Below are 115,343 nucleotides of genomic sequence, written 5' to 3'. Positions count from 1 at the left end.
GTTCTCGAGGCTTTTCTCTAATTTTAAAGGTAACTTGAACATGAAAACAAATTTACAACTTTAGAAAAGTCTGAAGATATGGAATGGCAGGAATTTGTTTACGAATAGGATTGGCAACTATTGCAGGATTCATTATAGGGCTTGAACGCGAACTGAAAGGTAAAAGCGCTGGGTTACGAACCAACTGCCTGGGATTTAATGTTTTTGAAAAGAAGGCTTAAGGAGAAGTCCGAAGAAGAATGATGATACAATACTATTTTTTACTTTCCTTATCTTTCATTTTCGTATGATCTACATTATCTTCAGGAGTATCATCAATTTCGCTCTTCAGCACATGAGAATTCTTTTGATATTTTCCTCTAAGGTCATCCATTACTGAATTCTTCCAAAGTTTTATTCCAATAAAATAAGAGGCTCTTCCAATGAGATGCGCACTTACGGGAGCTGTTAGAAATATGAATATTACAATAACCTGCGACCTGGAAGTTGTGGAAAGATCATTAAAATAAAAAGCCACTGCTGCAAGCATAAGCCCTACTCCCAAAGTGGCGGCTTTGGTAGTTACCGATATACGAAGATAGGTATCAGGCATTCTTATTAGCCCCACAGCTGCCAGCAGAACAAACAATGCTCCAAAAGTTACAATTACGGCAATTACAGTTGAACTCATTTTCTGTTTCTTTTTTCAAGGTAATATGATAGTGCCACTGTACTCAGAAAAGCAATTAGGGCCAGAATCATGGCTACATCCAAAAGAGCCGATTTTCCGGTGAGAATGCTGTAAACACTAATAACTCCTATTCCGGTAGTAATAAGAAGGTCCAGCGCAATTACTTTATCTGCAATACTGGGCCCTTTAAGGAAGCGATAGACAATAAGGATAATCGCCACCATTAGCACGGGTAATATTATATAATTTAAATATTCGTTTAGCGTCATCTTAAAATTTCCAAAATTCGTTTTTCAAATCCGTTTTTAATGCTGTCAATAAACTCCTGCCTGTCGTTTATATACATTGCATGAACGTACAGTACCTTCCTGTCATTCGAAACATCCAGGCTAAGAGTACCGGGGGTTAGCGAAATAAGGTTCGCCAGCAAAGTAATGCCAATATTGGATTGAACATCCAGTGGAATTTTTACAATTCCCGGCTTCATTCTATAGTGAGGAGTAATTACCTCATAGGCCACCTGGAGGTTTGCTTTTATAAGCTCGTAAAAGAAGTATAAGATAAAAATGATAATCTTAGGAACAATTGTAAAATATTTTGCTGTTCCCGACCCCCTTGTGATAACCCGCAGGATTATAAAACTAAGCACAAAACCAAAAAGGTAATTGGCAAAATTAAAATTCCCGGTAAGGGCCACCCAAACCAGCGTAAGCAGTAAATTTGATACAAACCTGTTCTTCATTCTTCAGTCTTTTACATATCGCTGTGCAGGACAGCATCTATATACCGGTTATTATTTGTTAATTCTTCTGCAATCCTGGAAGACAGCAACTGGATATGTTCTGCCCCAAAACCAATATAAAGTGATACAAGGCTTAAAAAAACAACCGGAGCAATAAACTGCACCTTTCTAAGCTTACTTATGTCGCTAAAATATTCAAAGCTGGAATGTCTAGGACGCTCTTCAGGAGTTTTCCAAAATACTTCGGCCCATAGTTTTGCTATTATCACCAAGGTAATAAAACTGGCAAAAATGATAGCCCCTATTGTCCAGTAGTTTTCCGCAGCAAAACCTGCGTTTATCAAAGATATTTTCGGCCAGAAACCGGAAAGTGGCGGAATACCAACCAATGAAAACAAAGGCACAAACAACAATAAACTTAATTTAGGATACTGGGCATAAAATCCGCCAAGTACCTTCATACTGTTGGAAGCCTTTATTTTATAAAGAATTCCGCTAAGCATAAATAGATTTGTCTTCACCACAATATCATGAATAAGGTAAAATATAGCCCCGGCTATAGCCACCTCAGTGAACATCCCCAATCCGGCAATCATATAACCAATATGACAGATGATAAGATAGGAAAATACCTTTCTCACATTATTCTGAACCAACGCCCCTAAACCTCCACTTATAAGGGTGAATACAGCCACTGCAATAAGAATCTGGCCCAGAAAAACGTCATCTACAAAAATCAACGTAAAAACCCTGATCAGCGCGTAAACCCCAACTTTTGTAAGCAATCCTCCAAAGATTGAAGATACCGCTGAAGGAGGCGTGTGATAAGAAGCAGGTAGCCAGAAATACAGCGGAAAAACTGCGGCTTTTATTCCAAAACCAATAAGGAACAGGATTGCGGTAACTTCAACCAGCCCCCGGTTTTCTACCGCAGCAACTTTACCTGCAAGATCGGCCATGTTCAGGCTTCCGGTTAATCCATAAAGAACGGCAATGGCGGTAAGGAAGATCATGGACGCCACGATATTTAGCGTAAAATATTTTACGGCTCCCTCCAGCTGGGCTTTTTCTCCACCTATGGTGATGAGCACAAAAGAACTAATGATTATAATTTCAAACCAAACATAAAGGTTAAAAATATCTCCTGTAAGAAATGCCCCGTTGAGCCCTAACAATAGGAAATGAAAAATGGGAAAATAACCAAACCGTAACCTGGCTGGTATAATGGAGCCTGATGAAAAAACCGATACTGCAAGTCCCGAGATAGCCGTGAGCAGTACTAAAGTTGCTGAGAGAGTATCTGCGGCAAAAGTAATACCAAAGGGGGCTTCCCAGTTCCCTGCCTGTACGGTATAGATGCCGTTTTGCCAGATTTCAGCAAAAATCCAGATGGTTAATGCAAGGTTGACGCTACTCCCCAAAATACTAATGATACGCTGGGCATTAATCCTGTTCCAGAAGAACATCAGGAGAATGGCCAGCAGGATTTGCAGAAAAAGAGGATATATAATTATTTGTTGTGTCATGAATCTTCGTCGGTTGCGTTCATTTCATCTAAATCATCGGTCTTCACCACCTTATGCGCTCTCCTAACAAGGATAATTGCAAAAGATTGCAGGCCAAAACTTATCACAATCGCAGTTAAAATTAGTGCCTGGGGCACAGGATCGGCATAGGCTTCAAGAAAGACTTCAGAATTTTCAGGGATAATTGGCGGTGCCCCTTTGGTTATTCTTCCCAGGAGAAAAATAAGCAGGTTAGCGCCATTTCCAAAAAGTATAATCCCGATAATAAGCTTTACCAGGCTGCGACGCAAAATCATATAAATGCCCGCAGCGTAAAGAATGCCTATCATTATCGCTATAAGTATTTCCATAAAATTAAGCCGATTCTGTAATTGTAAAAATTATCGTGAGGGTTACTCCAACCACTACCAGGTAAACTCCCACATCAAAAAACAGGGCAGATCCTATGGAGCCCAATACCGGAACATGCCCGTGCATCCAAAGGCCGGTCATAAATGGCATATCGGCAAAAAGAACGGGAGACATTCCGCTTAAAAAAGAAACAGCCAGCCCGGCCGGCATAAGGAAACCGGGATGTATCTTCAGTAAATCTTTGGTGTTTTTTAAGCCGTTGGCAAAGGAATGCAATACAAAAGCTATGGCAGCAATAAGGCCACCCACAAAACCCCCACCCGGCAGGTAATGGCCTCTCAGCAAAATAAATATGGAAAAAAGCAGCAATACCGGTAAAAGGTAGTTTGACGCTGTTCTTAATATTAAGGTTTTCATGTTCTATTTTACTATTTTATTCTATCTGAACTTTTCAGCCTTAGCTTTAGCAATCCAAATACGCCAATTGCAGCAATGGCCAAAACTGAAATTTCTATCATGGTATCTGCGCCTCTGAAGTCAACCAGGATAACATTTACCACGTTTTTCCCATGAGCCATAATGTAAGCATTCTTTGCATAAAAATCTCCTATTTCATTATGTACAGGCTCAGAAAGTACTTCCAGGGCCAGGATGGCTATTATTACTCCAAATGCACAGGAAATAATACCATCTTTTATCCTCATCTTATAATCTGAAAGTTTAAGGTAACGTGGTAATTTATAAAGCACCAGCACAAAAAGGATAACGGTAAGGGTATCTATGGAAAACTGCGTCATTGCCAGGTCTGGAGCGCTATAAAACACAAAAATGAGACAAATGGCGAGGCCAACTACCCCCATTGCCGCCACTGCTGCAAGCCTGGAACCTGTAAAAACGGTATAAAAAACACCTAAAATTAGAATTACGGTGGCTACAATTTCATATACAGAAAGATTACTTAGCGAGGCATAATCCAGGTCTAAAGTTGTATTTCCAATCATAGTATAACCCACCAGCACCACGAGAAACACAATAATGGTGGAGACGTAATTCCTTAAATAGCCATTCTGAAATATTTTTGTCCAATAGGCTGAAAAAGTTACGAATAACCTGTTGAAGCCTTCAAGGATAGTTTTGGGAGAAGCCGCATGGAATTTAGCAATAAAATTCTCCAGCTTTTCTGAAGGTTTTATTACAAAATACATGACTGTCCCTACCACAATGGTTACAAGGCTTAATATAAAAACCGTATTGAAGCCATGCCATAATGCCAGATGAATTTCTTCTGAATTTTCCCCTAAGGCGGTTACCACAGGTTTTATAATATTATCCTGAACAAGGGCCGGAAAAATTCCTAGAGCCATTCCTAAAGTAGCCAATAATAGTGGAGGGAGCCACATAGCCACAGACGGCATGTGAATTTTCTGAAAACGTTCGGGGAGTTTTCCCTTAAACGGACTAATCCCTGCCACGAATCCTGCGTAAAGCAGTAATATCTTTGTAAGGACTATAGCAACAACAAGTATAATATTAAAAACTTCAGAATGAAGTGTTCCTTCATAAGTAAGTTCTTTCCCTAAAAATCCTATACTGGGCGGAATTCCCGCACTGGATATAGCTGCCAAAAATCCTGCAATTGCCACAGGCATAAGAACTTTTCTTAGTCCGGAGAGAGCAGTTGCATCCCTGGTACCGGTTTCATGATCTATAATTCCGGTCACCAGAAACAATGTTGCTTTATATAAAGCATGTACTATGATAAACACTGCAGCCGCGAGAAAAGTATCTTTTGTACCCATCCCGATTAGAAACACCAGTATCCCCAAAGCCGATATTGTGGAGTAAGCAAGTATGCCTTTTAAATCTGTCCTGAAAAGGGTGTGAACGGCAGAATAAACCATCGTTACAGCTCCTACAATTATAAGAGTGGTATTCCAGATTTCCTCACCCCCCAAAACCGGCGTCATCCTCATCAATAAATAAATCCCGGCTTTTACCATTGTAGCTGAATGCAGATAAGTGGAAACCGGAGTAGGAGCTTTCATCGCCCCGGGAAGCCAGAAATGAAATGGAAACTGGGCAGATTTGGTAAAAGCCGCAATAAAAATAAAGATTACCGCAAGTAAATAATATTCGTGGCCTGCAATGGCATCTTTCATACTCAGCATTTCTGCAATACTGTAAGTTCCGGCTATATTCCCCAGCACCAAAGCAGCCAACAGGAGGAACAATCCCCCAATACCTGTTATCCCTAATGCCGTTAAAGCCGATTTTCTTGAAGCCTCACTCGTGTTATTAAACCCTATAAGAAAGAAAGAACTTATACTGGTTAACTCCCAGAAGGTAAAAAGGGAGATCATATTGTCAGATAGTACCAGCCCGAGCATTGCCCCCATAAAGGCCGCCAAATAACCATAGAACCTATCCAAATACTCATGGCCTTTCAGGTAAGAAGAAGTATAGGCAAAAACCAGAAATCCAATCCCGGTGATCATCAGGGAAAAGAGAAGGGACAAACCGTCCAGGGTAAAACTAAGGTCAACACCAAACGATGGCACCCATTCATAAGTTTCCCGTATAACCCGGCCGCTGCCAATTTCAGGAATAAATCTGCAAAAATAAATAAAAAGTCCCAGCGGGATAAGAGAAGCCAGAACTGAGAATTTTCCTTTGAAAAATTTTCCTGCAAAGATCAGAAAAACCGCAAATAAAAATCCTAAAAGTATTGCTGTGAGCATATTTTCGAAAAAATTCCGTGTTCAGGCAAATATAATAGTATTATTTAAGTTTTTGGAATTTGAAGAAGCACATATCTGCTGCCACAGATGCTATAAAAGAAGGATTTTTTTTTTTGAAACTTTTCGGCAGATTATTATCATCAAATTTCTTAAAATCATAAGTATTTTCTATGATATCTCCAGAATCAAATATTCTAAAACTTAATTTCAGAAAAAATAATTTATGAATATCCGGAAACAATAATATGATGTTTAAAACCTTCTCCTATTCAAATTCTTAGTACAAGGTTCTCGACACGATAGATCTTACAAGTTTCAAAACCCGTGAGGTCTGGTACTCGATGCAGATTTCTTATTTATGAATAAATACGAACATTCAATAAATAAATTATGAATATTAATAATTCATATTACTTTTTACCCGGGCCAACCTTTCTATATTAAAAACAGGAAAAGCCAAAGCTGTACGTTTATCTACTCTGGAAGGTATATGCAATGCGCTAAATTGCCAGCCCGGGGATATTTTAGAATATACTGAAGAAGAGTAACTGGCATTTCTGATATTATTTTTAATTTACCGTCAAAAATCACAATATGCGCCTATTTTTTGCTTTCCTGCTTTGTTCTGTAGCTTGTTTTAGCCAGACCACTACTTATAATATTTCTTTTGAAAACGCTGTACATCATGAAGCTAATATTAAAGCCAGCTTTCCCAATCTGGGATCGGAAGTTCTCACTTTAAGAGTGAGCCGAACTTCCCCCGGAAGGTATGCGCTTCACGAATTTATAAAGAATGTTTATGGAGTAAAAGCTACCAACAGCAAAGGTGAAGAACTTAAAATGAACCGGCCCGATCCCTATTCCTGGAAAATTTCCGGTCATGATGGCACTGTGAATATTGAATATACACTTTTTGCAAACCGTGGAGATGGTACTTACACGCAGATAGATTTAACCCACGCTCATCTTAACATTCCCGCCACTTTTATTTATTCCGAAAAATTAAAGCAGCGCCCTGTAGAAGTCAATTTTAATACAACAGGGCATCCCGACTGGAAAATTGCCACCCAGCTGAAGCATATTAGCGGCAACAAATATTTTGCGCCAAATTTGTATTATTTTATGGACAGCCCTACAGAAATCAGCAATTTTGATCTGCGGCAATATCAGGTTGATGGGCAAAACATCCGCTTTGTACTGCACCATCCCGGTACAGATCAGGAATTTGACCAGTACTGGGAACAGGTGAAAAAGATCGTGACGCAGGAAAAAGCGGTTTATGGAGAACTACCTAAATATGATTTTGGGGAATATACCTTCCTGGCCTGTTATATGCCAAATGTTTCCGGGGATGGCATGGAGCACCGCAACAGCACCATACTTACCGATGTTGAAAGTTTGGGCGAAGGCGGAATGAAAGGAAACATCGGAACCGTTTCCCATGAATTTTTCCACTCCTGGAATGTGGAACGAATAAGACCAAAGTCCCTTGAACCCTTTAATTTTGAAAAGGCCAATATGAGCGGCGCCCTATGGTTCGCTGAAGGTTTTACAAGTTATTACACCGGCCTTATTCTTTGTCGCGCCGGAATCACCACTCCTGAAGAATACGTAAACAGCCTTAACGGCACGTTTAACTATGTATGGAATTCTCCTGCGCTGGAATATTTCAACCCAATAGAAATGAGCTATCAGGCGCCGTTTGTAGATGCTGCAACTTCGGTAGACCCGGTAAACCGCCAGAATACTTTTGTTTCTTATTATTCCTACGGAAGTATTCTCGGTCTCGCACTTGACCTTCAATTAAGAGAAAAAGAGCTTAATCTTGACGATTTTATGAAACTGGTTTGGGAAACCTACGGCGAACCGGAAATTCCGTACACCATTGATGATTTGAAGGAAATTTTAGGCAAATATGCCGGAAAAGAATTCGCTTCACAATTCTTCAGCAATTATATTTATGACAGTAAGATGCCGAATTATGAAAACCTATTTAATACCGTAGGACTGGAAATATCCCAACAAACTGATCAGGCATATTTTGGTGCATCTGTACGCGATTCAGAAAAAGGACTTGTAATTAGCAAAGGCCCCATGAAAGGAACACCCGCATATATTGCGGGATTAGATGAAGGGGATAAAATTGTAGCAATAAATTCTACAGAAATAAGCACTAAAGAAGCCTGGGAAGGTGAAATTTCGAATTTTGAACCCGGCGATACTTTTGAAGTCACTGTCTCCAGCTATGGAACAGAACGAACAGCAGAAGTAAAACTTCAGCCAAATCCTACCTATATCATCAAAATTGATGAAAATGCTTCGGCTTTAACAAAAGCTGCCAGAAAAAAATGGCTTTCAGAAAAATAAAAATCAAGCGGAACAGATTGTTTCGGCTATCGCCTCGCAATACCGGTCTTAAAAGGTTGATAAAATTTAGTGACAAAAAAAAGCCTGTTGCGTAAAAATCACAACAGGCTTTTTTATGATGAGCAATTTCCTCAAGATTAATCTGCCAGAATAATTGCTTTGTTATCTTTTAACTCAAGAACTCCGCCCTGTATAGTGTAATACAGCACATTTGTTTCTGATGATGATTTCCTGATATCCTTGTTGAATTTTTCAGTTTCGGCACCAGCTGCAAGATTAATTTTAACGTCACCTTTTGTAAGAGTGGAAACTATAGGTGCATGATTATTCAGCATTTGAAATTCACCATCATGTCCAGGCACTTTTACCGCGTCCACTTCAGCTTCAAAAACCACTGCTTCAGGAGTTACTATTTCTAAATACATATTTTTCAGTTATCAATTATCAATAACCAGTAAGAGCAACAGGCAAATTTAAAATATCGCCTACTGAGCACTACCTGCTATTTGGATTCAGCCAACATTTTTTCTCCGGCTTCTATAGCATCTTCAATAGTTCCTTTCAGGTTAAAAGCTGCTTCCGGAAGATGATCAAGCTCTCCGTCCATAATCATATTAAAGCCTTTGATAGTTTCTTTAATATCTACCAACACCCCTTTAAGTCCTGTAAACTGCTCGGCTACGTGGAAAGGCTGAGACAGGAAACGTTGTACACGCCTTGCACGTGATACCGCCTGCTTATCTTCTTCAGAAAGCTCTTCCATACCAAGAATTGCAATGATATCCTGTAATTCCTTATATCGTTGAAGAAGCTCCTTCACCCTTTGTGCACAGTTATAATGATCTTTCCCTAATATTTCAGGTGTAAGGATCCTTGAAGTAGAATCCAAGGGATCTACCGCAGGATAAATACCAAGTTCGGCAATTTTACGAGAAAGTACCGTTGTTGCATCCAGGTGGGCAAAAGTTGTTGCTGGTGCCGGGTCAGTAAGGTCATCTGCAGGTACATAAACCGCCTGTACCGAGGTAATAGAACCATTTTTAGTAGAAGTAATTCGTTCCTGCATCGCACCCATTTCAGTGGCAAGTGTTGGCTGGTAACCTACGGCAGAAGGCATACGTCCCAGAAGTGCAGACACTTCGGAACCTGCCTGTGTAAAACGGAAAATATTATCTACAAAGAAAAGAACGTCTTTCCCCTGCCCTTCTCCCGCTCCGTCACGGAAAAATTCAGCTATCGTTAATCCTGAAAGTGCCACACGAGCACGTGCCCCGGGTGGTTCGTTCATCTGACCAAATACGAATGTTGCTTTTGAATCCTTCATGGCCTCCTTATCCACCTTCTGAAGATCCCAACCGCCTTCTTCCATAGAATGCATAAAATCATCTCCGTATCTAATAATTCCCGATTCAAGCATCTCTCTTAAAAGGTCGTTACCTTCTCTTGTTCTTTCACCAACTCCGGCAAAAACGGAAAGGCCACCGTGACCTTTTGCAATATTATTAATAAGTTCCTGGATAAGTACGGTTTTACCAACCCCGGCACCTCCAAAAAGACCAATTTTACCACCTTTGGAATAAGGTTCAATAAGGTCAATCACCTTAATCCCGGTAAATAAAACTTCAGTAGAAACAGATAAATCTTCAAATTTTGGTGCTTCACGGTGAATTGAAAGACCATCTTTTCCTGATTTTGGAAGATTCCCAAGACCATCAATTGCATCTCCAATTACATTGAACAAACGGCCGTAAACATCACCACCAACCGGCATCTGGATAGGAGCACCTGTAGCAACCACTTCAACTCCTCTGCTCAAACCATCTGTAGAATCCATTGAAATTGTTCTTACAGTATCCTCACCAATGTGAGACTGTACCTCTAGCACCAAAATGGAACCGTCTTTTCTTGCAATTTCAAGAGAATCGTAGATTCTCGGCAATTCAGTGTTTTCTGAGTCGAACACAACATCAACTACAGGACCAATAATCTGGGCAACTTTACCTGTGACTTTAGACATTATCTAATTCTTTATTGTTTAATATTCAAAATCTGAAAAAATCTATTGGCTTGACTTATAATAACGTAAAACCTAAAACAGCCATTTTCAGGCTGCAAAGATAGTTTTTTCTTTATAAAATCATAGAGCACAATAAATAACTTTTTTATCCCAATCACAAACCCGGATTCAGGAATATTTTATAAGTGTTTATCTTCGGAAAAAATCAAAAAAAATCCCTTCACTTTTTACAGAAAAGGGATTTTTATAAATTTTGATACTATCAATTATTCCACAGTAACAGATTTTGCCAGGTTCCTTGGCTGATCTACGTTCTTACCAAGCATTACTGCTATGTGGTAAGAAAGCAGCTGAAGCGGAATAGTGGTAAGCAAAGGACTCATAGACTCCATTGTTTCCGGCACCTCAATTACGTGGTCTGCCAATTCCCTAACTTCAGTGTCACCATCGGTTACGATTGCTATAATTTTACCCTTTCGGGACTTTATTTCCTGAATATTGCTCACAACCTTCTCATAATATCCTTTCCTGGTAGCAATAACCACAACAGGCATTTGTTCATCTATTAAGGCAATTGGGCCATGTTTCATCTCTGCCGCAGGATAGCCTTCAGCATGAATATATGATATTTCCTTTAATTTAAGAGCACCTTCCAGCGCTACAGGGAAATTAAAACCCCTACCAAGATACAGGCAGTTTGTGGCATCTTTATAAATATCTGCTATTTTTCTAATATGTTCATCAGAATTTAATGCCTTTTGCACCTTATCCGGAATCCTTTCCAGTTCCTGCAAATGCATTTGGAAATCTGAATTAGAAATTGTGCCCATATGCTTGGCTAATTTGAGCGCCATTAAGGTAAGCACAGTTATTTGTGTAGTAAATGCTTTTGTTGAAGCTACACCAATTTCAGGCCCGGCATGTGTATAAGCCCCGGCGTGGGTCTCTCTCGATATGGAAGAGCCTACAACATTACAAACTCCAAATACAAAAGCTCCTTTTTCCCTGGCTAATTGTATTGCCGCCATAGTATCGGCTGTTTCCCCACTTTGGGATATGGCTATAACCACATCTTTTTCAGAGATTATTGGATTTCTGTAACGAAATTCTGAAGCATATTCCACTTCTACGGGAATTCTGGCAAGTTCTTCAAAAATATATTCTGCCACCAAACCGGCGTGCCATGAAGTTCCGCAGGCTACGATTATAATTCTTTTAGCATTGGAAATCCTTTCGATATTATTATCTACTCCGGCCATCCTTATTATGCCCTTTTCAGGAAGCATTCTACCCCTAAAAGTATCACTTATGGCATTAGGCTGTTCATAAATCTCCTTCAGCATAAAATGGTCAAAACCACCTTTTTCTATCTGCTCAAGGTTCATTTGAAGCTCATGAACATAAGGGTCTACAAGAGAGTCATCCTTAATCTTCCTGATCTTCACCTCTTTGTTGCGGCGTACCACCGCCATTTCACCATCTTCAAGATATATAGCGTTATTGGTGAATTCGATAAACGGTGAGGCATCTGATGCCACAAAAAATTCATCTTCCCCAATCCCAATAGCTAACGGGCTACCCAAGCGGGCAACCACAATTTCATCTGGCTTATTTTTATCAAAAACTGCAATAGCATAGGCACCCACAGTTTGATTTAAGGCAATTTGCACAGCCTTACCAAGTTTCACATTTTCTTTTTGCTTAACATCTTCAATAAGATTTACAAGTACTTCGGTATCTGTTTCACTTTTGAAGGTGTAGCCACGGGTTTTCAATTCCTTCTTGAGGGTATCGTAATTTTCAATAATCCCGTTATGAATAATTACAAGATTTCCCGAATTGGAATAATGAGGATGAGAATTGGTATCATTAGGCTCTCCGTGTGTGGCCCACCTGGTATGGCCTATCCCCACATTTCCGCTCGTATCTACCGAGCTTTCCATTTTTTCTTTAAGATCTGAAACCTTACCTTTTGTTTTGCATAATTTCAGTTCCCCTTCATCAAATAATGCAATACCTGCACTATCATAGCCACGGTATTCTAGCCTCTGCAGTCCTTTTAAAACAATGGGATATGCTTCCCTGTGTCCAATATATCCTACAATTCCACACATAATTTTCTACTGGTTTGTTTCTGTATAATAGATTCTGAGCTTTAATCGTTTTTCTTCATCATCGGCCAGATTACCGTATAATACGGTTCCTTCCGGGGAAAGTACAGAAACTGCAGGAACAGTTTCTACTTCTCCACCTCTAACACCGGACTGGTAAGGACCCGATATACTACCGTTACTGCTTCTTAGAACCACACTATTAATGTTTGGCACTATTACCAGTCCTAATCTTACATTATCGGCATCTTCATTAAGAATATTATTTACATGCTGGGTAAGACGTACAGTGTACCTCACACCAGTCTCGTCTGCATCTCTTTCCAGCCTCGAAGAAAAACTGGTTAAAGAATTTGAAGGATCTGCTGCATTAGTACCGGTGTCGTAACTGTAATCCACCAGAATGGTATTATTCTCAAGATTATATAAATAAATGCGCTCCGGCTCCCTTATGCCTTCTACCGCAGCCTGATTAACATAAAAGCTAAGATTGGCTTCATTAATAAGCCAGTTATTTTCCCTTAACTGCTCCAGTTCCCCTTCATTTTGAAAAAGCTCAATAATGGCCATACTGCCTTCCCCACCTTTCAGGTAAAGGTTCTCTGCCCCCAATTCTGAATTGGACTGCTGAATATTCTGAAGAATTTCATCAGGATATTCTCCTTCAAAGGTATTTACAATATTAGCTCCTAAAGTAAATCTATAACTGCTTCTTACCAACGTGTCTTCCTCTCCTTCAACTTCCTGGAGCTGTTTATAATAAAGCGTTACTCCCGCATCACTACTGCCGAAATTAAGTAACGACATATGTCCGGCCTGATTTACGGCTTCTGCTTTAATAAAAAGCCCTCTAAGGTAATTCCTGAAGTTAGAATTATTAGATAATTCCGCATCACCTTCCCTGTCCAGAATCTTTTCCTGAAAATATTCCACAGGCAACTGCAGTCTCAAAGCTGGTGCCGAAACTACAGTATCACTTTCAGCATCGGCAGCCGGTTCATAAGACACAACTGCACGGTTTGAAGGCACAAAATTATCATTTTGATACAACTCCTCACCTCTTAAATTTTGCTCAATCAGATTCTGTTGATTAGAAAAATATTGCTGCCTGTCTTCAAATCCAGAATCGGGATCATAATCATTCAGATAATATCCAGATTCATAGACTGCTAATTTTATTGGTGAAGCAGGGTTGCCATAAATAGAATCAAGTGCGTATTCCACCTCATCATTTTCGGAACCTTCTACCGTAGAGCTAAAATATGGTATTCTTAGCACCACACTATCCAGTACCGGTTCGGTTCCAAAATTGGGATTAGCGGTTGTAAGAGAAAGTTGAGCAGTAATGCTTGCCTCACTTAAACCGTATAATTCGTTATTATACGCTCCCAATAGATAAGCCGGTTGATTGTTGGTTTGAACTGTATCCAATTTCTTAGACCATGCGGTAACTTCTGTCTCTAACATTTCCACGTTGGTAGGATTCTCTATAACTTCGCCACCCACGGTACTGTAATCTTCGTCACACGCAAAAAAAGAAAAAACAACAACAGATAATGTTGTTATCTTTACCATTAACCTTTTAAAATTCATTAGCTGTAATTTACTGTTTTAGGACTTTGGTATCATAAAAATCCTGATAAGCCTGAGCAAACTCCTCTCTGTTTTTATAAGGAAGAACTGGTTTATTGAGCCTGTTTACATAATTTTTTAATTCATCGGGAACCTCGTCCCCACTAATAATAATGGCATCAGAATTATCTACTGCCGTCTTTATTAGATTTACATAGTTGGGCTCTTCAAGATGTTCTACACTTTTATCTTCCATCCCGTCAAACAGGACTTTTTCCTGCATCTCTGTATTCAACGTATTATCAAAGCTTTGATTGTAAATAGAGGTCACTATTTTTGCATCACCAAACAAAGGCTCATTCCCATAGTAATTCCTTAAGTAGAGTGGCAGCAGAGATGCCAACCAGCCATGAACATGAATAATATCCGGAGACCAGTTTAGCTTCTTAACGGTTTCAATTACCCCTTTAGCAAAAAATATCGCCCTTTCATCATTATCATCAAAAAGATTTCCGTCTTCATCGGTAAGAGTAGCCTTTCTTTTAAAATAATCTTCATTATCAATAAAATAAACCTGCATTCTTTCTTTTGGAATAGACGCCACCTTTATTATCAGCGGCATATCCAGATCATTTATCACCAGATTTATTCCTGAAAGCCTTATTACTTCGTGTAATTGGTGCCGCCTCTCATTGATATTCCCAAACCTTGGCATGAAAATACGAATTTGACCACCTGCATTATTAACCATTTTTGCGGCTTCAAAGGAGGTTGATGAAATTTCGGTTTCAGGCAGGTAGGGTATAACTTCAGAGGAGACGTACAATACTCTCTTATCTTTCATAAAATCTTTGCTTTAAATGCGATTGCGAATAAAAAACACGCAAAATTACAAAAATTTATGCAGATTGCTAGTAATATCTTAAGTTTGCACGCTGTTAATTTTATAATAAAATGCAGATTTTTAAGGAAAAAGAAGCTTTAAAACGTACTCTGAATACACTTCGATCTGAGGGAAATATCATTGGGCTGGTCCCTACTATGGGAGCGCTCCATGAGGGCCATTTCTCACTAGTAAAGGAAGCCTTAAGGAGCAGTGACCAGGTGGTGGTAAGCATCTTTGTTAATCCAACCCAGTTCGATAATCCTGAAGATCTGGATAAATATCCCCGTACGCTGGAAAAAGATCTTGAACTTCTGAAAAAAGCACATGAAGATCTTATAATTTTCACCCCTAATGCCGTGGAATTGTATGGTGAGCGTGTAACTTCAGAACATTTCAATTTTGAAGGCCTGGAAAAGGTAATGGAAGGAAGATTCCGAAACGGGCATTTTGATGGTGTAGGTACTGTTATCAAACTTCTCTTTAGTATTATTGAACCTCATAAGGCCTTTTTTGGCGAAAAAGATTATCAGCAATTACAGATTATCAGAAAATTAACTGAAAGACAGCAGCTTCCCGTTGAAATTATTGGTTGCCCTATTTTAAGGGAAGATTCCGGCCTTGCAAGGAGCTCCCGCAATGAACGACTAAGTAAAGTACACCGGGAAAAAGCAGCTTTCATTTACCAAACCCTGCTGAAAACCAGGGAGATGTTTGGCACAAAAAGTGCAGAATATGTCACCCGGTGGGTTGAAAACCAATTTCAAAATTATCCATTCCTTAAGCTGGAATATTTTGAAATTGCCAACACCAAAACATTAAAAAAAATTAATCGAAAACGAAAAGGGAATCAATACAGAGCTTTTATTGCCGCTTATGCCGATGATATTAGGTTAATTGATAACATGCCTTTAAATAATTAATTCTGCAAATGCAAGTTCACGTAGTAAAGTCTAAGATTCACAGAGTTAAAGTTACAGGTGCCGATTTAAATTATATTGGCAGCATTACCATTGACGAGGACCTTATGGACGCCGCCAATATTATTGAAGGCGAGAAAGTACAAATTGTTAACAATAATAATGGTGAAAGACTGGAAACCTATGTAATTCCCGGCCCGCGAAATTCTGGGGAAATCACCCTGAATGGAGCTGCAGCAAGAAAAGTGGCCAAAGGAGATATTTTAATCCTTATCACTTATGCTGTTATGGATTTTGAGGAAGCAAAAAGCTTTAAGCCTTCCCTGGTGTTCCCTAATGAAGAAACAAACCTTCTCTCTTAGCCTTTTGAAGCAGAAATTAATCAAATTATTGAAAATTATACTCCCACTTTCCCTGGGTGTTTTTTTAATTTGGTATTCAATACAAAGCGCTACCCCACAGGAACGGGAAGAATTAATAAATAATATTCTAACGGCAAATCCACTCTGGATACTCCTGTCGTTTTCTCTTGGTACACTTTCCCACCTTTCACGCGCTTATCGTTGGAAATTCCTCCTGGAGCCACTAGGTTATAAACCGCGGTTTATAAATAGCTATATGGCGGTAATGGCCGGCTACCTTGCTAATCTTGGCATTCCCCGGTCTGGCGAGATGCTGCGGGCGGCAACACTGTTTTCTTATGAAAAAGTGCCGTTTGAGAAAGGATTTGGTACTATTATCTCAGAAAGAATTGCAGATCTCCTGGTATTGCTGATTATTGTTCTGATTACCCTTGCTATCCAGACTGAAGTTTTACTCTCTCATTTTGAAGCCAGTAATATAAACCCCATACTTAGTATTGGTATTTTGCTGCTGCTTATTACTGCAGGTGTTCTGGTGCTACAATTTATTAAAAGATCCACCTGGAAGATAGCTGTCAAAATTAAAAATATGGCAAAAGGACTGCTGGAAGGAATGCGGAGTATTTTAAAGATGAAGAAAAAATGGGCATTTATTTTTCATACCATTTTTATCTGGGTAATGTACATTCTTATGTTTTACGTAATAATTTTCACTATACCCGAAATGGCCAACGCAGGCCTGGGAGCAATAATGGCAGCCTTTGTGGTAGGATCTTTTGCCGTTTCGGCAAGTAACGGTGGTATTGGAGTTTACCCCGTTGCCATTGGTGCCGTTCTTATGGTCTACGGAATTTCAAAACAGGGCGGCGAAGCTTTCGGCTGGATTGTATGGGCAACACAAACCTTTCTCGTCCTAATATTGGGTGGTTTATCCTTCATTTTCTTGCCTGTTTTAAATCAGAAGAAATAAATACCTATCTTGTGTCGGTAAACACCTACACCTATGATAAAAAAATTACTACTATTTACAGTAGCTGTACTATGCCCCGTATTAAGCTCTGCTCAGGTTATTTATGAAACAATTTCTTCCTTGAAACTCCAGGAAGACAGGGAAATTAAAATACAACTCCCCCGAAATTACGAGGAAAACAAAGAAAAGCGTTATCCTGTTGCAATTGTACTGGACGGGGATTATTTATTTGAACCCGTTGCAGGAATAGCCGATTATTACTCATATTGGGAGGAAATCCCGGAAATGATAGTTATAGGAGTTAACCAGGATGGTACACGCCGGCAGGATGCTTCTTACGATGAAAGGCAATTTTTACCTGCTAAACAAGGTGCTGCTTTTTTCGAATTCCTGGGAATGGAGCTTTTGAATAAAATTGATGAAAAATACAGAACCTCTACTTTCAGGATTATAGTTGGCCATGATTTTACTTCAAATTTTATCAATTATTACCTGCTAAAGCCAAACCCTGTTTTCCAGGGATATATAAATTTAAGCCCGGACCTTGCTCCCGAAATGGCAAACAGGGTCACCAGTGCCCTTGCTACGGCCCAGTCTAAAAAATGGTATTACCTGGCCACCGGCAGTGAGGACATTCCACAGTTACAAGAGAGTATATTTTCATTCAGCAATCAGCTAAAAGGGATAAATAATGAGCTCGTTTCTTTCAAATTTGAAAATTTTGAACACGCCACTCATTATTCCCTGGTGGGGAAAGCTATTCCTTCAGCTATGGAAAGTATTTTTGAGGCATACAGGCCCATTTCTCAAAAAGAATTTAATGAAGTTCTGCTGCAAACTTCTGTCTCCCCCACTGCCTATCTTAAGGACAGATATGAAAGCATAAATAATCTCTTCGGAATAGAAAAGCAAATAAGAATAAATGACTTTATGGCCATTCACCAGGCAATAGAAAAAACCCGGCGCTGGGACGAATATAAAGAACTTAGTAAGCTGGCCGCCGATAACTTCCCGCGTACCATGCTGGCCACCTACTTTGAGGCCCGTTATGAAGAAGAAACCGGAAACCCAAAAAAAGCCATGCGCACCTATCAAAATGCATATGGACAACAAAAAATTGCTTTTTTAACCGTTGATTTTATGATGGAAAAAGCCAATGCAATTAAAAGAGATTTCGGTTATTAGCATGAAAATAGAAAAATGGCTAAAGTCAAAACCTCTTTTTATTGCCAGAATTGTGGCGCCCAATATTCAAAGTGGCAGGGCAGGTGCACATCCTGCGGAGAGTGGAATACCATTGTAGAAGAAGTTGTTCAAAAGCCTGACGCCAAGGACTGGAAATCTCCCGCCGCAAAAGAAGCAAAGAGAATTTCAAAACCCTTAAAAATTGCTGAAATTGAGAATGCCCCGCAATACCGATGGAAAACGGGAAACAATGAATTAGACAGGGTTTTGGGTGGCGGACTCGTGCCAGGCTCATTAACCTTGCTTGGGGGTGAGCCGGGAATTGGAAAAAGTACATTGATGCTCCAAATCTCCCTTCAGTTTAAATATAAAGTGCTTTACGTTTCAGGAGAAGAAAGCCAGCAGCAAATAAAAATGCGTGCGGAGCGTATAGATCCAAATCCCGCCAACTGCTATATCCTCACCGAGACCAAAACTCAGAATATCTTCAGGCAAATAGAAGCAATATCTCCTGAAGTGGTTATTATAGACTCCATACAAACCCTACACAGCGATTATATTGAGAGTTCCCCGGGAAGTATTTCACAAATCAGGGAATGTACAGCCGAACTTATAAAATTTGCCAAGGAGAGTTCGGTCCCGGTGATTCTAATTGGCCATATTACCAAGGAAGGAAGTATAGCCGGACCAAAGGTACTGGAACATATGGTAGATACTGTTCTTCAGTTTGAAGGCGACCGCAACCATGTTTACAGAATTTTGCGTGCCCATAAAAACCGTTTTGGTTCTACGCATGAACTCGGGATTTATGAGATGCAGGGCAGTGGCTTAAGGGAAGTCACCAATCCTTCTGAAATTCTTATCTCCAAAAACGATGAAGATTTAAGCGGCACCGCCATTGCCGCCACCCTTGAGGGTATGCGCCCGCTTATGATAGAAATCCAGGCTTTGGTAAGTACGGCCGTCTATGGCACCCCGCAACGCTCTACCACCGGTTATAATGCTAAAAGGCTGAATATGATCCTGGCAGTTTTGGAAAAAAGGGCCGGATTCAAACTGGGAGCAAAAGATGTTTTCCTGAATATTACCGGCGGAATTTCTGTAGACGATCCGGCTATAGACCTTGCTGTTGTGGCTGCAATTTTAAGTTCAAATGAAGATATTCCGGTACCAAAAGATGTATGCTTTGCTGCCGAAGTAGGCTTAGCCGGGGAAATTCGTCCTGTAACCCGTGTAGAACAGCGTATTATTGAAGCTGAAAAACTCGGCTTTGCCATCATATTAATTTCCAAACAAAGTAAAGTGCCGGCTAAAAATTATCAAATAAGGATTATTAAATTAGCTAAAATGGAAGATGTAGTGAGTCATCTTTTTGGATAATCTGGCACAATTCGTGCTAATAATGTGCTGAAAAAGAAAAACATATGCAGTATTTGAAGGTTTTGAGTATTTTGGTGGCACTGCTGGTAACTATAAGTTGCTCCCAGTTAAATAAAGCTTCAGATTATATTACAAATCCATCTGCCAAAGTTATATACAAAAGAGATTTTAATGTCTCAGATAGTCTTTTCCGGCTTTGGGAAAATCAGGTAGAGCTGGCGTTACAGGATAGTGTGCAGGTAGAAGTACCTTATCAGGAAAAAGGCCTTTTTCTCCCCCGCACTTTTCCTGTTTATTCTTACGAAGTAGACCTTGCCCCCGGTGAGCTTTTTAAGCTTAAAATAAAAACCGATTCGCTTAAAGAACTTGTTTTTATAGATATGTACCGGGAAACCGGCGACAGCATTAACAGGTACAAAAAAGTGGAAAGTGCGTCTTTTGGAGAGAAAACTTTCAATTTTGAAGCAGAATCTGAAGGGAAATATAAAGTGGTGCTTCAACCGGCAATAGAAGCACATTCTGCATTTTTACTGAAAATGACCAAAGCTCCGGTATATACCTTTCCTGTAGCTTCGGGACGTAATGAATCCATACAAAGTTTTTGGGGAGATCAACGCGATGGCGGCGCACGTAACCATGAAGGAATAGACATTTTCGCCAATCGCGGTACCCCTGTACTCGCAGCTACTTCCGGAAGAATAACCTATACCGGTGAAAAAGGCCTTGGCGGGAAACAGGTGTGGCTTAGAGACAGCCGTCGCGGTCAATCCCTTTATTACGCTCACCTGGACAGTATAAATCCCCTTCCCGGTAGCGTAAAAGCCGGCGACACTTTAGGGTTTGTAGGTAACACCGGCAACGCCAGAACCACTCCACCACATCTTCATTTTGGAATTTACAGAAACTTTGAAGGTGCTATCAATCCGCTGAAGTATGTTTTTCAGCCAAAGAATATTGAAAGTGAAGAGGAATTAACCTCAGCTATTCCGCATAAAATTCTAACCACGGCCGTAAGGGCTAACTTGCGGAATAAACCCACCACATCCAATTCAAGGATTATTGGTTCCTCTAAAGCCAGTGACACCTTAAATATTTTAGGAAAATCAAATGACTGGTATCACGTAAGGACTCCGCAGAAAAAAGCCTCTTTTATCCATCAGAGCCTGGTAACTCCCATATAATATTATGGAGCCGGATTAGGAATAGCTTCATGTACTTCATTTATTTCCTCCAGAATTTCTTCGGAAAGAACCACATCTATACTTTCAATATTTTCAGAAAGCTGTTTAATATTTGTTGCTCCAATAATATTACTCGTCACAAAAGGCTGCTGATTAACAAAAGCCAGAGCAAGGTGAGTAAGGCTTAAATCATATTTAACTGCAATTTCCTTATATGCTTTGGTAGCCGCCACAGCCTGGTCTCCGGAATATCTTTTATACTGCGGAAACAGAGCCAGACGGGTGTTTTCTTTAATCCCGTTAAGATGCTTACCGGTTAAGGTGCCCATTCCAAGCGGGGAATATGGCAACAAACCAACATTTTCCCGGTGACAAACTTCTGTGAGGCCTATTTCATCTTTACGGTTCAACAAATTATAAGGGTTTTGAACCGTTATAACTTTTGAAAGATCGTTCTTTTTGCTTTCTTCAAGAAAACGCATCAAACCGTAGGCTGTTTCATTAGACAGGCCAATATGGCGTATTTTGCCAGCCTTCACCATTGCATCCAGATTTTCCAGGACTTCTTTAAAATTATCTTTCCATTCCTCCTGCTCATAGGTATAACCTCTTTTTCCAAAAAAATTGGTTTGCCGTTCCGGCCAGTGTAACTGATAAAGGTCCAGGTAATCTGTTTGCAGTCGCTTTAGACTATTATCCACGGCTTCCTGAACAGCCGCTTTATGAAATCCAAGATCCTTCCTAATATGGGAAACCATATCTCCGGGACCCGCAATTTTGGAAGTCAGCACAATGTCTTCCCTTTTTCCTGTTTTCTTCAGCCATTTGCCAATTATTTCCTCGGTTCTTCCCTGTGTTTCAGCTTTTGCGGGTACAGGATACATTTCTGCTGCATCCAAAAAATTCACCCCCTGCTCCAGGGCATAATTTATTTGCTCATGCCCTTCAGCCTCGGTATTTTGCTGGCCCCATGTCATTGTACCAAGGCATATTTTACTAACTTCTATATTGGTATTGGGTAATTTTGTGTATTTCATTTTTTCGTTTTTCTGAAAGACCTATTGGGTTCTTATATCATTAATTCCCCGGACTCTCTACAATTTTTCTTTAGCCTAAGCACGTATTCACACTTGCAGGGTTTTAAAAACCCTGCAGAAGAAGTTTCCTAAATCCTCTATTATTCTGCTTCATTCAGGAGTTTATTAATCTCGTCCAGTTTGGGAGTAAGAATTACTTCTATCCTGCGATTTTTTGCCCTGCCCTCAGCAGTATCATTACTGGCTACAGGAGCGTATTCTCCCCTTCCCGCAGCAGTAAGGTTTTGAGGATCAATATTGTTATTTTCTTTTAAAATCTGAACTATTGCCGTTGCCCTTTTGGTGGATAAATCCCAGTTATCTTTTAACTGGCCGCTGCCACCATAAGGCACATTATCGGTATGGCCTTCAATAAGCACCGCAATATCCTGGTTTTGTGCTAATACCTGCCCAAGTTGCTGTACAGCTTTTCTACCTTCAGCATTTACCGCCCAACTTCCGGAATCAAAAAGCAATTTATTCTCCATAGAAACATAAACCTTTCCGTTTCGTTGCTCTACAGTTAATCCTTTTCCTTCAAAATTGGTCAATGCTTTTGAAATGGCATTTTTAAGGGCATTCATTTTGGCATCTTTTGCAGCTATAAGGCCTTCCAGCTCATCTATTCGCCGGGAGCGTGCCTGCAAATCCTTCTGAAGTTTTTCCAGACGTGTCTGCTCGGCAGCCAAAGTGCTTTCTTTTTCCTCCAATTGTGCAAGCAGTTCCCGGTTTTGTCTGGAGTTTTCAGCAATTGCTGCGGAACTGTTCTGCTCCAGGGCATCATAAGAATTTTTCAGTTTCTCATATTTTGAAGTAAGGCTAGAAAGCTCTTCACTTAAATTGTCCCTTTCAGCAGTAAGATTTGCATGTTCCTCCTGAAGGCTTTCATACTCCTGCTGCATCTTCTCATAATCCCTTATTTCATCTGCCATCTCCCTGTTTTCACGGGTAAGATCGGCATGTTCTCTTTCCAGCTCGTCATATACCTTTGAAGATACACAGGAGCTGAGCATTAAAGACATTGTAACTAGTAAAAGAAAAGATTTTTTCATCATATTTTGTTATTCGAGTTCAAGTAATATGGGGCAATGATCACTGTGATATGCCTCCGGTAATATAACGGCACGTTTCATCTTTTCTTGTAAAGGCCGGGCCACTAAATTATAATCTATGCGCCAGCCTTTGTTATTATTACGGGCATTTGCACGGTAACTCCACCAGGAATACTGGTGCGGTTCTTCGTTAAAGTGCCGGAAGGAATCTACGAAGCCACTATCTAAAAAATTACCTATCCATTCCCGCTCTACCGGTAAAAATCCGGAAACATTTTTTAACCTCACCGGATCGTGAATATCTATAGCTTCATGGCAAATATTATAGTCTCCGCAGATTACAAGATTTGGAATTTCCAGTTTTAGCTCATCTATGTATTTCTGAAAATCTGCCATATACTGCAGCTTGTGTTCAAGCCGTTTGATATTAGTGGCAGAAGGGAGATATAAGCTCATGACTGAAAAATCCTCAAAATCGGCCCGAATGTTCCTGCCTTCATGATCCATGTAATCTATACCGGTTCCATAAGCAACATTCTTTGGCTGGGTTTTGCTTAAAATTGCAACCCCGCTGTAGCCTTTTTTAGTTGCCGGATACCAATAATGATTGGGATAGCCGGCTTCTTCAAATTCTTCCAGGTTAAGCTGTTCAGGCTGTGCTTTTATTTCCTGCAGGCATACAATATCAGGTTTTGCCTGTTGCAGCCAGTCTAAAAAACCTTTTCTTACCGCGGCACGAATACCGTTTACGTTATAGGAAATAATTCTCATTAAAATGATTTTGCTCAAAAATAAGCCTATCCCGAAGAAATACCAATTTCAACCGGAAAGCATTAATTATGGTTTTTAAAAATCAGGATTTAAAAGATTATCTTACTATAAATCGTTTGACTTTACCCGCTTCCCGGGTGCCCACACGAAGAAGATAAACTCCTTTTGCCGCATAAGACATATCAAAAGTATAAGTATATGCCTCTCCATTGAAGTTCATACTATTTTCAATTAATTTCTGGCCCAGCATATCATGTACAGTAATGCGCAGGGGCGCTTCAAAATTGGCTTCAAGGCGTGCACGGTATATCCTGCTGCCTTCTTCCCCGGGCATCATGCTTATTACTTTTAATTCAGCCTCATCCAGGATAAAATCATCAATATCCAGGCTGCTGTCACGAATATTAACAGAATAATCGTGGGTGGTTCCATATTCCATTACATCACATGGAGCATTAAGATCACCCTCATAAGAAGTGTCCCCTGCCCTTATACGCAATAAATGCTGTCCTAATGGCGCATTTCCAGGTATGGAGAAATCTTCGGAAACAGGAGTATTGGCTTGAGGAATAACTACTGAAGTGATTAATCGTTCATCATCTTCAAAAACGGCATTATCATTAAAATCTATCCACATTGAAAATTTTTCATCATTTTGTCCGGTTTGTGTAAAAATGGATTTAACCGTTACTGTAAAATTATCCTCAGAACGATCCAAATCTGCTGTGAGGCTAATAAAATCAATATAGCCGTCATCACAAGGAATACGTTCATTCAAAGCATTGGCAAGTTCAAAATAAAAAAGTCCGTCGCCAAAAGAACAATCTGAGCCTTCAGGAATACAATTAAGATTAGCGATAGACTTTACCTCGGGATCATTCGTGGGATTAAAATCGTCCTGAAGATGGGTGCTCGCCACAACCCTATACCTGCCGGAAGCTTCAATACTGGCTTGCTGGCTAAAAGTATAAACCTCATTTTCACCAACTCCTACAGTTCCCGTAAAAGTTTCGGTTACACTAAAATTATCACCAATTTGATAAGAAACCGGAAAATCAGATTGTGGTTCTCCTCCAAAATTTTCAATAGTAATTACCACTTCTTCACTGTCTGTTAAATCCTGGCCGGTAACCGGAACATCTATAGAAGTAACCCCAACATCTTTTGGCGGCAGGTTTCTTATTTCGCTAACTAAAGTATCATTATCAGGGTTCTCATCATTAACCAGCCCTGTGACAAAAGTAACCTCATAGGTTTCTCCCACTTCAGAAAAATCGGCCGTTTGTGTAAATGTAAATTCTGTGGAAGAAGTAGCCGGAATAGTTTGTGTGAAAGTTTCAGTCACAGTTTCTTCCCCTTCTATAGTATAACTCACCGGAAAACCGGATTGCGCATTTTCTCCGAAGTTTCTAATCCTCACAGAAATCTCTTCAGCATCTCCAAGGCTGGCATCCTGCGGTGTAACCAAAGAAATTACACCTATATCATTTTCATCTTCGGGAGCAATTCTAAATACCCCTACCCGGTTTTTACGCTGTATCCCCTCAAAATATTCGGCGTTGTGCCAAAAGGTAACATTATCTTCAGGATCTACAGTAAGATGGGCATAATCTCCATACCTGCTGCTGGGGTCTGGATCTTCACCTTCCACAATGCTTTGTTCCTCGAGTGTCATTATACCTAATTCATCACCGGCATATCTGCCAGTGTAACGTATGGATGGATATATAGGATTCTCCGGGCTGTCATCAAGAATAGTAAAACCCAAACCTATATTTCCCATTTCATCTATTCCTATACTACCGCTAAACCTGTCACTCTTATCCGGAGCATAAGTTCCTTCCTGGTAAACAGACCACGGCCCACCCTCATCTTGCTGCCGGAGTTCGTACCAGCGTATTCCGGCATGTTCTGCAGCAGTAAAATCTATATCTACCACAAAGTTCATCACTACTGAATTATATCCATTAAACCTCCTGTAGGGGGTCATATACATCATGGTGGCCTGTAGTGCATCAATTTCGGGTGCATCGCCAGGTTGTGAAAGATTGCTGAAAGCTCCACCGTCAAAAGTAGCCGAAAAAGGTGAAACTCCCTGTGCTGCCCCTAACTCCTGAGATTCAGAAATAGTAGAACTTACCGGGTCTTCCCAATTAATATTCACCAGCCAAATTTTTAAATGATCCTGTGCCACTCCGGCCCAGGCATCGTCCTGCATGAAAACAATTGGTGAATTTCCACGGGGAGGAGGAATGTCTCCTATAGCATGTAAACCGGCGGGACTGTAAAAGCCGTTGGTTTGAATTCCCGGTAATGGAAAGGAAACTATGCCGGCCACTTCGCCTTGTAACATCTGATCCCGCTCCACCACATAAATCACCTGACTTTCATCTGCCGTATTTGAGTTTTTGTTCGTGGTGATGTAATAACCGTCTCCCCAGATTGAAATTTTTGGATAATCGGGTAATACTTCGTTGGTGGTAAACCTGTAGGTGTACCAGCCATCGTTTAAAGGATCGGGGCCTCTGGATACAGCAATTAAAAAACTTTCCGGGGTATCGCTAAACTGACTAATAAGATAACGATCTGCGAATTCATCATAAACTACAATTGGATCTCCCAGGGTTTCATTGGCAAATTCACCGCCAATACTGGCAAGGGAAGCCGGCTCCATTAATTGATTTCCCTGTTTATCCCAAATTGAAAAAGCAGAATTCCATGCATTTAAATAATGATTGGGCCCTGCAACTCCCGTTGGATCTGTTGGAGTGGAACGTGAACTTACCGCCTCATAAGAAAGAATAGGCGCTTTAGCAGGAATATTACCTTTTTTGCTTTGAACTGCCGGATCTTCAGTTTTTGGAAGCCCCTTTCCCGGCACCACTTTATTGATTCCGCGGTTACGAGGATTATATATTTTAAATTCTGAAGATGGTGGCACCAGTTTCCTCTTAGAAATGGGTGAAGAGGGAACTGCACGGGCAGAATCAACATATATTGGCCCGGATCTTTCTCTTTTCTGCGCTGTAGCTTCAGAGTGAAAAATAAAAACAAGAATAAAAAGAAAAAATATATTTCTCAACATAACAGCAGTGTCTTCAAATGCGCCTTAAAAGTAGGTAATCCTGAATTATTTTAAGCCAAAGAGGCAACTAAAAAATAATTGCCTCTTTCAAATAATAATGATAATATTTAATTACTAATTAAAGTTTAAGCCAGTTTCTAAAATCAGTCTCTTTTCTTATAATTGCTGTAAGTTCTGAGATTTTCACTCTTTTTTGTTCCATAGAATCCCGGAATCTTACAGTTACGGTTTTATCTTCCAAAGAATCATGGTCTACCGTAATACATAGGGGTGTGCCTGCTGCATCCTGACGGCGATAGCGCCTACCAATAGCATCTTTTTCATCATATTGCACTTTAAAATCCCATTTCAATTCGTCTACAATTTCCTGCGCAAGCTCCGGCAGCCCGTCCTTTTTCACTAAGGGTAAAATAGCTGCTTTTGTTGGCGCAAGTACGGCCGGCAATTTAAGTACTGTCCGGCTGCTTCCTCCCTCCAGTTCTTCCTCCTTTAATGCTGCAGAAAGTACCGAAAGGAACATACGATCCAGTCCTATAGAAGTTTCAATTACATACGGCACATAATTTTCCTTTAATTCAGGATCATAAAAACGCAGTTTTTTCCCTGAATGTTCCTCGTGCGCTTTTAAATCAAAATCGGTACGGGAATGAACTCCTTCAAGTTCTTTGAAACCAAAAGGAAAATCAAATTCTATATCTGCTGCGGCATTGGCATAATGTGCCAATTTATCGTGATCATGAAAACGGTAATTTTCCTGCCCAAGACCAAGGGAGTAATGCCATTTAAGGCGTACTTCTTTCCAATGTTCATACCACTTCAACTCGTCTCCGGGACGCACAAAGAATTGCATTTCCATCTGTTCAAATTCACGCATTCTGAAGATAAACTGGCGCGCAACAATTTCATTTCTGAAGGCTTTACCTATTTGGGCAATTCCAAAAGGAATTTTCATCCTTCCGGTTTTCTGAACATTCAGGAAATTTACGAATATCCCCTGTGCAGTCTCAGGCCTGAGATATAACTGGGTAGCCGATTCTGCTGATGCACCCAGCTTAGTTCCGAACATCAGGTTAAACTGGCGCACTTCGGTCCAGTTTCTGGAACCTGTTTCAGGATCGGCAATTTCCAACTCTTCAATAAGGGCTTTAACATCGGCCAGATCTTCATTGGTAAGCGACCTTCCCAGGCGTTCCAGTATTTCCTTCCGCTGACCTAAATATCGCATCACACGCGGATTTGTGGAAGTAAACTGCTCCTCATCAAAATCTTCCCCAAAGCGTTTTTTGGCTTTATCAATTTCCTTTTGCGCTTTCTGGAGAAGTTTTTCAGCATAGTCTTCTACCAAAACATCTGCCCGGTATCGCCTTTTTGAATCTTTATTGTCAATTAGAGGATCATTGAAAGCATCTACGTGTCCGGAAGCTTTCCAGGTGGTAGGATGCATAAGGATAGATGCATCAATCCCCACAATATTCTGATGCATTTGCACCATACTTTTCCACCAGTAATCCTTGATATTTTTCTTTAATTCGGCGCCGTTTTGTCCATAATCGTAAACCGCGCTTAAACCGTCGTAAATTTCGCTGGATGCAAAAATGTAGCCATACTCTTTAGCATGTGAAATTACATTTTTGAATAAATCGTCGTTTTTTGCCATAGAAGCAAAAATAAAAAAACCTCCCTGATATTTATCAAGACGGCCTTTATTTTTAGTTTTTTAATTATCTAAGGCTAAAATTTGAAGTGCCAATTAAATAAGGCCCGGAATATACATATACCTTATAGGATCCTTCAAGAAGCTTGTCTTCACTTGCATTGGCAAGAATACAAACATCAAGCTCTTCATTTTCATAAAAAACTTTTGAAGTGGCACTGTAAACCATTACCCCGCCTTGATGTTGCACGGCAATTTTATCACCTACCAGTTCATTTTCAGGATTATATACCTGGACATACAGATCTTTTTCTCCGGGTTCAGCCAAATCATTCCCTGAAATTGTAAAGCAGACCCTAATCTGGTCTACCCTTCTTGTTCTGTCATTTTCAACAATCTTACCGCTGTTCCTTACAATTACACCTTCTCCCCTAAGGCTGGTAATTTGCAATCTGGATGCACGGTTTACCTTATTGGCCAGACTCTGATTGGTTTCCTGAAGGGAATCTGAAATGCGGGTGCGTTCTTCCAGTTGTGTACTGGTACTATCTAAAGAAGTGGCTAAGAGTTGATTTTGAGCACTTAAACTGTCCACTACCCTAAATAACCTGTCTTTCTCTGCTCTAAGATTTCCTATCTCTCTTCTGAATCGGGCAATAAGAGCAATATTAGCCTCATTGTCTTTAACAGAATCCAGCAATCTGGTAATTCTTTCCCTTGCTTCAATCATATTTTGATCAAGCACTTCATTCTCCTCAATTGCATCATCATATTTAATAATAAGATCATTTAATTCATTTTCTATGGATGCTTTTTCGGTTTGAAGAATCTGCTGATTCTCTTTTTCTTCATTATAAAAACTGATGGTGTAGATTGCAAGAGCTATAAGTGCAACAGCCAGTACTCCAGCCAGAATTTTTAATGCTTTATTACTATCCTTATTCTTATTGCTTTCTTCAGTAACCATAAATTTGTATTTAGTTTGTAAATTTAGTTTTTAACCGAATAATACACAATGCATTAACAAATGTTTGACGATTTGGCAAATTTATTCTATCCTGAAACATGCAGCTGTTGTAACGGGGAGCTTTCCAAACATGAAAATACTGTTTGTACCGGATGCATTCATGATTTGCCTCTTACCAACTATCACCTGACTCCCGACAATCCAGTAACAAAAACTTTTTACGGCCGTGCTTCTATAGAAAACGGCACATCCCTCTTATTCTTCAGAAAAAAGGGAATGGTTCAAAACCTTATCCATAACTTAAAGTATCGTGGCCATGAGGAAGTGGGTTCTTTCCTGGGCAACTGGATGGGCAGCCTTCTTCAGGAAAATGCCAGTTTTCAGGATATAGATGCCGTTGTCCCCGTTCCCCTGCATAAACGGAAATTAAAAACCCGGGGCTATAACCAGGTAGAGCAGTTTGCCCGTAAAATTGCTTTAAAGCTTGATGCACAATATTTAGAAAATGTTTTAGTAAAAAGATCTCCAACAGGAACACAAACCCTTAAAAACCGACTCTCCAGGTGGGGAAATATGGAAGAAATTTTCCTCCTGCAAAACACGGAGCTTTTAGAAAACAAACATGTGCTACTTGTTGATGATATAATTACCACCGGTGCCACCCTGGAAGCCTGCACCAATAAGTTAAAGCAAATAAACGGCGTAAGAGTAAGCATTGCCACAATGGCTTTTACGGCCTGATAGCTACAATAAAATTCAAAATAATCGTTTCTTTGCTATAAATCTTTTTTTGCAATGAAATACAGGATTCCCAGCTTCATTATTGTTATTCTCCTCCTTTGCACCCTTGTGCAGTGTGCGAAAAAAGGAATGCCGGAAGGAGGTCCTGAAGACGAGGAGCCGCCAAGATTTATAAGAGCAAATCCTGAGAATTTTACCACAAATTTTGATGAAGAGGAAATCCGGATTTTCTTTAACGAGTATGTAAAACTGGAAAATCCCCAGCAGCAAATTATTATTTCTCCTCCTATGGACCCAAGGCCTTCTATCCTACCATTAGGAAGCGCCCGGAAAGATGTGAGAATTGAAATTTTTGACACCCTGGAAGAAAACACCACCTATACCATAAATTTCGGGAAGAGTATTACAGACAATAATGAAGGAAATCCACTCCATTATTTCAAATATGTATTCTCCACCGGGGATTATATCGATTCCCTGGAGGTAGGAGGAACTGTTGAGGATGCCTACCTCAAAAAACCGGCAGATTTTATCTCCATTTTTCTATATGAAGTAGATTCTACTTTTTCTGATTCCGTAGTGTATAAAAAAACTCCTAGATACGTAACCTACACGCTGGACAGTACCAATATTTTTAATCTGGAAAACCTGAAGGCAGGAACTTACCAGATGCTGGCCGTGCAGGACAACAACGATAATTACCTTTTTAATCCGGCAAAGGAAAAAATAGGATTTATAGAAAATCATATCACTATTCCTACAGATTCTACTTACCAGATCACCATATTTCAGGAGAAACTGGATTTCGAAATACAGCGTCCAAAGCAACTCAAAGGTCAGCAAATCTTGTTTGGTTACGAAGGCTCCGCCAACTTGGACAGCATACGTATTGAACCTCTTACCCCTCAGCCTTTCGGCTTTGAGTCCAGAATTGTTAAAGATAGAAAGACCGACTCCCTGTACTATTGGTATAAGCCTAACATAGAAACAGATAGCCTGGTTTTTGAAGTAATTAGTCCCGGCGGCAGAAGGGACACTCTTATTACAAGAATTACAGAAATGGAAAGAGACTCCCTTAAAGTAACTGCGGAACCTTCCGGAAATATAAACTTTGAGCAGAATGTGGTATTAAAAGCAAACACACCCCTTATTTCCAGTGATGAAAGCAGGATCACTGTTCTTGATAAAGACTCTGCCGCCGTTTCTTTTTCTACAGATTTAAGATTGCTGGAAAACGAACTTCATATTTCATTCAACAAAACTGAAAGCAACAAATATGTAGTGCAGGCATTGCCGGGTACGGTAACAGATATGTTTGAAGCCACAAACGATACCATCACACAACGAATAAGCACCAAGGCACTTTCAGATTTTGGTAATCTCACTTTCAGGCTTCAGAATGTAGAGGAATATCCTGTTATTGCTCAACTCACTAATTTGAAAGGTGAAGTGATGGCTGAAATATATTCAGAAGGAGAAAATGTGGTTGAATTTAAAAATTTGAACCCGGGTGAATTTTTTATGCGCCTGGTTTTTGACCGCAATGATAACAAAAAGTGGGATACGGGAGATTATCTTGAAAAAAGGCAACCGGAACGTATAGAATACTTCCCGGACACACTTGAAGTACGCGCCAACTGGGACCAAAACGAACAGTTTATTTTAGAATAAATTCATCGCGGTCCAGCAAAAACTTGAACTGATTGCGGGTTTCCTCTAAATGCGAATAATCCAGCTCTAATTCTAGAGAAAAAGGTTCTTCCACACCTGCCTCGTTAATAATATTTCCCAGGCAATCATATGCAGCACTATGTCCATTATATTTATGACCGCCCCCATCTATTCCCGTTCGGTTAACACCAACGCAATAGCTCATATTCTCAATCGCACGTGCTTTCAGTAAAGCATCCCAGGCAGCTATCCTTTTTGCGGGCCAGTTAGCCACATAAATCAGCAAATCATATTCTTGAGTGTTCCTGGAAAACACCGGAAACCGCAGGTCATAACATACCAGCGGACAAATTTTCCAGCCTTTGTACTCTACTATCAACCGTTCTTTTCCTGCGGTATAAGTTTGATCTTCTTTTGCCAATGTGAATGTATGGCGTTTGTCATAGATTTTATAAGAACCATCTGGATAAACAAAAAAGAGCCGGTTATAGTAATTGCCATTTTCAGTAATAATAACACTTCCGGAAATCGCAAGGTTTCTTCTTTTTGCCAGTTCCTGCATCCATAGCAAAGTGGGGCCATTGGTTTCTTCCGCCAGAATTTCGGCATTCATACTAAAACCCGTGGTAAACATTTCAGGAAGAACCACTAAATCCACATTTTCAGAGAGTGCATTAATTTCTTTACTGAATAAACTCCTGTTATTTTCTGAATGCTCCCAGTTTAGATTCACCTGAAGCATTGCAATATTTAAATTTTTGGCCATACGTAAAGTTATTAAAATTTAAGATTTTGCTGCCAATTCGTTGTTAAATGATTGCAGGTAAAAGTTCAAATAAATAGCTTTATTTACAAAATTTCCAACATGAGTTTAGCTACTTTTTTTCAAAAAGACACTTCTATTTCCAGGACCGGCAGGGGCGTAATTTCAGGAGTAATAGGAGGCCTGGCAGGAACCGCGGTAAAAAGCCTGGTAGAAAAATTTGTTACTGTACGTAAGGTGGAGCATCGCTCTGCACAGATAAAGATTCTGGATGATCTTTCCACTAAGGTCACGGGAAGTCCTATTAGTATTCAAAATGAAGCTTTAGCGGAACAACTACTAAATTTACCTATTGGAGCCAGTGTAGGTGCAGCCTACGGGTACAAACACCGTGACAAGGATGAGTTTAATATCAAGAACGGAATTATTTTAGGAAGTTCCACCTGGATTTCCACCCACCCAACTTCACTTCCCATCCTGGGACTGGAGGCCAAGCCGGTGGATGTGCCTATAAAAATGCAGGCCAATGAACTTTTTGCACACGTATTATTTGGCGTAACTACAGAACTGGTTCGTAATTACGTAAATAAACGTTTGAAGAAATAGTTACTTTTCCAGCTGTTTCAACATTTTCTTAATACGATCTTCCACTTTTTCTGAAGACAATTTTTCCCGGAGCCGGTCGGTAATAATAGGGAAGGAAAATGGCGTTGGTTTTTTACAATTTTTCCAGACGATCTTCTGGTCTTCTATACGTTCCAGAGCCATGCGTAGTCTACCTTCTTCCAACTGGTGCTCAAAAGTTTCCCTAAACGCCTGCTGATAAAGCAGATTATCTTCTTCATAATCCCTGAAAACACTAAACAGCAACTGAGAGCTGGACTGCAAGTGCTTACTTTTAATCATCTTATTAGGGTAACCGGTAAAAACGAGTCCTGCCACAACCGCAATATCCCGGAATTTTCTTCTTGCCATTTCCGTTGCATTTAAACTTTTATAAAGATCGTCCATAAGATATTCCGAAGAAAAAAGATCATTATCCAAAACCTGCTGCATATCGATTTCCTGATCGGAAAGAAGTTCAAATCCATAGTCGTTAAATGCAAGGGAAAAGCTGATTGGGGACAATAAACTAATCCTGTAAGCCAGCAAACTTCCCAAAGCTTCGTGTACAAATCTTCCTTCAAAAGGATAAAAAATGGCATGATGGCCTTCCCGGGTCTCAAATGTTTCAATTAAAAACTGGTGGTTATCGGGAATAATGGATTCTTTTTGCTGCCTTTCAAAAATCGGCAGGAGGGCTGTTAGTTCTTTTGAATCTGTACCAGTAGCAACAGAAGCTGCCGCGGCGTACATTTCCTGCCGGAGCAGTTCACTCATCTGTGCAGAAAAGGTCATCCTGCCACCCATCCAGCTGGGAACTTTTGCGTTTTTTTTATTAGACCTTTTCACAAGCACCTTCATATTTTTAATGCGCACCAGTTCCAGGGTACGGCCGGCAAAGGTAAATGCATCACCCGGATTGAGTTTGGAAATAAAAAATTCCTCGATAGTTCCAATATAGCCGCCCTTCATATATTTCACACTCAACATCGCATCGCTTACAATTGTTCCAATTTGCAGCCGGTGCCGCATGGCGATGCCACGGTGGTTCACTTTAAACCTTCCGTCTTCTTCAATTTCTACTTTTTTATATTCATCATAAGCCTGCAGGCTTTGACTTCCTTTAGTAATAAAATTAAGGATCCACCGCCATTCATCTTCAGTAATTGCCTGAAAGCAAAATGTTGATTTTATCTCCGGAAAAATATCCTTCGGAAAAAATCCGTCAGAAACCGCGAGGGTGGTAAGGTATTGTACCAAAACATCAAAACTGAGCAAATAAGGAATTCTGTCTTCCACTGCGGTTTTACTCGCCGCTTTCTGCAAAGCAGAAGCTTCTATAAGTTCAATAGCATGAGTTGGCAAAAAGTAGATCACGCTTTCCTTTCCCGGCTGGTGCCCGCTACGCCCTGCCCGCTGTAGAAAACGCGCCACTCCTTTTGGGCCGCCAACCTGAATAATGGTTTCCACCGGAGCAAAATCCACTCCCAGATCAAGACTGGAAGTACACACCACTGCTTTTAAAGATTCATTCCTAATCGCCTGCTCCACCCATAAACGGGTTTCTTTATTGATGCTGCCGTGGTGCATGGCCACCTCCCCGGCAAATTCAGGATATTTGGCGATTAGCTTCTGGAACCATATTTCACATTGGGAACGGGTATTGGTAAAAAGAAGGGTGGTGCGGGAACTTTTAATTATCGGCACCACCTCATCTATAAGGTGTAAGCCGAGGTGGCCACGCCATGGAAATTTTTCCATTTTCTCCGGAATAATGGATTTGACAGAAATCTGCTTATCAAGATTTGCTTTAATTAGCACCGAATTCTGAAATGCTTCCGATTCTGGCCCGAGCAAAACCTCCCTTGCCTGCTGAAGATTTCCGATAGTGGCCGAAATTCCCCAAATTTTAAGTTTTTTAGAAACAGTTTTGAGGCGGGAAAGAGCCAATTCTACCTGTACACCTCGTTTTGTACCTAATAGTTCGTGCCACTCATCTATAACAATGGCATTTAAATTTTTGAAGGTTTTTGCGTAGTTTTTGGAAGATAATAACAACTGAAGGCTTTCCGGAGTGGTAATTAAAAGGTCCGGCATGGATCTTTTTTGAGCGGCCCGCACTTTTTGGGGAGTATCGCCGGTTCTAATTCCTACCGTAAAGCCGGTTCCTGTTTCATCTGCAAATCGCTGTGCGGCCTGTTCAATTTCTACGGAAAGTGCGCGTAATGGCGTAATCCAGATAGCTTTTAGTCCCTTTTTATGTTTTTCACGATAATCAGGATTTTTTTTGATGTATTCCAAAACAATAGGAATCCAGAGGCCATAGGTTTTTCCGCTACCGGTGGGCGCATTCAGGAGTCCGTTTTGGCCTTTTAGGTAGGCATTCCAGGTTTGTTTTTGAAAAGCAAACGGTTTCCATCCCTGTTCAGAGAACCAATTTTCGGCAATTTTTAAAAGTTCTTTTCTGTTCATGTTTACCCTTCCGTCTTAATCAGCTACCGCTGATTAATCCACCTTCCCTTGAAAAAAGGGAAGGAGCTTTTTGTTTTCTTGTTTTCTCCATTTTAATTTCCCCACATTAAAAGAGGAGGTTGTTTTTTGCACAATCTGCTCCCCTCCTTTTTTAAGGAGGGGTGGCCGTAGACCGGGGTGGTTTTATTTGTTTTTAAATTTCAAATTATTACTTTACGGAATCAGAGCTTTTAAATCTTCCAGCGTATTTGCTTCTTCAATTTTTTTATCCTTTCGCCACCGTAATATCCTGGGGAATCTTGTGGCCACTCCGCTTTTATGTCTTTTAGATTCAGCAATCCCCTCAAAAGCCACTTCAAAAACATGATGCGGCGTTACGCTTCTTACAGGTCCAAATCTCTCCAGCGTATTTCGTTTTATCCAGGCGTCAAGCTTGCGGAATTCCGCATCTGTCAAACCCGAATAGGCCTTGGCAAAAGTTACCAGCTCTTCCTTTTTTTCATCCCAAAGCCCAAATGTATAATCTGTAAAAAGATTACTCCTACGGCCGTGTCCCCGCATGGCATATGTAAGTACGGCATCTATTGTAAGCGGGTCTACTTTCCATTTCCACCAGTCACCTTTTTTCCTGCCTACCAGATAAGGTGAATCCAGCCGCTTTAGCATAAGACCTTCCGATTTTTCTTCACGGGCGCGCTCCCGTTCTGCCGCAGCTTCTTCCCAGGTACTAAAAGTAATAGCTCTGGAGAGGTGAAGCGGAAATTCTTCCGCAGCAACATCAGCATATAACTTTTCCACAATCCGGCGCCTATCAGCAAAAGCCACAGTTCTGATATCTTCTCCCTTCCACTCTAAAATATCATAAGCCTTCAGGATAACAGGCGTTTTCTTTAGTAGGTTTTTTGAAATATTCTTTCTGCCTATTCTGGTTTGCAGATCTTTAAAGGTCCCAATTTCTCCTTTTGGAAATGGTAAGATTTCACCGTCTATTACTGTTCCATCCGGAATTACTCCTACAAAATCCTGAAATTCCGGATACTTATCAGTTACCAGCTCCTCTCCCCTGCTCCAAACAAATAATTCACCATTTCTTACAATTACCTGTGCTCTTATCCCGTCCCACTTATGTTCTGCACTCCATTCGGAAACATTTCCTAAATCTCCCGCTTCACCTTCTATAGCATAAGCCAGGTAAAAAGGATAAGGTTTGGAAAGATAATCTTCCTCATTTTCTTCCAAAATAAGTTTTTGAAAAGAAATTTTTGAAGGCTCCCAGTTCCCCATCAGTTTATAAGCAAGAATGTCTTCATCAATTTCAGTTGCCCTGGAAAGGGCGCGGGTCATGAGTTTTTGACTAACACCTATTCGAAAACTTCCGGTAATAAGTTTTGTAAAGACGAAACGTTCATAATAATTAAGAGCAAGCCAGTTCTCTACAAGGTACTCCTTCTTTTCTGCTTCTGTTTCGGGTTTCAATTTTATAATTTCCTGAAGATACTGGTTCAGGCTTTTTTCTGAAGATTCTTCTGCCGGTGGTATTACCAGTGCGATTGTTTCGGCTAAATCACCAACAATATGATAAGATTCTTCAAAAAGCCAGAGCGGGATATTGGCCAGTTCTGAAGCCCAATGCCGCATTAGAGTAGTATTAACCGGGCGGGGCGGGCGGCGGTGAGACAGGATAGCTATTGCCCAGACTTTATCTTTATCTCCGGCCGTATGAAAGTAATCGGTGAGTGCCTGTACCTTAAGGGAGGTTTTATTAGTGCTATCCAGTTGCTTTATAAGATCGGCAAAATGAGCCATACCTCCCAAAGAGACATTCGATTTTTCTTTATTTCTATCCGGATTAATCAAAGTTTTTATTTTTCTTCCTGTTCACTACTTGTTTCCTGCTCTCCTGTTTCTCCTTCATATTGGGTTTCTTCCGTACGGGCATCATAGCCTTTTTCAAGGAGGTAACGGGAAAATATATCGGTGTAACCGTGAGTGCAGATTACTTTTTCACTACCTGTGGCGGCAATAGAAGAAAGTAATCCCTGCCAGTCACAATGATCTGAAAGCACAAAACCTTTATCTATAGCTCTTCTTCTACGGGCTCCTCTAAAAGTCATCCATCCGCTGGCCGAACCTGTAACATAAGGAACCATTTTCTTTATCCAGGGTGAACCATGTGCACTTGGCGGAGCCAGCACAATATTTCCCTTTATTTCATCTTTTTTTGTATCCCTGGTAATTCTTGTAGTTTCGGGAAAATCATGATAAGGCCTGATAACCTCCGTCATATTTTCTATAGCACCGTGGGTGAAAATTTTACCAATTTCAGGATTAAGATACTTCAGCAGGCGCTGGGCTTTCCCCAGGGAATAGCCAAACAATACAGATGTTCTTCCATCTTGCTGATTTTGTGCCCACCAGTTGTTGACTTCAGCAAAAACCTCCTGCTGAGGCTGCCATTTAAAGGCAGGCAATCCAAAAGTGCACTCGGTGATAAAAGTATTACACTTTACCGGCTCGTAAGGAGTAGCCACTCCATCATCTTCAACTTTATAATCGCCGGTAAAAACCCAAACTTCTCCTTTGTGCTCTACCCTAATTTGAGAGGAGCCTATAATATGGCCTGCAGGATGTAGCGAAAATTGCACATTATTAATACTAAAGCTCTCATTCCATTCTTTCCCTGAAACTTCTATATCACCCAGGCGGTGTTTTATAATAGGGACATTATAATGATGTGTAATATATTTTTTGTGCCCCCAGCGTGAATGGTCGGCATGGCCGTGGGAAATAATGGCTTTATCTACAGGTTTCCAGGGATCCAGGTAAACATCGGCCGCGGCACAGTAAATACCATTTTCATTAAAAGCCAGAAGTGGTGGGGTGTTTTTCTTAGTCATTAATAGATGAAATTAAAGAAATTGGAAAGCTCAGGAAAGGGATTAAGAAAACATTAGCGAATGTTGGAGAAGGATATTTGAGGTAATTTTTGAATTTAATTTTAACCTTTATCTATATTTGTAACTATTAAAACTTCTATACATGTCATTTTCAGATTTATTTGGCTCGGGAGAGCATCTACGTAATTTAAGCCATTTTGCAGCTATTGTTAATTTAGCGGCTGTGGATGGCGAAATTAATCCCAGGGAAGAAACTATGCTCGCCCGTTTTGCCCGGAAACTTGATATAAGTGATGACGAATATGCCCGGGTGATTGAAAAACCTGCTTCTTTCCCAATTTCCGCTTCCAACAATGTAGAAAAAAGACTGGAACGTATTCACGATCTTTTTAAAATGATTTATGCCGATAACGAAATGGATAACGAAGAAGCCGAACTGGTAAAACGCTATGCTATTGGCCTGGGATTTTCAGAAGAAGCGGCAAATGATATTATTAAAAGATCTGTGGAAATTTTCAGCGGGCAGTTAAATTTTGAAGATTACCGTTATCTCCTGAACAAAGAGAACTAATTACCGTTGCATAAATTCCTCAGCTTTTTCCACCATTTTTTTGCTTCCGCAGAAAAAAGGAGTACGCTGGTGCAATTTTTCAGGCTGTATATCCAAAATTCTTTTAAAACCATCACTGGCTTTTCCCCCCGCCTGTTCGGTTATAAATGCCATTGGATTGCACTCATACAGGAGGCGTAATTTACCATTTCTGGCCCTGGAACTTTCAGGATACATAAATATCCCGCCTTTAATCATATTACGGTGAATGTCTGAAACCATAGAACCTATATACCTGGAAGTGTATGGCCGGTCCTCCTTTTCTTCCTGGCAATATTTAATAAAGTCTTTTACGCCCTGCGGAAAATGTATATAATTACCCTCATTAGTGGAATAAATCTTCCCGTTTTCCGGAAATTTCATGTTGGGGTGTGATAGGTACCAGGAGCCCAGTGCGGGGTTAAGCGTAAATCCATTCACTCCGTTGCCGGTAGTGTAAACCAGCATAGTTGAAGTTCCATAAATAATATAGCCCGCAGCCACCTGCATATTTCCCGGCTGAAGAAAATCTTCAGCGGTCACAGGAGTCCCAACCGGGCTTAACCTTCTGTAAACGGAAAAAATAGTCCCAACCGAAACATTCACATCTATATTAGAGCTTCCGTCTAAAGGATCCATCAACACTACATACTTATTTTGATGGTCCCCGTTACAACCTTTAATAGTTAGAAAATCTTCATTTTCTTCGGAAGCAATTCCGCAGACAATTTCCCTGTTGGTAAGTGTCTGAATAAATTTATTATTGGCATAAACATCAAGTTTTTGCTGCTCTTCACCCTGAATATTAGTATCTCCATACTCCCCGGTGATATCTACCAACCCCGCTTTATTCACCTCATGATTTACCACTTTTGCCGCCAGCCGTATTGAATTTATTAACCTTGAAAGCTCTCCCGAAGAATATGGAAAGTCTGCCTGATTGTCTATTATAAACTCTCCTAAAGTCTGATTTTTAGCCATTATCATTTAATGTTATTATACATTCCAAAAATATTAAAATAGGCAACTTACTACAACGTTTTCGCTATTAATATCTTATTATCTTTAAGCCAGAATAATATATCTAAATGGAGTATAAAATCAGGAAGGCGACAAGAGAAGATATGCCACAGGTACTGCAACTAATTAAAGAACTGGCGGTTTTTGAAAAAGAACCCGGGGCTGTGGTTATAGACGCAGAAGATCTAAAACGTGATGGTTTTGGTGAAAACCCACTTTTTACCTGCTTTGTAGCCGAAGTTGAAGGGGTAATTGAAGGAATGGCACTAATATATTTTCGCTATTCCACCTGGAAAGGAAAAACCGTGCACCTGGAAGATCTAATTGTAAGGGAATCTATGCGAGGCAAAGGCCTTGGAAATTCCCTTTACAGCAAGGTTATAGAATATGCCAGTGAAAATGGTGTAAAAAGAACCGAATGGGTGGTACTGGATTGGAATACAAATGCTGTTGATTTTTACGAACGCACCGGGGCTACTGTTTTTAAAGATTGGTGGACGGTACAAATGGATGAAGCAGGTATAAAAAATTTTATTGCCCGCGCCTCCCGCTCCTGAATTGAAAAGATTAATTAATTACCAAAAAATTATATGAAAATGGAATATCAAATACGTGAAGCCAGGAAAGAAGATATGCCGGCAGTGCTCGAACTGATAAACGAACTCGCAGCATACGAAAATGCTTCAGACGAAGTGGAAATAACAACTGAAGATCTGGAAAATGAAGGCTTTAAAAACGGCAATTTTAAGTGCTTTGTAGCCGATGTTGAAGACAAAATTGAAGGAATGGCACTGGTTTATTTCCGTTTTTCTACCTGGAAAGGGCGAACGGTACACCTGGAAGACCTGATTGTTCGGGAATCTATGCGAGGCACCGGCCTTGGAGGAGCACTCTACAAAAAAGTTGTACAATACGGCCACGAGAATGGTGTGCGTCGTGTGGAATGGGTGGTTTCTGAAGGAAACAAGAATGCCATAGAATTCTACGAAAATACAGGCGCAGATATTAAGAAAAACTGGTATACAGTACACATGAATGAAACGGGAATTAAAAAGAATATTGGAGATAAAAAATGAAAGTCTTCAAATTTGGGGGAGCTTCAGTAAAAAATGCTGAAGGCGTAAGGAATGTTTTAAAAGTGCTGGAGAAAACCGGCAAAAGCAATAATTTGCTTGTAGTGGTTTCAGCAATGGGAAAAACCACCAATGCGCTGGAAGAAGTAGTGGAAGCCTACCTCAAAAATGGCAATTTCAGAGAAAAGCTTGGCGCAATTAAAAAGTTTCATCAGGAAATTATCGCCGGGCTTTTTGCTGAAGCAGATACAGCAGTTCTTCAAAAAACAGAAAGCTTTCTTAATACTCTTGAAAATTTCCTGGAGCATAATAAATCTTCCAAATATGATTTTGTTTATGACCAGGTAGTGAGTTACGGAGAGCTGATTTCTACTACTATTGTTAGTGAATTTTTGGAGCATTCCGGCTTCCCCAACAAATGGCTGGATGTACGACACCTTATTAAAACCGATGCCACTTACCGCGATGCCCAGATAAACTGGAGAGATACACAATTTGAAATAAGGAAACATACCCGTACCAATCTTCTTAATATCACCCAGGGTTTTATTGGCTCCGATCCTAATAATTTCACGACCACCCTTGGCCGTGAAGGCAGCGATTATACAGCGGCAATTTTTGCCTATTGTCTGGATGCCGAAAGTGTAACTATTTGGAAAGATGTGCCGGGAGTATTAAATGGAGATCCAAGTATATTTCAAAATACACGCCTGCTGGAACAAATTTCTTATGAAGAGGCAATTGAACTGGCTTTTTACGGCGCATCTGTTATTCATCCCAAAACATTGCAACCATTACAGGGAAAGGAAATCCCCTTATATGTAAAATCTTTTCTTGATCCTGAAGGCTCAGGAACCGCAGTAAGAAAAGGGCTTCATTTATCGCCCCGGATTCCCTGTTTTATTGTAAAGAAAAACCAGGTGCTCATTTCTTTGTCTTCCCTGGATTTTTCATTTATGCTGGAAGAGAACATCAGTGAAATTTTCAGGCTTTTCCATTTGTATCAAATAAAAGTTGATCTTATTCAAAATTCCGCGATTAGTTTTTCGGTATGTGTAGACAATAGATTTAATAACCTGGAGAAACTTATTCAGCATTTAAAAGCAAGGTTTAAAGTCAGCTACACTAAAAAAGTCTCACTTTATACCATCAGGCATTTTGATGAAGCCGCAATAAAACTGCTGGAAAAAGGTAAGGAAGTACTTTTGAAACAACTTACCCATAATACTATGCAAATGGTCACAAAGGAAAACATCTGATTTTATTATTATTTATCTTTGCCTGTTAAAATCTGAACAATGGGCATAGTAAGCGCAAAAGAAGTTGCCAGGGTGATGAACTTCGGGAAATATGGATTCCTGGGCACTTCACTTGGATGGATTATCCTAAAGACAACTAAGCTATCCCGCCTGAACAGGGAATATGAGAAAAGGAAAAATCTTGATGGAGTTTATTTTATAGATTCTATTCTGGAAGGTTTTGAAATAGATTTTGACATTCCGGAGAAAGACCTGAAACGTATACCTGCAAAAGGGCCTTTTATTACTATTTCCAATCATCCCCTTGGGGGAATAGACGGAATGATCCTGATGAAAACGCTCCTCCGGCAGCGCAAAGACTATAAGATTATTGCCAATTTCCTGCTACACAGGCTGGAGCCGTTAAAGCCTTATATAATGCCTGTTAATCCTTTTGAAAATCATAAAGAAGCAAAATCCAGCCTTAGCGGCATTAAAGCTGCCCTTGCTCATTTACAGAAAGGATATCCGCTGGGGATTTTCCCAGCGGGTGAAGTTTCCACTTATAGAGATCAAAAAATGATTGTGGATAAACCCTGGGAACCTTCGGCGATGAAAATTATCCAAAAGGCTAGGGTGCCTGTGATTCCCATTTATTTTCATGCCAAAAACAGCACTTTTTTTTACCGCCTGGCTTCTGTAAGTGATATTTTAAGGACCGCCAAGCTTCCCAGTGAAATGCTTTCCCAGAAAAAGAGGAAGATAAGAGTAAGGATTGGAAATCCAATTTCAGTAGAAGACCAGGAACAACATGATAATCTTGAAGCCTTCACTGCTTATTTACGCCGAAAAACCTACATGCTGTCCAATGTATTTGAGAAGAAAAATATTTTTGAAAAAATTCCAAAGGCCCTGAAGTTGCCAAAAATTCCGAAGAAGATAGCTTTGGAAACCAATGAATCTTTAATGGAAGCCGAAATTGAAGCCTGCCGAAGAATGGATAAGCGGCTGCTCGAAAGCAAGAACTACGAAGTTTTTCTTGCTAAAAAGGAAATTGTTCCCAATATCCTGAATGAAATTGGCCGTTTGAGGGAAATCACCTTCCGGGCTATTGGAGAAGGCACCAATAATCCTACAGATCTGGACAGTTTTGACAATTACTATTACCATCTTTTTTTGTGGGACAATGAGGCAAAAAAAATCGCCGGGGCATACCGAATGGGCATGGGCACCGAAATTTTTAAAGAACACGGCATTAGTGGCTTTTACCTTCAGGACCTTTTCAGGTTTGAGCCGGAGCTTCATAAGATGATGAGCGAATCTATTGAGATGGGAAGAGCTTTTGTAATAAAAGAATACCAGCAAAAACCTATGCCGCTCTTTTTACTATGGAAGGGAATTGTGCATTGTACCCTGCGCTTTCCAGAGCATAATTATCTTATTGGCGGGGTAAGCATCAGCAATAAATTTTCGAATTTTTCGAAATCGCTGATGATCGAATTCATGAAATCCCATTACTATGATCCTTATGTGGCGCAATATGTAAAAGCGAAGAAGGAGTTTAAGGTAAAGCTCAAGGATGATGACAAGGATTTTGTTTTTGATGCCAGCCAGGCCGATCTACATAAATTTGATAAGATTATTGATGAAATTGAGCCGGAAAGCCTGCGCCTGCCGGTTTTAATCAAAAAATATATTAAACAAAATGCGAAAGTAGTGGCTTTTAATGTAGACCCGCTATTTAACAACGCCATAGATGGCCTGATGTATATTCGAATTGCCGATCTTCCTGAAACTACCGTAAAACCGGTTTTAGAAGAACTGCAGAAAGAACTGGAGGATTCCCTGCCAAAGCAAAACTGATTTCAATTTCCCCTTGTTAATTTCTTGTTATTCCCTATTCTCATTTAGGAGAGCGTATATTTCATTATTATCTTACAAAAACTCAAAAGAGCTAAAATTATGGAAAATATACTTATAGCCGGAGCTACCGGCCACACCGGAAAACGAGTGATTGAAATTCTTAACAGCACCGAGAATTTTTCTCCTGTTGCCCTCATTAGAAAAGAAGATCAAAAACAAATTTTTGAAGACATGGGAGTGGAAACCATTCTTGCAGATCTTGAAGGAGAGCTGGACCACACCATGCAGGGCATAGATAAAGTAATTTTTGCCGCAGGTTCAGGCAGTACCACAGGACCCGAGAAAACAACCGCAGTAGATCAAAATGGTGCGATAAAACTTATAGATGCCGCTAAAAACGCAAGGGTAAAAAAGTTCATTATGTTAAGTGCCATGGGTACTGATAATCCCGCTCAAAACAAGGATCTTGAACATTACCTGAAAGCCAAGAAAGCGGCCGATGACCATTTACGGGAAAGCGGTATCCCTTTTACCATTGTACAGCCGGGTGCCTTAACAGATGATATGGGGCTCGCCAAAGTAAAAGTGGCTGAAAAATTAAATGAACGCGGGGAAATTTCCAGAGATGATGTGGCATTTCTTCTGGTAATGTGCCTTGCCGATCCATTGGCCAAAAATATGTCTTTTGAAGCCCTGGAAGGAGAAGAGTCCATCAAATCTGCAATTATTAGTCTAAGCAGATTAGGATAGAAAAATAAGCCCTCACAGATCTTAAAAACCTGTGAGGGTTTATTTAATTAATTATTTCAGAAAAGCTTCATCATTCGGTTCCCATAGTTCAATCTTATTACCTTCAGGATCCATGATCCAGCCGAACTTTCCATAGTCATAAGATTCTATTTCTCCAACTATTTGTACTCCTTCTGCCCTCAGCGTTTTCAATAATTCCTCCAGGTTTTCCACCCTGTAATTTACCATAAATGGCTTTTCTGAAGGTTTATAATATTGAGTATCTTCAATCATAGGGCTCCATTGTGTGCTGCAATCTTTTCCTTCAGCATCTTTCCACCAAAAGGTGCAACCCCACTGATCGGTATTAAATCCCAAATGTTTGGAATACCAATCCTTAATTGCTGCAGGGTCTTTGGTTTTAAAAAAAATACCGCCTATCCCTGTAACACGTTTTTTCATATCCTAACTTTGGTATTTTTTTCTTCTACTTCCCCTTTGCCATATTTATCAATAATCTTGGAAGCTATAACACTGGCGAGTCGCTTATGAGATTCCACCGTCCATCCCGCCACATGGGGACTCAAAATTACGTTCGGCAAAAACATTAACTCCCTCATGGCTTCCGGCAGCGGCTCGGCCGTACTAATAGAAACCTTTTCCTTATTGGAAAACAGGCTTTCAAATGATGATTTTTCATATTCCAAAACATCTAAACCTGCACCTAACACCCTGCCATCCTTAAGAGCGGCTACCAGATCTGCTGTTACCACAGTTTTACCACGGGCAGTATTAATAAACCAGAACGGCTTCTTAAATTTCGAAATAAATTCCCTGTTAATCATTTGATGAGTATCCCGGGTCCATGGAGTATGTAAACTCACCACATCAACCTTTTCGTAAAATTCTTCCAGGCCTACCTGTTTTGCGTTTTTATCACCCAGATTTTCCCTGATATCATAACACAAAACTTCAGTCTCAAAACCCTGTAACTTTTTAGCGAAGGCTTTTCCCATATTCCCGTATCCAATAATCCCAACGGTCCTGCCATCCAGTTCAATTCCCCTGTTCTCTTCCCGGTGCCACAGGCCTTCTTTTACTTCTTTATCGGCCTTGTTAAGTTTATTAAAAAGAGAAAGTAACATTCCCAGACTATGTTCTCCCACGGCATTCCGGTTTCCTTCCGGAGCAGAAAAAAGAGTGATCCCGTTTTTTTCAGCATAAGGAACATCTATATTTTCCAGTCCTGCACCCACCCGGGCGATAAACTTCAAATTGGGAGCGGCATCTATAAACTCTTTATCAATGGTGTACCGGCTTCTAATCACAATACCATCATATAAATGCTGATTTTGAAGGGTCTCCTCCCGGCTCTGATCATAACCTTCAATATTATGATGCCCGGCGGCTTCAAGTTGCTTCATTAAAGTAGGATGATTGGTATCTGCATGTAAAATAATCATTGCTAATTTAGGTTTTAGTATGAATCTTATAGTTCGCATGGGATGCCTCCATATACTTTAAACGATAGGAAAGTTTTGCTGAAGAAAATAATCTCTTCAGCAAAATGATAAAATTTGAAAAAAAGGGATACCTGTTGGAACGAGCGGGATTCGCTTTCTTCGGAATTTTGTTGCTTTAAGCCTATAGTTTTCATGTTCTACGGATGCATCGCAAAAACACAAAGTTAATAAATGAAACCAGAAAACTGAAGCTGAATACAGATAACTAGAACCCAAGAACCGCTTTGGCAATAAGAAAATAAGTAAGGATCCCAAATACATCATTACTCGTAGTTATAAACGGACCGGTTGCCACAGCTGGATCTATATTATTTTTATCCAGAATAATGGGGATAAAGGTCCCTATTAACGCTGCCAACAGTATTACAGAGATTAGTGCAATCCCGATGCTGACGGATTCAGTATAAGAAGTACTGAAAAAATAACTACTAATAATAAAAACAATTATAGCGATAGAGATTCCGTTAACGAGTGCCAGAGAAGCTTCTTTTGCCAACCGGCCCCATATATGGCCTCTCAAACTACCATTAGCCAAACCCTGTACTACAATTGCGCTGGACTGCACGCCAACATTTCCCGCCGTTGCCTGAATAAGAGGTACAAAAATGAGCAGTTTTGGAAACAGCTCCATCATGCTTGAAAATCCGGAAATGATACTGGCCGCACCCAAACCACCAAACATACCAATAAGCAGCCATGGCAGCCGCGCACGGGTTTGTTTGAAAATATTGGAATCGGCTACCACATCTTCCGAAATCCCCGCAGCCATCTGGTAATCTCTTTCGGCTTCCTCTCTTATAAAATCCACAATATCGTCAATGGTAACCCGGCCTACCAGCCGGCCCATTTCATCTACCACGGGAATAGCTTCCAGATCATACTTCTGCATTACCCTGGCTACCTCTTCCCCTTCTGTATGCACACTCACATAATCTACCTGTGGAATATAAATATCGCTGATATTGGCATTGCTTGAGGCAGTAAGCAGATCCTTTAAGGAAAGCCGGCCTTTGAGCTTATCTTTATTATCAACAACATAAATGGAATGTACGCGGGTTACGTTTTCAGCCTGCTTTCTCATCTCGGTCATACAACCTGTAACACTCCAGTTTTCATTGACCTTCACCAGCTCTTTTGCCATTAATCCACCTGCCGAGTCTTCATCATAGCGTAGCAATTCCACAATATGATCGGCGTGTTCTTCGTCTGAAATCTCATCAATTACATTCTGCTGGCGTTCCAGGGGAAGTTCTGAAATGATATCGGCGGCATCATCGGTATCCATTTCCTGGAGCTCTTCAGCAATTTCTTTGGAAGAGAGGGTCTCTAAGATACGCTCCCTTACGTCGGTATCCAGCTCCATAAGAGCTTCAGCCGTTTTCTGACTGTCAAGTACCTTTACAAGGTATGTTGCTTCTTCAAGGTCCAGCTCTGTAAGAATTTCAGCAATATCGGCATGGTGCACGTCCTCAAGATGCAACAACAATTCTTCCTCATCCTTACTTTCAATAAGGAATCTTATTTTCTCTATTAGTTCATCGCTGATCTGGAATTGCATAAGGCTGAATTTTTACGGTCAAATCTATAAAAGCTTCGGTGCTCAACTGTTCCGGCCTTTGTCCAAATATAGCATCTTCCCTTACATTATCAGGTAAACTGAAGCTTTTTAAACTATTCCTTAACGTTTTTCTACGTTGTCCAAATGCAGTTTTCACTACCCTGAAGAACAGGCGTTCGTTACAGGCCAGGGAAAGGTTTTCCCGGCGCTTCAGGCGCAGCACACCACTGTCTACTTTTGGCGGCGGATTAAACACCGAAGGCGGCACGGTAAAAAGATATTCGGCTTCGTAGAAAGCCTGGGTAAGTACCGAGAGTATTCCGTAGGTTTTACTGCCTGCCTTTTCGCAAATTCTCCGGGCGACTTCCTTTTGAAACATACCCGAAAACTCCGGTACCAGGTGACGGTTTTCCAGCACCTTAAAAACAATTTGTGAAGAAATATTGTAAGGGAAATTACCAGTTACGGCATATTGGTCTGCACCAAATATTTCAGATATATCATATTTTAAAAAATCCTGTTCATGGATCCTGCCTTGAAGTTCTGCATACTTGTTATTAAGGTAAGCCACACTTTCAGTATCAATTTCTATCACATGGATTTCGGCATCTTTTTTTAAAAGATATTTGGTCAGAACGCCCATTCCGGGGCCTATCTCCAGCACTTTGGAATAACCTGAAAAGCTTAGTGTACCGGCAATTTTTTCAGCTATAGTTTCATCGGTTAAAAAATGCTGCCCAAGATGTTTTTTAGCTTTTACCGCAGCTTCTTCATAATGCGGTGCCTTATCCCATTTCCCTTTCCCGGGAAAACTCTTTTTTCTTTTCTTCATTTAAACTGATTTTCCCTATTTAACTGAAAAGGTTGAGGAATTACTGCTCGTTTACAACTTCCAGCTCTGTCCTGAAACTTACCACCTTTTCCCCAAAGATTGTGGCTTTTTTCCGAAGTTCTTCAGCATCTTCATCATAATATTTCTGGAGCATTTCTTTACTTTCCACAGTGTACTGGACCGAATAGGTAATGCCTCCCATTGGTTCCTGTACCATCACCCGCGTCAATAGGGCTTTGGTGAATTTTTTAGTATCCAGCATTGCCGGGATATGTTCCTTTTTCATCCATTCTATCCATTTATCATGAATTTGTTCCTGGACATTTGAAGTGACGTTGTAGATATACATAATCTCATTTTTTCTGCCGCAAAGTTAAGCAGAAGATTTCTTTCCGGCACGGGACATTTCCTGTAGAAGAACTTATTCAATATTATCCCCGCGTAGGCTTCGGAAATTCTTTCGGGCATCTACAAAATAAATACTATCGGGAAAATGAAAGATAATCTGCTCGTAGAAATTCCTGGCTTTTTCCGGTTCATCCAGATAATTTGAATATAATTCTGCCAGGAAGAAATTGGCATTATCAGCCAAAATATCATCATTGTATAAATTGATAATCTGGAGATAATTGGCTTCTGCCTTACGATATTCCTCCTGCTTTTTATAAAGTCTGGCCAGCTTTAAAAGTGCTTCATCCTCTATTTTTTCACCTTTATGATTTAAAAGTAAATCCTGCAGCACGTTAATTGCTTCAGAATCTTTCTCCTGAAAAGACAGCAAATCGGCCCTGGCATATTGTTTTAAAGCAGCATGGGTGGAATCTTCGGTAGAATTGTCTTCTATCAATAAACTCAGCTCCATGGCATCATTGGCGATAAGCTGGGAAGTAGAAGATTTTAAAACGTCCAGCTGGGTTTTTGCCCAATCAAAATCACCTTTAAAATAACTGGTTTTTGCCACCTTAAAACGTGCATTTTGTGAAAATTCATCATTTTTAACCAGCTTCTGAACCTGGGAATAATAAATAAGGGCCTCATTAAATTTTTCTTCCATCACCAGAATATCCGCAAGGGCCATTTTCACTTTAGCTCTATCAAATTCTGAAGCGACTTTTTGCTCCAGTTCCTTTAATAAATTAACCGCATTTTCATTCTGTTCTCTTTTAAAAGCCAGAAATTTGGCATAATCCACCTGCAGGGAAAGTGTATTTACTCCCCGGCCAAAGCGGGTAAACAATTCCTGAAATTTTTGGTCTATCTCCTTAAATTCGTCACTGGAAGCAGTTTCCAGTTCTAAAGCCAATAATAGCTGATTTGCCTTTAAAACCAGATTTTCTGAAGGAGATTCCTCTATCACATAACCTATAATTTCCTTAGCCGTTTCAGGATCATTATTATCCCGTGCTATAATTGCAAGATTAATAATGCCCTGCAAACCGCCATCCCCGCGGCGATAAATAGCTTTTTCCTGTGCGAAAGCCTTTGAATAATCTTTTTGCTGCACAAATAGCCAGCTGAGCATTTGGTTATAAAGCAAGCCTGGATTTTCCTGGAGTTTCTTCAGCAGTAATTTTCTAAAAATACTATTTGCTTCTGAAGTGGCATCTTCGGAAACATAACGGCTAAATTCCCTGCTCGCAATACTAAAAAACTTACGATCGGCCTCTATCAAATCCAGGTAATTACTAAACATGGCCTCAGTTTTACCCTGTTCTCCGTAAATCCTGGCCAGCTGAAGATTAAAATTTTGCTGAGGATTAAGCTCCATTGATCTTTCATAAGCCTGGGAAGCATAATCCAGAAGATTATACTTTTCAAAACTACGGGCAATGGAATAGGCATAATTGGGCCGTGCTTCAATTACACCCAAAGCTTCATCATAAAACTGAACAGATTTTTGTTTGTTTTCCCTTAATTCAAAATTGTGACCAAGGTCTATAAGTATAGCCGGGTTATTAGCTGTGCTTTTTAGTTTTTCATACAGCAGCTTTTCGGCCTCTTCAAAATTTTCCAATTGCTGATAAGAAGAAACCACCTTATCAAAAATCACCGGATTGGATGGATTTTTTTCCAGCAACTGCTTATAAATATTTAGTGCTTTTTCAAATTGCCCCTGCTCAAAAAAGTTCCTGGCCAATTGTTCTGACTGTGCAGAGAGAGATAAGCCTGAAAAAACAAAAAAGAATATCACAAGGAAATAACGCATAAGGTAAAGATAAGAATTTGTAATGTTCTTTGGTATGGATCAGCTAAATACATTTAAACGAGCGCAGTTCAAAAAATAAAGATTACAAATAATCCTTTACTTCTTAAATTGTAGAAAATTGAAAAAGAATAACTTTCCGAAGCCCGTTAAATCTATTATAATGTTTAATTCTTACGTCCATATATTAAACAATAATTTTATCTTTAAAATAAAAGATGAATCCAAACAGCAATAAGAAGAAAGACGAGGACAGAGATGAAGTAATCCTGAACGATCAACATAGTGATGGCGTTCATTTTAATAAGGATGTTCTTAAGGCCAAAGAAGCCGAAGGCAATGCACAGGAAAAGGAAAAAGAAAGAGAAAAGGACCTGAAACAAGCAAGCGAGGCCGAAGGCAAAACTATAAAACAGAAGAAAAACGAAAAAGACAACTAATCTTATAAGATTAAAAAAAGCCCATTCTGGATTTGAATCCGGAATGGGCTTTTTTTTTGGTAATTATAATTAATCTATAATATCAAATCCTGTATAAGGAATAAGCACCTCCGGAATTTTTATTCCATCGGGAGTTTGATAATTTTCGAGGATTCCCGCCATTACCCGTGGCAATGCAAGAGCACTGCCGTTTAGCGTGTGTACCAGTTGCTTATTGTTTTCAGCATCTTTATAACGCAGTTTTAATCGATTGGCCTGGAAAGTTTCAAAATTGGAAACAGAACTAATTTCCAGCCAGCGATCCTGGGCGGTGGAAAACACTTCAAAATCATAGGTCATGGCCGAGGTAAAACCAAGATCTCCCCCACATAAATTCAAGATACGGTACGGCAGTTTTAACTCCTTCAGCAGGCTTTTTATATGCTCCACCATTCCGTTTAAAGCGGCATAGGAATCTTCAGGTTTTTCAATGCGTACAAGTTCCACTTTATCAAACTGGTGCAAACGGTTAAGACCACGCACATGGGCTCCGTAAGAACCTGCCTCCCTCCTGAAACATGGAGTGTAACCGGTACAGGTTATAGGAAAATCTTTTTCTCCCAACAAATTACCACGGAACATGTTGGTAATAGGAACTTCAGCAGTGGGAATCATATAAAGGTCATCTGCGGTAATATGGTACATCTGGCCTTCCTTATCGGGTAGCTGCCCTGTACCATACCCGGAAGCTTCATTTACCATTAGTGGCAACTGAAATTCAGTATAACCTGCCTCCACAGCCTTATCAAGAAAATAAGTTATAAGGGCACGCTGCAGCCTTGCGCCTTTGCCTTTGTACACAGGAAAGCCGGCACCGCTGATTTTATTGCCCAGTTCAAAATCTATAATATCATATTTTTTGGCCAGCTCCCAGTGCGGCAGCGAACCTTCAGCCAAAACCGGCACATCTCCTTCCTTATATACCTCCTCATTATCGTCTTCAGATACTCCTGCAGGAACAGCCTCATGAGGAATATTGGGAATGGTATAAAGATGTTTCTCCATTTCAACAATGGTATTGGCCAGTAATTCAGAATAATTTTTTGAATTCTCCTTTAACCTCCCGGTTTTTTCCTTCAGCAAATTGGCCTTTTGCTTTTCACCATTTTTAAACAGCTGCCCTATTTCTTTGGATAGCTTGTTGGATTCGGCTAATGTATTGTCCAGTTTTGTTTGGGTGGAACGGCGCATTTCATCAAGCTGCAGGATTTCATCAAAAATCTCCTGCGCGTCAAAATTTCTCTTTTTCAGTGCCTGAATGTAATTTTCCTTCTGCTCACGAATATTGCTGACTTGTAACATAGGGCCAATAATTTAAAATACCGGTTAATTATTTTTGAAGGGCAAATGTAACAAAAGAGCTGCTATTTACAGGGAAAGATTATTTTGATTATTCTGAATTCGGGTAAAACCCTCCGGCCTTCGGCCACCCTTCCTTAAAAAAGGGAAAGAAAATTTTGTGGATGATCTAAATTTCTTTAAAAGCGAATCCCAGAAATCTTATGTCCTGTAAAGACACTACTCCTCATTTTTAGAAGGTAAAATCCAGTCTTTATGCCTAAAGTGAGTCCATTTGGCTTTGGCCATATCTACTTCAGGATCGATTAAAGTTTGGTAAGGACGACCATTTACACTCACTTTGGAATCTATATATATTTCTACCTTTTTTCCCTCTTCAGCATATTTTTTCTCCAGAAACTGGGCAAATTGCCAGAGCATATCAGGCTTGGAATTAATTGCCCTCTGTTGTTTACGGCTCAAATACTTATTTTTGCTAACATAGATGGTATCTGTTGTACCTTTTTCCACCACCTTAAAAATACTCCTGCCATTTTTAGAGCGCAGCATCATTCTCCAGCTAAGACGGTGGCCTTCTTCAGTCCATAGAACATTATCCTGAAAAAACCAATGCCTGAGCGGTAAAGAAAGCTGAATTATAAACCAGCAGGCAAGAATACCAATTATCACCCTTTTATTGGAGGGCACAATAATTTCTCTTTTATCGTAATGAGGTTTTTTATTCCGCAGAAACCAACGATTAATTTTTTCTGTAGGAAAAAAGAATATAATAAAGGCCAAAGAGAGATATGGAAAAATACCTATTTGAAATATTATACTATTAAAAAGATGAAAAAAAATAGCCAGCAAAAATGCAGGTAATCTTGTTTTTCTCCATAGCAAAAGGGGAATAATAAGCAGATCAAATATAAGTCCGAACCATGTAATAACATATCTAATCCACTCCTGCTGAAGAAATTCCCCCACCAGCCAATAATCGCGTTTACTCTTCATTAAAATAGCAGGCATTGTGCCATCCAGCCAGTCGGGATAAAGTTTAGCCACTGAAGCATAGGTGTACACAATCCATAATTGCAGAACTATTACCAGCCAAACCCAGCGGGGCATGGAAATCCTCCTGATTTCAGGGTTTCTTTGCGCATCTATGGAAAGCCAGCGGTGTGCCGGAAAAAACAACATGATAATGCATAGCAGCATTAACAGGTAATAATGATTGTTGTAAGATGATTTTTGCATCAGGTAAACAGCAGCCCACATCAAACCATAACAAAAAATGCTAAACCTGTATTTGAAGCCCAACATTACAAAAACTCCAAATAACCCCATTAAGCCATAATACCATAACATAAGATTCCCGGGAAGGGGCTGTAAAAATTCGAATCCTATAAAATTAAAAGTAAATTCAGGAGGATCTATAAGCGTCTTCTGGACCCAGCCGGAGAAAATTGCGCCCCAGGCTTCTGCGGTAATCAGAAAGCCAAACATTATTCTGAAAACCACCAGGGCCGAATTATCTATATGCCTGAAGAGCCACCTATTCAGCATAATTATCCCTTAAATACTGCCTTGAGAACTCCTCGTCCTGCTTCATTGCAATTTTCAGGGATTCCACCGACTCAAATTTCTTTTCATCACGAATACGCACCAGCAATGCTATTTGTAACCTTTTCCCGTATAAATCTTTGTTCAGCTTAAAAAAATAAGTCTCTATGGTTTGCTCTTCCCCACCCACAGTTGGATTGGTACCAATATTCATCATGCCAAAGAAATCCTTCCCGTCAATATTAGATTTCACCACGTAAACCCCGTTTTTTGGAATAAGTTTATAATCTTCCTTAACTTCAAGATTGGCAGTGGGAAATTCAAATTCTTTTCCCAGGCCACGGCCTTTTACCACTGTTCCAGTGAGCATAAAGGGATGCTGAAGGTAAGAATTGGCTTTTTCAACCTTACCCTCTTCCAAAGCATTTCTAATTTTTGTAGAACTTACCGCAACCGCTTCCACTTCCTGTTTGGTGATTTCTTCAACCTCAAAATTGAATTCCTCACCAAATTTCCTGAGATCATCAATATTTGCGGTACGGTTTCTTCCAAACCGATGATCGTAACCAATAATTACCTTTTTTGCTTTAAGCTTATTTACCAAAATATCGCGTACAAACTCCCTTGCAGAAAGCCTGGAAAACTGATGGGTAAATGGATGCACAATTAAATGATCTACACCCGTGGTTTCCAGAATTTGCTTTCTTTCTGCGATGGTATTAATAAGCCTTAGTCCACTTTCCTTTTGCAGGACCATGCGGGGATGCGGAAAAAATGTGAGAATAGCCGACTGAAGATTAGCGGCTTTTGCTGAATTAACTAACCTTTCAATTATCTTTTGATGCCCCGCATGTACGCCGTCAAAAGTCCCTATGGTCACAGCGGTAGAATAATCGCTGCTAAATGCGTTTGCTCCTTCGTGTTCTTTCAAAGTCAGCTTATTTTCCGTTAAAATTGTTCATTGTATTTGAAACTCCGGCGGTTCCAAAAGATTTGATAAGTTCTGCCGATTTTTTTAATCGCTCCGGAAGATTTTTTTCTTCTTCCTCTGTCCACTCTCCAAGCACATAATCTATCTGCCGTCCTTTGGAAAATTCATCACTTATCCCAAACCTAAAGCGGTTATATTTGTTGGTATTTAGTACATTCTGAATATCCTTCAGTCCGTTATGCCCGCCGTCACTTCCTTTTGTTTTTAACCTGAGGGTGCCAAAAGGCAGATTAAGATCATCGGTAACCACCAACAGGTTTTCATGCAAAATTTTCTCCTTTGTCATCCAGTAATTTACCGCTTTCCCGCTAAGGTTCATATAAGTGCTGGGTTTTAGCAGAATAAAAGTTCGCCCTTTAAATTTAAATTGCGCAACATCTCCCAGCCGGTCTGTGGCAAAATTGATTTCCTCCTGCTCCGCCAGTTTATCCAGAATCCTGAAGCCTATATTATGTCTTGTATTTTCGTATTTCGGACCAATATTTCCAAGGCCGGCAATTAAAAATTTCTTCATTGGATCTATTTCCTCCTTTGGCTTTTTCTTTTTTAATATTCTTCCGAAGAAAGACAGCATGAGATTTATTTTGATAAAGATAAAATTAAAAAAAATCTTTGGCCTTTCCTGTATTAGTTCGGAGTTTGTTATGTTGAAAATTGCCAGTTAGCAGTTCTCTCTAATTTGGGGTTTGTTTAAAGTTAAGGTTGTATGGGGAAAGCTTTGAAGCTGTTAATGCTTCCATGTATTTAGCAGCTATGGAGTCCTGAATTGGGCTCACCGTGCAAAATTCAGGACTCCATTCATCCCTATCAATTATTTCCTTACCCATAAATTCCACCCAACAAAAAAGCATTCCGATTTCCGGATAATCCGAAAAAAGGAATGCTATTATATAATTTTCAAAAAATAGTTACCTATTCCTTGTTTTCTGCTTCGTCTACTTCAGTAGCCGGCACATCATCTGCTGCCACTTCTTCTCCTTCATCTTCCTCTTCTTCATCAAGGGCAACAATATTACGTGAAGTTCTAACCTGACAGATCACAGTATTATCCGGATGCTGAATTTTATACTGGTCACTTTCCACTGCAGTAACATAAAGCTTCTCACCTATTTTAAGTTTAGCCACATCTGCAACGATATAATCCGGAAGATCTCCCGGAAGGCCTTTAACCCTTAAACGACGCAGGTTGTATCGAAGAACCCCACCGTTTTTAACTCCGCGTGGAATACCCTCGGTATGAATAGGAATTTCCATGGTAATTTCAGAGTCTTCAAAGATTTCATAGAAATCCATGTGAAGGATTGCATCTGTTACAGGATGAAACTGGATATCCTGAAGCACCGCATTAAAAGTTTTATCTCCTTCCAATTTGATTTCCACCGTATGAACATCTGGAGTATACACTAAATTCTGGAATGCAATTTCCTCGGCAGCAAAGTGTAAAGGCTCCTGACCTCCACCATACAATACGCAAGGAACCTGTCCAGCATTACGCAAGGCTTTAGTTGACTTTTTGCCCACGCTTTCTCTTTTAGATCCGTTGATCGTAATTGATTTCATTATTGATAATTTTTAGGCCGCAAAAGTAATTCTTTTTTCGATTCTATAAAAGTTTGATGTTTAAAGTTTTCAGTATTAATCTTCTCGATTTTTAACTTTAAACCACCACACCTCCTTAAATAAGTAAGGTAGCTTTTTTATCAGTAAAAATTTTCAACTTATAATTTTGTACTTCTTACCTCAACCCTCGAATTACATTATGAATTTTGAACTAATAGAAAGGTTGTTATGCACCCTGCTCATTACATCTGCAAAAAGTTCGGCACAACTTACCACTTTTATTTTTCTGCTTTCTGTTTTAAGCGGGATGGAATCTGTTACAATTAATTCCTGCAGTTTGGATTTTTCCACCCGCTCATAAGCTTCGCCGGAAAGAACAGGATGGGTACAGATTGCGCGGACACTCAAAGCACCTCTGTCCATCATAAGATCTGCTGCCCTGGTTAGTGTTCCCGCCGTATCTACCATATCGTCTACCAGCACTACATTTTTGCCTTCCACATTCCCTATAAGCTCCATGTGGGAAATTACGTTTGCCTTTGCACGTTGTTTATAGCAGATTACCACATCGCTTTCCAAAGCCTTGGAATAAGCATAAGCTCTTTTTGAGCCTCCCATATCGGGTGAGGCAATGGTAAGATTTTCAAGATTCAGACTTTTTAAATACGGGAGAAATACCGTGGAGGCAAAAAGATGATCTACAGGTTTTTCAAAAAAGCCCTGAATTTGATCTGCGTGCAAATCCATTGTGATAATACGCGTAGCCCCTGCAGTCTCAAGAATACTTGCTATCATTTTAGCGGCAATAGGCACGCGTGGTTTATCTTTTCTATCCTGCCGGGCCCAGCCAAAATAAGGCATTACGGCTGTAATGTGCCTGGCGGAAGCCCGTTTGGCAGCATCAAGCATAAGCAGCATTTCCATAAGATGATCGGCCCCGGGATGGGTAGAACCAATAATAAAAACCCTGGATCCCCTCACCGATTCCTCAAAGGAAGGCTGAAATTCTCCATCGCTGTAAGTAGAGGTGATTACATTCCCGAGCTTACCACCATAGGCAGCGGCTATTTTTTCGGCGAGTTCCCGGCTTTGGGTACAATTAAAGATTTTTGCGTCAGCTGTTGTGGTGGACATTAGTGTTGTGTTGTTGTTATGTGATTGTAAATATAATCGATATCAGGCAGCCCGCAAATTTTAGTATAGAGTTGGTTGCTGCCACTATGCTTAGCTAAGCTATAGCTGTGAGAGTTTTGAACAGGATCGAAATATTCTGTATTAGTCATTCAACACATTCTGACTATCTTACAATAAACCAATCATTTTTTAAGTCCTCCCGGTTGTAAAGCATTTCTTTACCAGTTTTATAATCGGTTAAATATTTTCCCGCACAATTACAAATGGCATGGCCCGCGGCGGTATCCCATTCCATGGTAGGGCCAAAACGGGGATAGATATTGGCCTGTCCTTCAGCAACCATACATAATTTAAGGGAGCTTCCTTTAGAAATTATGTTTACCTCCCCAAACTTTTTCCTGAGGCTATCAATGTACTTTTCTGTCTCCAAAGAAAGGTGAGATTTACTGGCCACCACGGTATATGCTTTACCTTCTATTGCTACGGGCAGTTGTTTAGCTTCTGAAGTAACTTCTTCTATGTTGACAAATTCAGAAACACCTTCAACTTTAAAGGCTCCGGTTTCTTTGTCGGCAAAATATAATTCCTTTAAAACCGGGACATAGATAACCCCCAATACCGGCTGCTGGTTTCTAATCAGGGCAATGTTAACGGTGAATTCACCATTGCGTTTAATAAATTCTTTAGTTCCATCCAGCGGATCTACAATCCACAGGTGTTGCCATTTTTTACGTTCGGCATAAGGTGCATGTTTGCCCTCTTCAGAAAGAACGGGTATCTGAGTTTGTTCAAGAAAAGAAATAATGGTTTTATGCGCTGCAAGATCGGCTTCGGTGAGTGGAGAGTCGTCTGCTTTATTTTCAATTTCAAAATCTTCCTCTTCATAAACCCGAAGAATCTTTTTCCCGGCTTCAATGGAGGCCTTTATTGCCGTTTCTAATAATGAATTCATTTTTTTGTTTAGTCTTAAAACTATAGGCTAAATTCTGGAAGTTATAACTTTTAAGATCTCCTCTACCAGTACACCAGGAACAAATTCTTCAGTATTCACCTCAACATCGGGGGCAACCGGTTTTTCATAAGGTGCAGAGATACCTGTAAAATGATCAATTTCTCCGGCCCGGGCTTTTTGATATAGTCCTTTCACGTCTCTTCTTTCACATTCATTCAATGAAGTAGCAACAAAAACTTCTACAAAATAATCTTTTCCTATAATGTTTTTTATTAATTCCCGGTCACTTTCAAGAGGAGTGATAAAAGCAGAGATGACCACTGTACCGCTTTCAAGGAAAAGCTTTGCCACTTCTGCCACTCTTCTAAGATTCTCAGTTCTGTCTTCTTCAGTAAATCTGAGGTTACAGTTGAGTCCGCTGCGGATATTATCTCCATCTAAAAGGCAGGTATGTATTTTTCTGCGGAATAGTTCTTTTTCAAGAAGCTTTGCAAGTGTTGATTTTCCCGCACCGGAAAGGCCAGTAAACCATACCACAATGGGCTTATGCCCTTTTAAAATACTCCTTTCCCGAGGGCTAAGCGAATCTGCTTCCGGAAATATGTGCTTCATGCGTTTGTAAAGATTTCAGTTTTTTCTCAAAGATAGAAATTTCTGAGCGCCTTTAAAGAGCACGAAAAGCATAATTTTGACACAAATAAAACCTCTGGACAAGCTCCCTAAGTGAGACATTAAACAACATCTGATATTCTGGCTGTAACCATACAACCCATAGCGGGAAGAAAAAGTCTCATTTTCTTATTTCCTATTTCCTCTATAGCAGCTTTTTGGTCTTTTAAAGCTCCCTGGTTAATCTTCACAATATCTCCCACCGAGAATTTTTCAACCTTAATTTCATCAATATCCCCGCCTTCCAGCCAGTTTTTCAGGGTTTCAATTTCATCATCCCTCACCACGGCAGGTTTTCCCAACCAAAACAGATAGCGTACCACTCCCGGCGCATCAAATACTACCGACCTATCTTTTTCATGGAGCCGGACAAATATGTAGGAATTAAAAAGAGGAGCCGTAATTTTCTTTTTACGGTCACTCCACTGCTTTACTTCAGTATATGTGGGGCAATAGACTTCCACATTTAAACGACGCAAAGCTTTATCTACCTTCAGTTCCCATTTGGGCTTTGTATACAGTACGTACCACTTCATGAATTCCTGGTTATATGAATCAATCCGGGTAGGGTGCCGGAGGTTTCTGAAGGTATAAAGCTACAAATTATAATTAAAAGAGGCTAAATTTAATATAAAGAAGAAGATGTTTTACCTGAACACTTCCTAAGCTAGAAGCAAAAGAGTTTCCCGCTATTCCCATCGTTTAAAAATTCGGTTTTACCCGGAATACTTCCAGAACATTTTCCCGTTTTCCCTGAAGGTTTAACTTGAAAAATTTTTAGAGTATATTATTTTAAGTGAATAATACCTGATTTACTACAGTTCTTCAGAAGCTGCATCTAAAGTAAATGTAAAAACTGAACCCCTGCCTATTTCACTTTTTACCTCAATAATACCGTTGTGGCGTTCTATTATTTCCCGGGCAAGATACAGGCCAATCCCAAAACCAGAATATGTTTCTTCGCTTTTTTCATCAATCCGGTAAAAGCGTTTAAAGATTTTCTGCTGATTTTGCTTATCAATCCCAATCCCGAAATCTTTTACGCTTACCAAAACCTTATCCACACTACTTTTCTCAATTTTTACCTCAATTTCCCAGTTGAAGGGAGAGTATTTTATGGAATTTGTCACCAGGTTAATAAGCACCTGGCCTATACGGTCTTTATCTGCATGAATCCAGCATTCTTCCTTTGCTGTAATAACTATTTTATGCTGGGTATTTGTGTATTCAATATCCTGAACGGTTTCGGCCACCAGTGTATTAAGGCAAAATGTTTGCTTCTGAAGCTCAAGCTTATTTTTCTCAATCCTGGTAAGATCCAGCATTTCTGAAATGAGCCTGGTAAGCCTCACAATCTGATGGTCCATGCGCTCCAGCGAAGTTTTAAAAGGAATAGCCGATAACTGTACTTCTTCTTCATTATTTAGCAGGCTAAGTAAGAACTGCACATATCCCTTTATGGAAGTTATGGGAGTCTTTAATTCATGGCTTACCATCTTTAAAAAATCCTCTTTCCGCTTTTCCTCGGCTTTTAATCTTTGAATTTCTGTAGCGGTACATATCCACATTTGAATTTTCCCGTTTTCATCAGTAATTGCTTCGGCACGGCTAAGGTGCCAGTTATATTGCCTGTGTTTGTTTTTGTAACGGAATTCCATTTCAAAATCACTTCCGGTGTCCAGTGAATTTTGCCAGTTTTTTTGGAAAGCCTCCTTTTCATCGGGATGAATAAAATTTGCCCAGCCCTTAGCAGCCAGTTGTTCACTTTTAAGCCCTGTATATTCCAGCCAGCCCTGATTGAAATAGATAAAATTTCCTTCTGCATCAGTATTGGCAACTTTCTCCGGCATAAGATCTGCCATTTGCCGGAAACGGGATTCGCTTTCTTTTAAAAGCTCCTTGGACCTCACTGTTTCAGAAACATCAACAGCCATATTGAGAATACCATAAATATCCCCATTTTCATCCCGTAAGGCTTTATAAGTAAAATTGAAATAACCGGTTTGTAATTTACCGTCTATCACCAAATCTACCGGATCTTCTTTGCCCCAATAGGTTTCCCCTGTATTATAAACTCCCTGAAGTAATTCGTGAAAAGGCTGCCCCTCCAGTTCAGGCAGAGCTTCATGAAGCATTGTTCCAATAACCGAATGATCTTTACCCCAGAGTTCCACCATAGCATCATTGGCTATTTCAATTTTCATCTCCTTTCCGGTATACAGGGCTGTAGCCACTGTTGCCTCTTCTATAATAGATCTTATACGGTGTTCTTTTTCCCGTACAAGTTGCTCCTTTATCTTTTCCTCATGTACATCTATTACCGTTCCAATCATTCCTTCATATTCACCTTCAGCACTAAGCATTGGCCTGCCACTATCCAACACCCAGCGGTAGCTCCCATCTTTATTGCGTAACCTGAAAGTCATATGACATCCTTCTCGATTTTTAACGGCTTTCGTAAAGATATTATCCACCCTTTGCCTGTCATCAGGATGAACGGCATTTAACCAGCCAAAATCCCGACCCTCACTTACGGTTTGGCCTGTATATTTATACCAGTTTTTGTTTAGATAATAATTTTGCCCATCAAGCTTTGTAATCCAGATGATAGCAGGAACAGTATCTATTAAATAGCGTAACTCATTTTCGCTTTCTTCAATCTTTCTTCTTGCCGCCACCTTTTCGGTGATATCCACAGCATGTACAAATATTCCGCTAACTTCTTCTGAAGCATTTAAAATTGGCTGATATACAAAATCCAAATATGAATTTTTTAGTTCCTTTTCGCCCACATCTAATTTTACCGGCAATTCTTTTCCTTTAAAAACCTCCCCCGACTGGTATACCCCGTCCAGCATCTCAAAGAAGCCCTGGTCTTCTATTTCAGGCAAAGCCTCCCTTACGTTTTTCCCGATAATATTCCTGTGCCCCACCAGTTGAAAATAATTCTCATTAGCAAAATCAAATACGTGTTCAGGGCCCCGAAGTAAACAAATCATTGCCGGAGCCTGGGAGAAAATTTCATGAAGATTTACAAGATTATTTTTTTCTTCAGTTCCTTTTGGCTCTACAGTATCCAATTCTTTAAATGAAATCAAGATCAATGCACCATTATCCTTTGCATCATTTGTATAATTAGCGTTAACAAGAAAGCTTTTTACCTGTGCTTTAGGGAAATCGCATACAAATTTATAATCTTTAATACCTTCGCCTGCAGTCAATTTCCTTTTCAGAATTTCTTTAAACTCTCTAAAAATGCCCTTGTTATTGTTCATTTCTGAAACCAGAAGTTCTTCCCCCTCTATCTCAAAAACCGAATAAAATCCTGCATTGGCATCTACAAATTCTGAATCCTTATCCAAAATCAAAACAGGTTCTCTTACGGTATAAATAACAGATGCTGCAAAATTTTTTGCAACTAATTTATTTTCTATCATGCTGTTGGAGCCGGCAAAACTATTCTTCATCATATTATTTCTAAGGGAATATTTGAATCCTGTGAAACCCCGGCTAAAATACATTATTTTTATTTTAGGATAAATTAATTGCAGATCATGGGGCATTATATGCACAGGGATAGAACAGAAATGGCGTCTATTACTCTTATGTTTCTGGATTAAGAATTTCTGACTGTTTTGTCAAAATACTGGATTATGATAAGAAAACCCCGTAAACAGTGTAGTTTATGGGGTTTTATTTTAACTTGATTCTTTAAAGTACCGAGGTGGGAGTGTTCGGAAATCATCAAAATCTGCAGTTCCTAGGCTGACATAAAATATAAAATGGAGTGTCCCCGAATTAGACACCTTTAACATAGTTTTAGTTTTTATTCTTTACACTATAATTAAACTCTGAGATTTTAGGTGGAACAATATGTTCTTGTAAAGCCTCAAAACAATGTGTAGTTAGCAATTTGGCTAAAGAAGCCTTGAAATATATGCACTTTTAAAAATTCGCCCTTCTAATAAAAAATGAGTGCGACTTTAAGAGAACAAGATTTAAAACTACTATTTGTATTAAAATTTTAATTATTATAAGTATAAGAATTGCATTAAAAATTGTAAGAATTTTAAACAGAGTCTAATTTAGAGGATTGTGGAAAATTTTTTCTCCGCCATTGATTTTATTGGCTTTATAGTGGATATCCGCAACATAAGGCATCGAGCCTTATAGATATTTATACCTTTTGTCGATAAAAGCAGTTATTTTAATAAATGTAACCGTTAGTGAGTACTCGTTGAAAGGTAAAAAAATTGCTTTTGGGCGAGACCATGTTAATTCAAATTAAAAGATGTTGTTATTTTAAGAAAAAAAACAGAAAAGTCCTTAGGAACAAATACATTTAAAATTCTTAATTCCTACGCCATTAATTACATTTATTTTATTAAAATTATTATTATTTAAGATAATTAATAGAATTAATTGATTTTTACATTAATAATCTTGAATAAAATAACCACGAGATAACACTTTAACGTTTTTTCCTACAAAAATATTCTAAATTATTTAATAAAATTGCTTCAGAATAAGTACTCCATTTTTGGTCTTATTCTATGTACTTCAAATCCCTCATTAAAAATATGCTATAAGTGGTCCCAGTGGGACTTACGGCGGCGAAGCCATAGAATGTTTTCAATCATACGTTTTAATTACTCCTAGCTATTCATTGACAGCAAAATATTTTGGATGTGAAATGGTCACCTTTACTTATTCCTTTTTCGATTATTGCACATTTGGCAATTATAAATAGTATTCTTGGATTGTTTACACCAGAAACATATTCCTATCCTTTGGTTATATTAAGCTGTCTTCTTTGGCTCCTATTGGCTATTGATTCCGATTTTTATACTATAAAAAGAAAAGAGCGGTTTGTAACTGAATTACCTAAATTCCTACGAAAGTTTATTATCTTCATGCTGGCATATTTTACAGTTCTTGCCTTTATGCAAACTCCATTTCTCCCACTTCGTCACCTGAAGATATTAGGAATGCTGTTTCTTGTTCTCATACTTTTTAGATGGAGTTTATTTTTTTTAAGAGAGCAATATAGAATTGAAGGAGGGAATTATGTGAACGTTGTGGTTATAGGTAAAGATAAAAGCCTTCATCAGATAAAGAAGGTTTTCGAAAGGCCCGATTACGGCTATCGTTATAAAGGATATTTTGATGACTCACCAGATATCGCAGAACAGTATCATTTAGGTGCCATCTCGCAATCCTACCGCTACATTAATGAAAATGACATAGATGAAATTTATTGCGCTGTTTCTCGTCTATCTCATGCCGACCTAAAGCAACTTATCCGTTTTTCTGATAATAACTTTAAAAAGTTAAAGTTGATTCCAGATCATAAAGGAATTTTCACCCGTGCTATGGAGGTGGAACACTATGGAACTATCCCGGTTATTAATCTAAGAAAATCTCCCTTAGACAATAAAATAGCTAAAACAGGAAAACGCATCTTTGATATAGTTTTCTCAGGCCTTGTTATCCTTTTAATACTTACCTGGCTTATTCCTTTATTATTCTTTATCAACAAATTCCAATCCAAAGGGCCAGTTCTGTTTAAACAGCTTAGGAATGGACATAATAAAAAACCCTTCTGGTGCTATAAGTTTAGATCAATGGCCTTAAATACAGAAGCGAACTCTACAATGTGTATACGCAATGATGCAAGGGTTACAAGAATTGGAAAAATGTTAAGAAAAACCAGCATAGATGAACTACCTCAGTTCATCAATGTATTCCTCGGAGAGATGAGCGTGGTAGGACCACGGCCTCACATGGAAACCCATACATTTCACTATCAGGAAAATGTGGAAAAATACCTTGTAAGGCATTTTGCCAAGCCAGGAATTACTGGTCTGGCACAGGTAAAAGGATATCGTGGAGAGATTGTACATAAATCAGACATAATCAACAGAACCCGTTTCGATATTTTCTATCTGGAGAAATGGCACCCGCTTATGGATTTTCAAATTATCTATTCTACCATTGCTAATGCCATTAAAGGAGAAGAAAAGGCTTACTAATATAAAATCTAAAAATGAAAGGAATAATACTTGCAGGAGGCTCTGGCACCAGGCTTTATCCAATTACCAAAGGAATCTCAAAGCAGCTCTTATGTATCTATGATAAACCAATGATATATTATCCTTTATCCGTTTTAATGCTTGCTGGCATTAGGGAAGTTCTAATAATTTCTACTCCCGAGGATCTCCTTTCTTTTAAAAAACTATTAGGAGATGGTAAAGAGTTGGCAATGTCCTTTGAATATGTCACGCAACCAAATCCGGACGGATTAGCACAGGCTTTTATTTTAGGTGAAGATTTTATAGGTAATGACGATGTTTGTTTGGTTTTAGGTGATAATATATTTTATGGACATGGATTTACTGAACTATTAGCTCAATCAGTAAGGAATGTAGAGAAAGATAAGAAAGCAACCATAATAGGTTATTATGTTCAGGATCCGGAAAGGTATGGAGTGGCGGAATTTGATAAAAATGGAAAAATTTTAAGTATCGAAGAAAAGCCTAAATGTCCAAAAAGTAATTTTGCAGTAGTAGGTTTATACTTTTACCCAAATGACGTGGTGGAGATAGCAAAAAATATTAAGCCCAGTAACCGGGGAGAGTTGGAAATAACTTCGGTAAATGAAGATTATCTGAAAAGAGGCCAACTTAAAGTGGAATTAATGGGACGTGGATATGCATGGTTAGATACCGGAACTCATGAATCTATGCTTCATGCTTCTAATTATGTTCATACCATTGAATCGAGGCAAGGATTAAAAATTGCCTGCCTGGAGGAGATAGCTTATGAAAAAGGATATATTTCCAAGCAGAATCTTTTTGAACTTGCAGAGCCACTAAAGAAAAATGGATATGGCCAATATTTATTAAACCTAGCAAACAAAAAAAGTACAAATGAAGTTTATCAGAACTGAAATACCTGAGGTAGTTATTTGTGAACCGAAAGTATTTGAAGATCATCGAGGATATTTTTTTGAGTCATTCTCAAAAAAATTATTAGAAGAATTCGTGGGGCATAAGTTACATTTTTGTCAAGATAATGAATCCAAATCTTCTTATGGGGTACTAAGAGGTTTGCACTTTCAAAAACCACCTTTTACACAAGCAAAGCTTGTAAGGGTAATTGAAGGCAAAATTTTAGATGTCGCGGTTGATGTTCGCCAAGGGTCTCCCACCTTTGGAAATTATTTTTCTATAGAACTTAGTTCTGAAAATAAAAAGCAGCTTTTTGTGCCACGGGGCTTTGCGCATGGTTTTGTGGTTTTGTCTTCAACAGCTGTATTTTCGTATAAATGCGACAATTATTATTCACCAGAACATGATAGTGGTGTGCTATATAATGATCAGGAATTAACTATTGATTGGAAAATTCCAGAACAGGATCTCATTCTTTCTGAAAAAGATTTAAAGCAACCTTCTTTCAAGTATATGAAAAATTTTGATTTTCAGAATAATCTGTATGCATAAGCAAAGCCTGTTCTCTATTCAAAGCTAAGGGATCAGTAGTAATCTAATAATTCGTTTAATGTCAAAATCAATGTTCAGTGCAAAAATCTCTGGAATTACAGTTCTAGTAGTATTAATGTCAATGGCATCTTGCGTAAGCTCTAGAAATGCCACCTATTTTAACTTGAATAAAGACTCTGTTTATAAATCCGAAATAGAAAATATTGAGCCTATAATTCAGAAAAATGATTTGCTAAGTATATCCGTTAGCAGCCTTAATCCCGAAGCCTCAGAAATGTTCAATATACCTAATCTTTCCGCTACCCAAACTTCTACAGCTACAGGTTCTACTGCCCAAGCCTCGGGATACCTGGTTGATCAGGACGGTATAATACGCTTTCCTTTTTTAGGAAAAATAGAAGCTGCAGGCAAAACCAAAAAGGCTTTAAGAGAAGAAATAGAATCAGAATTGGAAGAACAAAAGCTTTTAGTAGATCCTATCGTAAATATTAGATATTTAAATTATAAAGTTTCGGTATTAGGTGAAGTTAATAATCCTTCGGTAATTACCATACCTGATGAGGAAGTAACCATACTTGAAGCTCTTGGATTGGCAGGAGATATGACATTATACGCTAAACGTGATAATGTTTTACTTCTTAGAGAGGAAAATGATATAAAAAAAATTTTTACTCTTGACCTTACAACTGATGAGATCTTCAATTCTCAATACTATCAGCTAAAATCCGGTGATGTCATTTATGTTGAGGCTAACAAATCAAAAATTGCCAGTACGAGTAGGGCTACACAATGGCTACCAGTAATAGTTAGCACACTTTCCTTAGCAATTATTGCACTTGATCGCTTATTTTAATTAGAAGAATATTAAATATACTATTTAATAATGCTTAATAATAATACCAGAAGAGAGAGAGAGGAGGATCTTTTAACTTCTTTACTGCAAAGATTCTTACCATTTTGGCCACTTTTTGCTGTGCTGCTTATTCTCAGTTTTGCAGCAGCATGGACATACTTGCGTTATGCTACACCAATATATGAAGCGGAAGCAACAATTATCATAAACGATGAAAAAAAAGGTGTTGACGGCTCCAAAATAATGGAAAGCATAAACGTTTTTGATTCCAAAAAGATTGTAGAAAATGAAATTGAAGTTATCCAATCAAGAGATTTGATGAATGAGGTAATTTATTCTCTATATTTATATGCTCCTATATATGAAGAGCAAAATTTAAAAGATAAATCTGCCTATACTACCTCTCCTGTAGTGGTAGAGTTAAGAAATCCTGAGAAAATACCTTTTAATCCCGAAGAGCCTATAAAAATTTATTTTGCTTACAACCAAGCAAAGAAAACTATAGAAATTGATGGCAAATTTCATCCCTTAAACAAATGGATAGAAGGGAAAAATTTTGGCGAGTTTAAATTTATACCTAATCCACACCAAACTACTCTCTCTGATAATCAACTGTTTTTTATGCTGGTGCACCCTAAAGCAGTAACCAATAATTCCTTGGATAATCTTGAAGTTGGTGCGCCAGACAAACTATCAACGATTGTAAACCTAAATTATAAGGATCCTGTTCCCGGTCGTAGTGAAAATATTTTAAATCAGCTGATTTCAGCTTACAATCAGGCTTCAATAGCCGATAGAAATTCCCTGGCGCGTAATACTTTGGCCTTTATAGAAGACCGGATGGCAAATGTCGAGAATGAGTTAAACACCCTTGAACAGGAAATTCAGCAATACCGTTCTAACAAAGGTGCTATTGATCTTAGTGAACAGGGAAGACTTTATTTACAGGATGTAGGAGAAAATGACCGCAAAATTGCCGATATAGAACTTCAATTGGCCATACTCGATAATGTTGAAAATTATGTAGTCTCCAAAGGGAATTCCGGAGGTATTGTTCCTTCTACAGTGGGAATTAATGACCCTGTCCTCACCCAGCTAATAGAAAGACTTTATGATTCTGAAATAAAGTATGAGAGACTCAGTAAGACCACTGCCGAAAATAATCCGATTTTGGCATCTGTGGCTAACGAGATTGAGAAAATCAGACCAGGTATTTTGGAGAACGTGAGCAGTCAGCGTCAAAATTTAGAAGAGAAGTTGAAGAACCTAAACTCCACAAACCGGCAATTTAGTTCTAATTTAAGGACTATTCCGGAACAAGAAAGAGCTTTGTTGGAAATTAGTAGGAGAAAAGCCATAAAAAATGACTTATTTTCTTACTTACTACAAAAGCGAGAGGAAACAGCGCTTTCTTATGCGCCACATGCAGGAGATAGTAGAGTTATTGATAAAGCAGAGGCTTCATTAATCCCCGTAAGTCCTAAAAGTAAAATGACATATGCTATTGCTATTTTATTTGCTTTTGGCTTAGGAACCTTGTATGTTATTTTTAAGGAAGTACTAAACAGGAATATCTTGTTTCGGTCAGAATTAGAAAAGGCGACTGATATACCCATAGTAGGTGAATTCACCCAGTTAAAGCATAGTAAGAACAAAAAGCAAACTAAGGAGCAGGAAACCTTACTAAGTGAACAATTCCGAGATTTGCGGTTAGCCTTAGGGTTGTATGGAGAATCTGCGAAAAGGAAAATATTGATTACCTCAAGTATAGAGGGTGAAGGGAAGAGTTTTATAAGTGAAAATCTAGCAGTAAGCCTTGCAAATTCAGGAAAGCGGGTGATACTTTTAAATTTTGATCTGTTAAAGCCGAAGTTTTCCAAAATCTTTGGGGTTTCCAATGAAGAAGGAATTTCTGAATATCTGCAAGGAAAAGTGAGATTAGATGATATTATCCGTCCTACAGAACATAAAAATCTTTCTGTAATACCTCCGGGCAACATGTCAGAAGAAGTTTCTCAGAACTTGTTGGATTCGGATATTCAAAGTCTTTTCAAGCATCTTGAGAGCGTATTTCATTATGTGGTTGTAGATTGTCCTCCTGTGAATATCGTCCTGCATGCTTATCTCCTATCAAAATATTGCGACACCAGTTTATTTGTGATCAGGCATAATCATACTCCAAAGTCACTAGTCCGGCGCTTTGATGAAGATCCGAGTATTAATGCAATGAACAATGTGTTATTACTTTTTAATGGTGTTAAGAACAGAGGTGCAACTTCGGGCAATTACGGCTATAACTATGGTTATTCCCATATAAAAAGAACTTATCACACTTCTTTATGAAAACTTTCATAGCAGAGTTTAAAGGTTCAATAAAGGATAAATTCAAGGGTTTAGATAGATCGAATATAATTCTAAAGTTGAAATCAACTGGAATTTATCTTCTGGTGCCTATCATAAATTTTGCTGTCTCTATTTTTTCAACACCTCTATTCGCAAAACATTTAAGTGCGGAAGAATTTGGCTATTTTGGTTATTACAACTCACTGATCAGCTTCTTAACTATATTTTTTCATCTGTCTTTTCATACTTATTACATGTCTACTTATCACAGAGTTTCTGATGAAAAGCGGAAAAGAATTTTGATTACCATTGTGTTGTTTTCGTTATTATGGAACGTAGTTTTTTTTCCACTAGCTTATTTTGGGGTATATTTTTATATTCACTACTCTAGCTCTGTTACTCCTTTTTTTCCTTATGTTTTTTTAGCCCTCGGAGGAGCGAGTTTAGGTATTTACAAGACATATTTACAAGTGGATTTTAGAATGCAGGGACAGCCCCTTTATTATTTTCTTGTTGTTTCCGGTTTTAGGTTACTGGCAATTTTTGCCTCACTTTACTTAGTAATAATTCCTGAATTAGGCCTTTACGGTCGAATGCTTGGAATTTTTATAGTAGAGATCTTACTTTTTCTAGTATCCATGGGCTACATCTTAAGAAAACATACAATAACCATTGAGCGAAATCTTTTAAAAAACGCTATCCAGGTGATTTTGCCCCTCTTGCCAGCTGCTCTACTCTATATTCCCTTATTAAGTTTTGACAATATCGTTCTGGAGAAACTTAAGGATCCTGCAGAAATGGGTCTCTACAACATCGGGAAAAGTATCGCGATGTATGTCTACACCGCTTTGTTTCCCTTCTTTCAAACTTTTGAACCGGATATTTATAAATATGCAGTTGATGAAAATATAGAGGCATTGAAGAAACTGGGCTTTTATATAACTACACTTACTGTTGTTGCCGTTTTAGGATTCTGGGTTTTATCACCCTTTATAATTGATTTTTTAACCGCAGGCAAATACAATGAATCAGTACAATATGCAAATATTATTGTCGTAACGGCAGCTTTGATGATCGTTTTTTCTGTATTTGACGCAATAATTATCGCTTTGCAAAAAACGAGACAATATCTATATATTAATGCTATTTCTGCTGTTATATGCATTAGCCTTTATATAGTATTGGGTCATTTTTTTGATCAAAAAGGAGTTGCATATGCTTCTGTATTAGCATTCTTGTTTTTGATATCACTCCAGTTTTTACTAGTGTCTAAGAATTTTAAAAAAGTAAGAGCATAGCTTATGAATGTCCCGGTGTTATTGATCACATTTAACCGACCTGATACTACTATAAAAGTATTTGAAAAAATTAGAGAGGCTAAACCCACTAAACTATTTGTCTTTTCCGATGGACCCAGAAAGGATGTAGATGGTGAAGAACGCCTTGTAAATGAATGTCGCGCTTTGATAGGTGATGCAGAAACTAATTGGGGTTGTGATATTACTTATTTATTTAATTCTTCAAATATGGGTTGTGCAAATGGTGTTAACTACGCTATTTCCAAAGCTTTTGAAACGGTAGACCAATTAATCATTTTAGAAGATGACATAATTCCTGATCCTAGCTTTTTTAATTTTTGTAAGGTGATGCTTGAAAACTATAAGGAAAGTGAAGATGTGATGCAGATCGCAGGGACACGATGGAATGATGAATACAGTATAGGTGCTGATGATCATTTTTTTAGTACAATCGGACATATCTGGGGTTGGGCAACCTGGAAGAGAGCCTGGAATAAATATGATTTTGAAACCACCGATTTAGCATTATTTAAAAAACAAGATTTCCTGCTAAAGCTTTTTGGAGATCCAAAGATCAGTACCTTTTGGCACCTCGCATTTGATGAAGTACATGGCGTGGATTACAAAAAGACATGGGATTATCAATGGCAATATACCTTATTTAAAGAAGGAGGTTTGTCTGTAGTTCCTAATGTAAATCTGACCAGCAATATAGGATTGGAAGGTGTGCACTCTGATGGAAGAAAAACTGAACATCACTTTAGGCCCCTCCATCGATGGATAAATACCGGAAGTAATGTAGAAGTAAGGCCTAATCTTGATTTTGATAAATACCATATCAAGAAGCGCTTTATGGCTAAACCTCCAATGAAAACTAGGATAGCAAACAGGCTAAAGAGGTTGATAAAATCGTAGAACAGCAACCCATGAGAGTTTTACATATTTCAACATTTCAGAAAGGTGGAGCAGGTATGGCAGCATTCCGGCTGCATAAGCAACTTTTGTCCCAAGGCGTGAAAAGTGAATATCTCTTTTTGCTCAATGGTGAAATTTCAGAGCATGTGCATGGATATTACACTCAAAATCGAGTTTTAAGCATTATGCTAAGGGTTTTAAAAAAAGCCGGGTTGCCTCTTGACATGGAGCAAAGAAACGATTTCAAGATAAGAAAGTACAAAAGAAAGGTTGAGCTGTTTTCATTTGCGAGAACCCCATATAGTGCTTTAAATGATCACATATTGTTTCAGCAATGTGATCTTATTCACCTACATTTTATAGCTAATTTCGTTGATTTTCCATCTTTTTTTGCCGGTCTTAATAAACCCATTATCTGGACGTTACATGACATGAATCCTTTTATGGGAGGATTTCATTACCGAGGTGATAAGGAGAGATTTGGTAAAGCTCTTCAAGATTTAGACTTCGAACAATTTGATACCAAAAAAAATGCTTTAGATGCCTACGATCCTGAGCAAATTACTGTGGTAACTCCTTCGAAATGGTTGCTTAATGAATCTAAACGCTCAAAGATCTTAGGTAAGTATAAGCATAAGCATATTTCTAATGGAATAGACATAAACACTTTCACTCTCCAGGATAAGAATAGTTGCAGGCAAAAGCTAGGTTTAAATAAGGGTGCTACAATTGTACTATTCGTTGCTGAAAGCTTGAGTAATTATCGGAAAGGTTTTGATATGATCAAAAATCTATTTGATACTAATGAAGTCCAGAAGTTGGATGTACAATTCGTTGCAATAGGTAAGATAAATGAATCAGAAAAGATCCCTCAAGTTGTTTATCTCGGAAGCATCAATAGCGAAGAGCGAATGAGTGAAGCTTATAATGCTGCTGATATTTTCCTTTTACCGAGTAGAGAAGATAATCTTCCTAATACCATGATCGAGAGCCTTTGTTGTGGGACTCCTATTGTAGGATTTAACATTGGTGGAGTTTCTGAGACTATTTTAAATGGATTTAATGGTTTTCTCTCTCAAAAAGTTTCTGCTCCGGCATTAAAGGAAGCACTTGAAAAGTGTTTGCAACATTTACCCGAATTTGATCGACAGGAAATCGCTGACCAATCGCAGAAAAAATATTCTGTCAGCGATCAGGCCAAAGCATTTATTGAACTATACGAAGTGAGCGGGGGTTTTAACAAACCTTAATTTAAACCAACATGTAAATTGACCTCTTGAATTCCCATTCTGAAACATATCATTTAATGCCTGAGAAAGATTCTATCACAACTTCTGGATGGGGCCTTTTTCTTAATGTTGGTCTTCTTATTTTATTAGGATCATTAACATATTCGGTATATCCTGTAGTAGTTAATATGGTGGCATTGATATCTTTGATAGCCTTGTTTTACTACAATATTTCAAATGAAAATCATGTGTCCGTTTATATACAGCTTCTGATTTGCAATTTTTTCATTTTTGGTGCAAAATTTGGCGGAAACTATAATCTTGCTATGATCTTGGCTTTAACACTACATTTTATTGCAAAAGGATATATTGGCGGCCTGAGGAGGAGTTCATTTACTGGTGTGCAGCAATACATGCTATTATTATGGTGGCTATTGCAGGTTCTAAGCGTATTCTCTGGAAATTCTTTCCCGCTGCTGTCAAAGCTTAATGCAGTATTGGCATTCACTATTGTTATATCAATCTTTTATTTCTCCAGTAAGATTGAGTTTTCTATCCAAGACATCTTCAGAATTCTTAAGGCAATTATGATCTTCTTTCTATATATGTTTTTAGTAGCACTGAACCAGCGATACGTTTTTATAAATCTTGATACTCCATTCTTCCCATTAAACGCAGAAAGTATAGATTATGACCTTGGAATTATCAGAAGTACCTCAACGCTTGGAAATTTTGAAGCCTTTGCAGAATTCTCATTTTCCTTAATTGTAATATTGATCCCCGGAGTTGTAAGCGGTTCATTCAAAAGAAGGAATAGGAATTTCTATCTTCTATCACTGCTTACGGTTTTATTTGCTCTTGTTTCTATAGTGCTAACCGCTACAAGGTCTTCCATGTTTCTTCTGCCTATTGCTGTTTTAGCTGCCATGTTCTTAATGGGGCGGCGCATCAAGCTAAGAGCAATTTTTCAATTACTGTTTGCCAGTATAATACTTTTGGGATTGAACTTAGCTTTTGACATAGTGAATTTCTCAGTTTTTGTAGAACGAAGTCAGGATATAGAGATGGATAAACTAACTGTAGAAAAATTGATCAGTGGCCAGGCTATGAATCGGGGAGAAGTATTTAGTTACGCACTTGAGCAAGTAAAAGAATCCAACGGCATAATTGGAAGAGGGTATTTCACTCCAATTGATGAATATAGAAAAGTCCACTTTCCAATGGATAATATTGATGATAATATTGCCGATTATCATAATATATTTTTAAGCTCCTATGTGCTTTGGGGAGCATTGGGCAGTATATGTATTATTTATCTTTTTTCATCTTCTATCATGAGAGGTCTTAAAACTTATTACTCGTTTTCTGACAAGGATGATTTTTTACGGGATGTTGTATTGGGGCTGTCACTGATGTTTGGTTTTTTTATAATAAATCAGTTGAAAATTCAATTTATCAGAGATGTTAATTACTTCGTAATTATCGTCTTGTTATTAGGTCTGTTGTTGAATACGGCAAACTTATTAATTAGTTCTAGTAAAAATTTATCTTATCAATAGATTTGTATGAAAATAGCAGTATTACTTACTTCCTTTAATAGGAGGAATAAAACCCTCGGGTGCTTGAAAAGTTTGAAAAATCAACTACTTGATGATGCAGTTTTAGAAATATTCTTAACCGATGATAATTCTTCTGATGGCACGGCTAAAGCTGTAAAAGAAAAATTTCCCGATGTGCATGTATTGAATGGAACAGGATCATTGTTTTGGGCCGGGGGTATGAGGCATACTTGGAAAAGGGCTTTAGGCTCTAATCCAGATTACTTCCTTTTAGTAAATGATGATACAATACTTGCTGATGATGCTGTTAAACGCCTTATTGCGTGTGCCATGTCCCTGGATAAACCGGTGATCTGTGTAGGAAGTACGAGCGATGCTAAAAGTGGTGAAATTTCCTATGGTGGTAGAAAACTTAAAGATAAGATAGGACCCAGAAGTTATTTGGTATATAGCAATAAAGAAGTTGTAGAATGTGATCTTGGTAATGCAAATATTATGCTTGTTCCTGCCCCTATTGTTCAACGAATAGGAATTCTATCGAAGGAATTTACTCATGGAATTGCTGATTATGATTATACCCTCAGAGCAAAAAAAGCTGGATATTCTGTTGTAGTTGCACCTGGTATACTCGGATATTGTACAGATGACCATGGCAAAAATTGGAAGCCTCAGTCCTCGACTTTTTCTGAGCGCGTTGCTTATTTATACAGCCCCAAAGGACTAGCTTATAAAGAATATATATTATTTATCAGAAGACATTTTTCACTGCACCTGCCCGCAGCAGTTTTAAAGCTATGGTTAAAAACTATTTTCCCGTGGGTCTATGAGGTATTTAAAAAACCAAAAAAAAATCAAGAAATCTCTAATTTAAATTGCTAAATGACCAGTAAGAAAATTAATGTAGTATATCTAACACAAGTTCCTGGCCCCTACAGAGAGAGGATGCATGAAATTTTGGCAAATGAAGCTTCTATTTTCTATTCAGTAATTTATTGCGCAAAGTTAGAACCTAACCGAGATTGGGAATTAACTTATGGAGATTACAACAAATACTTTTTGGCAGGGAAATCAAAGACTTTTAGGCATAATAATCCCTCTGTATGGAAGCTCATGAACAAACTTAAGCCTGATGCCCTTATTATTTCAGCTTTTAAACCCACTATGCTATACGCCATCATTTGGTGCCTTTTAAATGGAGGAAAAATTATTGTGTATAATGATGGAACTCTTGAATCAGAAAGAAATTTCTCCAAGATTCAGAAATTTATTCGCAAGATTGTCTTTAAAAAAGCTCATGCGTTTGTAGCTCCTGGGAAGGGATCTATGGATTTATACAGAAGTTATGAGGTGCCAGAGCAAAAAATGTTTAGAAGTTGCCTTTGTATTGATAACTCAAAATTTATTAATACAGATCTTGATCAAAGAGAGTATCATATAATGTTTGCAGGCCAAATAGTTCAGCGAAAAATGCCGTTGTTTTTTGTAGAGGTGGCAAAACAAATAAAGAGATTAATTCCGGAGCTAAAAATTTTAATAGTTGGAGATGGCGATCAAAGGGAGGAAATGTTGAGTGAACTGATTAAAAATAAATTAGATTATACTTTTGCTGGATTTGTCGATCAGGACGTTCTTCCCTCCTTATATTCTAAAGCCAAACTTTTTCTTTTTCCAACTTTAAATGATCCTTGGGGAGTTGTTGCAAATGAAGCCTGTGCCAGTGGCACAGCAGTAATTATTAGTCCTGTAGCGGGAGCTGCAAATGATCTTATTGTTCACGGAGAAAATGGATATGTCTTGTCTACGGATCCTAAACTATGGGCAGAACATATCGTTAACTTATTAAAAGATGAAGAACTACTCTCTACATTTTCTAAAAATGCTTTAAAAATAGTTCAAAAATTTAATCATCATCAGTCGGCTAATGGAATTATGGAATCCATTGAATACGCTCTCCCGCAATTAGCTTTAAAAAGATCATAAAATGAAAACAAAAGATACCGTGAAACTCAAGGTATTGATGTTAATGCATCTCCCCCCCCCTGTTCATGGTGCGGCTATGGCAGGTAATTACATTCAAAGCAGTGATTATATACAAAATGAAATAGATGCTACTATTATCAATCTTGGCACTAATACAAAGCTCCAGGAGTCTGGCAAGGGAAGTATTAAAAAAATTTCAACCTTTCTTTCTTTATTAAAAGATTTGGTAAAAGCAATGAACCAGAATTCATTTGATCTTTGTTATGTTTCTTTAACAGCCAGTGGTCCTGGATTTTACAAAGATTGTGTGATTATTTCTATTTTAAAATTTTATAAGGTCAAGATTCTCTATCATTTCCATACTAAAGGAGTTGCTAGTGCAAGTAGCTCAGCTATTAACCGGGGACTTTATCGATATATTTTTAAAAATACTCAAAGTATACTTTTATCACCTTACCTTTTCTTTGACATTGAACAATATGTGAATCAGGATCAAATTCATTATTGTCCTTATGGCATCCCCCCGATTTCTAACCATGTTTTGCCAGTTGCTAATGCATCCAAATCTTCAAAACCCTGTCAGCTTCTATATCTATCTAATATGATGGAGGAAAAAGGGGTATATATTCTCCTAGAAGCATTAAATGAACTAAAGCAAATGGGATTGGAATTCGAGTGTCATTTTGTTGGAGGATGGTCAGATATTACTGCCACTGATTTCAAGGATTATGTGAAGAAATTGAATTTATCTGAGTATGTTACTGCTCACGGCCCTAAATATGGAAATGATAAGCACTGGCATTTCAATCAAGCGGATATTTTTGTATTTCCAACTTATTACCATTACGAAACATTTGGAATAGTTAATTTGGAAGCTATGCAATATGCACTACCTATAGTCTCAACTCCAGAGGCTGCTATTCCTGAGATTGTAATAGATGGAAAAACAGGTTTTCTTGTACCGCAAAAAAATGCTGCTCTCTTAGCAGAAAAGCTTGAAGTTCTTATCCAAAACACTCAGTTGAGAATTAAAATGGGCATGGCAGGAAAAGAAAGATACCAAATGCGTTTTACACTGGAAAAATTTGAACATAAGATTGTGGAAATTTTAAAAGCTGCGTCAGCATAAAATTCTAAAACATAGCATAACCCTGCTAAAATATATTCATTTGCTAATCTAAAAATCAACACTGTTGGTTGAAAAAATCTTTTACTCATCAATTCGATCTTCAAAAAAGAACAATTATTATGAAAAATATCCTGATTACAGGAGGTGCCGGTTTTATTGGTTCTAACCTCTGTCATAAGTTAGTTGCTCTTGGCTACAATGTTACTGTTCTTGATAATCTTTCTCCGCAAATTCACGGTGACAAAAATAGCCAAATGAACTCCCCAACTTATCAAAATATGCTAAAGGCAGGAGTACAATTCATCCATGGTTCTGTAAATATTAAGGAAGATTGGATACAAGCCTTACAGGGGCAGGATGTAATTATTCACTTGGCAGCAGAAACGGGGACCGGACAGTCCATGTATCAAATTCATAAGTATGTGGACGTTAATATAGGAGGAACAAGCTTAATGCTCGACCTTTTAGCCAATACAGAACATAACATAAAAAAAATGATCGTTGCATCTTCCAGGGCAATTTATGGAGAAGGTAAGTATCTCTGTGAGACTCATGGAGAGGTCTTTCCAAACGAAAGAAAAGATGTGGATTTGAGCAATGGTGATTTTGAGTGCAAATGCCCTATTTGTAAAGGTCCTCTGACTCTATTGTCGACTGATGAAGAATCTAAAAAGCATCCCACATCACTTTACGGTATAACAAAGCAAGTGCAAGAGGATATGGTACTAACCGTTGGTAAGTCACTAAATATACCAGCTGTTGCTTTCCGCTATCAAAACGTTTATGGTCCAGGGCAGTCCTTAGGTAATCCTTATACTGGAATTTTGTCAATCTTCAGTACCCAAATGAAGAACAATAATAATATTAACATTTTTGAGGATGGTAAAGAAAGTAGAGACTTTGTTTACATTGATGATGTTGTTGATGCCACTGTTTTAGGTTTAGTTAAAGATGAAGCAAATTTCCAGGTATTTAACGTTGGGTCTGACAAACCTATTAATGTACTGACAGTAGCTAATCTCCTGAAAAATATTTACGGAGCTTCAGTGGATATATCTATTTCCGGAAACTATCGTTTAGGAGATATACGCCATAACTATGCAGATCTATCAAAAATAAAAGTAATGCTAGGGTACAACCCAAAATTTTCTTTTCAGGAAGGATTGAACATGTTCTGCAAATGGGTGGAAAATCAGGATGTATATGAAGACAAATACGAATTATCGATAGAAGAAATGAAGAGCAAAGGACTCTACAAGTGAATCCAAAGGAGATATTACCCATTTAGAAAATTATAGCACCTATTATATGATGATAAATAAAACATCTAAGAGTTGCCTGCTCATTGTGCCAACATCATTTTATTCTTACTCTGAACATCTTAAGCAAGCTTTAACTTTAAAAAATTATAATGTAGTTATTGCTAACCATGAATATCCAGAGAATACCTTTGGGAAAATCATGGGCAAACTGGGAATTCCTCTCTTACTCCGAATGACCAAAAAAAAGATCATTAAAAAATTTATTAAAAATAAATCCTATGATCTTGTCATTATTGTAAAAGGGAGGGGAATGAGCACCCAATTAATTGAACAATTAAAAAGAGTTTCAACTAAAGTTGTGAGTTATACGTTTGACTCCTTCAAATACCACCCTGCTCCCCTTAGATGGTATAAACAAGTTGATAATTTTTATACTTTCGATTACCGCGATGCCCAAAAGCATGATTTGCAAATTATAGAACTTTTTTCCTCGATGCCTGAGTCGTCTTCGGCTAAAAAAATAAACTACCAAATTTCTGCAATCGTCCGAAATCATTCCGATCGTCTTAAATATATTAGTAGCGTTTTAAATGCTATATCAGAAAAGGAAGCGTTCATATACATCTATGAGCAAAATATAATTCTTTTTCTTCAAAATTTTATAAAAAATCCTTTTTTATACATAAGGTTCTGGAAGTACATTTCCTTTAAATCTCTCCCTTATGAAGATTATATCAGGATACTTAGGGAATCCAATTTTACAATAGATTTTGCCCATCCGAGTCAGACAGGTATAACTATAAGGTGTTTTGAAGCATTGAGTTCACAAACCAAAATTATCACCAATAATAGTCATGTAAGGCACTACAAATATTTTAATAGTGACAATACCATTCTATTTGATCCATCTTCAAGGCCTGATTCTCTATTAGAACATTTTGAAAGGATACGAAATATAATCCCTGAAACACATCACAGGACAATCAATCATTTTGTAGATCAGCTTATTGAGCTTGATAAAAAGCAAGAATTGGAACCTGTTAAATTTAGATCCTGTTAATACAGAAAGAAATTATTACTAACTAATAATGAATATAAACTATGATTAAAGTCGCTATAGTCGGTGTGGGAAAAATGGGAATATCGCATTTATCCATTTTAGGTGCCCATCCGGATGTCGAAGTAGTAGGAGTATGTGACACCTCTAAAATGTTACTTGGAGGAATGGAGAAATACAGTTCCTTTGCTTGTTATACTGATTATTTAAAAATGGTAGATGAAACTAAACCTGATGCCATTTTTGTTGCTGTACCCACTAAATTTCACTACCCGTTTATAAAGGAATTGTTGCAGAGACGCATTCATGTTTTTGCGGAAAAACCTTTCTGCCTTGGATATGAACAGGGAGAGGAGTTGGCACAAATCGCTTCTTCAATGAATCTCATAAATCAAGTGGGCTACCACAACAAGTTTATTGGCACTTTTAAGGAGGTAAAAAGAATTATTAGGCAAGGGCATTTGGGAGAAATACAGCATTTTGTTGGGGAAGCCTATGGACCAGTTGTAGTAAAGAAAAAACAAGATACCTGGCGCTCAAATCCTATGGAAGGTGGAGGCTGCCTTATGGATTATGCTTCCCATGTTATAGATCTGATTAATGATCTGATTGCACCGGTAAGTGCTGCTAAGGGCACTATAATCAAATCATTTTATTCCAATAAGGTTGACGATGCTGTATATTCTTTGCTTGAATTGCGTAACCATGTATCAGGAATGATTTCTGTAAACTGGAGTGATGAGACGTATCGCAAAATGTCCACTTCAGTAACTATTATTGGGAATAAGGGTAAAATTATTTCAGATGCTAATGAACTGAAGGTATATTTTAAAATGGATGATTGTCCTGAAGGCTATACTAAAGGGTGGAATGTCAGATATGTGACAGATTTGACTGAACATGTAGATTTTTACCTGAGAGGTGAAGAATATTCAGCACAGGTTGATTATTTTATAAAATCTATTGAGGGTAAAGTACCCAATAATATAAATACTTTTGAAAGTGCCTCATTAACCGATAAGGCCATATCAATTATTAAAGAAAATTCAAAAAAAATATCCAATGGAAAGAATTTTGTATGGGGATAATCAATTTTTCGCTGTAAATCATATTTCAGATGAAAAATCTCGCGCTCAATCAATAAAATTTAAAGATGATGAAGCTATAATTCGCACTTTAGATTACGCCCGGGATGCCGGTATAAATACCTTCATGTGTACCACCCACGATAGAATTGCAAGAATTTGTAACATCATAAGAGCTAATCCTGAGAAATACAGAAATTTTAATATCTATCCCTGTATGCCTTATGCTCATAAGTATGCTAATGCAGTAACGGAGTTAGGTATCGCAGGTACCGTTAAACAGTATGTCCCTGGTAATTTTTTTGGAACTATGTTTAAAGGCGGGATGGCTTTTGTTTCTAAAGATTACCTAAGAATTATGGAAGTTTTAATAGATGCAGAGATGAAGATGTTCAAAGGAATTAATACACCTGTCATCTTTTTACAAAATGTCATTACCGATTTATTGCTTGGATTAGGTATGGTCGAAATATTGAAAGGATTCCATGATTATATTGCTAAAAAATATGGTGCAGAGGCTGGATTTATTACAATGAATATGCCTAAATTACTAGATGTCTTGGAAGAAGCAGGTATTGAAAACCCAATTATCTGTTCCTCTATTAACAAAGCAAATTTTCGAATGTCTGGAGGACAGGAATTATATGAAAAAACCCTTGCCACACGCAAGGTAAGAGCCATAGCTATGCAGGTGTTGGGAGGAGGGGCTATTCCTCCTAAAGAGGCTATTGATTATGTTTGTAATCTCCCCAATATTGAATCAATTCTTTTTGGTGCTTCTTCCAGGGCAAATATTGAAAATACCGTTTCTTATATTCATTCGTTTGATACTAAAATGCTGGAAAAATCACCAAAACATGAAACTACAGGCATTAAGAACTATTGAGGGAACTATAATTAAACAACATGGAATGAAAAGAGTTTTAATAATTTTTATATTTTGTAGTTTAAGCTTGGGCTGTAGTTCTGATGATACCGCACAGCCATCAAAAATAGCCCTCCATCCACCCGAATGGTTACAAGGGTCTTGGAAACAATACGAATTGTGTGGTTCTTTATGCCATGAACTTGAAATTTCAGAAGATAATATAAAGATTATTACCTGGGGCGGAGCAAATGTATTTGATCTATTAAATACCGCAAAAAACTCACAAGCGAGGTCTAATGCTTCTGCCAGTATAGAAGAAAACATAGTTTCGGAAAATAAGTACGAATTTATTTTTACCACTTTTGAAGGGGAAATGATAAATTACAGGATGAAGTATAATTTTATCCTCTTAGATTCAACAACAGTAAGTTTTTCTCAAAATTCATATGAGTATAAAATGAAGAAATTTTGATTAATAAATGGAGCATGAATTTCTTCTTTTTAATTGAACCTGGTGATTTAGAGATTTTACTCCCATTTTTACTGCGGTAATAAATTTTGCTGCAAGATCCATGATTGTCCGTTATATAAGTAGATACCTTTTGTACCATCTTTTTGATAAATCATCATACCTTCATGTAGCTTCTCGATTGAACCCTTTTGTGCTTCCGTCATAGCTGGATATGGATAGGAAGTATATGCCAGCCCATTATTCATTACAAAGTCATTTTTAAAGGCAATGAATTTATCTGTATTTAAAAATTGCCATACATCATTGATAATGGTGTTTTCAGATACTATTGAACGTGTATTATTACTCTGGCCAGCGAAAACTCTTACCGCCCCATGAAATCGATCCTTTGGTATTGAAGCGGTAAGATCAAAAATATTCCCTTTAACCACCCAGTCATATCCATATATCTGAATTGGACTTTCTACTGCATTACGACTGGTAAAAGTATTTCCCCGAATGTATACCTTATAAATTTTAGAATTGGTAGCATCAACGGCTTTATGAGTAAAACCATGAATATAATTGTCACTAATATGCCAATACCCTGGATTACCATCTATTCCATCGAATGAGGTAGGTTGTGAGGAAGGATCTGTAGTAGTACTGATAATTTTTATACCATTAAATTCTGCGGGCGTGAAGCTATTGGGATTTTTTCGTTCAAGAGTAATGTTATTTCCTGTAACTTTTACAGCAAATCCGTATAATTCCATAGCTGCAATTCTATTACTACTACTAGGCTTCGCATTAGGAGCAAGCCCATTACCACCATCTTTAAAAGCACTTATATTAATTATGTTGTTGGAAATGCTTCCCTGGTTTATAGTTCCTTCAATAGCACATCTATCATTTGTTACTAAGGTATTATTAGAAATATGACCAAATTGAGAATCAATAGATAAGCAATAACCATAGTTTCTTGTAGGATATTTTATTATGTTATTTTGGATGCTAATTTTCTGTGGCAGTCCATTTCCATTAATTTCAATACCCATCCAACAGCGAGTGATATTATTACCAGTTATAATCCAATCACCATGAGATTCCGCTGGAAAATTATCACTTGTATCACTCCATCCCCAGCCAAATATTCCATCTCCTGAGCAGTTGTAAATAGTATTTCCTGTAATTAGCAATTTCCTTGTATCCTGCTGTAGATGAATAGCATTGAATCTGGAGGTATCATGGTCAGTAAAGGAAATAGGGCTGGAAGGACTACCAATATTGTAAAGTTTACAGTTTTGAATGATTACTTCATCATTTGACCATGATTTATCATTTCCATGTCCTAACATAATACCATGTCCCCAAAAGTTAAAAATTCTTACTCGTTCAAATCCTATTCTTTTATTATTATTTGGATAGGAATTAATTTGAACAGCAGCTTCTACCTCTTTCTTATTACCTGAAATAGAGAGATCTTCGAATGTAATATCACTTTTCCCATTAGACTGGAATAATGCTCCAGAACCTTTGTAAGAAGAGTCGTAAATAATAAAAGTTTTATCCATCCCAGCACCTTTTATATGCAGGCCAGAAGAACTTAATTGAATTTGAGAATTGATCTTATACTTGCCTGCAGGCAGATAAATTGTTTTCTTAAACTGTGCTCCGGCATAAATAGCTGATTGAAGAGCAGGGGCATCGTCTTCTATACCATTACCAACGGCATTTTTTTTAGCATCTATTAATGCTACAAGATCAGTGGTTACATCAATAAACTGGGTGTCCTGTGAAATAATAGAGATTTGGTTTCCTTCTAAAATCCAGGCATTATCTGAAATTTGACGGATAGCTCCCTTTCGCAAATGGGGATCTTTAACTTCATTCCTATTAAGGTCGTAAAGAATTATTTTAGCTGCATCTAAGACAATATCTCCTGAATTTTGAGCTTCAAATCTGACTACCTGACCCTCAAATTTTAACTTATTTGGAATAACAACAGTATCATTTGTAGGTGAATTACTTATGAAAAGAACACCGGCATCTTCATTCGTGATTTCAATTTTATTCGAAACTTCCTTTATGGAATCAACAATAGTGGTACTCATGTAGAACTCGGGTTTATTCCTCAGATCGTTATAATCTCCTGAAAAATCGTCCGTAACATCTCTGTCCCACTCATCGAAGGCAACTGTATTTCCATTCGAAATTGTAAGTTGATCTTCATTCAGTGTAAGAAATTGATTATCCTTGTCTGACTCTGGCTTATTTGAAAGAAGATTATCCACTTCAGATTTCGTATATATGGAAGGGGCATCTAAAAGACTGGAATATTTACCATCAAAATCATCTTCAGCATTCGTATCCCAACTTTCGAAGGAGACATTATTTCCTTGGGATATAGAAAGCTGATTCTTATCCAGACTTAATTCCTGAGGAGCCGAAGCATTGTTTTTAAGATTAGCAAGTAAATCATCCACCTCCTCAGCTGTGTACAGATGTGGAATATTGGTTAGGTCATTGAATTGTCCGCTGAACAAATTCGGTTTATTCTGAAGGTCTCCATAATTTCCGGAAAAATCATCTTCAGCATTGGTATCCCAATTTTCAAAGGAAACAGAATTACCCCCTGAAATTGTAAGCTCTTTATTCTCCAGGTGAAGCGACTGTGCGATTCCTTCTCCACCTTCCACAGAAAGAAGCAGACTGTCGACTTCTGCAGAAGTATAAAGCGGTGGGAGATTAATTAAATCTTCAAAATTTCCGCTGAACAAGGCTGGTTTATTCTGTAAGTCTTCAAAGTTTCCGCTAAAAAATTCTGGCTTGTCTTCCAAGTCATCATAACTTCCTGAAAAATCATCTTCGGCATTTGTGTCCCAATTTTCAAAGGAAACAGAATTACCCCCTGAAATTGTAAGCTCTTTATTCTCCAGGTGAAGCGACTGTGCGATTCCTTCTCCACCTTCTACAGAAAAAAGAAGACTATCGACTTCTGCAGAAGTATAAAGCTGTGGGAGATTAATTAAATCTTCAAAATTTCCGCTGAACAAGGCTGGTTTATTCTGTAAGTCTTCAAAGTTTCCGCTAAAAAATTCTGGCTTGTCTTCCAAGTCATCATAACTTCCTGAAAAATCATCTTCAGCATTGGTATCCCAGTTTTCAAAGGAAACAAAATTTCCACCTGAAATAGAAAGCTCTTTATTCTCCAGGTGAAGCGACTGTGTGATTCCTTCACCACCTTCCACGGAAAGAAGCAGGCTGTCAACCTTTGCAGCAGTGTAGAAATTCGGTATATCAGAAAGATCGCGGTAACTTCCTGAAAAATCATCTTCAGCATTGGTATCCCAGTTTTCAAAGGAAACAGAATTACCCCCTGAAATAGAAAGCTCTTTATTCTCTAGGTTAAGCGACTGTACAATTCCTTCTACACCTTCAACAGAAAAAAGTAGACTATCGACCTCTGCGGAAGTATATATCTGTGGGAGATTGTGCAAATCTTCAAAATTTCCTGAAAAATCATCTTCAACATTGATATCCCAATTTTCAAATGATACAGAATTACCCCCTGAAATTGTAAGCTCTTTATTCTCCAGGTGAAGCGACTGTACAATTCCTTCACCACTTTCCACGGAAAGAAGCAGGCTATCAACCTGTGCAGCAGTGTAGAAATTCGGTATATCAGAAAGATCGCGGTAACTTCCTGAGAAATCATCTTCAGCATTGGTATCCCAGTTTTCAAAGGATACAGAATTACCACCTGAAATTGTAAGGTCTTTATTCTCCAGGTTAAGCGACTGTGCGAATCCTTCACCGCCTTCTACGGAAAGAAGCAGGCTATCGACCTCTGCCGAAGTATATATCTGTGGGAGATTGTGCAAATCCTCATAATTTCCACTGAACAGTACAGGCTGATTCTGAAGGTCTTCATAATTTCCATTGAACATTTCTGGCTTGTTTTCCAAGTCATCATAATTTCCTGAAAAATCATCTTCCACATCGGTGTCCCAGTTTGCGAAGGTAACGGAATTTCCACCTGAAATTGTGAGTTTTTCATTCTCCAATTGGAGCGATTGTACAACTCCCTCTCCTCCTTGTACGGAGAGTAACAAACTATCGACTTCCATGGAAGTATAAATTTTCGGAATGCCAATTAAATCTTCATACTTTCCTGAAAAATCATCTGCATAATTTTTATCCCAGTCTTTAAACATTGTTTCATTACCATCTATGCCATTATCTAAATAGTTAGGAAGGTCATGAATTTGTGCTGCTGAAATTACTCCATTAAAAGCATCAGCAGATTTAGCATGTAACGCATAAGGAACACTAAGCATTTGACTTATACCAGTAATACTAAAATTACCATTGTTCAGAATATCCACCTGGTTTTCGACAAAATAGGGACCCTGGCTCCAGTCGATATTGGAAAACCTTCCTATTTCCGGCAGTCCGGTACCAATCTGAAGGCTGACTAAACCATTTCTGTTGGTACTGGTGTTATGTTTTTCGCTGTATAGGATAGTTCCTCTGGGTGAACCTTGCCTTATTAGAATAATTAAGTTAACGTCTTTATTAACCAATAATTCATCCGTGCTATTTCTTACTATTGCCTGATAGCTCATTTTTTCTGGAGTCTGGCTATAAATATTGGAGCTAAGAAAGATTAAAAACAAAAAGAAGAACTGTTTCATTCAATGTTTTAATGTATGGAAATTATCTCAGAAGGCTTAGGATAGTCAAATGTTCACAGATAAAACAATAAATAATTATATTGACTTCCTTAATGTGGAAAGAATATTAGCTGCTTTAAATTTTTCCTAACTATAACTACAAGATAATTAATAGATTAAATTGCTAAAATAATCATAAATTCGTTAAAACAAGCTAAAAAATCGACGAAAGGTACTATTAAGGTTTTTTACTCCATGGTGCTGTCATGTCATGAAAAACGGAAATGCAGAAATTAATATTTGAAAGTGAGAAAAGAAACAGAGAAATAATCAAAATTCCTTTATTAAAGAAAGCCCAGCTCCAAAGACTGGCTTTTTAATTGAATTAAAATCTGCACCGATTTTAAAATTCAGTCGAAAAGGCCTTTCAAGAATTTGAGCTTCAGAATATAAATATAATACATCCTCATCTAAAGCTTCGGGATTTAATTCTTCGGCATAAGTACCTTCGTTGTGAGAGTAACTCAACAACAATTTGTACGGATAGCTATGCGAGAACAAAGAATAGTTGCCTGCCAGACCCAAATGATGCGCAGCGAATTTATTATTAACTACCAGATCCCTTTCCCCATCATAAATAAAAAAAGGAGCCCCCAAAATCTGATCCTGATAAGTAAAACCTGAATTATACATCAAACGATGTCCTAAATAATTATCTGCACCCCATTTATTTACATCATGACTCTGATTACGGGTATAATAAAATTCATAAATTAAAGATTGGAACCACCTGTTTTTCTCGGTGCTTTTCACAAAGATTCCATAGCGTCCATCGGGAAAATTGGCAAAACGGCTGCCGGATCCATCTTCAAAAATGTTATTAAAAATAAATTGGGTGGTGAATTTCCCGCTCTTCTTGGTTATATATAGTTCCCAGGAGCCAAGATGGTTACCCAGCGCATTCTCTACATCTCCCTGCCGGGCCCCTTCATCGCCACCCCTGCCGGAAACAATTCTCAAGTAATCTTTAAAAGAATTAGGCTGCTCCCCAAAATCAGGAGAGGTGCCTGCCCATTGTGCAAAATGCTGCAATCCAGCCTTAATTTCCCACCCATTTTCAATCCTGTAAAGCAGGTGAAAACTTTTATGATGCAGGCGGGCATTTTGAACAAATCGGTTCTTACCCATTAAATACTCTTCCCAGGCGGCATCAAAACCGAATCTTCTATTCCTTCCAAAGAAAATAGGTTGTGATGTTTGTACCTGAATTCCCGGCAATGGTCTTGCATTTAATGACCAGAGGATATTTTCATTAGTAGCACTTAATCCATTGTACAATTCCGGCCGCTGTTTTCTTCCAACGATTACCTGTAGCCAGGAATTTGTAAATTGGGCGTATAATTGATCTATAGCAATTTCATCTTTAAAGCCATCGCTATACAAAATACCTCCTCCCATTTCCAGTGCTGAAGCAGATCCTAAATCATAATTCATTTTCCCGGAGAGCCATCCGGCAACGTTCGTTTCTTCTGAAATTCTGCCGCGGCGATTGCTATGCAACCAAAAGGGCAACTTATCACTTTCGGAATTAAATCCTTCCAGATTCACTTCTCCGGAGAATACAGGCTGCTGCGGAAGAGCGGAAAAGCCAGTCAGCATCAACAATACGAAAACAGGTTTCAATTTCATGTCACTCCTAAAAATTAAATAAACAAAGTCCATATTACAACAAAAGCCGCAAAAATTCATTGCGGCTCCTGATCTCTTTTTTTATAAACATTATTATTACCACATGGCTGCTTTACCTTTCATCCTACCCCAAAAACTTTCCTTTTCTTCCCCGTAGGCATATCCATACTTATTGCCGTACCCAAAGTAAGCGGTTTTTACATCATTAAGCACAAAACTTACATCATGCAATTTTCCATCGTTTTTAGCATCTACAGGAAATTGCAGCAGTTTCTTTTCGGTATAACCAGCCCTTACCAGGTATAGGGTAAGATCTGCAAATTTATTGATAAGAAAAGTATCGGCCACCAGCATGGACGGGGCGGTATCTACTATAATATAATCATAATCCCGTTCCACTTCATCAAACAATGTTTCCATTTTCTTATGCCTTAATAATTCCGAGGGGTTTGGAGGAATACTACCAGAAGACAAAAGGTCCAGGTTTTCATGAAGAGTAGATGAGCGTATAAGCGACCTTATTTGTATATTATCATTTACCAGATAATCGCTTACCCCCTGCCACTCCTTTGCATTCTCTTCAAAACGTTGCAGTTGAGGATTCCTTAGATCCCCGCCCATTACCAGTACTCTTTTACCGGTATTGGCCAAAGTTATAGCAAGATTGAAGGCAGTAAAGGTTTTCCCTTCCCCTTTTACGGTTGAGGTCACAAAAAGCTTAATTCCGTGTTCTTTGTTTCCGGCATTAATTAGTAAATATTGCAGGTTGGTTGCCAGGATCCTAAAAGATTCTGCAAGAACAGATCTATCATTCTTACTTATGATCTGAGCTTCATTGCCTGTTATCCTGGGAAGTTCTCCCACTACAGGAATTTGCCTGATCTCTTTCTCCATATCCTCCCTGCTCCTTACCTTATTATTAAGCAGATTTTTAATATAAATCACCAGGAATGGAATGAGCATCCCAAGAATAAGAGCCGCCAGCATAATAATTTTCGGTTTTGGTGAAACCGGTTCACTTGAACTATAAGCCCTATCCACAATTTTAGCTTTTGGCGCAGTCACCGCAAGAGAAAGTGAATTCTCTTCCCTTTTCTGAAGCAGGAAAAGATAAAGTGATTCCTTAATATTTTGCTGACGTTCAATTCCGCGGTACTGTCTTTCCTTGGAAGGCACGGCAGATATTTTACTACCGATGGAAGCTGCCTGCCTGTTAAGGTCTTGCTGAGCAATCCTAAGATTAGACCGCATTCTTTCCAGGCCTTGCAGGACATTGGCCTTCATTTGGTCCACCTGGCTGTTAAGCCGTTTTATAACCGGGTTTTTTTCGGTAGAACCGGCCAGGATCCTGTTACGTTCTAACACCAGTGCATTATATTGCTGAATCTGCTCATTCACCCCCTCTTCCTGAATTCCCAGGTTTGCAGGTAATAGATCCGATTCGGTGCCGGAATTTAAGTACTCAATCATAGCGGTAGCCAATTCCAGCTGTGTTCCCACTTCCTGCTGCCTTTGGTTATATTCGCTTGCATTTGCAATAAATAATTCAGATTCCGCTTCAATATTAGTAAGACTGTTAGCTTCCTTAAATTCTTCTTTTCCTGTCTCTACAGAATCAAGTTCTTCATTGATGATCTGAAGGCGCTCATCAATAAATTCCGCGGTATTACGGGCCACCAGGTTTTTATCCTCAATAGCCTCACGGTTATATTCCAGAATAAGCTGATCCAGGATATTCTGTGCCTTGGCCTTTACAGGATCCTGAAGGCTAAGCTCGATCAAACTGGAATTTTTATCGGTAAGGTTCACCTGGAGTTTTTCACGGTATCTGCCCACCACGGCATCTACAGGAATAAATTTCACAACAAGTTCTTCCGGCCCTTCTCCTTCTTCTTCAACTGCAAACTCAGGATTTTCATCTATAATAATATCTGCAAATCCCAGGTTTAGAGGCTTTCCTAATCTTCCCTTGAAGACCTTTTCAGTCTCCGTATTTTTTAGCACCAGATTTTCCCCATCCTGCTCAATGCGGAATGCATTAAATTCTTCTGCGGCAACTTTTGAAAGTGATTTTTCATCCAGCTGAAGCACATTAATTATATAGGGCACATTGAGATATAGTTCTGAAGATTTTATTTTCTCCTCATCAAAAAACAGGATGTTAATATCCAGGGCTTTTACAGTATTATTCATCATACGCCTGGAACGAAGGATCCCAATCTCATTTTCTATACTGTTGGTTCCCATACCGCTTAATAGACCTAAATCGGCAAAGGCAGCCAATTCAGAAGAAGGAGACTTGCTTTCCTCATCTTTTATAATAATACTGGCAACAGTATCATAATTGGGGGTAGTAGTTTTTAAATATAAAAATGCCGTAATAAGGCAAATTACCACTCCAGTTACAAACCACGGCCAATGCCGCAGGTACTTTCCTAATTCTTCCCGAAGGTCGATTTCCTCCTCCTGATTGCGATAATTATTTTGTTGTTGGGACATTATCTGGCAATTAATACGATTAATGAAACTAATACTGAAGCTATGGAAATATACACCGAGGCATTTCGATTATAGCTGGCAGACTGACGCTGTGCCGCATTAGGCTCTATATACACCACATCGTTCTGTTGTAAATAATAATATGGAGAATCTACAATTCCTGCATCGGTAAGATCTAAATAAGCATAGTTCTTCTTTCCGCCTTCTTCCCTCATCACCAATACATTATCCCGGCGGCCGTAAATACTTAAATCGCCAGCCTGGCCCAATGCCTGTGGCAAACTTAGGGTTCCGTCCTCTACATCAAAAGTTCCGGGTCTATTAACCTCTCCTAATACACTTATTTGAAAATTAACTACTCTTACATTTACAATAGGATTTTGCACATATTCACTTATCTGTTCCTTTAGCAGTATTGCCAATTGCTGCCGGTTTAACCCGGTCACCTCAACAGTACCCAATACAGGAAAATCTATATTACCTTCGCTGTCTACAAGGTAACTCTGTAATTGTGGTGTACCACTAACGCGGAGATCGGATCCCAATACGTTTCCTGAACCAACCACAGGTAAATTAAATGGTAAAGCAGCCTCCTGCTCGGGAGCAGAGACACTAATAGTAAGTAGATCATTAGGTTTAATTTGCAGGCTGTTTTGTTGATTTTGCTCTAAAGCTGCACCGGCTTCTTTAAGGTTTTCAAAATATACAATCTCCTTTCTTGAAACACAAGAAGTTACTAAAGTTAAGCTGGTTAACAGCAGGCAAAGCCGTTTAAAAAATGAAGGGAATTTCATTAAAAAAATTTTGACGAATATAATATTTAAGATTTAGTTAACAACACCTTAGAATCAGGTGTTTTGGGATTAAGCGACATCCCGAAAATGTTGTGTTCTATGACCGGACCTGGCTACTAGGGCAGCTTTGCCTTTTAAAAGAAAAAAAACCAGGAAGCTACCTGCATAGAGACTCACCACAAGAAAACTTAACCACATATGAGACATAAAATTAGAAAAAGCAACATAAATACTAATAACCAGGATATTAAGGGTGGCAAGACAAAGGCTTGCCTTGGGATGAGAAAACCCCAGGTCAAGAAGTACATGATGTGCATGATTCCTGTCTGCAGTAAACGGGCTTTGTCTCTTTACAAGCCTAAGAATCATTACCCGCAGGGTATCAAAAACGGGAACAAAAAGCACTGTAGCGATAAACAGAAGGCGGTTAGCGGGAAGATAGTTTTGGGCAAACAATGACACCTCAGGTTCCATCACCAGGATTTTAATAGTAAGGAAGGCCAGAATAAAACCAATCACCAATGAGCCGGAATCCCCCATAAAGATCTTCCTGCGGCCCCTGGAAAAATTAAAAGGTAGAAAAGCAGTTAGGATTCCTGCCAGGCTTACGCACACCAGTACGTAATATGGAAGACCTGTAATATAAAAGATTGCACCGTAAACAGCGGCTATCACTATACCTGTAATGGCAGCCAAACCGTCTATACCATCTATAAGATTATAAGCATTAATAAGTGCAACTATTAATAAGGCAATGAGCCCGTATCCTATAAAGGCCGGAATTCCATAGATCCCCCAAAAGCCATATAAATTCGTTAGTTGCAATTCCGGGGAAAAAACAATAAAACAAGCGGCCGCAAGTTGCCCAAACAGTTTTACCCGGGCGGTAGAGATCACCAGGTCATCTTTTAAACCCACCATAAACAAGATACTGATACCTGCAATAAGATGGTTGCCTACATAGCCAAGCCTAAGACTTTGAATTACCGAAAGGATAAGGATAAAAGTTAAATAAAAAGCCACTCCTCCAAAAGTAGGCACCGCTACAGAGTGGGAACTGCGTTCATTTACACTGGCCATTAGTTGTTTCGCATTACTTACCCATAATACCTTTGGTATCATGTAATAAGTTAGAGCAAAGGCACCCAGAAACAAGCTGAACACAAAATAGGGATAATAGGCCCGGAATAGCTCCAGGATAGTTTCCTGATCAAGAAGGTTCATAATAATAAATTTTGGTGGTTAATAAAGCAGCTATACTCTTCCCTATATAGTTGGGGACTACGGGAAGTAAAATTCTTACTATTGTGGTTTTACGAGTGGCTAAATATTATTACTATTGATTATAATTTATTAGTAATCTGAGATGTTTTATACTAAAATTGACACAGCATCTCGTGGGGTTCAATTACTTAACGCAATAAATCATTAATTTATTTGATGAGCTCCTTCATTAATTTCAGGGCCATCTTAAATTTTGGAGCATCAAGTATTTTAATTTGGAGATTTTAAATTCGGTTTATAAATTTCCAAAAGCTGTTGTACAATACGATTTGCTGTTTTTCCATCCCAAAGCGGGATCTCACCCCCTTTTTTCCACTCCCCGGCCATTAACTTATCCAGGTATGGTTTTAGGTTTTGAGGATTTGTACCAACAAGTTCATTTGTACCCATGCTTATGGTTTCAGGTCTTTCTGTGTTGTCTCGTAAGGTTAAGCATGGCACACCCATAACTGTTGTTTCTTCTGTAATTCCACCCGAATCTGTAACCACCGCTTTGGCCTTTTTTACCAGGTAATTGAATTCAAGGTAGGAAAGGGGTTCTATAAAATGTAACCGATCATGAGAAATGCCAAGATTTATAAGGATCTTTGCAGTACGCGGATGCACCGGAAAAATAATTGGTAAATCACCTGTATTATCAATAATTGCCTGCATCAAAGCCTTTAGCTTCTCCTCTTCATCCACATTGGCCGGGCGGTGCAGGGTAAGCATAAAATATTTTTTTTCCTGAAGAATCTCTCCATCAATTTGAATTTCAGGATCTATAAAATTCTTGATATTAGATAACAAAGTATCAATCATAGTGTTCCCCACAAAGTGAATACGTCCTTCTTCAATTCCGGCTTTCCTCAGGTTCTTATTTGCAACTTCTGAAGTCGTAAAAAAATGATCGGTAATGGAATCTGTAACCATACGGTTGATCTCTTCCGGCATGCTAAGATCGCCGGAACGGATCCCGGCTTCCACGTGCACCACCTGGGTGTTTAATTTTTTAGCGGTAATACTGCAGGCCATAGTAGAGGTAACATCCCCAACAACAAGTACCACATCTGCAGGATTATCCTGAAGTTCTTTTTCAAAGCGCACCATGATATTGGCGGTTTGCTCTGCCTGGCTTCCCCCGCCCGCTTCCAGGTTGGCATGAGGCTCGGGAATACCTAGCTGCTCAAAAAAGCTACCTGACATTTTTTTATCGTAGTGCTGACCCGTATGTATCAGGCGAAAATCTATTTCTTCTCCATTTGATTTGTTTTTTTCAATAGCTTTAAGGATGGGAGCAATTTTCATAAAGTTGGGTCTTGCCCCGGCGATAATGGTGATTCTAAACATAAATTTTAAAATTATTATGTAGGATACAGAAGAATATAATCCTGTTAACGATTTATATAATACTTTTTGAATCCGTTGAGTGCCCAGTGGATAAGCAAATAAGAAGATCTAAAAATATTTATTCCCTCCACTTCACGATATACTTTCCATACATAAGGGATAAGTTTTAATTTACTTCTGGAAACGGAATCTTTTCTCATTCTATAAACCGCCAGAGGCTCTTTAATCCCATATGCATAATCCACATGTTTTAAAACAGCAAGCCAAAGCCCCCAATCCTGTCTTTTATTCATTACCGGCATATAAAATTTCCCTATTCTTCTAATATCAATAAAAGCCGTTAAACAGGAAATAGGACAGGATCTAAGAACATCTTTATAACTCACCTTTTCCGGTACAATAAAGTCACTAATCAAGGGGTTTAACTCTTCATCTTTTCTTTTATAAGAGGCAAAAACAAATTCGTAGCCCTCTTGCTGACATAATTTTAATGATACCTCCAGGAAATTTGGAAGCCAAATATCATCCCCATCCAGGAATGTAATAAAATCTCCCTTTGCTGCTTCAATTCCTCTATTTCGAGTTATCGCCGGCCCTGAATTTGATGAATTTTGCATAAGATGTATTCTCTTGTCTTCCCTTGCCAGCTTTTTGATAATCTGAACCGACTCATCATTGGAACAATCGTCAATAATAATCATTTCCCAAAGGGCATATGATTGGCTTTGAACCGAACGGACCGTCTCTTCAATAAACTTGGCTGAATTATGTACGGGAGTAATTATTGATATAAGTTGTTTAGGTTGAATTTTCATCTGTACATATTTTTTCAGCAATTCATTACTTTGCAGTAACTCCTGAAAAAGCCTAATAATTGGTCAGTAATTCCTTTAAGTTATTTTCAACATTTTCAAATTGTTCTTCCCAGCTAAACAGGTTTTCCTTATTTGTATTAATTAAATTTTCTTTGTACATCAATTTATTTTTGAGCATAGTTGCTATTGCCCGTTTTATAGATTCAATTTCTGAACCATCATCTTTTAGCACAATTCCTCCCTTTACCTTTTCAACAACATTTTTCATAGGCGGATTAAATCCACAAATTACCGGGACATTTCTTGATAATAATTGATAAAGCCTATTTGGCTCACATAGAAAATTATTAGGTGATGAGTTCTTATAAAGTACAATAGAAAATAAGGCATTATCTACATAATTGATAATTTCGATTTGTGGTACAAATTTCTGATAGATAAAGCCTTTTTCTATTTCTTCATCTACCGCTTCCTTCATTCCAGCTTCTACAGGGCCAAGAATTATCAATTTTAATTCATTTTTATAGCCTTGAAGTGCTTCTAAAGCAGGTTTAAAATTCCTTCCCTCACTAGCCCAGCCCATCCATAAAACATAGGGCTTGTTGTCCAGCCATTGTAATACTTCCGGATCTAATCCTTTTTTCGGGCTTTGAATAAAATCTTTTCCGGGGAAATTTTGCAGAAGTACATGACGTTTTTCATTATATCCAATTTGCTTTTGCATATATTCCCTTCTTTCCCGGTTGGTATAGACCAATAAATCAACTTTTTCTAAAACACCTTTCAACAATTTTCGGGTTAGAAAATTTCGACACAAATTTTGATGTGGCAATTCATGTAAATCCCAAACTATTCTAAGCCGTTTTGGCTTTTTTAGTGTTAACAATAAGAGAGTTAAATAATGCTGCATATCATGAAAAACGATCACTTTTCCGGAACTGCGCATGGTGGAAAGATATGTTTTAAGCGAGTATTCGGGAATTTTAAATAGATATCCTTTCCGTTGCGGGAAAATACTTCTAAATGCTAAATTTATGGTCTTAACGGTAGCATTATTATAAGTAAACTCACCCTTTTTATTATCATCTTCTAAGATAATTACCTTAGAATTGATATTGAAATCATGCAAGGAGTTAATCCATTTTAATAATCGGCCGTCACTAAAAAACTTACTGGTTTTTATTATATGTAAAACTTTAGATTTACGAGCTGTTTTTTTTTGGTAAAAATGTCTCATATCGGACTAAAACTAGATAAATTACAGGATTCTATTAGGATTTAAAGAGTGACTTGATTCCCTTAAATTTCTTGTTGAATTATTTAATCTCTTTAAGAAGAAATCGAGGCTATATATTAGTGCTAAGGAAGTCCATAACCAAGCTCCTGTGTATATTGCTCCACTGAATAAATGCTGAATAAAGGATTGTAAAAATATGACAACTATCCAGCTATATTCTTTATAAGCCTTGATAATTTTAAAGCTAATCTTCAAACCATTTAATAGTAATAATATAAAGGGAAGGAAACCTAAAATTCCAGTTGTTTGTAATATTTCTAAAAAAATATTGTGAGCATAATTAACCCAGTTATTAACCGCTAATTTATCCCCTATAAAAGGATTATTTAAAAATTGTTTAAAAGAATTGTTCCATGATAAAATTCTTAAACCAGCTGAACTATCTTCATTTTTTATGTTTTGGGCTGTATCCGTAAATCTATTTAATAATCCACTGCCAAGAAGATTATCGAAATAAATTAAACCAATTAATAAAACTAGTAGAATCAGTACGTTATACAGAATCCTACTAAATCTTTTCTGCATTAAAGTTATCAAAACAAAAGGAGCTAAAAGTCCTACAAGAGAACCTCTGGAAGCCCCCAAAAAAAATGGAATTAAAGAAAATAACACTAAAATAAGTCCGATTATTTTCCTGAATTTTGAAGTATGATTATAAAGATGGTAAGTAATAACTGTACCTATTAATAATGAAGAACAATATGATAGGATTAAAGGCGATACCACTTCCTCTCCCATAGAAACGGGACTTAGCCGTTCCACTTTTCCAATATATTCACGATAGGTGATTGTAGCTAAGAAAACAAATATTATACCTGAACCGTAAATTGAATTAATAATAGGTTTAAAATATTCTTTCCTAAGTCGTACTGAACTAATTACTGTGAAAGGCAGAAAGGCAAAAGATAAAAAATAAAAGAACACCTCCATTGAGGTCAAATAATATGGTTTATTTAAGATATAATCTGTTCCAATCCGAATGAAATATATTGCACTAAATATAAAAAAAATTTTAGTTTGCCATAGCGGATATATCTTTCTGATATTAATTATCACCAAAAATATTAATGAAACTCCTATAAGACCTCTTAAGGGGATTGTTATTAGTCTTGTTTCTCCACTCATTCCAATATTTAAAATCCAAAGCACAATAGCATAGAATCCAATGTAAGTGAAGAAAAAAATAATAGAAAAAAAAAGAATATTCGTTTTTAGATTTAAATCACTATACTTCATATTCTTTCATTTTTTTTAGCTTAAAATAATAGAAGAATACAAGATAAATTGACATAAAACTAATAATTGAAAAGATAGATGCATTATAAAAGAAGCAAAGAATTAAAACTATTCCGAAAAAAGTGACTTCCAAAAATTCGCTATTAATTTTAAAATTATTAGAAATCAAAATAAATATGAAAGACTGTAATATATAGGAGATAAAGGTTGTAAAAACTGCTGCATATACTCCATAAATAGGAATAAAAATTATGTTGAGAATTATATTTATAGAAGCGCTGAATAAAGAAGTAAAAGCTATTTTCAATGATTTTTTCTCATATATCATATTGTAGTTTGATTTTAAATAGAATGGATAAATAAGATAAGAAATAGCAATTAGTGGTATATATTTTAATATTAGATGATACTCATTTTTATAAAATAGGGGCAGAATATATTGTGAGGACAGTGAGATAATAATATAAGCTGTTAACCCAGAGCAGAGAGTTAAAAATAAAAATTTGTTTAAAAGCAATTGCCTTTTTCGATTATTTTCTTCTTTATAAATCATTGGTTCTAAAAAAACGGAAATCCCTACAAAGGCAAATACCATAGTAGATCCTATAGAATAAGCTAGAGTATATTTCCCAACTTCTTCAAGAGTCATAAATCGTTCTAGAATGAATTTATCAGCATTCCCCAGCAGATTACTTGCTACTCCATGAAAGATAAAAGGCCATGAGAAATTAAATAATATTGAAAATGTTTTCTTATCAAATACATTTTTTCTACTAATTTCTTGGGCTTTTTCTTTAAAAATAACAACTGTAAATATTGATGCTATGATACTTCCAATAAGATAACCTAAGTAGTTATCTAAGAAATACACAAAGGATAAAACTAGAATAATCTTACTGAACTGGAAGAACAATCTCCCCCTGAAATATTGGTTATGCTTTTCGTCCACCCTTAACATATTAAAGGTGATTAGATTGACTCCTTGAAAGTAGATTAAAATGATAATCAGTATTAAATCAGGGAAAATATTAAGACCAAAAAAAGTACGACTGCCTATTAAGTAAAAGAAAACTAACAGTAATAGTAAAAATAAATGTGTCCAGAATACGCTTTTTGATATTGTTTTGCTGAAGTTTTTGAACTTTATTTTTTGAGAATAAAATCTCAAAACTGCTCTTTCCAGACCTAATAATGATATCAGAGGAATTATCATTTCTATGGCCACTAAAAGTCCGACCTTTCCGTAATCTATAGTACTAAGAAAAAAAGGTAAGACTAATAATGTTATTTTATTGAGTCCTTTTGCTAAACCTTCAACAGTACCGTAGGAAAAAATTTTTTTAAGCAAGAAGAATATATTTATATTTTCAAAATTATTGAAAGTGTTCTATTAAACCATTGGCTTCGCAATCAACCTTATTCCATAGTTTTTCCTTTTGATTTTTTATTATCCCTTTACATCATAAATAACCGCATCTTCACTTTTTAAAGAGTCAAATCCCAATTCAAGAAACTCTTTATGAGAATCATCCCTTTTATTAATTATATTGATTTTGATAATATTCCTGATAATCTCCTGAAGTTATATTTTTTAACCAATTCTGATTTTTTAAATACCAGTCTATTGTTCTGGAAAGTCCTTCTTCAAAGGTAACACTGGGTTCCCAACCTAAATTCCGGTTTATTTTGGAAGCATCTATGGCATACCGAAGATCATGCCCTGGCCGATCTTTTATAAATACTATTAATTGTTCTGAAGTTCCTTTAGGTCTTCCTAATTTTTCATCCATTTGTTTACAAAGCAAACGCACCAAATCGATATTTTTCCATTCGTTAAATCCTCCAATATTGTAAGTTTCTTTAGCGTTTCCTTTGTGGAAGATCAAATCTATAGCAGCCGCATGATCTTCTACAAACAGCCAATCCCTTGTATAATTCCCATCCCCGTATACAGGAAGAGAATTGTTATGAATAATATTGTTAATAAAAAGAGGGATTAACTTTTCAGGAAAATGGTTGGGGCCATAATTGTTGGAACAGTTGCTTACCACGTATGGTAAGCCGTAAGTTTCTCCGTAAGCTCTTACGAAATGATCAGAACTTGCCTTACTCGCAGAATAAGGGGAATTGGGATCGTAAGAAGTTTCCTCAGTAAACAAGCCGGTTTCACTTAAACTTCCATAAACTTCGTCGGTGCTTACATGATAGAACAATTTATCCTGAAAATCTGCTTTCCATTTTTCTTTTGCTGCATTTAAAAGATTTATAGTACCAATGACATTAGTTTTAACAAAAGCTAAAGGATCAGTAATAGACCGATCCACATGAGATTCAGCAGCTAGGTGTATCACGGCATCAAATTGATGTTCCTCAAATAATGTATTAACAAGTTCAGCATCTACAATATTACCTTTTATAAATTTATAATTTGGAGACCCTTCTATATCCTTAATATTCTCAAGATTCCCAGCATATGTTAAAGCATCAAGATTGAAAATGGAGTAATTAGGATATTCTGTTACAAAACGACGAACTACATGGGAACCTATAAACCCGGCACCACCGGTAATTAATAACTTTTTTTTATTCAATTTTTCAGATTTAAATTAAAGTTTCGCAGAAGCTGTTTTTCCCAGTACTCCCTTCACATCATAAATAACCGCATCTTCACTTTTTAAAGAGTCAAGTTCCATTTCAAGAAACTCTTTATGAGCCACGGTTAAAACTATCGCATCAAAATTTCCTTTGCTTCGACCATCGCCTTCCGGCCGGTCGGCGAGCTCAGTACAGGCTTCAAGCTCAGAATAACAGGTAAGGCCGTATTCATGCATTACTTCAGCAGGGTTTGCCAAAGGATCATAAATCGTAATATTGGTTTGATATTCTTTCAGATGTTTAATTACATCAACCACTTTGGTATTTCTTACATCGGGGCAGTTTTCTTTAAAGGTAATTCCCAGTACAAGAATGTTAGATCCTTTGATTTTAAGATCATTGGCAAGCATCAGCTTTATAACTTCAGAAGCTACATATTTCCCCATAGAATCATTCATACGTCTGCCGGCCAGGATAATTTCAGGATGATAACCAATTTCCTGGGCCTTTTGCGCCAGGTAATATGGGTCTACCCCTATACAGTGCCCGCCTACAAGCCCCGGTTTAAAAGGAAGGAAATTCCATTTGGTACCGGCTGCTTCCAGAACATCATTTGTATCAATGTCCATAAGGTTAAAGATCTTCGCCAGTTCATTAACAAAGGCAATGTTGATGTCCCGCTGAGAATTTTCAATCACTTTGGCAGCTTCGGCAACTTTAATTGTCGGCGCCAGGTGGGTGCCGGCAGTAATTACCGAGGCGTAAAGTGAATCGACGTTTTTACCGGTTTCCGGAGTGGAACCGGAAGTTACTTTTAGTATTTTATCCACCGTGTGTTCCTTATCGCCGGGATTAATCCTTTCAGGCGAATAACCTACAAAGAAATCCTCGTTAAATTTGAGTCCGCTTACTTTTTCAAGCACAGGCACACATTCATCTTCTGTCGCCCCGGGGTATACCGTAGATTCATAAATCACGATATCACCTTTTTTCAAGACCATACCAACACTTTCGCTGGATTTATACAACGGCGTTAGGTCGGGACGGTTGTTTTTATCTACCGGCGTGGGAACCGTAATGATATAATGGTTACATTCACCAATATCACCAAGGTCCCGGGTGATAAACAAGCCAATCCCCTCCCGGCCTCCCCCAGGGGAGTTTTTGTTTTCACCTTCATTAGACCCTGAAACAAATTCAGGGTGCCGATCTTCACCAGCTCCGGCCATAGCAAGAGCAGGTTGGCTATGGAGCTTATAGACGCTATTCACAAGCACCGCCTGTAGTTTTTTGTCTTCCACTTCCAGGGTAGCATCATGACCTTCCTGAAGCTCCTTCACTCTTCTGGCATTAATATCATATCCTATTACAGGATATCTTGTGGCAAATAACCTTGCTAACGGCAGGCCTACATAACCCAGACCGATTACCGCAATTCTAATTTCGTTGTTCATAAGCTTATCTGAAGCCACTCACTTTAAAGCAGCTCCTGCAATATTTAAAAAAGTTTATACGGGATACTATTGGAAGATTGATAATTCGCCGAATGAGCTGGTTAATATTATTCTTTTTAGGTGTAGGGAAGATAGAAGAATACAATCACAATTTTACGGCTTCGCCGCTATGAGTCCCGTAAGAGGATCATAGAAACAGCAATTATCCAAATAATTTCGGAATGGCAAAATTATGTTTCACTAAGAATTATCCCAAACCAAATATGTTAAATTTTTAACTTAAAATTAAATTAAATACCTTTAAATGCTGACGAAAAGTCGAAATTACCTGATTATCAGCATTTATATGCCTTTAATAGATAAATAAAATCATAAAATTATGATTGAAGATCTACATTCGAACAGAATCATTATAAAGAATTTTAAATGTGTTTTCAGAGGAAGCTCTGCAAATGCGGTTTTCTGCTAAACGAAATTGAAGAAGATAAATTATTAATCAAAAACAGCCTTAAAAATAACATCCCCGGTTACTTCTGGCCCGGCGAGGATTAGCAGTATCAAAGATCCGGTAGCCGATACTAAGCATAATTTGATTTAAACGGCCGTCATCAAAGTATGCCTCATCCATAAGTTCTCCCACATCTATAAGCTGGTTTCGTTTGGAATCCAGGGTAAAATCGTAACGGAGATCTATTTCCAGCCGGTTAAGAACCAGCTTTACCCCCAGCTGGGTGGCAAAATTTCTTTGCTGTACTTCCACAGGAGAAGCAGTGTTTTCAAGATCTACCTGCAAAAATTCCTGATAGGCGGGGCCGGCAAAAATGTCAACCGGACCATAAATATTATAACCGAGCAGGAGTGGAATACTTATTTTATCTACTGAATAAGTGGAAGGCAAATCGGGAAAAGCGAATTCTCCCTCTGCGTGACTATAAAATACCTCCGGACGAACAAAGAATTTACCGAATCCCACTTCCAAAAAGGCACCTCCCAAAAAACCAATTTTAGAATCGGCTGAAAAAGAACCTGCAGAACCATCAACTTCCGCCGCTTTTTGATTAATTGTATAGCCCAAACCTGCTTTAAGGCCAAAACTATACTCCTGTGCACAAAGTGGAAACACGGGAATAAGAAATAACAAAAAAATCCCGGATTTTAAATAATCTTTAAACTCTTTCAACATTTTGAAGCTTTAAATTTCTTAAAAATGGGGATTCTCAAAAGTATAGAAAATCAACTTTCTTTTTCATTTATTTACAAATGTTTAAGAGACCCAATATACTTTAAGCAATAAAACGGGTAAACTATGGGATTATTGTATCAAAATCAAAACTAAATCATTCTTTAGAAGTGTTTTATGGTTTCATGAGCTTTAAAATCAGATTTTTACGGTTTCAACTGACTCATTTAATCCTCCACCAGATCCAGCACAACTCCATTTATATTATATATGGAAATTATGCTGTTTTAGCATTTGGAGGTACATTACCTTATGAATTGAACATTAAGTATATGTACTCAGGAAATTTATTCAACAGAAAATTTTTGAGTTGCCACCCGCCATACAGAAGTGTAAGAAGATTTTGAAGTTTCTCCTGGCTCGTCAGGATTATAACTGGTAGCTTCCAGAAAGTAGTTGCCTTTTTCAGAAAGGTCTATTTGTACATTCCCTCCTGCATCACTCTTAAGTTCTTCAGTTTTGCCTGAAGGATAGAAAACAGTTACCGTAATTCCTTCTTTCTTCTCTCCTTTGTAAATTGTTTTAAAGCTTTTGTTTTTAACCTGATTCTCTTTTTGCTGCTCTTTAAGCAGAACAAGATCCGGACTGTATGAACTAACGGGAAGTATCCCAGAAGCACCTCCTACTTCTACCTGTGCGAAGGCATTAAACTGATATGCGGTTTTGTCTCCGGGGTCTTCTGCCACATGGCTTATCTCCAAAAGGTAAGCACCTTCCTGTCCGGGAGTAAAATTTGCTTTGAAATGATCGTCTTCTGGAATGGTTGAAAGCTGAATCCTTTTACCGTCAGGCTTTACTAACCATAATTCGAAATCGGCTACATTGGAATACCAGTCGGCTACCTTTTCTAAAGTTCCATCCTTAAATTCACTGTAGTAAACTTTTACTTCGTGTTCCCGGTTAATTTCACCTTTTGCATCGGCATCTATAACCAGCGCATGCGCCTGTACAGAAATAAAATTCAGAAATAAAGCTGCCAGCAGGATAAACGGGTATTTTATATTTTTCATATCAATCGGTTTAAAGTGTTTTCTATTTGTAAGCCGGGAATTTTAATCCCTCTATACGTTTTTTACTGTTTTTCTTCCACCAAACTATAAATCCTGTAATGGGAAGACTCGTTGAAATAATACAAACCAGGAAAGCAATAATTTTGGTCCATATGCCTCCAATGGCCCCCACATGTAAATCATAATTAAGTCTCATAAGTTGGTCTCCCCCGTTAATTTCAGAAAAAACCTGATCTTTTTTGAGCTGTTTGAGAGAGTTCTGCTCATAATAAGTATTTATTGCCTGCCATCTGGTTTGGTGGCTGGGGTTTACTCCAATATTCCATACCCCGGTTTCACCATAAGGATATTGAACATTAATAAGATTGGTATCAGGATTAAGCCCGGTTTCCAGTAAATTCTGAAAAAGGATATCTTCATCTTTAAGGTTTCCCTGAGCAACAGCCGTTGTATCTGAGGTAAGTCTTTGCTGATCTTTTGTTTCTCCTCCGGAAGCAGTCCAGTATGCAGCATCTGAAAACCACTGCATCCCATAAACCATTCCTGTTAAACCAAGAACAAGAGCTATTAAAAGGGAGTAAAAACCAAAAACGTTGTGAAGATCATAGTTAAGCCTCTTGAATTTTGCAGTCCACCTTACTTTAAAACTAGCGTCTCTGGTCTTTTTGTTCCATCTTTTTGGCCACCATAGCACCAGGCCTGTGATTAAAGCAATTACAAAAATGAGAGTTCCATATGCAACAATAGGCTTACCGATATTTCTGGGTAGCCAAAGCTGATAATGCCCAATAATCATGCTTCGCCAAAAATCATCATTTAATTTACGATTATGTAGCACTTCTGCAGTGTAAGGATTAATGTAAATCTCCTGATAATTTGACCTATCGGCATAATAAGGCACTAAGGCACTTCTACCTTCACCGCGGTAATAAACACCATAAACGGACGGGAAATTATATTTTTCCATTACCGCATCACCCAGTACCGAAGGTGGAAGAAATTGGTCATCTTCGTTATATTGTACCGTTTGAAAGGGTTCGATAAGTAGCTTAATCTCCTTTTCAAAAGTAAGAATGGCCGCGGTAAGGCTTACTATTACCACTACAATACCGGAAATTAATCCCAGCCAAAGATGAAGCCAGGCAGAAAGGCGATAAAAATAGGACCTTCCTTTCTTCTTCATTTTTGGGTTCTTATTTTTCTTCTTTTCGGCTGAAGCTATCATAAAGCTTAAAATATAGGTACAGCGATGTTTAAACATCGCTGTACCTTTGATTTACTTTTATTATTCTACCGGGTCCAGTTTGCTGATAGCGGTAATAGTGCCTGCCTCTACTTTTAAACCTCTTGAAGCAGAAGCGCTACTTGCATTAATGTTGTAAATATAACTTCCTTCTTCCGTGGTTATTCCAACGTGGGCCACTCCATTTTCAATGTAATTATTAACACTAATATTAATTATTTCAGACTCCTCCGGAGTACCGCTAACCCAGGTTAGAGTTTCGTTGTAAACATTAACAATAGCAAGCCTACCACCATCTGTATAGGCTCCTTTAGATTCCTGAGGCTCCATAAATACCAGGAACATACCATTTTCAACATAAAACTGATTGGTAGCATAATAGCCTTCAGCCACTTCTTCAAGGTTAAAATAGTAATCTTCATCAAATTCGGTTTCGCCACTATTTATCTTAAGAATTGCTGAAGGATTTGTTGAAACCGCCTCTGTGTTATTTGTAGCTACACCTGAAGAAAATGCATAAACATCTCCGTTTTCAACAACACCAAGGCCACTTCTAAAATATCTTCCTATAAAGCTAATACGGTCATCTTCAATTATTTTTTCCAGTTGCATATCAGGATAAGAGTAAACTGCAATCCATGTCTGGTCTGGGTATTCAGTTCCAAAACTATCATTACAACATGCTTTTACGCTCATAAAAGGTGCGTAAACTTTATCTCCTACCTGGGTCATCCAGGTAAAAAATGCCTGTTCATCTCCTGGTGCTAATTCGTTTGTATTAATAGCACCTTCACCAACAATAGTTGAAGATTCAGTATCTAACCTATACCAACTGGCAATTGGATTTGCTGAATTTCTTGATATTCTTGTCATCAGCACCTCATCATCTACATTTGTAAAGGATTGTACGGTCTCAGCCTGAAAATTAGATAATTTATCCAGGCCATAGCTTGAATTCATTTCATAGGTGGTAACTGCTCCAGGATCTCCCTGGCCATACAATAAGCTGAAAAATTTATTATTATTGGTGATATAATATCGGTAAGTACCATCCTGCTCTATACCATTGCCTACTAAAGTTGTTCTTCCCTGGGTTAGGGTCTCTACAGTGAGTAGATAATCTGCCACACCTTCACTTTCCTGAGGTGAAGCGGTGATAATGTATGGACCTGGCTCTACATATGCTTCTCCATTGGGTGTATTATCATCATCGCTACAACTTGTAATAAAAAGTGATAGCGAAATAAATAAGAGCGTGTAAAGATTAAATTTTTTCATGAATTGTTAGGTTTTAATTTATAAAGTGTATCTGATTTTTCCGGTAAAACTTCTTCCGGGTTTTTGTAAACTGAAATTATCATAGAGTATCTCATCAAAAATATTGCGGCATTCTACGATAAACTGAAAATGAGGGGTTGAGTATGTAAAATTCAGGTCATGTGCAATTTGATCTGGTATATCCAATTTTCCTTCATCTCTATCCCCGAAAAGAGGCCAGTTCAAATAAAATCCATTAACATAAAGTAAATTATACTCCATGGTGAGATTATTCCCTTTCTTGAATACATCATTGAAACTATAGGCAATATTCCCATTTCCAAATAAAAATGGCACATTTGGAATCCTTGCTCTATATGCAGCGCTTTCAGGATTATTATTTCGAAAATTTTGATAAGTACCGCTAATATTTGCAGTTAGTTTGTTTCTATAGTTATAGCGAAACTGAGCTTCAAATCCGAGATTATCAGATCCTACTACGTTAGCAGTTAAAAACCTGGATTGATTGGGAGCAAAGGTTCTTCTTATAAAATTATCAATATCCCTATAGATAATTGTAGCATCTATATTGAATAATTGGTTTTTGCCTAAGTTAAGCCAATAGCTAACCCCTAAATTATAATTATCACTTTCTTCCGGATCAAGACTAGTATCCCCAACAATCAAATTAGCATCTCCAAAAAGTTCGTTTGGCAAGGGAAGCCTATAACTTTTTTCATAGGAGGCTTTAAATTGAAATTTATCATCAAAAAAGTAAGTCGCTGCAAAGCCATAACCAAACTCATTGAGTTTTCTTTCAAAATAGTTATATGAGATATCGGCACTTCCGCCAGGATCTATTTCCCTGGTGAACTCAATATTCTGATTGTAGTTTTTAGCGAATACCGTAGCATTCCAGTCGCCCGTTTCATAAGTAAAGGAAAGCCCGGCCACATTTTTAAATGTCTTTTGTGGCTGATCATAATTTCTATTCTCTGTTTGTAGATAACTATATCTTTCTCTGTCAAAAGTAGTATAGGTATCGTTAAAGCTTAAAAAACTCTTTTCATTCAGGTCATACTTTATGGAAAGCATTCCTATTCCATTATTGTTTTGGATCTCCAAATTACTATAGTTAAGCTCCCCTACTGGTGAATCGTACTCTTTATAATCCCCAAACCAATTATATGTTCTATTAAGAGTATCAATAATTTTTTCCTTACCTAGGTTGATGGTTGCATTCAATTTTAAGTCTAATCCATCTACAAAAAGATTTTCTTTCTTGTAGGTTATACTAGGCATAACAATATTTCCCCTTGTATGCCTGGCACCATATACTGCCACAAGTCTTGCCCCTGTTTGTTCTTCATTATAATTTTGTCCTAAAGTGATTCCAAACAACAGTTCGTCAGCAAAGGACTTGTTTACCACACCGGTCTTTCCAATAAATGTTTCATTATGATATTGATCATGAAATCTCCTTAACCGTGTTTCGGGATAATATTCACCTGTGTTAAGATTGGCAGCATCTACGGTAACTTTATAATCGTTATCAGAATAATTTTGAAAAGCATTTACATTAATTACAAAATCTGATTTACTTACATAGGTAGCATTAACATTTGAACGGTGGGTATTAAAAGAACCATAAGAATAAGAAAGATCTAAATGGTCTTTTTCATAGGTGGTAGTTACTATATTAATCGCACCGCCCAAAGCATCTGCGCCTAACTCTACAGGAACTACCCCTTTATAGATTTCTACCCGCTGCGCCAGCCCTATCGGAATATTATTAATTTGGAACGAACTTCCAAAGTACTCCATAGGGATACCATCTATAAAAGTTTTCACTTGATTACCTCTGAAACCATTCATGGAAAGGTTCATTTCGGATCCTACACCGCCGCTTTCCCTGATGCGGATCCCTGATACGCGGTCTAATGCGTGTCCAATATCCAGAGTGGTATTATGTAATCTCTTTGCATCAATAACGTCTACATTATAGGCCAGGGCTTCTATTTGCTGAATTTTGCTTTTAGCTGTAAGCTGCACCGTCTCAAGTTCGTTGGAAGATTCCTTTAACCGGATATTAACATAAAGCCTTTTTTTATCATCCAGGTTCAGAACCTTGTTTAGGGGTTCATATCCCAGGTAAGATACTTGTAGAGTATAGGTGCCCCCGGAAGCCAGGTTTAACTGGAAAAAACCTTCTTCGTTTGTGGTTGCTCCCGTCCTTAGCTCTTTAACAATTACAGCCGCACCATAAACAGGTTCACCATTTTCAGTAAAAACTGAACCTCTAACTGTAGTTTGGGAAAAAACGCTTCCTGAAATTGCACAGGAAAGGAGAAAAAACCATTTGGAAATGTTATTTTGCATTACTTTTTAATTGTAACGGTTAAAGAGTGAAACCGGAGTCATACAGTTGCCGCTGTTATGACTCCTTTTTTTGTTCCAACTATTTATTAAGACTAATTCTAAATTAAAACAAAAGTAAATTTTTTTTTCATGTAGTAAAGCAAATCCTTAAAAAAATTAAGGATTAATTTTTATTAACACCAGCCTTTAAAATCCTTCATTCTAAATAAATACTCTTACCAATTTAAATGATTAAGGATATAGCGAAAAGCTAAGTGCCATTTGTTAGGATGCCCCTTAAAAAGAAGATGAAATAGAATAGCCCACGCAGCAAATTAAAGTTTTTAATCAATGCTAAATTGTTTCAGCATTTTCTGATACAGAGTAGAAATTGTCGGTTCTGACATATATCTGCTTTTAGCAATAGTACTTCTGAAATGTGTTCATTATAATTACATTTGTAAAAGAAACCTTCCAGTATGGCCGGAAAAGATATCAGATGGCATCAGCGCCTTATGAATTATGAAAAAGCCTTGACTCAATTGAATAAGGCAACAGCTCTAAGTAAAGAACGAGATCTGTCGGAACTTGAAAGGCAAGGCCTAATTCAGTCTTTTGAATTTACACACGAACTTGCCTGGAACGTGATGAAAGATTATTTTACTTACCAGGGCAACCCTGAAATAAGAGGGAGCAGGGATGCTACCCGTGAAGCTTTTAAATACGGATTAGTAAATGACGGAGAAGCCTGGATGAACATGATTATAAGTCGCAATAGAACTACTCATACTTATGATGAAGAAACTGCTATAGAAATAGTAGATGCCATTTTGAAGATATATGTAGCACTCTTTAATAATTTTAAAGAAAAAATGCTGAGCATTAGAAACGGTGCTTAATCATAAATATTATGAAATTTGGGTTAAAAGATCATGTACTTCTGCAACTAAAAAAAGTCTTCAATTCTTTTCCCGGAATTGAAGAAGTGGTTATTTATGGCTCCAGGGCTTTGGGAACTTACAGGGAAGGATCTGACATTGATATTACCTTAAAAGCTGACCTGAAATTTGATGAACTGATTGAGCTTGAGAGAAAACTTGATGATCTAATGCTACCCTATACAATTGACTTATCAATTTATCAAAAGCTGTCTAATCCAGAATTGGTGGAGCATATTGATAGGATGGGGAAGCAATTCTACGTAAGAAAAACAATAGAAAAATAATTGAGGAGTTTCCAAATTTAAAAAATGGCAAATATTCTAATACCTGATTTTGGTTAAAATCACCACAGAATACCATAATAGCAGGGTAGCGAAATTATTGATTTTCAAAAAAATATCATTTCGTAGCTAGTCCAAAAAATGGACAAGTACAAGACTATTTTTGGACCAGCTCTGGGCGGTATAAATAACCGCGCTATCGCGCCTAAACAATCTTCAAAGGATGGGATATTTTTTTACAAAGTACCCTTGGCCCTTTTTTATTTTTCTCTATAAACTTTCTTTTATGTTTTCAGTTTTTGCCGCTTTTTAAAAAGAAAAAGAGGTAAAATACTGTGAATTAGCTGAAAACGGTAATTTCCTTGGTAATACACAATATTGTTCCCTTTATCATTGTATTTTAAACACAGCTGCATAGCTTTTTTATTTGAACGATATTCCCATAATTCTTTTAACCTCCAGCAGCTAATGCTTTACGGCACAATCTTTAAGCCGGGAAGCGGTGGCTTTGGAGATTTTAAAGATCTTACAGAGGCCTAAACAGAAAGTGGCGCAGGAAGTTTGAAGAAAGAAAATGATTGGTACTGCCTTTATCTGTACGCTTTTCTTTCTCCTTACTTTTCTCCAGAAATCCATATGAAGGTATCCCTAAAGAATAGCCCCTGTGATCGCCTTAATGTTCCGGTAGGAATTAAAATCCACCGAAAAAGATAGCCTTACTTTCCAGTTGTTCTCCCTTCGTATCCTGTCAAAGGATTTGATGATGTAATATCCCGTTTTTGCATTGTGCTGCAGCCAGCCCTCCTCTAACAGGAATTTGATATAGTTCAGGGTAGTTTTCCGGGAACCGATTTGTTCGGTTAGTTCCAAAAATAAGAGTTACCATTATTCAGTTCAGCCTTTCCGCTCCGGTAGAGCAGCTTTAAGGACAAAAAGAACTGAAGCTTCTTAGCATAACCCTCTTGCTGTGCATGTATAAATAGCTGTATGGGAACTAACACTTCCGCTTTCATTTTTATCAGATTATTTCCTGCTTCTTCTATGACGATTAATAAAATCCTCGATATCCTTTAGCCTATAATAAATTTTTCCTTCTACCTGTGCATATTCTATAAGCCCTTCTTCCGCCAGTTCTGAGCTGTTCTAGCACTTATTTTGAATAGCTGAATAAAATCGGCATTATCCAATAGAATGTATCCGGAATCCTGAATCTACCTGATCTTCAACTCCCTGGTTAGCTGATCGATTTTAGCTTCCAGGGAATGAATACTGACCATAAATGGGTGGGGGGTTCCTTTCATCTTGTCATAGGTTTCTTTTAATACCAAATTTTCTCCAGTTGAAAATTCACAATACCTGGTTTTAGTTTACTTCCAATACTTATCCTTATCAGGAAATTGTTTTTTCTCCACCAGCATAGGTTCTTTTTTAGGAGGTTCCAGAAGCGCCATGAGCATTCCTGCTGTTGGTTTTGTCTGGGTTTTTTCAATGTCTCTTAAAATGGCGATCACGCCATTGATCCTTTTTTTGATCAGGTTTTCCATAGTTTGCATTCTAGGCCCCAGATCTTCTGTTGGAGCGATACCATTGTGTTCAAAAAATTCCAACATCAGCAGCAAAGTCATCGATTGTGATTTGGAAATTCCTTTGCTGTATTTTCTGAATTTTCTAGCTACAGAGGCTTTGATGCTAATCGTCACAAATTCCTCTTTTTCATATCCTTTATCCATTTTTTAGTAAAATTTTTCCCGGTTTTGTTGGGCTGCCGGGATTTTTCAATTAAAAATCACTGCTTGACTTCATTTTCAGCCTCCATAAAATATTATCAAATTACTGATATACAGTTATTTATAAGGATAAATAGAAAATGTAACATCGCGCAGCGTGTTACCCTCTTGCTATTCCACTTTTGCCCCCAAAGGGCAAAAATTTCATACCATTCTGCCTTAAACCAAGACGGGTTTTAAGGACAGAAAATATCCAGTATCTTATTTTAAGATGCGTATTATTGTGAGGAAAGTCAAATCAAATAACAAACAATAACACTTCAAAAGCTGCTATAGTTCAGCTTTTTAAAAATACATAAATTCCTTATTTAAAGGTAACTAAGCTTACTTTTTATGTAAAATTTTATTTAAGTCTAATTGAATCAAAATGATACTACCCAGGAGTAATAAATCAGGCTCAAAGCAACAAACAGCACCAAATTAAACTAAATAAAATAGAGCCCTTTTTTCTACTTACTTTTTTTATCCCGAGCGTTTTCCATTTTTTGACATTTTGAAGGAAAAAGAGGGAGTTGAATACAATTTTTCATTACTTCTATTTACTTCCTTCAGAGCCTTCGCTGTTACCATTTTTTGTTGCCATATAAAACATGGGATTTAGAATTAGGATAGGACGTAGTGACAAATATCTAACAATAGTACTTATTCCCTTGCAGTCCGGCTAACTTCTAAATCCCATAGCTTCGCATAATGAAAAATGGTAAAGCTGAAAACGGCTCTGGTAATAGATCTAAATGATAGGATCGGGTATTAAGGATGAGCATGATGTGAAGTTCAAATCAACGGGCGCATACCTAAAGATTATGAGGAGAGGAATAATTTTTAGGTATGGGTCCATGAGCTTTTTTTTAACGAAGCGCTTTTTCCTGGAGGAACGGAAGGGAAATGTGCTGAGGAATATAACTATCTATCCTTCATCCATCCTGACAATGACCACTATTAAAATAAAAAACTGCATTACTTTACTTGATATGAAGACATATTAGATCTGTCCGATTCCGTAACCTAAAATCCTTTACACTTTGCTCTCCGTCCTGAAACAGATCAATTACGAACTGCACCAACTTTGAGCATGTATTACTTAACAGAAGCTTCATTTTTGGAAAGATAGACCATGTAATATTATTTGCTATTATTGACGCTTTAAAATTCTTAACCATAAAAAACTATTCCTTGTCATTACAATTTATGTATTTAAATAAGTTTTTCTCAGGAACAGAGGAAAATTTTTATTAAAGAAGGTCGATGAGGTCTTGGAGGCCAGTTTTCTTTAACAAGCAATTCCAGTGAAATGAATATTTCGATACTAGCAGCAGTACGGAACACTAGGTATGCTTATAGCACCAAATTTGGGCTATACCTTTGCAGATAATTGGTTCTTAGGTCTTAGTGTTATGTATACATACGAGAACCAGGAGTCTTCATCTTCTTCAGACATCGAAAGTTCTAGTCATGGTGGAGGTCTGGCACCAAATATCCAAAAGTATTTTCCGATTTTGATAATTTCGCTTTTAGTCTGCAAGGATCCCTGGAATATGTACGAAGAAAATTAGAAACCGAAACTTCGTATCCAATTGATGCCATAATAGAAAAAGTTACTGCGTAGCCTTACGTCCGGGTTTCTCATATTATCTGGGTGATAAATTTGCTCTGGAAGCTAAAACGGGTGTATTGAGTTATTCAGGTATGAATGCTGACTTAAACGATGGCAACTTAGCTGAAGGAAGGAGTCTCATATTAAATTTCGGCCTTTCCAGTATTCAGTTTGGTACAATCTATTTTTTCTAACACATCAACTGAATTTTTCCAGTAAAAATATGGGGTAAGTTCTCTAAATAATGCCCAGGCTCTTCAAATTGAGAGAGCATTTCGAAGGATATAGTTCTACTGATGGGATCATGTATATTAAATTGAATAGTTCTTGTTAACCTCGTTTTTCGATATCATTTTGCCGGGAAACTTATCCGACTCCTGATCCTGTTTATGGTTCTAAGAAATCGAGGTATAAAAATAAGATCACTCACGCCGTTGTATATGCTATACACA

General features: G+C 38.1%; 97 protein-coding genes (1 of these 97 running past the window's edge). 38 read left to right on the top strand and 59 right to left on the bottom strand.

The genetic code is table 11. From position 1 onward, the window contains the following. Positions 1-42, bottom strand: the 5' end (the start) of a protein-coding gene (locus tag RM539_RS14330) for an aminotransferase class I/II-fold pyridoxal phosphate-dependent enzyme (RefSeq protein WP_311504102.1). Its footprint begins 1,095 nt before the window's first position; the window shows 42 of its 1,137 coding nt (coding positions 1-42); it begins with the start codon at positions 40-42; the stop codon falls past the left edge of the window. A gap of 41 nt (positions 43-83) precedes the next feature. Between RM539_RS14330 and RM539_RS14325 the strand changes: the two genes are divergently transcribed. Then, positions 84-221, top strand: coding sequence for an MgtC/SapB family protein (locus RM539_RS14325; protein WP_311504101.1), 138 nt, complete (start codon positions 84-86; stop codon positions 219-221). A 32-nt stretch (positions 222-253) separates the two neighbouring features. On the opposite strand, the gene mnhG is transcribed toward RM539_RS14325, so the two are convergent. Genes mnhG through RM539_RS14290 form a run of 7 tightly spaced genes read right to left on the bottom strand, consistent with a single transcriptional unit; the run spans position 254 to position 6,027 of the window. After that, positions 254-670, bottom strand: a complete 417-nt coding sequence (gene mnhG / locus RM539_RS14320) for a monovalent cation/H(+) antiporter subunit G (protein WP_311504100.1) — start codon at positions 668-670, stop codon at positions 254-256. Next, entirely contained in the window at positions 667-939 is a 273-nt protein-coding gene (locus RM539_RS14315) for a cation:proton antiporter (RefSeq protein WP_311504099.1), read from the bottom strand. Before RM539_RS14315 ends, mnhG begins: the two co-directional genes overlap by 4 nt. Next, positions 936-1,412 (bottom strand): Na+/H+ antiporter subunit E, encoded by a 477-nt coding sequence (locus RM539_RS14310; protein ID WP_311504098.1) that lies wholly within the window; start codon positions 1,410-1,412, stop codon positions 936-938. The genes RM539_RS14315 and RM539_RS14310 overlap by 4 nt, the downstream gene beginning before the upstream one ends. 11 nt (positions 1,413-1,423) lie before the next feature. Further along, positions 1,424-2,938, bottom strand: coding sequence for a proton-conducting transporter transmembrane domain-containing protein (locus tag RM539_RS14305; protein ID WP_311504097.1), 1,515 nt, complete (start codon positions 2,936-2,938; stop codon positions 1,424-1,426). After that, a complete protein-coding gene (locus RM539_RS14300; protein ID WP_311504096.1) occupies positions 2,935-3,288 on the bottom strand; it encodes a Na+/H+ antiporter subunit C in 354 nt (117 codons plus the stop codon). The genes RM539_RS14305 and RM539_RS14300 overlap by 4 nt, the downstream gene beginning before the upstream one ends. Before the next feature lie 4 nt (positions 3,289-3,292). Further along, on the bottom strand, positions 3,293-3,706 hold the full coding sequence (locus RM539_RS14295; RefSeq protein WP_311504095.1) for a Na+/H+ antiporter subunit B: 414 nt from the start codon (positions 3,704-3,706) through the stop codon (positions 3,293-3,295). Positions 3,707-3,717: 11 nt separating this feature from the next. Beyond that, on the bottom strand, positions 3,718-6,027 hold the full coding sequence (locus RM539_RS14290) for a putative monovalent cation/H+ antiporter subunit A (protein WP_311504094.1): 2,310 nt from the start codon (positions 6,025-6,027) through the stop codon (positions 3,718-3,720). A 407-nt stretch (positions 6,028-6,434) separates the two neighbouring features. On the opposite strand from RM539_RS14290, the gene RM539_RS14285 reads away from it, so the two are divergent. Further along, positions 6,435-6,575 (top strand): helix-turn-helix domain-containing protein, encoded by a 141-nt coding sequence (locus RM539_RS14285; RefSeq protein WP_311504126.1) that lies wholly within the window; start codon positions 6,435-6,437, stop codon positions 6,573-6,575. Between the two features lie 46 nt (positions 6,576-6,621). After that, positions 6,622-8,394 (top strand): M61 family metallopeptidase, encoded by a 1,773-nt coding sequence (locus RM539_RS14280; RefSeq protein WP_311504093.1) that lies wholly within the window; start codon positions 6,622-6,624, stop codon positions 8,392-8,394. Positions 8,395-8,531: 137 nt separating this feature from the next. Here the strand turns inward: RM539_RS14280 and RM539_RS14275 are convergent, their stop codons facing one another. The 5 genes from RM539_RS14275 to RM539_RS14255 form a co-directional block, all read right to left on the bottom strand. Next, positions 8,532-8,819: a hypothetical protein gene (locus RM539_RS14275; RefSeq protein WP_311504092.1), complete on the bottom strand. Its 288-nt coding sequence runs from the start codon at positions 8,817-8,819 to the stop codon at positions 8,532-8,534. Positions 8,820-8,896: 77 nt separating this feature from the next. Further along, positions 8,897-10,411, bottom strand: a complete 1,515-nt coding sequence (gene atpD, locus RM539_RS14270) for a F0F1 ATP synthase subunit beta (protein WP_311504091.1) — start codon at positions 10,409-10,411, stop codon at positions 8,897-8,899. Between the two features lie 266 nt (positions 10,412-10,677). Further along, entirely contained in the window at positions 10,678-12,525 is a 1,848-nt protein-coding gene (gene glmS / locus RM539_RS14265; RefSeq protein WP_311504090.1) for a glutamine--fructose-6-phosphate transaminase (isomerizing), read from the bottom strand. A gap of 6 nt (positions 12,526-12,531) precedes the next feature. Continuing rightward, positions 12,532-14,115 (bottom strand): BamH family beta-barrel-assembly machinery protein, encoded by a 1,584-nt coding sequence (gene bamH / locus RM539_RS14260; RefSeq protein ID WP_311504089.1) that lies wholly within the window; start codon positions 14,113-14,115, stop codon positions 12,532-12,534. Between the two features lie 10 nt (positions 14,116-14,125). Continuing rightward, positions 14,126-14,938 (bottom strand): glycogen/starch synthase, encoded by an 813-nt coding sequence (locus tag RM539_RS14255; RefSeq protein ID WP_311504088.1) that lies wholly within the window; start codon positions 14,936-14,938, stop codon positions 14,126-14,128. 110 nt (positions 14,939-15,048) lie between these two features. Between RM539_RS14255 and panC the strand changes: the two genes are divergently transcribed. Genes panC through RM539_RS14225 form a run of 6 tightly spaced genes read left to right on the top strand, consistent with a single transcriptional unit; the run spans position 15,049 to position 20,975 of the window. Continuing rightward, on the top strand, positions 15,049-15,900 hold the full coding sequence (panC, locus tag RM539_RS14250) for a pantoate--beta-alanine ligase (RefSeq protein ID WP_311504087.1): 852 nt from the start codon (positions 15,049-15,051) through the stop codon (positions 15,898-15,900). Positions 15,901-15,908: 8 nt separating this feature from the next. Beyond that, positions 15,909-16,259: an aspartate 1-decarboxylase gene (gene panD / locus RM539_RS14245; RefSeq protein WP_311504086.1), complete on the top strand. Its 351-nt coding sequence runs from the start codon at positions 15,909-15,911 to the stop codon at positions 16,257-16,259. Positions 16,260-16,287: 28 nt separating this feature from the next. Then, positions 16,288-17,229, top strand: coding sequence for a lysylphosphatidylglycerol synthase transmembrane domain-containing protein (locus RM539_RS14240; protein WP_311504085.1), 942 nt, complete (start codon positions 16,288-16,290; stop codon positions 17,227-17,229). 33 nt (positions 17,230-17,262) lie between these two features. Then, positions 17,263-18,414: an alpha/beta hydrolase gene (locus RM539_RS14235; RefSeq protein WP_311504084.1), complete on the top strand. Its 1,152-nt coding sequence runs from the start codon at positions 17,263-17,265 to the stop codon at positions 18,412-18,414. Between the two features lie 15 nt (positions 18,415-18,429). Further along, the gene (gene radA / locus RM539_RS14230; RefSeq protein ID WP_311504083.1) at positions 18,430-19,794 is read left to right on the top strand and encodes a DNA repair protein RadA; all 1,365 of its coding nucleotides are present in this window, start codon (positions 18,430-18,432) and stop codon (positions 19,792-19,794) included. Between the two features lie 44 nt (positions 19,795-19,838). After that, positions 19,839-20,975 (top strand): peptidoglycan DD-metalloendopeptidase family protein, encoded by a 1,137-nt coding sequence (locus RM539_RS14225; protein ID WP_311504082.1) that lies wholly within the window; start codon positions 19,839-19,841, stop codon positions 20,973-20,975. Positions 20,976-20,977: 2 nt separating this feature from the next. Here the strand turns inward: RM539_RS14225 and RM539_RS14220 are convergent, their stop codons facing one another. The 6 genes from RM539_RS14220 to RM539_RS14195 form a co-directional block, all read right to left on the bottom strand. Further along, the gene (locus RM539_RS14220) at positions 20,978-22,012 is read right to left on the bottom strand and encodes an NADP(H)-dependent aldo-keto reductase (RefSeq protein WP_311504081.1); all 1,035 of its coding nucleotides are present in this window, start codon (positions 22,010-22,012) and stop codon (positions 20,978-20,980) included. A 140-nt stretch (positions 22,013-22,152) separates the two neighbouring features. Further along, entirely contained in the window at positions 22,153-23,106 is a 954-nt protein-coding gene (locus RM539_RS14215; RefSeq protein ID WP_311504080.1) for an OmpA family protein, read from the bottom strand. 6 nt (positions 23,107-23,112) lie between these two features. Next, positions 23,113-23,874 (bottom strand): exodeoxyribonuclease III, encoded by a 762-nt coding sequence (locus RM539_RS14210; protein WP_311504079.1) that lies wholly within the window; start codon positions 23,872-23,874, stop codon positions 23,113-23,115. Positions 23,875-23,971: 97 nt separating this feature from the next. Beyond that, on the bottom strand, positions 23,972-26,959 hold the full coding sequence (locus RM539_RS14205; protein ID WP_311504078.1) for a T9SS type A sorting domain-containing protein: 2,988 nt from the start codon (positions 26,957-26,959) through the stop codon (positions 23,972-23,974). 118 nt (positions 26,960-27,077) lie between these two features. Then, positions 27,078-28,616: a glycine--tRNA ligase gene (locus tag RM539_RS14200; RefSeq protein WP_311504077.1), complete on the bottom strand. Its 1,539-nt coding sequence runs from the start codon at positions 28,614-28,616 to the stop codon at positions 27,078-27,080. Positions 28,617-28,680: 64 nt separating this feature from the next. Further along, a complete protein-coding gene (locus RM539_RS14195) occupies positions 28,681-29,580 on the bottom strand; it encodes a DUF8428 domain-containing protein (protein ID WP_311504076.1) in 900 nt (299 codons plus the stop codon). Positions 29,581-29,652: 72 nt separating this feature from the next. Here RM539_RS14195 and RM539_RS14190 point away from each other — a divergent pair, with 72 nt between their 5' ends. Continuing rightward, the gene (locus RM539_RS14190; protein ID WP_311504075.1) at positions 29,653-30,321 is read left to right on the top strand and encodes a ComF family protein; all 669 of its coding nucleotides are present in this window, start codon (positions 29,653-29,655) and stop codon (positions 30,319-30,321) included. 54 nt (positions 30,322-30,375) lie between these two features. Next, positions 30,376-31,992: an Ig-like domain-containing domain gene (locus RM539_RS14185; RefSeq protein WP_311504074.1), complete on the top strand. Its 1,617-nt coding sequence runs from the start codon at positions 30,376-30,378 to the stop codon at positions 31,990-31,992. Here RM539_RS14185 and RM539_RS14180 read toward each other — a convergent pair. Then, on the bottom strand, positions 31,979-32,758 hold the full coding sequence (locus RM539_RS14180; RefSeq protein ID WP_311504073.1) for an amidohydrolase: 780 nt from the start codon (positions 32,756-32,758) through the stop codon (positions 31,979-31,981). The genes RM539_RS14185 and RM539_RS14180 overlap by 14 nt on opposite strands. Before the next feature lie 99 nt (positions 32,759-32,857). Between RM539_RS14180 and RM539_RS14175 the strand changes: the two genes are divergently transcribed. Beyond that, positions 32,858-33,361: a DUF1440 domain-containing protein gene (locus tag RM539_RS14175; protein ID WP_311504072.1), complete on the top strand. Its 504-nt coding sequence runs from the start codon at positions 32,858-32,860 to the stop codon at positions 33,359-33,361. Here the strand turns inward: RM539_RS14175 and RM539_RS14170 are convergent, their stop codons facing one another. From RM539_RS14170 to RM539_RS14160, 3 genes are all read right to left on the bottom strand, one after another. Beyond that, positions 33,362-35,830, bottom strand: a complete 2,469-nt coding sequence (locus RM539_RS14170; protein WP_311504071.1) for a ligase-associated DNA damage response DEXH box helicase — start codon at positions 35,828-35,830, stop codon at positions 33,362-33,364. Between the two features lie 213 nt (positions 35,831-36,043). Beyond that, a complete protein-coding gene (locus RM539_RS14165) occupies positions 36,044-37,636 on the bottom strand; it encodes an ATP-dependent DNA ligase (RefSeq protein ID WP_311504125.1) in 1,593 nt (530 codons plus the stop codon). Positions 37,637-37,692: 56 nt separating this feature from the next. After that, positions 37,693-38,727: a ligase-associated DNA damage response exonuclease gene (locus tag RM539_RS14160; protein ID WP_311504070.1), complete on the bottom strand. Its 1,035-nt coding sequence runs from the start codon at positions 38,725-38,727 to the stop codon at positions 37,693-37,695. A 142-nt stretch (positions 38,728-38,869) separates the two neighbouring features. Between RM539_RS14160 and RM539_RS14155 the strand changes: the two genes are divergently transcribed. Further along, a complete protein-coding gene (locus RM539_RS14155) occupies positions 38,870-39,298 on the top strand; it encodes a TerB family tellurite resistance protein (protein ID WP_311504069.1) in 429 nt (142 codons plus the stop codon). Here RM539_RS14155 and fbp read toward each other — a convergent pair whose 3' ends face one another. Continuing rightward, positions 39,299-40,300: a class 1 fructose-bisphosphatase gene (gene fbp / locus RM539_RS14150; protein WP_311504124.1), complete on the bottom strand. Its 1,002-nt coding sequence runs from the start codon at positions 40,298-40,300 to the stop codon at positions 39,299-39,301. It abuts the gene before it with no gap. Between the two features lie 104 nt (positions 40,301-40,404). On the opposite strand from fbp, the gene RM539_RS14145 reads away from it, so the two are divergent. From RM539_RS14145 to RM539_RS14125, 5 genes are all read left to right on the top strand, one after another. Beyond that, positions 40,405-40,893, top strand: a complete 489-nt coding sequence (locus tag RM539_RS14145) for a GNAT family N-acetyltransferase (protein ID WP_311504068.1) — start codon at positions 40,405-40,407, stop codon at positions 40,891-40,893. Positions 40,894-40,932: 39 nt separating this feature from the next. After that, on the top strand, positions 40,933-41,412 hold the full coding sequence (locus RM539_RS14140; RefSeq protein WP_311504067.1) for a GNAT family N-acetyltransferase: 480 nt from the start codon (positions 40,933-40,935) through the stop codon (positions 41,410-41,412). Further along, positions 41,409-42,668 carry an aspartate kinase gene (locus RM539_RS14135; RefSeq protein ID WP_311504066.1) on the top strand — a complete coding sequence of 420 codons (1,260 nt, stop codon included), beginning with the start codon at positions 41,409-41,411 and terminating at the stop codon, positions 42,666-42,668. Before RM539_RS14140 ends, RM539_RS14135 begins: the two co-directional genes overlap by 4 nt. A gap of 39 nt (positions 42,669-42,707) precedes the next feature. Further along, a complete protein-coding gene (locus tag RM539_RS14130) occupies positions 42,708-44,510 on the top strand; it encodes a GNAT family N-acyltransferase (protein WP_311504065.1) in 1,803 nt (600 codons plus the stop codon). Between the two features lie 99 nt (positions 44,511-44,609). Continuing rightward, entirely contained in the window at positions 44,610-45,260 is a 651-nt protein-coding gene (locus RM539_RS14125; RefSeq protein WP_311504064.1) for an SDR family oxidoreductase, read from the top strand. A gap of 51 nt (positions 45,261-45,311) precedes the next feature. Here RM539_RS14125 and RM539_RS14120 read toward each other — a convergent pair whose 3' ends face one another. The 6 genes from RM539_RS14120 to RM539_RS14095 all read right to left on the bottom strand — a co-directional run bounded on the left by RM539_RS14120 (position 45,312) and on the right by RM539_RS14095 (position 51,358). Continuing rightward, entirely contained in the window at positions 45,312-45,701 is a 390-nt protein-coding gene (locus RM539_RS14120) for a VOC family protein (protein WP_311504063.1), read from the bottom strand. Beyond that, positions 45,698-46,702, bottom strand: coding sequence for a 2-hydroxyacid dehydrogenase (locus RM539_RS14115; protein WP_311504062.1), 1,005 nt, complete (start codon positions 46,700-46,702; stop codon positions 45,698-45,700). Before RM539_RS14115 ends, RM539_RS14120 begins: the two co-directional genes overlap by 4 nt. A gap of 265 nt (positions 46,703-46,967) precedes the next feature. Next, positions 46,968-48,320: a magnesium transporter gene (gene mgtE, locus RM539_RS14110; protein ID WP_311504061.1), complete on the bottom strand. Its 1,353-nt coding sequence runs from the start codon at positions 48,318-48,320 to the stop codon at positions 46,968-46,970. Then, positions 48,298-49,152, bottom strand: a complete 855-nt coding sequence (rsmA, locus tag RM539_RS14105) for a 16S rRNA (adenine(1518)-N(6)/adenine(1519)-N(6))-dimethyltransferase RsmA (RefSeq protein ID WP_311504060.1) — start codon at positions 49,150-49,152, stop codon at positions 48,298-48,300. Before rsmA ends, mgtE begins: the two co-directional genes overlap by 23 nt. A gap of 40 nt (positions 49,153-49,192) precedes the next feature. After that, on the bottom strand, positions 49,193-49,501 hold the full coding sequence (locus tag RM539_RS14100; protein WP_311504059.1) for a DUF4286 family protein: 309 nt from the start codon (positions 49,499-49,501) through the stop codon (positions 49,193-49,195). A gap of 72 nt (positions 49,502-49,573) precedes the next feature. After that, a complete protein-coding gene (locus RM539_RS14095) occupies positions 49,574-51,358 on the bottom strand; it encodes a tetratricopeptide repeat protein (protein WP_311504058.1) in 1,785 nt (594 codons plus the stop codon). A 215-nt stretch (positions 51,359-51,573) separates the two neighbouring features. On the opposite strand from RM539_RS14095, the gene RM539_RS14090 reads away from it, so the two are divergent. Then, positions 51,574-51,795, top strand: coding sequence for a hypothetical protein (locus RM539_RS14090; RefSeq protein WP_311504057.1), 222 nt, complete (start codon positions 51,574-51,576; stop codon positions 51,793-51,795). A gap of 69 nt (positions 51,796-51,864) precedes the next feature. On the opposite strand, the gene serS is transcribed toward RM539_RS14090, so the two are convergent. The 10 genes from serS to RM539_RS14040 all read right to left on the bottom strand — a co-directional run bounded on the left by serS (position 51,865) and on the right by RM539_RS14040 (position 63,502). Then, positions 51,865-53,136: a serine--tRNA ligase gene (gene serS, locus RM539_RS14085; RefSeq protein WP_311504056.1), complete on the bottom strand. Its 1,272-nt coding sequence runs from the start codon at positions 53,134-53,136 to the stop codon at positions 51,865-51,867. A 216-nt stretch (positions 53,137-53,352) separates the two neighbouring features. Further along, positions 53,353-54,678, bottom strand: a complete 1,326-nt coding sequence (locus RM539_RS14080; protein WP_311504055.1) for an HTTM domain-containing protein — start codon at positions 54,676-54,678, stop codon at positions 53,353-53,355. Then, complete coding sequence (locus RM539_RS14075) at positions 54,668-55,606, bottom strand: bifunctional riboflavin kinase/FAD synthetase (protein WP_311504054.1); 939 nt, start codon at positions 55,604-55,606, stop codon at positions 54,668-54,670. The genes RM539_RS14080 and RM539_RS14075 overlap by 11 nt, the downstream gene beginning before the upstream one ends. A 7-nt stretch (positions 55,607-55,613) precedes the next feature. Beyond that, entirely contained in the window at positions 55,614-56,240 is a 627-nt protein-coding gene (gene pth / locus RM539_RS14070; RefSeq protein ID WP_311504053.1) for an aminoacyl-tRNA hydrolase, read from the bottom strand. Between the two features lie 338 nt (positions 56,241-56,578). Next, on the bottom strand, positions 56,579-57,226 hold the full coding sequence (locus tag RM539_RS14065) for a 50S ribosomal protein L25/general stress protein Ctc (RefSeq protein ID WP_311504052.1): 648 nt from the start codon (positions 57,224-57,226) through the stop codon (positions 56,579-56,581). Between the two features lie 192 nt (positions 57,227-57,418). Next, complete coding sequence (locus RM539_RS14060) at positions 57,419-58,360, bottom strand: ribose-phosphate pyrophosphokinase (protein ID WP_311504051.1); 942 nt, start codon at positions 58,358-58,360, stop codon at positions 57,419-57,421. Positions 58,361-58,523: 163 nt separating this feature from the next. Next, positions 58,524-59,312, bottom strand: coding sequence for a 3'(2'),5'-bisphosphate nucleotidase CysQ (gene cysQ / locus RM539_RS14055; protein WP_311504050.1), 789 nt, complete (start codon positions 59,310-59,312; stop codon positions 58,524-58,526). Positions 59,313-59,339: 27 nt separating this feature from the next. Next, positions 59,340-59,924 (bottom strand): adenylyl-sulfate kinase, encoded by a 585-nt coding sequence (cysC, locus tag RM539_RS14050; protein WP_311504049.1) that lies wholly within the window; start codon positions 59,922-59,924, stop codon positions 59,340-59,342. Positions 59,925-60,043: 119 nt separating this feature from the next. Then, a complete protein-coding gene (gene nusG, locus RM539_RS14045; protein WP_311504048.1) occupies positions 60,044-60,517 on the bottom strand; it encodes a transcription termination/antitermination protein NusG in 474 nt (157 codons plus the stop codon). A gap of 279 nt (positions 60,518-60,796) precedes the next feature. Beyond that, positions 60,797-63,502, bottom strand: a complete 2,706-nt coding sequence (locus tag RM539_RS14040; RefSeq protein ID WP_311504047.1) for a PAS domain S-box protein — start codon at positions 63,500-63,502, stop codon at positions 60,797-60,799. A 1,167-nt stretch (positions 63,503-64,669) separates the two neighbouring features. On the opposite strand from RM539_RS14040, the gene RM539_RS14035 reads away from it, so the two are divergent. From RM539_RS14035 to RM539_RS13955, 17 genes are all read left to right on the top strand, one after another. Further along, the gene (locus RM539_RS14035; protein ID WP_311504046.1) at positions 64,670-66,013 is read left to right on the top strand and encodes an exopolysaccharide biosynthesis polyprenyl glycosylphosphotransferase; all 1,344 of its coding nucleotides are present in this window, start codon (positions 64,670-64,672) and stop codon (positions 66,011-66,013) included. 14 nt (positions 66,014-66,027) lie between these two features. Further along, entirely contained in the window at positions 66,028-66,930 is a 903-nt protein-coding gene (gene rfbA / locus RM539_RS14030; protein WP_311504045.1) for a glucose-1-phosphate thymidylyltransferase RfbA, read from the top strand. Next, entirely contained in the window at positions 66,911-67,483 is a 573-nt protein-coding gene (gene rfbC / locus RM539_RS14025) for a dTDP-4-dehydrorhamnose 3,5-epimerase (protein ID WP_311504044.1), read from the top strand. Before rfbA ends, rfbC begins: the two co-directional genes overlap by 20 nt. A 58-nt stretch (positions 67,484-67,541) precedes the next feature. Next, positions 67,542-68,336, top strand: a complete 795-nt coding sequence (locus RM539_RS14020; protein ID WP_311504043.1) for a polysaccharide biosynthesis/export family protein — start codon at positions 67,542-67,544, stop codon at positions 68,334-68,336. A 30-nt stretch (positions 68,337-68,366) separates the two neighbouring features. Then, positions 68,367-70,679, top strand: a complete 2,313-nt coding sequence (locus tag RM539_RS14015; RefSeq protein ID WP_311504042.1) for a GumC family protein — start codon at positions 68,367-68,369, stop codon at positions 70,677-70,679. Next, entirely contained in the window at positions 70,676-71,977 is a 1,302-nt protein-coding gene (locus tag RM539_RS14010) for a lipopolysaccharide biosynthesis protein (RefSeq protein WP_311504041.1), read from the top strand. The genes RM539_RS14015 and RM539_RS14010 overlap by 4 nt, the downstream gene beginning before the upstream one ends. A 3-nt stretch (positions 71,978-71,980) precedes the next feature. Next, positions 71,981-72,892: a glycosyltransferase family 2 protein gene (locus RM539_RS14005; protein ID WP_311504040.1), complete on the top strand. Its 912-nt coding sequence runs from the start codon at positions 71,981-71,983 to the stop codon at positions 72,890-72,892. Positions 72,893-72,903: 11 nt separating this feature from the next. Then, the gene (locus RM539_RS14000) at positions 72,904-74,142 is read left to right on the top strand and encodes a glycosyltransferase (protein ID WP_311504039.1); all 1,239 of its coding nucleotides are present in this window, start codon (positions 72,904-72,906) and stop codon (positions 74,140-74,142) included. A 56-nt stretch (positions 74,143-74,198) separates the two neighbouring features. Continuing rightward, on the top strand, positions 74,199-75,680 hold the full coding sequence (locus RM539_RS13995; RefSeq protein WP_311504038.1) for an O-antigen ligase family protein: 1,482 nt from the start codon (positions 74,199-74,201) through the stop codon (positions 75,678-75,680). A gap of 6 nt (positions 75,681-75,686) precedes the next feature. Continuing rightward, positions 75,687-76,559 carry a glycosyltransferase family 2 protein gene (locus RM539_RS13990; RefSeq protein ID WP_311504037.1) on the top strand — a complete coding sequence of 291 codons (873 nt, stop codon included), beginning with the start codon at positions 75,687-75,689 and terminating at the stop codon, positions 76,557-76,559. Further along, on the top strand, positions 76,560-77,660 hold the full coding sequence (locus RM539_RS13985; RefSeq protein ID WP_311504036.1) for a glycosyltransferase family 4 protein: 1,101 nt from the start codon (positions 76,560-76,562) through the stop codon (positions 77,658-77,660). It abuts the gene before it with no gap. Position 77,661: 1 nt separating this feature from the next. Beyond that, the gene (locus tag RM539_RS13980) at positions 77,662-78,789 is read left to right on the top strand and encodes a glycosyltransferase family 4 protein (protein ID WP_311504035.1); all 1,128 of its coding nucleotides are present in this window, start codon (positions 77,662-77,664) and stop codon (positions 78,787-78,789) included. 68 nt (positions 78,790-78,857) lie between these two features. Then, complete coding sequence (locus tag RM539_RS13975) at positions 78,858-80,051, top strand: NAD-dependent epimerase/dehydratase family protein (protein ID WP_311504034.1); 1,194 nt, start codon at positions 78,858-78,860, stop codon at positions 80,049-80,051. Positions 80,052-80,097: 46 nt separating this feature from the next. Next, positions 80,098-81,111 (top strand): WaaS/CpsH family glycosyltransferase, encoded by a 1,014-nt coding sequence (locus RM539_RS13970; RefSeq protein ID WP_311504033.1) that lies wholly within the window; start codon positions 80,098-80,100, stop codon positions 81,109-81,111. Positions 81,112-81,152: 41 nt separating this feature from the next. After that, positions 81,153-82,196 carry a Gfo/Idh/MocA family protein gene (locus tag RM539_RS13965; RefSeq protein WP_311504032.1) on the top strand — a complete coding sequence of 348 codons (1,044 nt, stop codon included), beginning with the start codon at positions 81,153-81,155 and terminating at the stop codon, positions 82,194-82,196. Continuing rightward, a complete protein-coding gene (locus tag RM539_RS13960) occupies positions 82,171-83,079 on the top strand; it encodes an aldo-keto reductase family protein (RefSeq protein WP_311504031.1) in 909 nt (302 codons plus the stop codon). Before RM539_RS13965 ends, RM539_RS13960 begins: the two co-directional genes overlap by 26 nt. Further along, positions 83,051-83,533, top strand: coding sequence for a hypothetical protein (locus RM539_RS13955; protein ID WP_311504030.1), 483 nt, complete (start codon positions 83,051-83,053; stop codon positions 83,531-83,533). The genes RM539_RS13960 and RM539_RS13955 overlap by 29 nt, the downstream gene beginning before the upstream one ends. 68 nt (positions 83,534-83,601) lie before the next feature. Here the strand turns inward: RM539_RS13955 and RM539_RS13950 are convergent, their stop codons facing one another. The 17 genes from RM539_RS13950 to RM539_RS13870 all read right to left on the bottom strand — a co-directional run bounded on the left by RM539_RS13950 (position 83,602) and on the right by RM539_RS13870 (position 110,309). Beyond that, the gene (locus tag RM539_RS13950) at positions 83,602-88,209 is read right to left on the bottom strand and encodes a DUF1565 domain-containing protein (protein ID WP_311504029.1); all 4,608 of its coding nucleotides are present in this window, start codon (positions 88,207-88,209) and stop codon (positions 83,602-83,604) included. Positions 88,210-88,518: 309 nt separating this feature from the next. Continuing rightward, entirely contained in the window at positions 88,519-89,877 is a 1,359-nt protein-coding gene (locus RM539_RS13945) for a capsule assembly Wzi family protein (protein WP_311504028.1), read from the bottom strand. Between the two features lie 96 nt (positions 89,878-89,973). Further along, a complete protein-coding gene (locus tag RM539_RS13940) occupies positions 89,974-92,376 on the bottom strand; it encodes a GumC family protein (protein ID WP_311504027.1) in 2,403 nt (800 codons plus the stop codon). Further along, positions 92,376-93,170, bottom strand: coding sequence for a polysaccharide biosynthesis/export family protein (locus RM539_RS13935; RefSeq protein ID WP_311504026.1), 795 nt, complete (start codon positions 93,168-93,170; stop codon positions 92,376-92,378). The genes RM539_RS13940 and RM539_RS13935 overlap by 1 nt, the downstream gene beginning before the upstream one ends. A gap of 69 nt (positions 93,171-93,239) precedes the next feature. Next, the gene (locus tag RM539_RS13930; protein ID WP_311504025.1) at positions 93,240-94,394 is read right to left on the bottom strand and encodes an MraY family glycosyltransferase; all 1,155 of its coding nucleotides are present in this window, start codon (positions 94,392-94,394) and stop codon (positions 93,240-93,242) included. Between the two features lie 270 nt (positions 94,395-94,664). Then, on the bottom strand, positions 94,665-95,783 hold the full coding sequence (gene wecB / locus RM539_RS13925) for a non-hydrolyzing UDP-N-acetylglucosamine 2-epimerase (RefSeq protein WP_311504024.1): 1,119 nt from the start codon (positions 95,781-95,783) through the stop codon (positions 94,665-94,667). 44 nt (positions 95,784-95,827) lie between these two features. Further along, entirely contained in the window at positions 95,828-96,598 is a 771-nt protein-coding gene (locus RM539_RS13920; protein WP_311504023.1) for a glycosyltransferase family 2 protein, read from the bottom strand. Between the two features lie 52 nt (positions 96,599-96,650). Continuing rightward, a complete protein-coding gene (locus tag RM539_RS13915) occupies positions 96,651-97,835 on the bottom strand; it encodes a glycosyltransferase family protein (protein WP_311504022.1) in 1,185 nt (394 codons plus the stop codon). A gap of 21 nt (positions 97,836-97,856) precedes the next feature. Continuing rightward, positions 97,857-99,131, bottom strand: coding sequence for an O-antigen ligase family protein (locus RM539_RS13910; RefSeq protein ID WP_311504021.1), 1,275 nt, complete (start codon positions 99,129-99,131; stop codon positions 97,857-97,859). Further along, positions 99,121-100,479, bottom strand: coding sequence for a lipopolysaccharide biosynthesis protein (locus RM539_RS13905; RefSeq protein ID WP_311504020.1), 1,359 nt, complete (start codon positions 100,477-100,479; stop codon positions 99,121-99,123). Before RM539_RS13905 ends, RM539_RS13910 begins: the two co-directional genes overlap by 11 nt. A gap of 190 nt (positions 100,480-100,669) precedes the next feature. Next, the gene (rfbB, locus tag RM539_RS13900) at positions 100,670-101,722 is read right to left on the bottom strand and encodes a dTDP-glucose 4,6-dehydratase (protein ID WP_311504019.1); all 1,053 of its coding nucleotides are present in this window, start codon (positions 101,720-101,722) and stop codon (positions 100,670-100,672) included. A 15-nt stretch (positions 101,723-101,737) separates the two neighbouring features. Then, positions 101,738-103,180 (bottom strand): nucleotide sugar dehydrogenase, encoded by a 1,443-nt coding sequence (locus RM539_RS13895; RefSeq protein WP_311504018.1) that lies wholly within the window; start codon positions 103,178-103,180, stop codon positions 101,738-101,740. A 508-nt stretch (positions 103,181-103,688) separates the two neighbouring features. Beyond that, positions 103,689-104,363 (bottom strand): outer membrane beta-barrel protein, encoded by a 675-nt coding sequence (locus RM539_RS13890; RefSeq protein ID WP_311504017.1) that lies wholly within the window; start codon positions 104,361-104,363, stop codon positions 103,689-103,691. 344 nt (positions 104,364-104,707) lie between these two features. Continuing rightward, a complete protein-coding gene (locus RM539_RS13885; protein WP_311504016.1) occupies positions 104,708-105,430 on the bottom strand; it encodes a hypothetical protein in 723 nt (240 codons plus the stop codon). Positions 105,431-105,452: 22 nt separating this feature from the next. Beyond that, positions 105,453-106,613 (bottom strand): PepSY-associated TM helix domain-containing protein, encoded by a 1,161-nt coding sequence (locus tag RM539_RS13880; RefSeq protein ID WP_311504015.1) that lies wholly within the window; start codon positions 106,611-106,613, stop codon positions 105,453-105,455. 102 nt (positions 106,614-106,715) lie between these two features. Next, positions 106,716-107,951, bottom strand: coding sequence for a DUF4374 domain-containing protein (locus tag RM539_RS13875; protein ID WP_311504014.1), 1,236 nt, complete (start codon positions 107,949-107,951; stop codon positions 106,716-106,718). A gap of 18 nt (positions 107,952-107,969) precedes the next feature. Beyond that, the gene (locus RM539_RS13870) at positions 107,970-110,309 is read right to left on the bottom strand and encodes a TonB-dependent receptor (protein WP_311504013.1); all 2,340 of its coding nucleotides are present in this window, start codon (positions 110,307-110,309) and stop codon (positions 107,970-107,972) included. 458 nt (positions 110,310-110,767) lie between these two features. Here RM539_RS13870 and RM539_RS13865 point away from each other — a divergent pair, with 458 nt between their 5' ends. After that, positions 110,768-111,187, top strand: coding sequence for a nucleotidyltransferase substrate binding protein (locus tag RM539_RS13865; RefSeq protein WP_311504012.1), 420 nt, complete (start codon positions 110,768-110,770; stop codon positions 111,185-111,187). Between the two features lie 11 nt (positions 111,188-111,198). Further along, the gene (locus tag RM539_RS13860) at positions 111,199-111,513 is read left to right on the top strand and encodes a nucleotidyltransferase domain-containing protein (RefSeq protein ID WP_311504011.1); all 315 of its coding nucleotides are present in this window, start codon (positions 111,199-111,201) and stop codon (positions 111,511-111,513) included. A gap of 645 nt (positions 111,514-112,158) precedes the next feature. Here RM539_RS13860 and RM539_RS13855 read toward each other — a convergent pair. Together RM539_RS13855 and RM539_RS13850 are read right to left on the bottom strand one after the other, a co-directional pair. Then, positions 112,159-112,380 carry a hypothetical protein gene (locus RM539_RS13855; RefSeq protein ID WP_311504010.1) on the bottom strand — a complete coding sequence of 74 codons (222 nt, stop codon included), beginning with the start codon at positions 112,378-112,380 and terminating at the stop codon, positions 112,159-112,161. A 497-nt stretch (positions 112,381-112,877) separates the two neighbouring features. Beyond that, positions 112,878-113,240: a BfmA/BtgA family mobilization protein gene (locus RM539_RS13850; RefSeq protein ID WP_311504009.1), complete on the bottom strand. Its 363-nt coding sequence runs from the start codon at positions 113,238-113,240 to the stop codon at positions 112,878-112,880. Positions 113,241-115,343: the final 2,103 nt, after the last annotated feature.

This window comes from Autumnicola musiva (assembly GCF_031846585.1).
Taxonomy (GTDB): domain Bacteria; phylum Bacteroidota; class Bacteroidia; order Flavobacteriales; family Flavobacteriaceae; genus Autumnicola; species Autumnicola musiva.
Note: the sequence above shows the minus strand (reverse complement) of the source record. Positions and strands in the feature narration are given on the sequence as shown.

Coding starts and splice junctions, on each gene's coding strand:
- RM539_RS13910 (WP_311504021.1), bottom strand. CDS start 99,131: ATGAAGTATAGTGATTTAAATCTAAAAACGAATATTCTTTTTTTTTCT.
- RM539_RS13995 (WP_311504038.1), top strand. CDS start 74,199: ATGCCTGAGAAAGATTCTATCACAACTTCTGGATGGGGCCTTTTTCTT.
- RM539_RS14100 (WP_311504059.1), bottom strand. CDS start 49,501: ATGTATATCTACAACGTCACTTCAAATGTCCAGGAACAAATTCATGAT.
- RM539_RS14060 (WP_311504051.1), bottom strand. CDS start 58,360: ATGTCCACCACAACAGCTGACGCAAAAATCTTTAATTGTACCCAAAGC.
- RM539_RS14115 (WP_311504062.1), bottom strand. CDS start 46,702: ATGATTATTTTACATGCAGATACCAATCATCCTACTTTAATGAAGCAA.
- rfbA (WP_311504045.1), top strand. CDS start 66,028: ATGAAAGGAATAATACTTGCAGGAGGCTCTGGCACCAGGCTTTATCCA.
- RM539_RS13875 (WP_311504014.1), bottom strand. CDS start 107,951: ATGAAAAAATTTAATCTTTACACGCTCTTATTTATTTCGCTATCACTT.
- rsmA (WP_311504060.1), bottom strand. CDS start 49,152: ATGAAGAAAAGAAAAAAGAGTTTTCCCGGGAAAGGGAAATGGGATAAG.
- RM539_RS13915 (WP_311504022.1), bottom strand. CDS start 97,835: ATGAGACATTTTTACCAAAAAAAAACAGCTCGTAAATCTAAAGTTTTA.
- RM539_RS13945 (WP_311504028.1), bottom strand. CDS start 89,877: ATGAAATTGAAACCTGTTTTCGTATTGTTGATGCTGACTGGCTTTTCC.
- RM539_RS14170 (WP_311504071.1), bottom strand. CDS start 35,830: ATGAACAGAAAAGAACTTTTAAAAATTGCCGAAAATTGGTTCTCTGAA.
- RM539_RS14010 (WP_311504041.1), top strand. CDS start 70,676: ATGAAAACTTTCATAGCAGAGTTTAAAGGTTCAATAAAGGATAAATTC.
- RM539_RS13970 (WP_311504033.1), top strand. CDS start 80,098: ATGATGATAAATAAAACATCTAAGAGTTGCCTGCTCATTGTGCCAACA.
- panD (WP_311504086.1), top strand. CDS start 15,909: ATGCAAGTTCACGTAGTAAAGTCTAAGATTCACAGAGTTAAAGTTACA.
- panC (WP_311504087.1), top strand. CDS start 15,049: ATGCAGATTTTTAAGGAAAAAGAAGCTTTAAAACGTACTCTGAATACA.
- RM539_RS14325 (WP_311504101.1), top strand. CDS start 84: ATGGCAGGAATTTGTTTACGAATAGGATTGGCAACTATTGCAGGATTC.
- glmS (WP_311504090.1), bottom strand. CDS start 12,525: ATGTGTGGAATTGTAGGATATATTGGACACAGGGAAGCATATCCCATT.
- RM539_RS13935 (WP_311504026.1), bottom strand. CDS start 93,170: ATGAAATTCCCTTCATTTTTTAAACGGCTTTGCCTGCTGTTAACCAGC.
- RM539_RS14215 (WP_311504080.1), bottom strand. CDS start 23,106: ATGATGAAAAAATCTTTTCTTTTACTAGTTACAATGTCTTTAATGCTC.
- RM539_RS14065 (WP_311504052.1), bottom strand. CDS start 57,226: ATGAAATCAATTACGATCAACGGATCTAAAAGAGAAAGCGTGGGCAAA.
- RM539_RS14235 (WP_311504084.1), top strand. CDS start 17,263: ATGATAAAAAAATTACTACTATTTACAGTAGCTGTACTATGCCCCGTA.
- rfbC (WP_311504044.1), top strand. CDS start 66,911: ATGAAGTTTATCAGAACTGAAATACCTGAGGTAGTTATTTGTGAACCG.
- RM539_RS14295 (WP_311504095.1), bottom strand. CDS start 3,706: ATGAAAACCTTAATATTAAGAACAGCGTCAAACTACCTTTTACCGGTA.
- RM539_RS14210 (WP_311504079.1), bottom strand. CDS start 23,874: ATGAGAATTATTTCCTATAACGTAAACGGTATTCGTGCCGCGGTAAGA.
- RM539_RS14280 (WP_311504093.1), top strand. CDS start 6,622: ATGCGCCTATTTTTTGCTTTCCTGCTTTGTTCTGTAGCTTGTTTTAGC.
- RM539_RS14160 (WP_311504070.1), bottom strand. CDS start 38,727: ATGACTAAGAAAAACACCCCACCACTTCTGGCTTTTAATGAAAATGGT.
- mgtE (WP_311504061.1), bottom strand. CDS start 48,320: ATGCAATTCCAGATCAGCGATGAACTAATAGAGAAAATAAGATTCCTT.
- RM539_RS13950 (WP_311504029.1), bottom strand. CDS start 88,209: ATGAAACAGTTCTTCTTTTTGTTTTTAATCTTTCTTAGCTCCAATATT.
- RM539_RS14310 (WP_311504098.1), bottom strand. CDS start 1,412: ATGAAGAACAGGTTTGTATCAAATTTACTGCTTACGCTGGTTTGGGTG.
- RM539_RS13895 (WP_311504018.1), bottom strand. CDS start 103,180: ATGAACAACGAAATTAGAATTGCGGTAATCGGTCTGGGTTATGTAGGC.
- RM539_RS13890 (WP_311504017.1), bottom strand. CDS start 104,363: ATGTTGAAAGAGTTTAAAGATTATTTAAAATCCGGGATTTTTTTGTTA.
- RM539_RS14005 (WP_311504040.1), top strand. CDS start 71,981: ATGAATGTCCCGGTGTTATTGATCACATTTAACCGACCTGATACTACT.
- RM539_RS13965 (WP_311504032.1), top strand. CDS start 81,153: ATGATTAAAGTCGCTATAGTCGGTGTGGGAAAAATGGGAATATCGCAT.
- RM539_RS13865 (WP_311504012.1), top strand. CDS start 110,768: ATGGCCGGAAAAGATATCAGATGGCATCAGCGCCTTATGAATTATGAA.
- RM539_RS13980 (WP_311504035.1), top strand. CDS start 77,662: ATGAAAACAAAAGATACCGTGAAACTCAAGGTATTGATGTTAATGCAT.
- RM539_RS13990 (WP_311504037.1), top strand. CDS start 75,687: ATGAAAATAGCAGTATTACTTACTTCCTTTAATAGGAGGAATAAAACC.
- RM539_RS13860 (WP_311504011.1), top strand. CDS start 111,199: ATGAAATTTGGGTTAAAAGATCATGTACTTCTGCAACTAAAAAAAGTC.
- RM539_RS14200 (WP_311504077.1), bottom strand. CDS start 28,616: ATGGCAAAAAACGACGATTTATTCAAAAATGTAATTTCACATGCTAAA.
- cysC (WP_311504049.1), bottom strand. CDS start 59,924: ATGAAGCACATATTTCCGGAAGCAGATTCGCTTAGCCCTCGGGAAAGG.
- RM539_RS14195 (WP_311504076.1), bottom strand. CDS start 29,580: ATGGTTACTGAAGAAAGCAATAAGAATAAGGATAGTAATAAAGCATTA.
- RM539_RS14135 (WP_311504066.1), top strand. CDS start 41,409: ATGAAAGTCTTCAAATTTGGGGGAGCTTCAGTAAAAAATGCTGAAGGC.
- RM539_RS14155 (WP_311504069.1), top strand. CDS start 38,870: ATGTCATTTTCAGATTTATTTGGCTCGGGAGAGCATCTACGTAATTTA.
- RM539_RS14290 (WP_311504094.1), bottom strand. CDS start 6,027: ATGCTCACAGCAATACTTTTAGGATTTTTATTTGCGGTTTTTCTGATC.
- RM539_RS14305 (WP_311504097.1), bottom strand. CDS start 2,938: ATGACACAACAAATAATTATATATCCTCTTTTTCTGCAAATCCTGCTG.
- mnhG (WP_311504100.1), bottom strand. CDS start 670: ATGAGTTCAACTGTAATTGCCGTAATTGTAACTTTTGGAGCATTGTTT.
- RM539_RS14120 (WP_311504063.1), bottom strand. CDS start 45,701: ATGAAAAAACGTGTTACAGGGATAGGCGGTATTTTTTTTAAAACCAAA.
- RM539_RS14125 (WP_311504064.1), top strand. CDS start 44,610: ATGGAAAATATACTTATAGCCGGAGCTACCGGCCACACCGGAAAACGA.
- nusG (WP_311504048.1), bottom strand. CDS start 60,517: ATGAAGTGGTACGTACTGTATACAAAGCCCAAATGGGAACTGAAGGTA.
- cysQ (WP_311504050.1), bottom strand. CDS start 59,312: ATGAATTCATTATTAGAAACGGCAATAAAGGCCTCCATTGAAGCCGGG.
- RM539_RS14185 (WP_311504074.1), top strand. CDS start 30,376: ATGAAATACAGGATTCCCAGCTTCATTATTGTTATTCTCCTCCTTTGC.
- RM539_RS13850 (WP_311504009.1), bottom strand. CDS start 113,240: ATGGATAAAGGATATGAAAAAGAGGAATTTGTGACGATTAGCATCAAA.
- RM539_RS14175 (WP_311504072.1), top strand. CDS start 32,858: ATGAGTTTAGCTACTTTTTTTCAAAAAGACACTTCTATTTCCAGGACC.
- RM539_RS13955 (WP_311504030.1), top strand. CDS start 83,051: ATGAAACTACAGGCATTAAGAACTATTGAGGGAACTATAATTAAACAA.
- RM539_RS14220 (WP_311504081.1), bottom strand. CDS start 22,012: ATGAAATACACAAAATTACCCAATACCAATATAGAAGTTAGTAAAATA.
- RM539_RS14300 (WP_311504096.1), bottom strand. CDS start 3,288: ATGGAAATACTTATAGCGATAATGATAGGCATTCTTTACGCTGCGGGC.
- RM539_RS13960 (WP_311504031.1), top strand. CDS start 82,171: ATGGAAAGAATTTTGTATGGGGATAATCAATTTTTCGCTGTAAATCAT.
- RM539_RS13940 (WP_311504027.1), bottom strand. CDS start 92,376: ATGTCCCAACAACAAAATAATTATCGCAATCAGGAGGAGGAAATCGAC.
- RM539_RS14000 (WP_311504039.1), top strand. CDS start 72,904: ATGAGAGTTTTACATATTTCAACATTTCAGAAAGGTGGAGCAGGTATG.
- RM539_RS13880 (WP_311504015.1), bottom strand. CDS start 106,613: ATGAAGAAGAAAGGAAGGTCCTATTTTTATCGCCTTTCTGCCTGGCTT.
- RM539_RS14255 (WP_311504088.1), bottom strand. CDS start 14,938: ATGAAAGATAAGAGAGTATTGTACGTCTCCTCTGAAGTTATACCCTAC.
- RM539_RS14080 (WP_311504055.1), bottom strand. CDS start 54,678: ATGCTGAATAGGTGGCTCTTCAGGCATATAGATAATTCGGCCCTGGTG.
- RM539_RS13885 (WP_311504016.1), bottom strand. CDS start 105,430: ATGAAAAATATAAAATACCCGTTTATCCTGCTGGCAGCTTTATTTCTG.
- RM539_RS14095 (WP_311504058.1), bottom strand. CDS start 51,358: ATGCGTTATTTCCTTGTGATATTCTTTTTTGTTTTTTCAGGCTTATCT.
- RM539_RS14015 (WP_311504042.1), top strand. CDS start 68,367: ATGCTTAATAATAATACCAGAAGAGAGAGAGAGGAGGATCTTTTAACT.
- bamH (WP_311504089.1), bottom strand. CDS start 14,115: ATGAATTTTAAAAGGTTAATGGTAAAGATAACAACATTATCTGTTGTT.
- RM539_RS14040 (WP_311504047.1), bottom strand. CDS start 63,502: ATGTATTTTAGCCGGGGTTTCACAGGATTCAAATATTCCCTTAGAAAT.
- RM539_RS14090 (WP_311504057.1), top strand. CDS start 51,574: ATGAATCCAAACAGCAATAAGAAGAAAGACGAGGACAGAGATGAAGTA.
- RM539_RS14165 (WP_311504125.1), bottom strand. CDS start 37,636: ATGGCTCATTTTGCCGATCTTATAAAGCAACTGGATAGCACTAATAAA.
- RM539_RS13920 (WP_311504023.1), bottom strand. CDS start 96,598: ATGAAAATTCAACCTAAACAACTTATATCAATAATTACTCCCGTACAT.
- RM539_RS14130 (WP_311504065.1), top strand. CDS start 42,708: ATGGGCATAGTAAGCGCAAAAGAAGTTGCCAGGGTGATGAACTTCGGG.
- RM539_RS14145 (WP_311504068.1), top strand. CDS start 40,405: ATGGAGTATAAAATCAGGAAGGCGACAAGAGAAGATATGCCACAGGTA.
- RM539_RS13870 (WP_311504013.1), bottom strand. CDS start 110,309: ATGCAAAATAACATTTCCAAATGGTTTTTTCTCCTTTCCTGTGCAATT.
- wecB (WP_311504024.1), bottom strand. CDS start 95,783: ATGTTTAGAATCACCATTATCGCCGGGGCAAGACCCAACTTTATGAAA.
- RM539_RS13930 (WP_311504025.1), bottom strand. CDS start 94,394: ATGAACCTTCTTGATCAGGAAACTATCCTGGAGCTATTCCGGGCCTAT.
- RM539_RS14180 (WP_311504073.1), bottom strand. CDS start 32,758: ATGGCCAAAAATTTAAATATTGCAATGCTTCAGGTGAATCTAAACTGG.
- atpD (WP_311504091.1), bottom strand. CDS start 10,411: ATGTCTAAAGTCACAGGTAAAGTTGCCCAGATTATTGGTCCTGTAGTT.
- RM539_RS13985 (WP_311504036.1), top strand. CDS start 76,560: ATGACCAGTAAGAAAATTAATGTAGTATATCTAACACAAGTTCCTGGC.
- RM539_RS14205 (WP_311504078.1), bottom strand. CDS start 26,959: ATGTTGAGAAATATATTTTTTCTTTTTATTCTTGTTTTTATTTTTCAC.
- serS (WP_311504056.1), bottom strand. CDS start 53,136: ATGTTACAAGTCAGCAATATTCGTGAGCAGAAGGAAAATTACATTCAG.
- RM539_RS14020 (WP_311504043.1), top strand. CDS start 67,542: ATGTCAAAATCAATGTTCAGTGCAAAAATCTCTGGAATTACAGTTCTA.
- RM539_RS14140 (WP_311504067.1), top strand. CDS start 40,933: ATGGAATATCAAATACGTGAAGCCAGGAAAGAAGATATGCCGGCAGTG.
- RM539_RS14275 (WP_311504092.1), bottom strand. CDS start 8,819: ATGTATTTAGAAATAGTAACTCCTGAAGCAGTGGTTTTTGAAGCTGAA.
- RM539_RS14225 (WP_311504082.1), top strand. CDS start 19,839: ATGCAGTATTTGAAGGTTTTGAGTATTTTGGTGGCACTGCTGGTAACT.
- pth (WP_311504053.1), bottom strand. CDS start 56,240: ATGCTGTCTTTCTTCGGAAGAATATTAAAAAAGAAAAAGCCAAAGGAG.
- radA (WP_311504083.1), top strand. CDS start 18,430: ATGGCTAAAGTCAAAACCTCTTTTTATTGCCAGAATTGTGGCGCCCAA.
- RM539_RS14315 (WP_311504099.1), bottom strand. CDS start 939: ATGACGCTAAACGAATATTTAAATTATATAATATTACCCGTGCTAATG.